94 protein-coding genes and 1 tRNA gene are annotated in these 108045 nt (G+C 68.9%); 46 read left to right on the forward strand and 49 right to left on the reverse strand.

Annotated features, from left to right (window positions below; all coding sequences use genetic code 11):
• On the forward strand, window positions 1–390 hold a 390-nt coding region (locus tag ACYVF6_RS00005; protein WP_460514336.1), incomplete at its 5' end, for a hypothetical protein.
• A gap of 391 nt (window positions 391–781) precedes the next feature.
• On the opposite strand, the gene ACYVF6_RS00010 is transcribed toward ACYVF6_RS00005, so the two are convergent.
• Window positions 782–1336, reverse strand: a complete 555-nt coding sequence (locus ACYVF6_RS00010; RefSeq protein WP_460514337.1) for a helix-turn-helix domain-containing protein — start codon at window positions 1334–1336, stop codon at window positions 782–784.
• Between the two features lie 71 nt (window positions 1337–1407).
• Between ACYVF6_RS00010 and ACYVF6_RS00015 the strand changes: the two genes are divergently transcribed.
• Window positions 1408–2715 (forward strand): alpha/beta hydrolase, encoded by a 1308-nt coding sequence (locus ACYVF6_RS00015; protein WP_460514339.1) that lies wholly within the window; start codon window positions 1408–1410, stop codon window positions 2713–2715.
• A 518-nt stretch (window positions 2716–3233) separates the two neighbouring features.
• On the opposite strand, the gene ACYVF6_RS00020 is transcribed toward ACYVF6_RS00015, so the two are convergent.
• The 7 genes from ACYVF6_RS00020 to ACYVF6_RS00050 form a co-directional block, all read right to left on the reverse strand.
• Window positions 3234–3617 (reverse strand): FmdB family zinc ribbon protein, encoded by a 384-nt coding sequence (locus tag ACYVF6_RS00020; RefSeq protein WP_460514341.1) that lies wholly within the window; start codon window positions 3615–3617, stop codon window positions 3234–3236.
• Between the two features lie 64 nt (window positions 3618–3681).
• A complete protein-coding gene (locus ACYVF6_RS00025; protein WP_460514343.1) occupies window positions 3682–4227 on the reverse strand; it encodes a hypothetical protein in 546 nt (181 codons plus the stop codon).
• The gene (locus ACYVF6_RS00030) at window positions 4224–5375 is read right to left on the reverse strand and encodes an ABC transporter ATP-binding protein (protein ID WP_460514345.1); all 1152 of its coding nucleotides are present in this window, start codon (window positions 5373–5375) and stop codon (window positions 4224–4226) included. The genes ACYVF6_RS00025 and ACYVF6_RS00030 overlap by 4 nt, the downstream gene beginning before the upstream one ends.
• A 2-nt stretch (window positions 5376–5377) precedes the next feature.
• Entirely contained in the window at window positions 5378–6688 is a 1311-nt protein-coding gene (locus ACYVF6_RS00035; RefSeq protein ID WP_460514346.1) for an ABC transporter ATP-binding protein, read from the reverse strand.
• A 63-nt stretch (window positions 6689–6751) separates the two neighbouring features.
• Window positions 6752–7876 (reverse strand): ABC transporter permease, encoded by a 1125-nt coding sequence (locus ACYVF6_RS00040; RefSeq protein ID WP_460514347.1) that lies wholly within the window; start codon window positions 7874–7876, stop codon window positions 6752–6754.
• Between the two features lie 13 nt (window positions 7877–7889).
• A complete protein-coding gene (locus tag ACYVF6_RS00045; protein ID WP_460514348.1) occupies window positions 7890–8876 on the reverse strand; it encodes an ABC transporter permease in 987 nt (328 codons plus the stop codon).
• A 212-nt stretch (window positions 8877–9088) separates the two neighbouring features.
• Window positions 9089–11233: an ABC transporter substrate-binding protein gene (locus ACYVF6_RS00050; protein ID WP_460514350.1), complete on the reverse strand. Its 2145-nt coding sequence runs from the start codon at window positions 11231–11233 to the stop codon at window positions 9089–9091.
• Window positions 11234–12185: 952 nt separating this feature from the next.
• Here ACYVF6_RS00050 and ACYVF6_RS00055 point away from each other — a divergent pair.
• Window positions 12186–14771 carry a penicillin acylase family protein gene (locus ACYVF6_RS00055; protein WP_460514351.1) on the forward strand — a complete coding sequence of 862 codons (2586 nt, stop codon included), beginning with the start codon at window positions 12186–12188 and terminating at the stop codon, window positions 14769–14771.
• Between the two features lies 1 nt (window position 14772).
• Here ACYVF6_RS00055 and ACYVF6_RS00060 read toward each other — a convergent pair whose 3' ends face one another.
• The 4 genes from ACYVF6_RS00060 to ACYVF6_RS00075 form a co-directional block, all read right to left on the reverse strand.
• Window positions 14773–15744, reverse strand: a complete 972-nt coding sequence (locus ACYVF6_RS00060) for an NAD(P)-dependent alcohol dehydrogenase (RefSeq protein ID WP_460514353.1) — start codon at window positions 15742–15744, stop codon at window positions 14773–14775.
• A 34-nt stretch (window positions 15745–15778) separates the two neighbouring features.
• Complete coding sequence (locus tag ACYVF6_RS00065; RefSeq protein WP_460514354.1) at window positions 15779–15994, reverse strand: helix-turn-helix transcriptional regulator; 216 nt, start codon at window positions 15992–15994, stop codon at window positions 15779–15781.
• Window positions 15988–16416: a hypothetical protein gene (locus tag ACYVF6_RS00070; RefSeq protein WP_460514356.1), complete on the reverse strand. Its 429-nt coding sequence runs from the start codon at window positions 16414–16416 to the stop codon at window positions 15988–15990. The genes ACYVF6_RS00065 and ACYVF6_RS00070 overlap by 7 nt, the downstream gene beginning before the upstream one ends.
• Window positions 16417–16557: 141 nt before the next feature.
• Window positions 16558–17163: a 5-formyltetrahydrofolate cyclo-ligase gene (locus ACYVF6_RS00075; protein ID WP_460514358.1), complete on the reverse strand. Its 606-nt coding sequence runs from the start codon at window positions 17161–17163 to the stop codon at window positions 16558–16560.
• Window positions 17164–17538: 375 nt separating this feature from the next.
• Here ACYVF6_RS00075 and galU point away from each other — a divergent pair, with 375 nt between their 5' ends.
• The 7 genes from galU to ACYVF6_RS00110 all read left to right on the forward strand — a co-directional run bounded on the left by galU (window position 17539) and on the right by ACYVF6_RS00110 (window position 22395).
• Complete coding sequence (gene galU / locus ACYVF6_RS00080; protein ID WP_460514360.1) at window positions 17539–18441, forward strand: UTP--glucose-1-phosphate uridylyltransferase; 903 nt, start codon at window positions 17539–17541, stop codon at window positions 18439–18441.
• 7 nt (window positions 18442–18448) lie between these two features.
• Window positions 18449–19663, forward strand: a complete 1215-nt coding sequence (gene glp, locus ACYVF6_RS00085; RefSeq protein ID WP_460514361.1) for a molybdopterin molybdotransferase MoeA — start codon at window positions 18449–18451, stop codon at window positions 19661–19663.
• A 46-nt stretch (window positions 19664–19709) separates the two neighbouring features.
• Complete coding sequence (moaC, locus tag ACYVF6_RS00090; RefSeq protein WP_460514363.1) at window positions 19710–20192, forward strand: cyclic pyranopterin monophosphate synthase MoaC; 483 nt, start codon at window positions 19710–19712, stop codon at window positions 20190–20192.
• Window positions 20189–20671, forward strand: coding sequence for a MogA/MoaB family molybdenum cofactor biosynthesis protein (locus tag ACYVF6_RS00095; protein WP_460514365.1), 483 nt, complete (start codon window positions 20189–20191; stop codon window positions 20669–20671). The genes moaC and ACYVF6_RS00095 overlap by 4 nt, the downstream gene beginning before the upstream one ends.
• A gap of 126 nt (window positions 20672–20797) precedes the next feature.
• Window positions 20798–21382: a GNAT family N-acetyltransferase gene (locus tag ACYVF6_RS00100; protein WP_460514509.1), complete on the forward strand. Its 585-nt coding sequence runs from the start codon at window positions 20798–20800 to the stop codon at window positions 21380–21382.
• An 80-nt stretch (window positions 21383–21462) separates the two neighbouring features.
• Window positions 21463–22242, forward strand: coding sequence for a divisome protein SepX/GlpR (gene sepX / locus ACYVF6_RS00105; protein ID WP_460514367.1), 780 nt, complete (start codon window positions 21463–21465; stop codon window positions 22240–22242).
• Window positions 22243–22321: 79 nt separating this feature from the next.
• A tRNA-Ala gene (locus ACYVF6_RS00110) sits at window positions 22322–22395 on the forward strand.
• A 155-nt stretch (window positions 22396–22550) separates the two neighbouring features.
• Here the strand turns inward: ACYVF6_RS00110 and ACYVF6_RS00115 are convergent.
• From ACYVF6_RS00115 to ACYVF6_RS00125, 3 genes are read right to left on the reverse strand one after another with little or no spacing between them, the layout of a single operon-like run.
• Entirely contained in the window at window positions 22551–24833 is a 2283-nt protein-coding gene (locus ACYVF6_RS00115; protein WP_460514369.1) for a xanthine dehydrogenase family protein molybdopterin-binding subunit, read from the reverse strand.
• A complete protein-coding gene (locus ACYVF6_RS00120; protein ID WP_460514371.1) occupies window positions 24830–25822 on the reverse strand; it encodes an FAD binding domain-containing protein in 993 nt (330 codons plus the stop codon). Before ACYVF6_RS00120 ends, ACYVF6_RS00115 begins: the two co-directional genes overlap by 4 nt.
• On the reverse strand, window positions 25819–26328 hold the full coding sequence (locus tag ACYVF6_RS00125) for a (2Fe-2S)-binding protein (RefSeq protein ID WP_460514374.1): 510 nt from the start codon (window positions 26326–26328) through the stop codon (window positions 25819–25821). Before ACYVF6_RS00125 ends, ACYVF6_RS00120 begins: the two co-directional genes overlap by 4 nt.
• A 139-nt stretch (window positions 26329–26467) precedes the next feature.
• On the opposite strand from ACYVF6_RS00125, the gene ACYVF6_RS00130 reads away from it, so the two are divergent.
• From ACYVF6_RS00130 to ACYVF6_RS00140, 3 genes are all read left to right on the forward strand, one after another.
• Window positions 26468–27316, forward strand: coding sequence for a TetR/AcrR family transcriptional regulator (locus tag ACYVF6_RS00130; protein ID WP_460514376.1), 849 nt, complete (start codon window positions 26468–26470; stop codon window positions 27314–27316).
• A gap of 60 nt (window positions 27317–27376) precedes the next feature.
• Window positions 27377–28549, forward strand: a complete 1173-nt coding sequence (locus ACYVF6_RS00135) for a cytochrome P450 (RefSeq protein WP_460514378.1) — start codon at window positions 27377–27379, stop codon at window positions 28547–28549.
• Between the two features lie 807 nt (window positions 28550–29356).
• Complete coding sequence (locus ACYVF6_RS00140; protein WP_460514380.1) at window positions 29357–30082, forward strand: TIGR02391 family protein; 726 nt, start codon at window positions 29357–29359, stop codon at window positions 30080–30082.
• A 129-nt stretch (window positions 30083–30211) separates the two neighbouring features.
• Here ACYVF6_RS00140 and ACYVF6_RS00145 read toward each other — a convergent pair whose 3' ends face one another.
• Complete coding sequence (locus tag ACYVF6_RS00145) at window positions 30212–30373, reverse strand: hypothetical protein (protein WP_460514382.1); 162 nt, start codon at window positions 30371–30373, stop codon at window positions 30212–30214.
• Window positions 30374–31726: 1353 nt separating this feature from the next.
• On the opposite strand from ACYVF6_RS00145, the gene ACYVF6_RS00150 reads away from it, so the two are divergent.
• A complete protein-coding gene (locus ACYVF6_RS00150) occupies window positions 31727–33409 on the forward strand; it encodes an acyl-CoA synthetase family protein (RefSeq protein WP_460514384.1) in 1683 nt (560 codons plus the stop codon).
• A gap of 214 nt (window positions 33410–33623) precedes the next feature.
• Here ACYVF6_RS00150 and ACYVF6_RS00155 read toward each other — a convergent pair whose 3' ends face one another.
• The 3 genes from ACYVF6_RS00155 to ACYVF6_RS00165 form a co-directional block, all read right to left on the reverse strand.
• Window positions 33624–34283: an alpha/beta hydrolase gene (locus ACYVF6_RS00155; protein ID WP_460514385.1), complete on the reverse strand. Its 660-nt coding sequence runs from the start codon at window positions 34281–34283 to the stop codon at window positions 33624–33626.
• A 120-nt stretch (window positions 34284–34403) separates the two neighbouring features.
• On the reverse strand, window positions 34404–34901 hold the full coding sequence (locus ACYVF6_RS00160) for a quercetin 2,3-dioxygenase (RefSeq protein ID WP_460514387.1): 498 nt from the start codon (window positions 34899–34901) through the stop codon (window positions 34404–34406).
• Window positions 34898–35320: a VOC family protein gene (locus ACYVF6_RS00165; RefSeq protein ID WP_460514389.1), complete on the reverse strand. Its 423-nt coding sequence runs from the start codon at window positions 35318–35320 to the stop codon at window positions 34898–34900. Before ACYVF6_RS00165 ends, ACYVF6_RS00160 begins: the two co-directional genes overlap by 4 nt.
• Window positions 35321–35383: 63 nt before the next feature.
• Between ACYVF6_RS00165 and ACYVF6_RS00170 the strand changes: the two genes are divergently transcribed.
• A complete protein-coding gene (locus tag ACYVF6_RS00170) occupies window positions 35384–36043 on the forward strand; it encodes a TetR/AcrR family transcriptional regulator (protein WP_460514391.1) in 660 nt (219 codons plus the stop codon).
• Window positions 36044–36115: 72 nt separating this feature from the next.
• On the opposite strand, the gene ACYVF6_RS00175 is transcribed toward ACYVF6_RS00170, so the two are convergent.
• Together ACYVF6_RS00175 and ACYVF6_RS00180 are read right to left on the reverse strand one after the other, a co-directional pair.
• A complete protein-coding gene (locus tag ACYVF6_RS00175; protein ID WP_460514393.1) occupies window positions 36116–36910 on the reverse strand; it encodes a maleylpyruvate isomerase mycothiol-dependent enzyme family protein in 795 nt (264 codons plus the stop codon).
• 127 nt (window positions 36911–37037) lie between these two features.
• Window positions 37038–37928 (reverse strand): glycosyltransferase family 2 protein, encoded by an 891-nt coding sequence (locus tag ACYVF6_RS00180; RefSeq protein ID WP_460514395.1) that lies wholly within the window; start codon window positions 37926–37928, stop codon window positions 37038–37040.
• 220 nt (window positions 37929–38148) lie between these two features.
• Between ACYVF6_RS00180 and ACYVF6_RS00185 the strand changes: the two genes are divergently transcribed.
• The gene (locus tag ACYVF6_RS00185; protein WP_460514396.1) at window positions 38149–39669 is read left to right on the forward strand and encodes an FAD-dependent oxidoreductase; all 1521 of its coding nucleotides are present in this window, start codon (window positions 38149–38151) and stop codon (window positions 39667–39669) included.
• A 61-nt stretch (window positions 39670–39730) separates the two neighbouring features.
• Here the strand turns inward: ACYVF6_RS00185 and ACYVF6_RS00190 are convergent, their stop codons facing one another.
• Both ACYVF6_RS00190 and ACYVF6_RS00195 read right to left on the reverse strand, forming a co-directional pair.
• Complete coding sequence (locus ACYVF6_RS00190) at window positions 39731–39940, reverse strand: hypothetical protein (protein ID WP_460514398.1); 210 nt, start codon at window positions 39938–39940, stop codon at window positions 39731–39733.
• A gap of 271 nt (window positions 39941–40211) precedes the next feature.
• Window positions 40212–41300, reverse strand: a complete 1089-nt coding sequence (locus tag ACYVF6_RS00195) for a helix-turn-helix transcriptional regulator (RefSeq protein WP_460514400.1) — start codon at window positions 41298–41300, stop codon at window positions 40212–40214.
• A gap of 104 nt (window positions 41301–41404) precedes the next feature.
• Between ACYVF6_RS00195 and ACYVF6_RS00200 the strand changes: the two genes are divergently transcribed.
• Entirely contained in the window at window positions 41405–41695 is a 291-nt protein-coding gene (locus ACYVF6_RS00200) for a hypothetical protein (protein WP_460514402.1), read from the forward strand.
• A 66-nt stretch (window positions 41696–41761) separates the two neighbouring features.
• On the opposite strand, the gene ACYVF6_RS00205 is transcribed toward ACYVF6_RS00200, so the two are convergent.
• The 3 genes from ACYVF6_RS00205 to ACYVF6_RS00215 form a co-directional block, all read right to left on the reverse strand.
• Window positions 41762–42376 (reverse strand): GNAT family N-acetyltransferase, encoded by a 615-nt coding sequence (locus tag ACYVF6_RS00205; RefSeq protein ID WP_460514404.1) that lies wholly within the window; start codon window positions 42374–42376, stop codon window positions 41762–41764.
• A gap of 64 nt (window positions 42377–42440) precedes the next feature.
• Window positions 42441–43712: an MGDG synthase family glycosyltransferase gene (locus ACYVF6_RS00210; RefSeq protein ID WP_460514406.1), complete on the reverse strand. Its 1272-nt coding sequence runs from the start codon at window positions 43710–43712 to the stop codon at window positions 42441–42443.
• Window positions 43697–45535 (reverse strand): glycoside hydrolase family 31 protein, encoded by a 1839-nt coding sequence (locus ACYVF6_RS00215; protein ID WP_460514408.1) that lies wholly within the window; start codon window positions 45533–45535, stop codon window positions 43697–43699. The genes ACYVF6_RS00210 and ACYVF6_RS00215 overlap by 16 nt, the downstream gene beginning before the upstream one ends.
• Window positions 45536–46342: 807 nt before the next feature.
• On the opposite strand from ACYVF6_RS00215, the gene ACYVF6_RS00220 reads away from it, so the two are divergent.
• The gene (locus tag ACYVF6_RS00220) at window positions 46343–47593 is read left to right on the forward strand and encodes a glycoside hydrolase family 1 protein (RefSeq protein WP_460514409.1); all 1251 of its coding nucleotides are present in this window, start codon (window positions 46343–46345) and stop codon (window positions 47591–47593) included.
• Between the two features lie 41 nt (window positions 47594–47634).
• Here ACYVF6_RS00220 and ACYVF6_RS00225 read toward each other — a convergent pair whose 3' ends face one another.
• Window positions 47635–48291, reverse strand: a complete 657-nt coding sequence (locus ACYVF6_RS00225; RefSeq protein WP_460514411.1) for an NAD(P)-dependent oxidoreductase — start codon at window positions 48289–48291, stop codon at window positions 47635–47637.
• 70 nt (window positions 48292–48361) lie between these two features.
• Between ACYVF6_RS00225 and ACYVF6_RS00230 the strand changes: the two genes are divergently transcribed.
• The 5 genes from ACYVF6_RS00230 (at window position 48362) to ACYVF6_RS00250 (ending at window position 52339) form a co-directional block, all read left to right on the forward strand.
• On the forward strand, window positions 48362–48796 hold the full coding sequence (locus ACYVF6_RS00230; protein WP_460514511.1) for a winged helix-turn-helix transcriptional regulator: 435 nt from the start codon (window positions 48362–48364) through the stop codon (window positions 48794–48796).
• A 178-nt stretch (window positions 48797–48974) separates the two neighbouring features.
• Window positions 48975–49946 (forward strand): anti-sigma factor RsbA family regulatory protein, encoded by a 972-nt coding sequence (locus ACYVF6_RS00235; RefSeq protein WP_460514413.1) that lies wholly within the window; start codon window positions 48975–48977, stop codon window positions 49944–49946.
• A gap of 71 nt (window positions 49947–50017) precedes the next feature.
• Window positions 50018–50410, forward strand: a complete 393-nt coding sequence (locus tag ACYVF6_RS00240; protein ID WP_460514415.1) for a BlaI/MecI/CopY family transcriptional regulator — start codon at window positions 50018–50020, stop codon at window positions 50408–50410.
• Window positions 50407–51351: a M56 family metallopeptidase gene (locus tag ACYVF6_RS00245; RefSeq protein ID WP_460514416.1), complete on the forward strand. Its 945-nt coding sequence runs from the start codon at window positions 50407–50409 to the stop codon at window positions 51349–51351. Before ACYVF6_RS00240 ends, ACYVF6_RS00245 begins: the two co-directional genes overlap by 4 nt.
• A gap of 238 nt (window positions 51352–51589) precedes the next feature.
• Window positions 51590–52339 (forward strand): zinc metalloprotease, encoded by a 750-nt coding sequence (locus tag ACYVF6_RS00250; protein WP_460514418.1) that lies wholly within the window; start codon window positions 51590–51592, stop codon window positions 52337–52339.
• A 166-nt stretch (window positions 52340–52505) separates the two neighbouring features.
• On the opposite strand, the gene ACYVF6_RS00255 is transcribed toward ACYVF6_RS00250, so the two are convergent.
• Window positions 52506–53066, reverse strand: coding sequence for a hypothetical protein (locus tag ACYVF6_RS00255; RefSeq protein ID WP_460514420.1), 561 nt, complete (start codon window positions 53064–53066; stop codon window positions 52506–52508).
• Between the two features lie 147 nt (window positions 53067–53213).
• Here ACYVF6_RS00255 and ACYVF6_RS00260 point away from each other — a divergent pair, with 147 nt between their 5' ends.
• Both ACYVF6_RS00260 and ACYVF6_RS00265 read left to right on the forward strand, forming a co-directional pair.
• Window positions 53214–54350, forward strand: a complete 1137-nt coding sequence (locus ACYVF6_RS00260; protein ID WP_460514422.1) for a sensor histidine kinase — start codon at window positions 53214–53216, stop codon at window positions 54348–54350.
• Window positions 54343–54996, forward strand: coding sequence for a transcriptional regulator (locus ACYVF6_RS00265; protein ID WP_460514423.1), 654 nt, complete (start codon window positions 54343–54345; stop codon window positions 54994–54996). The genes ACYVF6_RS00260 and ACYVF6_RS00265 overlap by 8 nt, the downstream gene beginning before the upstream one ends.
• 7 nt (window positions 54997–55003) lie before the next feature.
• Here the strand turns inward: ACYVF6_RS00265 and ACYVF6_RS00270 are convergent, their stop codons facing one another.
• Window positions 55004–56224 carry an MFS transporter gene (locus ACYVF6_RS00270; protein ID WP_460514425.1) on the reverse strand — a complete coding sequence of 407 codons (1221 nt, stop codon included), beginning with the start codon at window positions 56222–56224 and terminating at the stop codon, window positions 55004–55006.
• A 274-nt stretch (window positions 56225–56498) separates the two neighbouring features.
• Here ACYVF6_RS00270 and ACYVF6_RS00275 point away from each other — a divergent pair, with 274 nt between their 5' ends.
• A complete protein-coding gene (locus ACYVF6_RS00275) occupies window positions 56499–57089 on the forward strand; it encodes a VanZ family protein (RefSeq protein ID WP_460514427.1) in 591 nt (196 codons plus the stop codon).
• Window positions 57090–57241: 152 nt separating this feature from the next.
• Here ACYVF6_RS00275 and ACYVF6_RS00280 read toward each other — a convergent pair whose 3' ends face one another.
• Both ACYVF6_RS00280 and ACYVF6_RS00285 read right to left on the reverse strand, forming a co-directional pair.
• Entirely contained in the window at window positions 57242–60439 is a 3198-nt protein-coding gene (locus ACYVF6_RS00280) for a right-handed parallel beta-helix repeat-containing protein (RefSeq protein ID WP_460514429.1), read from the reverse strand.
• On the reverse strand, window positions 60436–61485 hold the full coding sequence (locus tag ACYVF6_RS00285; RefSeq protein WP_460514432.1) for a glycosyl hydrolase 53 family protein: 1050 nt from the start codon (window positions 61483–61485) through the stop codon (window positions 60436–60438). Before ACYVF6_RS00285 ends, ACYVF6_RS00280 begins: the two co-directional genes overlap by 4 nt.
• Before the next feature lie 143 nt (window positions 61486–61628).
• Here ACYVF6_RS00285 and ACYVF6_RS00290 point away from each other — a divergent pair, with 143 nt between their 5' ends.
• The 3 genes from ACYVF6_RS00290 (at window position 61629) to ACYVF6_RS00300 (ending at window position 64382) form a co-directional block, all read left to right on the forward strand.
• Entirely contained in the window at window positions 61629–62675 is a 1047-nt protein-coding gene (locus ACYVF6_RS00290; protein WP_460514435.1) for a LacI family DNA-binding transcriptional regulator, read from the forward strand.
• A 118-nt stretch (window positions 62676–62793) separates the two neighbouring features.
• The gene (locus tag ACYVF6_RS00295; protein WP_460514437.1) at window positions 62794–63699 is read left to right on the forward strand and encodes an ankyrin repeat domain-containing protein; all 906 of its coding nucleotides are present in this window, start codon (window positions 62794–62796) and stop codon (window positions 63697–63699) included.
• 104 nt (window positions 63700–63803) lie between these two features.
• The gene (locus ACYVF6_RS00300; RefSeq protein WP_460514439.1) at window positions 63804–64382 is read left to right on the forward strand and encodes a dihydrofolate reductase family protein; all 579 of its coding nucleotides are present in this window, start codon (window positions 63804–63806) and stop codon (window positions 64380–64382) included.
• On the opposite strand, the gene ACYVF6_RS00305 is transcribed toward ACYVF6_RS00300, so the two are convergent.
• The 5 genes from ACYVF6_RS00305 to ACYVF6_RS00325 form a co-directional block, all read right to left on the reverse strand.
• Window positions 64364–65074, reverse strand: coding sequence for an AraC family transcriptional regulator (locus tag ACYVF6_RS00305; RefSeq protein WP_460514441.1), 711 nt, complete (start codon window positions 65072–65074; stop codon window positions 64364–64366). The genes ACYVF6_RS00300 and ACYVF6_RS00305 overlap by 19 nt on opposite strands.
• Before the next feature lie 23 nt (window positions 65075–65097).
• Window positions 65098–65832 (reverse strand): alpha/beta fold hydrolase, encoded by a 735-nt coding sequence (locus ACYVF6_RS00310; RefSeq protein WP_460514443.1) that lies wholly within the window; start codon window positions 65830–65832, stop codon window positions 65098–65100.
• 53 nt (window positions 65833–65885) lie between these two features.
• Window positions 65886–67190 (reverse strand): alkaline phosphatase, encoded by a 1305-nt coding sequence (locus ACYVF6_RS00315; protein ID WP_460514445.1) that lies wholly within the window; start codon window positions 67188–67190, stop codon window positions 65886–65888.
• A gap of 129 nt (window positions 67191–67319) precedes the next feature.
• Window positions 67320–68756: a S41 family peptidase gene (locus ACYVF6_RS00320; RefSeq protein WP_460514447.1), complete on the reverse strand. Its 1437-nt coding sequence runs from the start codon at window positions 68754–68756 to the stop codon at window positions 67320–67322.
• Complete coding sequence (locus ACYVF6_RS00325; RefSeq protein ID WP_460514449.1) at window positions 68753–69868, reverse strand: hypothetical protein; 1116 nt, start codon at window positions 69866–69868, stop codon at window positions 68753–68755. The genes ACYVF6_RS00320 and ACYVF6_RS00325 overlap by 4 nt, the downstream gene beginning before the upstream one ends.
• Window positions 69869–70008: 140 nt before the next feature.
• Between ACYVF6_RS00325 and ACYVF6_RS00330 the strand changes: the two genes are divergently transcribed.
• Window positions 70009–71256: a sensor histidine kinase gene (locus ACYVF6_RS00330; RefSeq protein WP_460514451.1), complete on the forward strand. Its 1248-nt coding sequence runs from the start codon at window positions 70009–70011 to the stop codon at window positions 71254–71256.
• The gene (locus ACYVF6_RS00335; protein ID WP_460514453.1) at window positions 71253–71936 is read left to right on the forward strand and encodes a transcriptional regulator; all 684 of its coding nucleotides are present in this window, start codon (window positions 71253–71255) and stop codon (window positions 71934–71936) included. Before ACYVF6_RS00330 ends, ACYVF6_RS00335 begins: the two co-directional genes overlap by 4 nt.
• Window positions 71937–71960: 24 nt before the next feature.
• Here the strand turns inward: ACYVF6_RS00335 and ACYVF6_RS00340 are convergent, their stop codons facing one another.
• Together ACYVF6_RS00340 and ACYVF6_RS00345 are read right to left on the reverse strand one after the other, a co-directional pair.
• The gene (locus ACYVF6_RS00340) at window positions 71961–74240 is read right to left on the reverse strand and encodes a S9 family peptidase (RefSeq protein WP_460514455.1); all 2280 of its coding nucleotides are present in this window, start codon (window positions 74238–74240) and stop codon (window positions 71961–71963) included.
• Window positions 74241–74288: 48 nt separating this feature from the next.
• On the reverse strand, window positions 74289–75137 hold the full coding sequence (locus tag ACYVF6_RS00345) for a DUF4097 family beta strand repeat-containing protein (RefSeq protein ID WP_460514457.1): 849 nt from the start codon (window positions 75135–75137) through the stop codon (window positions 74289–74291).
• A gap of 158 nt (window positions 75138–75295) precedes the next feature.
• Here ACYVF6_RS00345 and ACYVF6_RS00350 point away from each other — a divergent pair, with 158 nt between their 5' ends.
• Together ACYVF6_RS00350 and ACYVF6_RS00355 are read left to right on the forward strand one after the other, a co-directional pair.
• Window positions 75296–76246 (forward strand): DrrA family ABC transporter ATP-binding protein, encoded by a 951-nt coding sequence (locus ACYVF6_RS00350; protein WP_460514459.1) that lies wholly within the window; start codon window positions 75296–75298, stop codon window positions 76244–76246.
• Window positions 76243–76989: an ABC transporter permease gene (locus ACYVF6_RS00355; RefSeq protein WP_460514461.1), complete on the forward strand. Its 747-nt coding sequence runs from the start codon at window positions 76243–76245 to the stop codon at window positions 76987–76989. The genes ACYVF6_RS00350 and ACYVF6_RS00355 overlap by 4 nt, the downstream gene beginning before the upstream one ends.
• On the opposite strand, the gene ACYVF6_RS00360 is transcribed toward ACYVF6_RS00355, so the two are convergent.
• Window positions 76973–80116 (reverse strand): BTAD domain-containing putative transcriptional regulator, encoded by a 3144-nt coding sequence (locus ACYVF6_RS00360; RefSeq protein ID WP_460514463.1) that lies wholly within the window; start codon window positions 80114–80116, stop codon window positions 76973–76975. The two genes, ACYVF6_RS00355 and ACYVF6_RS00360, sit on opposite strands and share 17 nt — an antisense overlap.
• Window positions 80117–80283: 167 nt before the next feature.
• Here ACYVF6_RS00360 and ACYVF6_RS00365 point away from each other — a divergent pair, with 167 nt between their 5' ends.
• A complete protein-coding gene (locus tag ACYVF6_RS00365) occupies window positions 80284–81510 on the forward strand; it encodes a cytochrome P450 (RefSeq protein WP_460514465.1) in 1227 nt (408 codons plus the stop codon).
• Here ACYVF6_RS00365 and ACYVF6_RS00370 read toward each other — a convergent pair.
• Window positions 81462–82322 (reverse strand): hypothetical protein, encoded by an 861-nt coding sequence (locus ACYVF6_RS00370; RefSeq protein WP_460514467.1) that lies wholly within the window; start codon window positions 82320–82322, stop codon window positions 81462–81464. The two genes, ACYVF6_RS00365 and ACYVF6_RS00370, sit on opposite strands and share 49 nt — an antisense overlap.
• Before the next feature lie 124 nt (window positions 82323–82446).
• Here ACYVF6_RS00370 and ACYVF6_RS00375 point away from each other — a divergent pair, with 124 nt between their 5' ends.
• The 6 genes from ACYVF6_RS00375 (at window position 82447) to ACYVF6_RS00400 (ending at window position 91055) form a co-directional block, all read left to right on the forward strand.
• Entirely contained in the window at window positions 82447–84438 is a 1992-nt protein-coding gene (locus ACYVF6_RS00375; protein WP_460514469.1) for a serine/threonine-protein kinase, read from the forward strand.
• A 6-nt stretch (window positions 84439–84444) separates the two neighbouring features.
• Complete coding sequence (locus tag ACYVF6_RS00380) at window positions 84445–86418, forward strand: phosphocholine-specific phospholipase C (protein WP_460514471.1); 1974 nt, start codon at window positions 84445–84447, stop codon at window positions 86416–86418.
• Between the two features lie 179 nt (window positions 86419–86597).
• On the forward strand, window positions 86598–87962 hold the full coding sequence (melA, locus tag ACYVF6_RS00385) for an alpha-glucosidase/alpha-galactosidase (protein ID WP_460514473.1): 1365 nt from the start codon (window positions 86598–86600) through the stop codon (window positions 87960–87962).
• A gap of 47 nt (window positions 87963–88009) precedes the next feature.
• The gene (locus ACYVF6_RS00390) at window positions 88010–89323 is read left to right on the forward strand and encodes an ABC transporter substrate-binding protein (protein ID WP_460514474.1); all 1314 of its coding nucleotides are present in this window, start codon (window positions 88010–88012) and stop codon (window positions 89321–89323) included.
• Window positions 89323–90210: a carbohydrate ABC transporter permease gene (locus ACYVF6_RS00395; RefSeq protein ID WP_460514476.1), complete on the forward strand. Its 888-nt coding sequence runs from the start codon at window positions 89323–89325 to the stop codon at window positions 90208–90210. The genes ACYVF6_RS00390 and ACYVF6_RS00395 overlap by 1 nt, the downstream gene beginning before the upstream one ends.
• Window positions 90207–91055 (forward strand): carbohydrate ABC transporter permease, encoded by an 849-nt coding sequence (locus ACYVF6_RS00400; RefSeq protein WP_460514478.1) that lies wholly within the window; start codon window positions 90207–90209, stop codon window positions 91053–91055. Before ACYVF6_RS00395 ends, ACYVF6_RS00400 begins: the two co-directional genes overlap by 4 nt.
• Window positions 91056–91065: 10 nt before the next feature.
• Here the strand turns inward: ACYVF6_RS00400 and ACYVF6_RS00405 are convergent, their stop codons facing one another.
• The 3 genes from ACYVF6_RS00405 to ACYVF6_RS00415 form a co-directional block, all read right to left on the reverse strand.
• On the reverse strand, window positions 91066–91863 hold the full coding sequence (locus tag ACYVF6_RS00405) for a hypothetical protein (RefSeq protein ID WP_460514480.1): 798 nt from the start codon (window positions 91861–91863) through the stop codon (window positions 91066–91068).
• A gap of 101 nt (window positions 91864–91964) precedes the next feature.
• The gene (locus ACYVF6_RS00410) at window positions 91965–92384 is read right to left on the reverse strand and encodes a DUF5990 family protein (protein ID WP_460514482.1); all 420 of its coding nucleotides are present in this window, start codon (window positions 92382–92384) and stop codon (window positions 91965–91967) included.
• A gap of 56 nt (window positions 92385–92440) precedes the next feature.
• Entirely contained in the window at window positions 92441–93007 is a 567-nt protein-coding gene (locus ACYVF6_RS00415) for a dihydrofolate reductase family protein (protein WP_460514484.1), read from the reverse strand.
• Between the two features lie 111 nt (window positions 93008–93118).
• Between ACYVF6_RS00415 and ACYVF6_RS00420 the strand changes: the two genes are divergently transcribed.
• Complete coding sequence (locus tag ACYVF6_RS00420; protein WP_460514486.1) at window positions 93119–93805, forward strand: HAD family hydrolase; 687 nt, start codon at window positions 93119–93121, stop codon at window positions 93803–93805.
• On the opposite strand, the gene ACYVF6_RS00425 is transcribed toward ACYVF6_RS00420, so the two are convergent.
• Window positions 93771–94241, reverse strand: coding sequence for an amidohydrolase family protein (locus ACYVF6_RS00425; protein WP_460514488.1), 471 nt, complete (start codon window positions 94239–94241; stop codon window positions 93771–93773). The genes ACYVF6_RS00420 and ACYVF6_RS00425 overlap by 35 nt on opposite strands.
• Window positions 94242–94360: 119 nt before the next feature.
• On the opposite strand from ACYVF6_RS00425, the gene ACYVF6_RS00430 reads away from it, so the two are divergent.
• Window positions 94361–94864, forward strand: coding sequence for a nucleoside deaminase (locus tag ACYVF6_RS00430; protein ID WP_460514490.1), 504 nt, complete (start codon window positions 94361–94363; stop codon window positions 94862–94864).
• Window positions 94865–94873: 9 nt separating this feature from the next.
• On the opposite strand, the gene ACYVF6_RS00435 is transcribed toward ACYVF6_RS00430, so the two are convergent.
• From ACYVF6_RS00435 to ACYVF6_RS00455, 5 genes are all read right to left on the reverse strand, one after another.
• Window positions 94874–95527, reverse strand: a complete 654-nt coding sequence (locus ACYVF6_RS00435) for a GntR family transcriptional regulator (protein ID WP_460514492.1) — start codon at window positions 95525–95527, stop codon at window positions 94874–94876.
• Between the two features lie 220 nt (window positions 95528–95747).
• Complete coding sequence (locus tag ACYVF6_RS00440) at window positions 95748–97118, reverse strand: DUF3376 domain-containing protein (RefSeq protein ID WP_460514494.1); 1371 nt, start codon at window positions 97116–97118, stop codon at window positions 95748–95750.
• Complete coding sequence (locus ACYVF6_RS00445) at window positions 97115–97894, reverse strand: patatin-like phospholipase family protein (RefSeq protein WP_460514495.1); 780 nt, start codon at window positions 97892–97894, stop codon at window positions 97115–97117. The genes ACYVF6_RS00440 and ACYVF6_RS00445 overlap by 4 nt, the downstream gene beginning before the upstream one ends.
• A gap of 452 nt (window positions 97895–98346) precedes the next feature.
• On the reverse strand, window positions 98347–100794 hold the full coding sequence (locus tag ACYVF6_RS00450; RefSeq protein ID WP_460514497.1) for a polysaccharide lyase 8 family protein: 2448 nt from the start codon (window positions 100792–100794) through the stop codon (window positions 98347–98349).
• 65 nt (window positions 100795–100859) lie between these two features.
• Window positions 100860–101939, reverse strand: a complete 1080-nt coding sequence (locus ACYVF6_RS00455; RefSeq protein ID WP_460514499.1) for a LacI family DNA-binding transcriptional regulator — start codon at window positions 101937–101939, stop codon at window positions 100860–100862.
• Window positions 101940–102054: 115 nt separating this feature from the next.
• Here ACYVF6_RS00455 and ACYVF6_RS00460 point away from each other — a divergent pair, with 115 nt between their 5' ends.
• The 4 genes from ACYVF6_RS00460 to ACYVF6_RS00475 all read left to right on the forward strand — a co-directional run bounded on the left by ACYVF6_RS00460 (window position 102055) and on the right by ACYVF6_RS00475 (window position 107946).
• Window positions 102055–103383, forward strand: coding sequence for a UDP-glucose dehydrogenase family protein (locus ACYVF6_RS00460; RefSeq protein WP_460514502.1), 1329 nt, complete (start codon window positions 102055–102057; stop codon window positions 103381–103383).
• 35 nt (window positions 103384–103418) lie between these two features.
• Window positions 103419–106118: a TIM-barrel domain-containing protein gene (locus ACYVF6_RS00465; protein WP_460514503.1), complete on the forward strand. Its 2700-nt coding sequence runs from the start codon at window positions 103419–103421 to the stop codon at window positions 106116–106118.
• A gap of 400 nt (window positions 106119–106518) precedes the next feature.
• A complete protein-coding gene (locus ACYVF6_RS00470) occupies window positions 106519–106923 on the forward strand; it encodes a hypothetical protein (RefSeq protein WP_460514505.1) in 405 nt (134 codons plus the stop codon).
• Between the two features lie 69 nt (window positions 106924–106992).
• Entirely contained in the window at window positions 106993–107946 is a 954-nt protein-coding gene (locus tag ACYVF6_RS00475) for a hypothetical protein (RefSeq protein ID WP_460514507.1), read from the forward strand.
• The last annotated feature ends 99 nt before the right edge of the window (window positions 107947–108045 follow it).

A 108045-nucleotide genomic window follows, 5' to 3' on the forward strand; every position in this document is an offset into this window, starting at 1 on the left:
GCACCGCACCGCAGCACCGCACCGCAGCACCGCACCGCAGCACCGCACCGCAGCACCGCACCGCAGCACCGCACCGCAGCACCGCACCGCAGCACCGCACCGCACCGCAGCACCGCACCGCAGCACCGCACCGCAGCACCGCACCGCAGCACCGCACCGCAGCACCGCACCGCACCGCACCGCAGCACCGCACCGCAGCACCGCACCGCAGCACCGCACCGCAGCACCGCACCGGCACGTCGCAGGCTCGTCGCCCACCCCGTCACCGCTTCGCCCGCTACCTCGGTGCCGCACCGTCGCAATCAGCGCGTCATTTCGCCTCACCGCATCGCCACCGGCCGACGGGGGCGCGTACTGCGAAGGAAAGCCGCGACAACACGAGAGGACTGAGCAGCCCGCCGGCGTCGTCAACCCAGGTGCGCGCAGTGCCGGGAGTAGCGGAGCCAAACACGAAAGGAGTCGCCATCGAAGAAGTCGTGATGCGCCGACATGGTGAGCGGGAGAGCCACCCGCTCCAGCAGCGTGCGGTGCGGGCTCGAACCGTGCAGCCACCCGCGCCAGGCACGAGCCGCACGGACAACGAGCGGAACCGGTCCAGCTGACCCGAGGCCGCACCGACGGGCGCCATCACACCGACGCGCCGTGACGGGACGAGTCGAGTCGCTATGCACTGGACGCCGCACACTCCGACCGAGCAAGTCAACGCCCGCATCAACGCCGAGCGCTGCGCGGCGGACTCGGACTGCGCCAGGTGGTCGGAGGCTGTGGGAGGAGGTGGCGTTCAGTCGGCGGCGGCGGGGTCGGCGGCTGGTTCTTCGCTAGGAAAGAGGATCGGGCTGAGTAGGTATCGGGTGCGGTCTGGTGTGGATGGGTTGGCCAGCCTGGGCACGATCGCCGCGCGCAGTTCGCTGATCATGGCGGTGAGTTCGTCGCCGTTGAGCCAGATGGCGTGTTGCCGGTAGCCGACGGGGTCCTTGGCCGGGTCGGTGTCTTCTCGGTCGAGGTAGGCGGTGAACTCCGCGACCAGGGCGGCCATCGCTGCGGCGAATCCGCGCCGATGGTCGTCGGGCGACAAGGAGGCGGCCGTGTCGGGGTCGATGCTCGCGCGGTCGGGGCGCAGCCGGTAGTGGCGCTCGACCGCACCGCGCACTCGCCGTTCCTCGGCCACTTCCAGGATTCCGCCGGCGCTGAGCAGGTCGACGTGCCGGTAGACCATGGCCTTCGAGACGTCCGGCAGACGCACGCACAGCTGAGCGGTCGTAAGCGTCCGCCCACCGCGCATCGCGTGCACGATCCGCAGCCGGACCGGGTGTCCCAGGAGCTCCAAGGTGTCCACTGCCCCAACGATCTCACATCATGCTACCGTTCGCAAAAGACGAGAATGGTTGTGCGATCGAAGGGGCTCGAATGATGGCGGAAACAGGTCCGGCGGCGGTCGCTGCGGCGGTCGCCGGAATGTTGCTGGAGGGGCGCTTCGCGGAGATCGAGCAGTTGTTCGCTCCGCGGCTGCGGGCGGTGGCGTCCGCCGAGACACTTCGGATCGGCTGGACGGGCGAGCTCTCCGGTGTCGGCCCCGCCACGGGCATCGGGGAGCCGGTGAGCGAGCCGTTCCAGGAGGAGGACGGGCTGACCCTGGTGAGCGTGCCGGTCAGCTGCGAGCGTGGCGAACTCACAGTACGCATGACGGTCGACGGCACCGGCATGATGCACGGCCTGCGGCTCGCGCCACCGGCTTCCACGTCCTGGCAGCCACCTGGCTACGCCGCGCCGAGAAAGTTCGTCGAGCACGAGGTCACCGTCGGCTCCGGTCCGCTCGCCGTACCCGGCACGCTGAGCCTGCCCCGCGGGCGCGGCCCCTGGCCAGGTTTGGTGTTGCTCAGCGGCGGCGGGAGCTTCGACCGGGACGAGACCAGCGGCGCGAACAAGCCGCTCAAGGACCTGGCGTGGGGGCTGGCCAGCCGCGGTGTAGCGGTGGCCCGCTTCGACAAGGTGACCTTCGCCCACAGCCAGGCGGCCGCCGAGCCCGGCTTCACGGTGGCCGACGAGTACGTACCGCACGCGGTGGCTGCCGTCCGCCTGCTCCAAACCCAGCCGGGCGTGGACGCGGCGCGGGTGTTCGTCCTCGGCCACAGTCTGGGCGGCCGGGTCGCTCCCCGGGTCGCGGCCGCCGAGGCGTCGGTGGCCGGCATGGTGCTCCTGGCCGCTGACACGCAGCCGATGTACCACGCTGTCGTCCGGGTCGCCCGCTACCTTGCCTCGCTGGGCCCGGACTCGATCCCCCCAACCGCCCTCGAAGCCATCGAACGGCAGGCCGCGCTGGCCGGCAGCCCCGACCTGGCCCCGACGACCCCGGCCGCGGACCTGCCGTTCAACTGGCCGGCGTCGTACTGGCTGGACCTGCGCGGGTACGACCCGGTCGCGACCGCGGTGGAAGTGGACAGACCGATGCTCATCCTGCAGGGCGCCCGCGACTACCAGGTGACCGTCGCCGACGACCTCGCCGGCTGGCAGTCCGCCCTCGCTCACCGCTCAGACGTCGTGATCCGTGTCTACGACGCCGACGACCACATGTTCTTCCCCGGCTCCGGCCCATCCGCACCGGCCGACTACGGGCCGCCGCAGCACGTCGACCCAGCCGTGGTCACCGACATCGCCGAATGGCTGGCACCCGGCCAGAACAAGATCGGCCGGTTCTTCTCCAGCCTCAAACGCTGAGTACCAGCTCGCCGTCACTCGGTCCACCCACGACCGCTACCGCGCGCCGGAGCGAACCCGCACAACGAGGTCGAGGCGGGCGACCACTTGATGTCCCCAGCGGCAAGCCAGGATCCATGGCCTAGAAGATCAACGGGTGTCCCCGGCGCCTCCGACCAGGGCACCAGACACGCCGTGACTGTCCAACGGCTGAGACCACGCCGGGGCTCGACTCATAGGCCGGTGAGCGTGAGGCGGGCGAGGTGGCGCGTCGATCCGTTTAGCCGGGAACAGGTGGGTCCTGGCTGTGAGATGGCGGCGGCCCTCCGCCGACGGGCGGGACCACGGCGGCGCGAGAGGACAGCGCGGACAGTGCCCTGCTTGCCGTTGGTGGGCGGGACCCGGGCCTCAGCGGCGAATAGCGCCGCTGAGCAGCGTGGATTTCGATCCGCATCCGCCCTCGCCAGAGGCCGGGGCGCCAGCGAGTGCGGGCGCCCCCAGATGCCATCAGGAGCCAGGCCGGCGGCCCGGCCGAAGACCTAAGCCGCGGTGTTGGAGGCGCTACTGGACGTCGTAGCCGCCGACTTGGAGCTGTCCCCGCTGCTCGCCGAGCTCGACGACGAGTCGCTCGAGGAGGACTCCTTCGCCTTGCCGCCGCCGCCGTTGCTCGACGACGAGCCGTTGCCGTTCCCGTTGCTCGACGACGACCCGGAGCCGCTCGCCGCCCCAGCGCCGGACTTCTTCGCGTCGCGGCTGTCGGTGCGGTAGAAGCCGGATCCCTTGAAGACGACGCCGACCGGGCTGTAGACCTTGCGCAGCTTCCCGCCGCAGGCGGGGCACTCGGTCAGAGCATCGTCAGTGAACTTCTGAACGACCTCGAGATCCTCGCCACAACTGGTGCAGGCGTACTGGTAGGTCGGCACAGAGCCCTCCACGGATAAAGATCAGGACAACAGAGCATAGGTTAGCACTCGCCCGCAAAGACTGCTAAGACGAAGAGGGCACCGCTCCGAGGTCCCGGTCGGTCGCGAACCACAGCTCCTGCGGCAGCTCGAACGTGGCGAACGCGTAGTTGCCCATCGAGATCCAGTAGTCGTACTCCTCCGGCGACGAGCCCTGGTAGACGAGCACGATCTGCCAGGTGTCGACGTACAGCATCCACACCCGGCGCTTGCGCACCACACCGTCCTCGACGAAGGTGTAGATCCGCTCGAACTTCACCAGGTTGCTCAGCACGTCGTCCTTGGACTCGAGCACCGTGCAGGAGTCCAGCTCCGCCAGGCCCTCGGCGACCCCGGACGCCAGCACCGAGGCGTCCTCCGCCACGACGTGCTCCGGCAGCTCCGAAACCCACGCCGCGAAGTACGTCGCGGGCTCCGACGACTCCGGCGAGAACAGCACACCCTCGCGGTCCTCGGTCAGGTCGAACTCGTTCCACGTCGACGGGTACCGGAACGAGAACCGTCCCAGCGGGTCGCGGTGGGTGGTCACCCCCCGGAACCGTGGTGGGTTCTCGCGCTCCTGCTCGCTCACTTTGCCTCCTGCACACCGGCCGAGCCGCCGCCTCCGGCAGCACCAGCCGACCCTGCTCCCGCCCCGGCTTTGGGCCGGGAGCTCTTGCTGACCGCCGCCCGCACGGCGTCCTCAGCCGACGTCACCGGAACGTCGGGCAGCTTCACAGCACCCGAGAGCTCCAGCGTGTCGGAGAAGTGGCACGCCGCCAGGTGACCATCACCGAGGTCACGCAGCGGCGGTGCGTCCGTCTTGCAGATGTCCTGCGCGTACGGGCAACGCGGGTGAAAGTAGCACCCGCTCGGCGGGTTCGCCGGCGAGGGTACGTCACCGGTGAGCAGCGTCGGCTTGGTGCGGTTACGCGGGTCGGGCTTCGGCAGCGCCGACAGCAGGGCCTCGGTGTACGGCATCTTCGGGTTGTAGAACAGCTGGTCCGTGGTGCCGATCTCGACGATCTTGCCGACGTACATCACGGCCACCCGGTCGGCGATGTGCTCGACGACCGACAGGTCGTGGGAGATGAACATGTACGTCAGGTCGAAGTCGCCCTGCAGGTTCTCCAGCAGGTTCAGCACCTGCGCCTGCACCGACACGTCCAGCGCCGACACCGGCTCGTCACAGATGATCAGCTTCGGGTTCAGCGCCAGCGCCCGCGCGATGCCGATCCGCTGCCGCTGACCACCGGAGAACGCGTGGGGGTACCGCGAAGCGTGCTCCGGCCGCAGGCCCACGACGGTGAGCAGCTCGGCAACGCGGTCCCGAAGCTTCCGTCCCTCCAGCGTCCGGTTGATCACCATCGGCTCGGCGATGATCCGGCCGACCGTCATCCGGGAGTCGAGCGACGAGAAGGGGTCCTGGAAGATGATCTGCATCTCCGGGCGCAGCTTCTTCAGCTGCTTGCGGTCGGCCGACTCGATGTTGACCGCGCCGAGCTCCTCGTGGTGGTAGACCGCCCTGCCTTCGGTCGGCTCCTCCAGGCGCAGGATGGTCCGGCCGGTGGTGCTCTTGCCGCACCCGCTCTCGCCGACCAGTCCGAACGTCTCACCCCGGTTGATCGTGAAGTCGACTCCGTCGACAGCCTTGACCTGACCGACGACCCGGCGTAGCAGGCCGTGCCTGATCGGGAAGTGCTTCTTCAGGCCAGTGACCTCGAGCAGGGGTTCGGGCATGGTCACTTCTCCTCTTCACGAGAGTCGACCTCGACGGTGGTCGGCTTGCTCGGCGCCGCCGCCGCGTCCTTGGAGGCCGTCGTCGCCGACTTCGGTGGTTCGTACGTCTCAGGCGTCGCGGTGGATCCGGCCGGGTTGGCCGCGTGCGCGTCGCCCGCCACGTCGTCGGGCGTGCTTCCGGGGTAGAGGTGGCAGCGCACCGTGTGCCCGTCGGCGCCACCTTCCACCGGCGCCTCGATCGGCACGATCGTGTCGCAGACGCCCTCGATCGCGCTCGGACAACGCGGGTGGAACGGACAGCCCGGCACCGTGGAGTAGGGGTCGGGCACGCCGCCCTTGATCACCTCGAGCGGCTGGCCGCGCCCCACGCCGATCCGCGGGATCGAGCGCAGCAGCGAGATGGTGTACGGGTGCTTCGGGTTGTAGAACAGGTCGTCGACCGGCGCCCGCTCGACCACTCGCCCGAGGTACATCACGACCACCTCGTCGCACATCTGGGCCACGACGCCCATCGAGTGCGTGATGAACATGATCGACATGCCGGTGTCGTTCTGCAGCTCGCGCATCAGCTCGAGGATCTGAGCCTCGGTCGTCACGTCGAGCGCCGTCGTCGGCTCGTCGGCGATCAGCAGCGTCGGCCGGCACGACAGCGCCATCGCGATCATCGCGCGCTGGCGCATACCGCCGGACAGCTGGTGCGGGTAGGTCCTGGTGACCAGCTCGGGGTTCGGCATGCCGACCCGTCGCAGCACCTCGACGGCCTGCTTGTGCGCCTCCTCGCGGTCCGGTGTCTGGTGCAGCCGGATCGCTTCCTCGATCTGGTCGCCGACGGTGTAGACCGGGTTCAGCGACGTCATCGGCTCCTGGAAGATCATCGAGATCTCCTCGCCGCGGATCGAACGGATCTCCGCGCCGCCCGGGTCCATCGCGGTGATGTCGACGACCGAGCCCTCGGGCAGGTGCGCCAGCACACCCTTCTTGCTCTTGCCGTTCGTGCGCTTGGCATCGCTGGTGTCACGGCCCTTGCGCGCGGCGCGTCCCGGCCGGAAGAAGATCTCGCCGTCGGTGATCCTCCCGGCCTTCTCGATGATCTGCAGGACGGCCCGCGCGGTCACGCTCTTGCCGCAGCCGCTCTCGCCGACGATGCCGAGCACCTTGCCGCGCGGCACGTCGAAGCTCACGCCGTTGAGCGCGTTCACCTTGCCCAGCGGCGTCTTGAACTCGACGTGGAGGTTCTGCACGCTGACCACGGTGTCGGCCGGCATCCGGTCGCTGCGGTCAGCAGCGGCTGATGTGGAGGTCTGCGTCGTCATCTGGAATTCCCCTGCCTTGGTCGCTGCCTACGTCGTACGGAGACGGCCGTCAACCGGAACAGCTCAGCCATAGGGGTCCACCGCGTCTCGTACGCCATCGCCGAGCAGCTGGTAGCAGGTGACCACGATGATCACCGCGAACGCCGGGACCATCATCCACGGGTAGGTCGTGACGACGTTGACGTCCTGCGCGTCCTCCAGCAGCACGCCCCAGCTGATCGCCGGGTCCTGCATGCCGATGCCGAGGAACGACAGCGACGTCTCGGCGATGATGCCCGCCGGGATCGCGAGCATCGTGACCGCGACGATGTGGCTCACGGAGTTCGGGATCATGTGCGTGAGGATGATCCGCGAGTGACCGCTGCCCGCGGCCCGCGCCGCCTTGACGTAGTCGGATCCGGCGTAGGACATGACCTTCGCGCGGAGCGCCCGGGCCAGGCCGGCCCAGCCGACCAGCGACAGGATCACCGACATGAAGAAGTAGCGCTCGGACACCGACATGTCTCTTGGCAGGATCGCCGCCATCGTCGCCCACAGGGGAAGCGTCGGCACCGATGAAACGATCTCGATTATTCGCTGGATGATCGTGTCGGTGACGCCCGCGAAGTAGCCCGACATCGTGCCGATGATCGCGGCCAGGATGGTCGCGATGGCCGTACCGACCAGGCCGATCGTCATCGAGACCTGAGCGCCTTCGACCGTACGCGCGAACACGTCGCGCCCGGACTTGTCGGCGCCCCACAGCAACAGCTTCGTCTTGCTGCCCTGCTCGGCCGTGAGCAGGTGCCGGTCGGCCGGGATGAAGCCGAACAGCTTGTACTCCCAGCCCTTGCCGAAGAACTGCAGCTTGACCGGCTTGTCGCAGTCGGTCGTGTAGATGTACTCGAAGTCCTTGATCTCCTGCCGCAGCGCACACATCCCCAGCCCGCCGTTGAACACGAGCTGGGACGGAGCGGCGAACTTGGCGTCTGTGTCGACCGACGCGGGGTCGTTCGGCGCCAGGAACGGCGCGAACAACGCGATGAGGTACATCAACAGCAGGATGATGCCGCCGGCGACCGCGAGCTTGCTCTGCTTGAAGCGGCGCACCATCAGGCGGGACTGGGAGACGTCGCCTACATCGCTGCCCTTCTCCGTGGGCGCGGCCTCGACATCCGGACTGGTCGGGGGTTCCCGGAAGACTGCCATCTGGTCCTCCCTCTCATTCCACCGTGCGAACGCGCGGGTCGAGCCAGGCCAGCAAGATGTCGGCCAGCAGGTTTCCGATGATCAGCAGCGCGGACAGAACCAGCAGCAGCGTCGCTGAGAGGTAGAGGTCCTGCTCTGTTAGCGAGGTGATGAACAGTGGTCCGAGAGTCGGCAGGTTCAGCACGATGCTGACGATCGCCTCGCCACCGATCAGGGCCGGGAGCACGCCGCCCAGCGCCATCACCAGGGGGTGAAAGGCGTTGCGGACCGCGTGCTTCCAGATCACGCCACGTTCGATCACACCCTTGGCGCGGGCCGTCTGGACGTACTGCTGGTTGAGCACGTCGAGCAGGTTGGCGCGCATCACCCGGGTGAGCCAGGCGGTGCCACCCGCCGAGATGACGAGTAGCGGGATCCAGAGGTGGGACAGCAGGTCCAGCAACTTGCCGAAGCTCCACGGAGCGGTTTGGTATTCACGTGAGAACAACCCGCCTACGTCGATGCCGAAATATCGCGAGGCGATCACCAGCACGATCAGCGCCAGCAGGAACTCTGGAATCGCGATGCCGATGAACTGGACTGTGGTGATGATGTAGTCGGGCAAGCTATATCGATGGGTAGCTGAATAGACACCCACGGGTATCGCGATCAGCCAGGCGACCAGCAACGCTCCCAGGCTCAACATCACCGAATAACCGATCCGGCCGGCGATCAGCTCGGACACCGGCTTCTTGGCGTCGAACGAATAGCCGAAGTCACCCTTGGCGAAGCCGCTGGCCCACTGCCAGTACTTCTCGTAGATCGGGTCGTTGACGCCGTACCGCACCTCGAGTGCCTTGATCTGGTCCTGCGACACCTCGCCGCCCTGGGAACGCAGCCGCTGGATCTCGGCCGTCAGCGCGTTGCCTGGAGGTGCTTCGACCATCACGAAGCTGGCAATCGAAATGATGACGAGGGTGAGCAGCCCGTAGATGAGTCTGCGGAGTACGAACGCGAACATGGTGCGGGTCTCCCGTACGGCTGGGCCGGTTGGCAGCGGGCGGGTTGAGCTTGACTCCTGGAAGTGTGCTGGCTCCGGGGGGCTGTGAGACCCTCGATGCCGGTATTGGCCGATCCATCGACAGGGTCCTGTCACCCTCCGGCCAGCGGGCCGGAGGCCCGCCCATGGCGCCTCCCACGCCGAGCGTGGTGGCGCCATGGGCGGTCACTGGCCTAGGCGTGCTTGGTCGGGTCCTCCCAGAAGAACGCCTCGGGGTCGTAGACCGCGGGGGTCGGGTGGATCCACGGGTTCGCGAACCCGCCGAGCTGGAGGTTCGGCTTGTCCGGAACGTTCTTCAGGTCGGTCTTCTTCACGATGACCCGCGGCGTGTTGGCCACGGAGCCCATGAAGAACGGACCGCTGTCGATGTGGATCTTGATCATGTCCCAGACCAGCTTGTGCCGCTTCATCTCGTCCGGCTCGATCTTGCTCTGGTCGTACAGCTTCCAGAGCGCCTCGACCGGGCCACCCGCCTCCGGTTCCATGTTCGGCGGAGTGCGCTTCCACGGGTCGGAGATCTTCTTCATCTCCGCGACCTTCTTGGGATCGCTGCGGATGACGTCGTAGTACTTGCCCTCGAGCGGGCAGTAGCGAGACGCCTCGATCGGGACCAGCCACTGCGGGTAGACCAGGTGGTTCGGTCCGTCGCCGACCTCCCACGCGTTGTGCGAGGTGAGCCGGCCCTGCTCCCACTGCTCACCCCAGGTGTCGGGCGAGAAGGGGTTCTGGACGGTCTTCAGGCCGACGGCATCGAGGTCCCGCTTGAGGTAGGCCATCTTTTCTTTGTGCTCGTCGGTCGTGTCGGCAGGGAAGTCCAGCGTGAAGCTGAGCTTGCTGCCGTCGGGGTACTCCCGGAAACCGTCGCCGTTGGTGTCCTTCAGGCCGAGCCCGTCGAGCAGCTGCTTGGCCTTGGCCGGGTCGTACTTGATGTACGCGTCCCGCCAGTCCTTGTAGACCTGCTTGCCCTCGTCGTTGACGAGGTACTCCTTCGCCTTCGGGCTCAGGGTGCCGGTCGTCGGCTCGCCGGTGTTGTAGTAGAGCGCCTTGCGGACCTGTTCCCGGTTGAACGCGTACGAGATCGCCTGCCGGAACTCCGGCTTGCGGATCAGCTCGCGAAGCTTCGGGTCCTTGTGGTCGTAGTTGAAGAAGAACAGCGAGCCGGTACCGGACCCGCCGTCCCACGTGTAGAGGTCGATGCCCGCGGAGTCGGCGACCTTGCGCAGCGGCGAGATGTCGGGCAGGTCGATGTTGTAGAACGGCCCGTGGACGTAGTCGATCTCGCCCTTCTGGACCTGGAGCTTGCCGACCTGGAAGTCCTTCACGATGCTGTAGTTGATCGTGTCGAGGTACGGCAGCTGCTTGCCCTCTGGGCTCACCGCGTAGTAGTACGGGTTGCGCTCGTAGACGACGCTCCGGCCCTCTTGGTACGACTTGAGCATCCAGCCGTTCATCGTCGGGCACTTGGGGTTCTGCGAGAAGTCGACGTTCTTCTCGAAGACGCCGCCCTCCTTGGCCCAGTCCTTGCCGGCCTTGGGGTTGTACTTCACGTGGTACTGCTTGGCGAAGTGCGCCGGAGCCATCCACTTCGGCCCGTTGCCGATCGTGCCGTTGGTCCACATGGCCAGCCGGTCGGCGGTCAGCGGGGCGGGCGCGTCGAAGGTGATGGAGAGCGTGGTCTCGTCGACGGCCTTGAACGTGGCGGTCGTGCCCTTACCGGACTTCGCCTCGTCCGGCGGAACGTCGGTGTGGTCCTCGTTGAGGACGATGTCGTTCCACCAGAACATGATGTCGTCGGTGCTCCACGGCTCGCCGTCGGACCAGCGCAGGCCCTTGCGGAAGTGGAACGTCCACTCCGTGGCGTCGGCGTTCGACTCCCACGACTCGGCCAGTCCCGGCCCGATGCTGAGGCCGTCGTTGAGCCAACGCAGCGGCGAGTGGCCGTACATCAGCTCCTTGACGTTGCCGTTGTCGGAGGTGTCGACGATCATCTGCAGCGTGCCGCCGTACTTGCCCTCTTCGAGCCACTTGTGCGGCACGACGTAGGGGTTGCCGGGGATGCGCTTCTCCAGTGCGTCCAGCTTGCCGGCCTTGACCTGCTCGGCGAGCAACGGCGACTCGGTGAGCTTCGCGGGCTTGGGCAGCGGCTTGGTGGCCGAGCCTTTCTTGCTCGCGTCGGCCTTCGAGTCTCCCTTGGACCCCTTCTTGTCGCCGGACGAGTTGGTTGTGCCCGGGGAGCACGCCCCGAGCATCACCGCGCCGGCGGTGATCGCAGACCCCTGTAGCAAGGTACGCCTGCTCAGCGTTGCCTTGTCCGTCATTTGGTCCCTGCCCTTCCCTTAAGCGGGCCCGGAGCCGCCGCCAGCGGGAGAGTTCCCGCGTCTCGTGGCGTCAGCTCGCGTGTGTTTCCTGGTGGGTACTCCGTCTGCGGAGTGCTGCCGCGTGGCCCAACGAAACGGTGGTGTGGGTCAGCGTTCTGGATCTGCCCGATGGTGGTCGGTCTCCAGGGACACCGCTCCGGCCGCGTAGCTGGGTGTCTCGTAGCCCATGTCGGGATCGAACGGTGCTGGGCCGTGCCGCGGGCTGCGTCCACCGTGGTTGCCGCGGTCAGGCCGGATACGCGCGTCCGACCGGTTTGTACTTGGTCGCCTTCGTTGCTCTCGAGCCGGTGGGGTTCTCCGGTCCTGGCCCACCCGGCGCGCGCGCAAACCTGAACGGCGCCGAATTCGTGGCCCTGTGGGGTGGAGGGCCAAAGGTGAACCGTCATCGTAGAGCTACCGTCTCGTTATCTAATTGACATGCCGTTACGCAGCTCCGTCACTCGGGCGGATCCGCGTAATTTCGGGCATGTTAATGCCCGAAACCCACTTCTACCAAGACTGTCGGCGCAAGAAGTCGGTTGAATTTGCGTAGGGCTACCACGGGCACACCTCGCGCTCCGGAGGGTGGCCGATTCTGTGGAGATTCGCAGCCCGAACGTCCGGATTAGGACCTTTGGACCGGGCCATCAGTCCCGTCCGGTGCTCTAGCAGTCACGGGGGGTAGGCGCACGGCGTGGCCGCTTTAGGACGGGCGTATGTCGGACATAGGCTGGGCATCGGCTCTGGCCCGAAAGCCGACAGGACGCCCTCGGAGTTGATCATCGGGTGGGCTCAGCCGTCATCGCAGGGCGGGTGCATCGCGGGCGCACGGTGCCCGCGTGGCCTGCACCGAGGGTCCGGCCTAGACGGCGGAACGCGCTGGGCGACGGCATGGACCACTAGAGTGCTTGGCGTGAGACGCCTGGTTCGGATCTCCCTGGCCCTTGTCGTGCTGCTCGTTCTCGCGCTGGTCGCGGCGACCATCACGGTCGTGACCAGTGTGCGGAAGTCGTTTCCGGACGAGGAGGGCGCACTCGCGCTGCCCGGCCTGTCCGCACCGGTCGAGGTCCGCCGGGATCAGTGGGGGGTGCCGCAGATCTATGCCGACACCTCCGCGGATCTGTTTTTCGCCCAGGGATTCGTACACGCCCAGGATCGTTTCTTCGAAATGGATTTCCGCCGGCATCTCACAGCGGGGCGGTTGTCGGAATGGTTCGGCGAAGATCAATTGGCCACCGACAAATTCCTCCGAACGCTGGGGTGGCGAGAAACCGCGGAGCGCGAATATCAGAAACTCGCACCCCAGACAAAGCGATTTCTGCAGTCTTACGCCGACGGGGTTAACGCTTACCTGAATGGTCGTAAAGGCTCGGACATCTCGGTCGAGTACACCATGGGACTCCTCGGTCCGGACGACGAGGTGAAGCCGTGGGAACCGGCCGACTCGGTGGCCTGGCTGAAGGCGATGGCGTGGGACCTGCGCGGCAACCTGGACGATGAGATCGCGCGGACTCTGGCGTCGACCAAGGTGTCCGAGGATCGCGTGGCCGAGCTCTATCCCGACTATCCGTACGACCGCAACCCGTCGATCGTCGGCGACCAGAAGGCCGCCGGCGAAGGCGGTTCGGCCGCTCGTACCGGCCCAGCTCCGTCCGGCGACCGGGGTATTCCCGCCGACGACCTGTACCGGTCGAAGGAGTACTCCCAGCAGCTGGCCAAGGTGCGCGAGCTGATCGACAATGTGCCGTCGCCGCTGGGCGGCACCGGCGGCGACCGGTCCGGGCTCGGCTCGAATTCCTGGGTGGTCGCCGGGTCGCGCACGACCACGGGAAAGCCGTTGCTCGCCAACGACCCGCATCTGGCAGGCCAGATTCCGTCCATTTGGTACCAAGCCGGTCTGCATTGCCGGCACAAAAGCGAAGTTTGTCCGTACGACGTCGCCGGATTCACGTTCTCCGGATTTCCGGGCGTCATAATCGGGCACAACGACCGGATCGCCTGGGGATTCACCAATCTCGGCCCGGATGTCACCGACCTGTATCTCGAGCTGGTCGACGACGACAGTTATCTCTACGACGGGCAGCGCTATCCACTGGAGACCCGGCGCGAGGTGATCCTCGTCAAGGGCTCCGACCCGGTGGAGTTCACCGTGCGCTCGACCCGGCACGGGCCGCTCGTGTCCGATGCCGACTCCGATCTCGCCAAGATCGGCGACCGGGCGCCCGCCGGCAAGGAGGCGCCCTCGGGCGGCCTCGCGACCGGAGTGGCGCTGCGCTGGACGGCGCTCGACGCCGGCCACACGGCCGACTCTGTCTTCCGGCTCAACGCCGCGCAGAACTGGAAGGAGTTCAGGGAGGCCGCCAAGTCGTTCGAGGTGCCGGCGCAGAACCTGATCTACGCCGACGTCGACGGGCACATCGGCTACCAGGCGCCGGGCAAGATCCCCGTACGAAAGGGTGGGACGGGCGAGTGGCCGATGCCGGGCTGGTCGAGCTCGTACGGCTGGGTGGCGTGGGTGCCGTTCGACAAGCTGCCGTCGGCGTACGACCCGCCCGAGGGCTTCATCGCGACCGCCAACAACGCGGTCGCGGGCAAGTCGTATCCATATCGGCTCGCCGACCACTACGCCTACGGCTATCGCGCGCGAGAGATCACCGACCGGCTGCGCGGAAGTGAGAAGCAGAACGTCGAGTCGATGGCCGGCATCCAGCTCGACACGCGGAACGGCTTCGCGCCGACGCTCGTGCCGTACCTCCAGCGGGTCAAGGGCGTCGACGCGTTCACGCGGCAAGGTCTGGCGACCCTGAAGAACTGGGACTTCTCGCAGGGCGTCGACTCGGCTCCCGCGGCGTACTTCAACGCCGTCTGGGACAACCTGCTCGAGATGACGTTCGACGACGAGCTCCCGCCGGACGCGCGACCGTCTGGCGGTGACCGGTGGTTCGAGGTCGTCCGGCGGCTGCTCGCCGACCCGGAGAACAAGTGGTGGGACGACGTGCGGACCAAGGACGTCCGCGAGACCCGCGACGCGATCCTGAAGTCGGCGCTGCGGGAAGCGCGGGTCGACGTGACGCACGAGCTGGCCAAGGACCCGTCGCGGTGGCAATGGGGCCGGCTGCACCAGCTGTCGCTTTCGAACCAGACGTTCGGGAAGAGTGGGATCGGGCCGCTGGAGTCGTTGTTCAACCGCGGCCCGTACGAGGTCGGTGGCGCCTCCGACGCCGTGCTGGCGACGGGGTGGAACGCCTCGGCCGACACCACGCCCGACACGGGGTCGCAGTTCGCGGTGACGGCCCTCCCGTCGATGCGGATGGTGGTGGACCTCGGGAACTTCGACCGGTCGCGGTGGGTCAACCTGACCGGCGCGTCAGGGCATCCGTGGTCGGATCACTACGACGACCAGATCCCGCTGTGGCTTGCCGGTGAGACGACTGCGTGGCCGTTCTCGGCTGGTGCGGTCGAGAAGGCGGCCCCGCAGCGTCTCGTGCTCAGACCGTGACTCAGACCGTGACCACGACCTTGCCGCTCGCGTGGCCCTGGTGGAGGTAGCGGATCGCCTCGGGTGTGTCGTCGAGGGAGAACGTGCGGTCGATGACCGGCTTCAGCTTGCCGTTCTCGACCGCTTCCCGGAGGTACTCGAGGTCTTCCGCGCGCTCGTGGATGAACGGTGCGCGCAGCCGCTGACCGGAGAACCTCGAGAGGAACTTCGCGGCGAACGAGCGGAGCAAGCCGCCGAGCAACCAGTCACCGCCCTCACCGCCGACGATGACCAGCGTCCCCCTTGGCGTCAGGGCCTTGCGGATCCGCGCCAGTGAGCGCAGGCCGGCGGTGTCGATGATCAGGTCCCACGTACGGCCGGAGTCGGTGAAGTCCTCGCGGGTGTAGTCGATGACGTCGTCGGCACCGATACCGCGTACGAGGTCGGCCTTGCCGCCGCTGCAGACGGCCGTGACCGTCTGTGCGCCGAGAGCCTTCGCCAGCTGGACTGAGTACGAACCGATGCCGCCGGCGGCGCCGATGACGAGGACGCTCTGGCCCTGCTCGATCTCGCCGTAGTCGCGGACGGCCTGCAGGGCGGCGGTGCCCGACGTCGTGACGACCGCGGCTTCGTCGAACGTGAGGCTCGCGGGCTTCGACGTGAGGCGGCTCGCGTTGCCACAGGCGTACTCCGCGAAGCCGCCGTCGAGCGTCCCGAACACCTCGTCGCCGGGCTTGAAGCGCGTCACGTTCGTGCCGACGGCCTCGACCTCGCCGGCGAGGTCGGCTCGGACGCGGACTTTTGGAGCGCGGAAGCCGAACCCCATCAGGCGGATGAGATAGGGCATGCCGGCCGTGACGTGCCAGACGCCGGGATCGACGCCGGCGGCGCGAACCTTGACGAGTACGTCGTCGTTACCGGGTTCGGGCTTGGCGATGTCGCTGAACCGGAGGACGTCGGGTGGGCCGTAGCGGTCCTGGACGAGTGCTTTCACAAGTGCCTCCCCTGCACTGGATGGATTCTGAGCTCTAGTCGGGATACTGGAAGACGTCGTCGAGTCCGACGCCGAACACCCGGGCGATCTGGAACGCCATCTCCAGCGTGGGCGAGTAGCGGCCCTGTTCGATGGCGATGACGGTCTGGCGGGTCACCCCGATCTTGTCCGCGAGCTCGGCCTGGGTCATCTCCCCGTGCGCGAACCGCAGCGACCGGATCGAGTTCGTGACTCGCGTGGGCTTCACCACGCCTGGAACGCCCGGCGGTAGGCGAAGATCTTGGCGATCGAGCCGAGCACGGCCGACAGGGCGAAGCCGAGGTAGAGCGCGTTGGCGATCCAGAAGTAGTCGAGCTCTGCCATCGCCATGACGAGGCCGGCGAGACCGCCGATGACGAGGAACGACTGGCCGACGTGATCGCCAAACCGGTTGATCTCGCGGTCGCGCTGATCCTTCTTGCCGGCGTCCTTCGGCGACACGATCCCGGCCACGATGGTCAACACGATCGCCGCGACGATCGAGCTGCCGGTGGTCCACAGCAACGGCGTCACGTAGTCGACCGTGCTGACGGGCTCGCCGTTGATCCGGCCGAGCATGATCACGACGTAGATCGCGTAGGTGACGACCGAGACCAGGGCCATGATCCAGTTGCGTTTCTCTTCTGACGCCATCTCTCTCTTCCTCCCCTTGGACGGCCCCGGGTGGTGGGACCGACCTGATGATCAATGTAAAGCAGAGACGACACGATGTCAAAAATACTTTACTTCGCCGCGCAAGTGGAGGTCGCGCAGGGGATTGTCGGTGGGTTTGTCCTACCGGCCGGGCTCGTCGAACCGCAGGAGTCCCGACGGCGTGGCCGCCGCTCGTACGCGCAGGTCGTGGATCTCGGCGGGCAGCTTCAGATCGCTGATCTCGCCGTCGTGCAGGAGTACGCAGCTGAACGCCTCGGGAGCGACCCGCGTCAGCGCCCGGTCGTAGCTGCCGCCACCTCGCCCCAGTCGCATGCCCGACCGGTCGACAGCGAGTCCCGGCAGCAGCACGGTGTCGGCGCGGGCGACCGCCGTCACCCCGAGCCGCGGCCCGGCTGGCTCGAGCAGCCCCATCGGCCCGGACATGAGCGACCCGGTCCCGTCGTACTCCGCCCAGTCGAGGTCGAGATCCTTCGACAACACGGGCAGCAGCACCCGAACGCCTCGCCGCCCGAGCGCGTCGAGCAGGGGGCCGGTGCCAGGCTCGGTGCCGACGCCGATGTACGCCGCCACTACCGCTGCTCTGCTTACCTCAGGTACGGAGAGCAACACGTCACGGAGAGCGACTGAGGCAGTCCTCAACTCGCCCATTCGGAGCTTGCCTCGGCGCGCAAGGCTGCGTCGCCGAAGCCTCTCCTTCTGTTCGCGCACGTCACGGCCGCCCCGCATACTTCGTTATCATTCCTCAATCTGGCGCCGAATGGGAGACCTTCCGCCGATCGGGACGGTTGGAACTACTCTCGGTAGCTGACCGTAAAGAGTGGTGCTTACGGATGGTCGCGAGCCGGAGATGATCCGGTTGCGCAGGGTGAGAATTGTCCGCCGCAGGACAGAATGCTCGTCCATGGCCCGAAGCGCGTCTCGCATCATGATGGTGACATACCGCATCAGCCGTCTGACTATCCGTGTGAATCGGCCACGGCGATCGTGTTCGCTCCGCACCTCGTCGTAACCTGATCATGGCCTGGCTCGACAGCACATTGCTGTGCCTCTCCACAGGCGCCGCACACCGTCCACACAAAGCTCACGGTTAGGGTCGAGATCATGGTTTCGCAAGGCGTACGCAAGGCGGTGATTCCGGCTGCCGGTCTCGGCACCCGGTTCCTACCGGCCACCAAGGCGACACCCAAGGAGATGCTCCCGGTCGTCGACAAGCCGGCCATCCAGTACGTCGTCGAGGAGGCCGTCGAGGCCGGACTCACCGACGTCCTGATGGTCACCGGGCGCGGCAAGCGCCCACTGGAGGACCACTTCGACCGGGCGTACGAGCTCGAGGAGGCTCTCCGCGAGAAGGGCGACAAGGAGCGGCTCAACGCCGTCCAGCTCTCCAGTCAGCTCGCCGACATCCACTACGTCCGGCAGGGCGATCCCCGCGGTCTCGGCCACGCCGTGCTGTGCGCCGCCGACCACGTGGGCAACGCACCGTTCGCCGTCCTGCTCGGCGACGACCTGATCGACGCCCGCGACCCGCTGCTGGCGCAGATGATCGACGTCCAGAACCGCCTCGGCGGCAGCGTCGTCGCGCTGATCGAGGTCGACCCCTCGCAGATCAACCTCTACGGCTGCGCCGCGGTCGAGCCCACCGGCGAGGACTGTGTCGTACGCATCACCGACCTGGTCGAGAAGCCCGACCCCTCCGAGGCGCCCAGCAACTACGCCATCATCGGCCGCTACGTCCTCGCGCCGGAGATCTTCGACGTGCTGCGCAAGACCCCGCCCGGGCGCGGTGGCGAGATCCAGCTGACCGACGCGCTGCTCGAGCTGGCCGGGCGCGACCAGAGCGACGGCGGTCCCGTGCACGGCGTGCTCTTCCGTGGCCGCCGCTACGACACGGGCGACAAAGCGGACTACCTCCGGGCGATCGTGCGGCTGGCGTGCGACCGTGAGGACCTGGGCCCGGACTTCCTGGCCTGGTTGAAGGACTTCGTAGCCGAACGAACGGGCTGAACACAACGTGCGATCCGTCGATGAGCAGGTCAGCCGGATACTCGACAGCATCCAGGAGCTGCCCCCGTTCGATCAGCGGCTGCTCGACGCCCATGGCTGCGCGCTCTGCGAGGACGTGACGGCCGGCTTCGACCTGCCGCACTTCGACAACTCCGCGATGGACGGGTACGCCGTGCGTGCCGCCGACGTCGCGGGCGCGAGTGCCGCGAACCCTGTGACGCTGCCGGTCGCGGGCGACCTCGCCGCCGGCTCGACCGAGGTCTACGGCCTGGCCCCGGACCAGACCGTGCGCATCATGACCGGTGCTGTCGTTCCGCATGGCGCGGACGCGATCGTGCCGGTCGAGTGGACCGACGGCGGCGTGGCGACCGTCGAGATCCGGCAGGCGCCCGAGGTCGGCGCGTTCATCCGCCGGCGTGGCGAGGACGTCCGCGAGGGCGAGCACCTGCTGCCGGCAGGCACAGTGCTGGATGCGCGCCGGATCGGGCTGCTCGCCGCGGTCGGGCGCGACACCGTGATGGTGCGGCCGCGGCCGCGGGTCGTGGTGCTGTCGACCGGCTCCGAGCTGCGCGAGCCCGGCCAGCCGCTGGTCGGCGAAGGGCTGATCTACGAGTCCAACAGCTACGCCTTGGCGGCGGCCGCGCGTGAGGCAGGCGCGATCGCGTACCGCGCGGGCATCGCCGTCGACGACGACCGGGCGTTCACCGACCTGCTGGAGGACCAGCTGGTCCGCGCCGACATCGTGGTGACCAGCGGCGGGGTGAGCGTCGGTGCGTACGACATCGTGAAGCAGGTGCTGTCGCGGCTCGGCACGGTCGAGTTCACGCAGGTCGCGATGCAGCCGGGAAAGCCGCAGGGCTTCGGTGTGGTCGGCGAGGACGCGACGCCGATCTTCACGCTGCCGGGCAACCCGGTCAGCGCGTACGTCTCGTTCCATGTCTTCGTGAAGCCCGCGCTGCGCAAGCTGGTGGGCGCGACGCCCTACGTCGAGCCGCCGGTGCCGGCGGTGACGACGAAGGGGTGGCGGTCGTCGGTGGGGAAGCGGCAGTACGTCCGGGTGGACTACTCCATCGACGAGGACGGGCGGGCGCGGATCACGCCGGTGAGCGGGTCGGGCTCGCACCTGATGGGCGGGCTGGCCAGGGCGAACGCGCTGGCGATCGTGCCGGAGGAGCTGACCGACGTGCCGGAGGGAACGACGCTCGACGTGATGCCGCTGTGAGGACCGGGGACGCCAAGCCAGGGATGATGTGCGCGATGATGTGCGCATGGCGGAGTTCACGCACGTCGACGAGCGCGGATCGGCGCGGATGGTCGATGTGTCGGCCAAAGCCGTCACCGCGCGTACGGCCCGGGCGAGCGGGCGGGTGCAGGTCTCGCCGGAAGTAGTCCAGCTGCTGCGGACGTCGGGCGTACCCAAGGGTGACGCACTGGCGGTGGCGCGGATCGCCGGGCTGATGGGGGCCAAGCGCACGCCGGACCTCGTTCCGTTGTGCCATCCGATCGGCATCAGCGGCGCTTCGGTCGATCTGTCGGTGGACGACGATAGCGTCCTCATCGTCGCGACAGTCCGGACAAATGACCGCACCGGAGTGGAGATGGAGGCGTTGACAGCGGTCAGCGTCGCGGCGCTCGCGCTGGTCGACATGGTGAAGGCCGTCGACCCGGCGGCAGTGATCAGCGACGTGCGCGTCGAGGAGAAGACCGGCGGCAAGACGGGCGAGTGGCGCCGGCCAGGGAGTACGACGTGAAGGCGCTGGCCGTGACAGTGTCCAACCGCGCGGCGGCCGGGGTCTACGAGGACACGACCGGGCCGCTGCTGGTGGCGGACCTGACCGAGTTGGGGTTCGCTGTGGACGGGCCGTGGGTCGTGCCGGACGGCACGCCTGTCGGCGACGCGTTGCGTACGGCCGTCTCGTCCGGGTACGACGTGGTGCTGACCACGGGCGGCACCGGACTGACGCCGACCGATCGCACGCCTGAGCAGACCCGTGCCGTGGTCGACTTCGAGGTGCCAGGACTCGCCGAGGCGATCCGGGCGTACGGGATCGGGCAGGGTGTACCGTCAGCGGCACTGTCGCGCGGTCTAGCCGGTGTGGCCGGTTCCACCCTTATCGTCAATCTGCCTGGTTCAAGGGGCGGGGTACGTGATGGGATGGCCGTACTCCGGTCGGTGCTCGTGCACGCCGTGGAGCAGATCCGCGGCGGCGATCACCCCCGGACCGGATAGCCGGCGGCGACAGGCTGGTTGGCTGCCGGTTGTCGCTGGTAGACGTCTGGTAGACGCTGAAAGAGGCGCACGCTGAGCAGAGGATGGCCGGTACGACTGTCAGAGGGGCCGGTCGGGCTCCGGCCGATCCGTGCCCGCGACGCGTCGGCGTGGCGTGAGGTGCGCTCGCGCAACCTCGGCTGGCTCGCGCCCTGGGAGGCCACGCCGCCGGGTGGCCCCGACCAGCGACCGGGTTCGTTCCGCGGCATGGTGCGCGCGCTGCGCGGACAGGCGCGGGCCGGGAGTTGCTTACCGTTCGTAGTCACCTACGAAGATCGTTTCGTGGGACAACTCACTGTCAGTGGAATCGCGTACGGCTCGGCGCGGTGGGGGCAGATCGGCTACTGGGTCGACCAGGCCTACGCCGGCCGCGGCGTGATCCCGACCGCTGTCGCGCTGGCGACCGACCACTGTTTCTTCGTACTCGGGTTGCACCGGATCGAGGTCAACATCCGCCCGGAGAACGCCGCGAGCCTGCGTGTGGCCGAGAAGCTGGGGTTTCGGCCCGAAGGATTGCGCAAGGCGTACTTGCACATCGACGGCGCCTGGCGTGATCATCTGAGCTTTGCGCTGTGCGCCGAGGACGTTCCGGGCGGCCTGCTCGAGCGCTGGCGCCGCGCCCGCTCGGCGCCCCAAAGCAGCGACGGCGAGTCGCGGGGCGCGCGATCCTAGAGAGTTTTTGTGCTGGGTTCCGGCGACACACCGAGTAATGTCCCAGAGTTGCGGATGCCGTTTGCGTACCTTTTCGTAGTGTGGGTACCGGCCTGATCTACGCGGCGATCGTCGCGGCGTGGGCTGCCTACCTCGTCCCCCTGTGGTTACGCCGGCACGACGAGGCAGCGGCCTCGCGTTCCGTCGATCGCTTCTCCCAGGCGATGCGCGTTCTCGAACGCCGTCGCCCTACTGCTGGTGTCGTCTCCGACGACACCGATGGCACGTCGGCCTCGGCCTCCTCCGACGAGGACGACGCCGAGCCGTTGACCTCGCCCGCCACCCGCCGCCGCCGTACCCTCGTCGTCCTGCTGGCGGCGTCCACCGTGCTCACCGTGCTCGTGGTTCTCGGGCTGCTGTCCCGCTGGACCCTGGCCGCGCCGTGCGGTGTGATCGCCCTCTTCCTGGTGGCGAGCGCGCGGGCGGCTCGCGTGGAGCAGGAGCGCGCGCGGCTGGCCTGGCAGCGCCTCCGCGAACGCGCGGCGGCCCTTGCGGAACTCGAGGCCGCCGAGGCAGCCGCGGCGGCCGCCGCCAACCCCGAGCCGGTGTTCGCCGTCCTCCCGGAAGAGGACTACCCCCGCCACCGCGAAGACGAGTCCGACAAATGGGTCCCGCGCGACGTCCCGCTGCCGACCTACCTCGAGAAGGCCCGCGCGCCCCGTACCGTCCGTACGGTCGAGCTCGGCCGCACCGGGGAAGACCGCCCCGTCGAATCCACCGAGACCGTCCTCGACGAGTCTGGCCGCGCCGCACCCTCCGCCGAGCCCTCGACCGCCGACGACCCCGCCGCCGAAGCCCAACAACGCGCCGTCGGCGACTGACCGGCCGGGGTTGAGCAGCCCCACACCCCGCCCCGTGCTATCGTTCATGCCGGTCACCACCCACGGCGACCACCCATTTGGGGCTGTAGCGCAGTCTGGAAGCGCACCTCGTTCGCATCGAGGGGGTCAGGGGTTCAAATCCCCTCAGCTCCACTTTCATTGCTCTAGGCAACTGTCTCCCATTTTGTCGTAGTCGTGTCTACCTGGGCGCTTGCCGACTGCGAGGCCGTTGTGACCCAAGGGTAAGCGGGGTTCCTGGCCTGTCAGTTATGCCGCTCGCGTATACCCCGGCCTCGGTACCCCATGGTTCACAGCAGTTTGTCGAGGGTGATGGGCAGGTCGAGTACGCGTTTGCCGGTGGCGTGTCGTATTGCGTTGGCCACGGCAGCGGCGGCTCCGGTGATGCCGACCTCGCCGATGCCGAGCAGGCCGAGGGGTGTGGTGGGGTCGGGTTCGTCGAGGTAGTGCACGTCGATGTGGGGGATGTCGGCGTGCACGGGGACGTGGTATTCGGACAGGCTCGGGTTCATGATGCGGCCGTCGCGGCCGTCGATGAGGGTTTGTTCGGACAGGGCCATGCCGATGCCCATGATGATGCCGCCGCGTAGCTGGCTGGTCGCGGTCTTGGCGTTGATTACGGTGCCGACGTCGAAGACGCCGAGCCAGCGTGAGATGCGTACTTCCATGGTGTCGGGGTCTACCCGGACTTCGCAGAACTGTGCTCCGGTGGCTGCCCTCACCGTTCGCCGGCGTTCCAGTACGGTGCGGGCGACGAAGCCGAGCATGCCGGTTTTGGATTCGGCCTCGAGGTGGTCGCGGCCGGCCGTGGTCAGGATTTCTGTGTAGGTCTGGCCGCTACCGCTGTGGTGGAGGCCGCCGTCGCGGGGCTGCAGTTCGTCCAGCTTGTGGCCGCGCAGGGGTGAGCCGGGTGCGCGGCGGGCCAGGGTGAGTACGGATTTCTTCAGCTTGGTGCAGGCGTCGATGACGCCCGCTGCGGCGCTGGCGGTCTGCACCGAGCCGATTGCGCCGGGGCCGGGTGGCAGGTCGGAGTCGCCGTAGTCGACGTGGACCGACTCCAGTGGGATGCCCATCTCGTCGGCGGCGATCTGGGCCTGCACAGTCGCGGTGCCCATGCCCATTTCGTGCATGCCGCTGCGCACCAGGAGCGTGCCGTCGGCGTTGAGCCGGACGGTGACGTGCGCGGGCATGCGCATCGATGGGTGGAAGGCGGTGGCCACGCCCATGCCGACCAGCCAGCGGCCGTCGCGCATGACGCCGGGCCTGGGGTCGCGTTCGCGCCAGCCGAACCGCTCGGCGCCCAGCGCGTAGGCCTGTTTGAGCATGCGGTGGGTGAATCGCTGGCCGCCTACCGGGCCGCGGTCGGGTTCGTTGCGCAGGCGCAGTTCGATCGGGTCCATGCCGAGCTGCCAGGCCAGTTCGTCCATGGCTGATTCCACGGCGAAGGTTCCGATGGACTCGCCAGGGGCGCGCATGAAGGTGTTGGGCAGGAGGTCGAGCTGGACGACTTTTTGGGCCAGGTGGATGTTCGGGGCGGCGTAGAGGTGGTGGGAGGCCGCGGTGATCGGCTCGGGCATGCCGCCTACGTGGGCTGTCCTGGAGACGCTGGTGTGGATCAGTGCGGTCAGCTGTCCCTGGGCGTCGGCGCCGAGCGCGACCCGCTGCTTGCTGGGGGTTCGGCCGCCGACGGTGTGGTAGACCCCGGCGCGGGTGAGCGCCAGCCGTACCGGGCGGCCGGTCGCCCGGGCGGCCAGCGCGGCCAGCAGGGTGCCGGCCCAGGCGCGTGATTTGCCGCCGAAGGCGCCGCCGACGTACGGCGACAGGATCCGGACCGAGGTTTCCGGCACGCCGAACCGCTGGGCCAGGTGCTTGCGTAGCCAGGGGATGTTCTGCGCGCCCTCGTGCAGGGTCAGGTGGTCGCCGTCCCATACGGCGGTGGTGGCGTGCGGCTCGATCGCGTTGTGGTTGTAGGGCGGCGTGGTGAAGCGCAGGTCCACCGAGTGCTGCGCGGCGGCCAGCGCGGCGTGCGCGTCTCCCTTGTCGGCGCCGCTCTCGATGATCGGAATGCCCTTCTCGCGGACGGCGTTCGGCTCTTCGGCCGCGAAGTCCACGGTGGCAGGCAGCTCTTGGTAGGCGTGCCGTACGAGCGAGGCCGCGTACCGGGCGGTTTCCGGCGTCTCGGCGACCACGACGGCGATCGGCTGGCCGTTCCAGTGCACTTCGTCGGTGGCCAGGTAGTTGACCGAGGTGCCCGAGGCGATCGAGGTGAGGTCGAGGAAGCTCATCTTGGGCGGGGCCTTCATGGCCGGGGCGTTGTGGTGGGTGAGCACGTCGATCACCCCCGGCACAGCCATGGCCTCGGCCGTGTCGAGGACGGTGATCCGGCCGCGCGCGATCGTGGCGTGTACGAGCGCGGCGTAGGCCAGGTCCGGGTAGGGGAACTCGGCGGCGAAGCGGGCCTGCCCGGTCGTCTTGGCTAGCCCGTCGCGCCGGTCGATGCCCTGGCCGACGTACTTGGCGGCTCCCCTGGCCGTTCCGGTCGTGGGCTCGGTCTCGGCGTACTTGATGCTCATCGGGCCCCTCCCTGGTTCAGTTCGCGCAGCGTGGCGGTGATCGTCGCGACGGCGAGTCCGGTCTTGAACGCGTTGCCCGGCCGGACGGTCGCCGACGCCAGCTCGGCCTCGGCCGCCCGGCGGAAGGCCGCCTCGTCGGCGGGGCCGCCGAGCAGGACGCGCTCCGCCTCGCGGGCCCGCCACGGCTTGGGCGCGAGGCCGCCCAGCGCCAGCCGGACGCCGGTCACCGTGCCGTCGTGCACTTCCAGTACCGCGGCCACCGAGACCAGAGCGAACGCGTAGGAGGCCCGGTCGCGGACCTTGCGGTAGCGGGAGTTCGCCGCGATCGGCGTGGGCGGCAGCTCGACCGCCGTGACCAGATCGCCGTCTTCCAGCGTGGTTTCGGCCTGCGGGGTGTCGCCGGGCAGCCGGTGCAGGTCGGCCAGCGGAACGCGACGGGCACCGTCCACGCCGTGTACTTCGACGACGGCGTCCAGGGCGGCCAGCGCCACGCACAGGTCGGAGGGATGAGCGGCGATACAGCTGCGGCTCACGCCCAGGATCGCGCAGCCGCGGTTGAACCCCTCCAGTGCGTCGCAGCCACTGCCGGGCTCGCGCTTGTTGCAGGCCGAGGCTTCGTCGTAGAAGTACGGGCAACGAGTGCGCTGCAACAGGTTGCCGCCCACCGTGGCCATGTTGCGCAGCTGCGCGGAGGCACCCGACAGCAGCGCCTGCGACAACACCGGATAGCGGGTGCGCATCCGGCGGTCGGCGGCCAGGGCACTGTTACGCACCAGCGCACCGATCCGCAACCCGCCATCGGGCAGTTCCTCCACCGTGTCCAGCGGCAGGCCGGTCACATCCACTACAGTGTCCGGCCGCTCGATGCCCTCGCGCATCAGGTCGACCAGGTTGGTGCCGCCGCCAAGATACTTCGCTCCCGGCTCGGTGACGGCGGCGTGCACGGCGGCCTCGACGTCGGCGGGCTTGACGTACGCGAACGGCCTCATGGCCCGTCCGCCCCAGCCACCCCAGTCACGTCGGCGCCGGCCACATCCATGATCGCGTCCACGATCCCGTTGTAGGCGCCGCAGCGGCACAGGTTGCCGCTCATCCGCTCCCTGACCTCGGCCGCACTCAATGTGCCGAAGTCGGCTACGGCGCTGGGCATGCCGGCGGCGTGCTCGGCCAGCATGCCGATCGCCGAGCAGATCTGGCCGGAGGTGCAGTAGCCGCACTGGAACCCGTCGTGGCGCACGAACGCCTCCTGCAACGGGTGGTTCACCCCATCGATCGTGGTGATCTCGCAGCCGTCGTACTGGATGGCCAACGCCAGACAGGAGTTGATCCGCACGCCGTCGGCCAGCACCGTGCACGCGCCACACGCGCCCTGGTCGCAGCCCTTCTTCGGGCCGGTCACCCCGAGCCGCTCGCGGAGCGCGTCGAGCAGGCTCACCCACGGCTCGACCTCGAGCGGGGCGAGGGAGCCGTTCACCTTCATCTGTATCTCGGTCACGCGATTCTCCTGACGGTCCTGCTGGATGCGACCGGCACGACGTCCTCGTGGTGGCACCGACCTCAAGCTCGCTAAGATGTGAGACTTCATTTGATGTTACGATTATCAGAGTGTCAAGTCGAGATGTGAGGGGGCACGAATGCGGGACGCCACCGGCCGCATTCCCGTCGAGGTGGTGGATGCCGCTCTGCGTGCCGCCGAACGGCTCGACAAGGACGTGGCCGACGTGCCCGTGCTGGCGATCGCCCGGGAGGCGGGCGTCTCCCGCAGCACCCTGTTGCGCCGTATCGGCGGCTCCCGGCAGGCCCTGGACGCGGCCGTACGCGCGGCCGGCGTGGATCCCGGCGGGCGGCGCCCGGTGCGCGAACGCGCGATCGAGGCAGGCGCGCGCCTGATCGGTGAGCACGGCCTGGCCGCGCTCACCCTGGACGCGGTCGCCGTCGCCGCCGGCTGCTCGGTGCCCAGCCTCTATGTCACCTTCGGCGGCCGGGACGAGCTGCTGCGCGCCATCTTCGAACGCCACCTGCCGCTGCTGAACGTGGAGGTGGTGATCACCGACCCGAACGCCGACCTGGGCGAGATCGTGAACAGGATCTACCGGCTGCTGGCCCAAGCCCTCACCCGCGAGCCGCGGGTGCTACCGGCCATGCTCGCCGAAGCGCTGGCCCGGCCAAACGGGCCCGACCTGCAACGCCTGATGCAGCACTTCACCCCCCGCAAACTCGCCGGCCTTGGTCAATGGCTGGCCGACGAAATGGCCGGCGGGCGCATCCGCACCCAGCCGCTGCCCCTGCTGATCCAGCAGCTCATCGCCCCGGCGGTGATGCACTTCGTGCTGCGCCCGGCCATCGAACAAGTCCCCGGGTTCGACCTGCCGACAGTGGAGGACACCTGCGCGATCTTCGCCGAAACGTTCCTGCGCGGCGCCGCCATAACCGTGGCGCCCGCAACGGGTAGGCAGCTGCGACAAAGCCCTCGAACAACGTGACCGGCAACGACCTCACGTAAGGAGCAGATCATTACACAAACGCCAGCACTGCCAATCCAGATGCAACGCGACGGGTTCGCTCCTGCCAAGCAGCTCAGCCAGGCACGAGACAACGAAGGCGTCATCCAGGCGATGACCCCGTTCGGCGCGCCGGCCTACGTGCTCTGCCGCTACGAGGACGTCCGCCAGATGCTGTCAGACCCGGCCCGCTTCAGCAGCGCCCGGCCCACCCCGTTCGGCCTGCCCGCCGAAAACGGCATCAGCCGGGACGAGCAGGCCCGGATGCGGGCCGGCAACCTGATCGGGTTCGACCCGCCCGAGCACACCCGGCTGCGCCGGATGCTCACCGCGGAGTTCACCATGCGCAGGATGCAGCGGCTCGAACCACGCATCACCGAGATCGTCGAGGCGGCCCTGGGCGACCTGGAGCGGGCCGGCAAGCCGGCCGACCTGATCGCACACTTCGCGCTGCCAGTGCCGTCCCTGGTGATCTGCGAACTGCTGGGCGTCCCGTACTCCGACCGCGCCGAGTTCCAGGAGCGCTCTGCCCGCCTGCTGAACGTGTCGTTGCCGATGGAGCAGCGGCTCGCGGCCTCACGGGAGAACCGCACGTACATGGCCGGCCTGGTCGCCCATGCGCAGGCCGAACCGGGCGAGGACATGCTGGGCATGCTGGTCCGCGAGCACGCCGACGATCTCAGCACCGACGAGCTCGTCGGCATCTCCGGCCTACTACTGATCGCCGGACATGAGACCACCGCCAACATGCTCGGCCTGGGCACCCTCGCCCTGCTGCGCCACCCCGACCAACTCGCCATGATCCGCGACGATCCCGCACGGATCGAGTCGGCTATCGAGGAACTGCTGCGCTGGCTGTCCATCCTGCACACGATGCCGCCACGCATCACCACCACCGACGTCGAGATCGCAGGACACACCGTCCCCGCCGGCTCACTCGTAACCGCCTCACTTCCCGCCGCCAACCGCGACCACACCTTCATCGACGATCCCGACAGCCTCGACATCACCCGCGGAGCCGCCGGACACCTCGCCTTCGGCCACGGCGTGCACCACTGCCTCGGAGCACCACTCGCCCGCGCGGAGATGCGCATCGCCTTCCCCGCCCTACTCCGACGCTTCCCCGACCTCGCCCTGGCCGACCCGTTCGAACAAACCGAGTTCGCCGCCTTCAAAGCCATCTACGGACTTAAGATCCTCAACCTCACCTGGTAACCGCACAGGACCAGCCCAACCGCCAACATCAGCGCGAGCGGTCAGAACGCCCCGCCGACCCAAGGCATGGGAGGGGCATGCGGGTCTGGATGTCGCGCCGCGCGCGGCTGCCTGCTCGCGGGCGTGGCCGCCTCATGGCGGCCGCGTGATCAACAGAGCGGCCTGCCGGTTGCCACACCCCGGCTGCGCAGGCGACCACGCACGGTGTCGATGCAGACCTCGAGCAGATCGCTGATCGTCTTGAGCGTCAAGCCCTACGTGCGGAGCCGGATTGCCTCGAGCACTTGATCGTCGGTGAGGCCTTGGCGGCGCATGGACACGCCGTGGTGGTGGAGGTGTTCGCGGACGGTTTGGCGGGCGATCTTGAACTGGTCGGCGAGTTCCTAGATGGTGCGGCCGGACTGGTAGCCCGCCACAAGCTTGGCCACCTCATCCGGCGCCAACCGAGGCTGCGACTGCCGTCCACCGGGTGCAGGTGAAGATTCACAGTCAGTGACAGCTTGCCGCTCGTCGGCGGAGTTTTCGATACTGGAGCGGAGCTCGGATAGCCTCCTGACCAGCGTCTTTACGGCTTGGGACAGGGTTTTGACTTCTTCCCGTAGCCTCCACAAATCCGTGCCGTTGGCAGCAAGCCGCTCACTGCCCGAAACCCCAGGTGAGCGGCTGTTTTTGTTGCCTGCCGACCGTCCGGCTATGTACGGCCGTTGCCGGCCCGTCCGGCTGGCTGTTCCCAATACGTTCCCACGTCCTTCCCGTCATTCCCGAAGCGCGGCGACTTGGGAGACCTAACGGCTACTGTCATGCCTCGTGAACATCGATTGGGCGCGCGAGAAAATCACGTCCTATCTGGGCGCCGTGCGCAGGTATGACGCTGAGTTGGAACGATCGCATAGAGCGGATGGCTACAGCTTTCCTCGACCGGAGTACGAGAAGGCGCTCTCGCTGGAGATCGCAGCCAAGGCTGTGATGGAGAGGATCCGTCCGGGCCTGGAAGAGTTCGTGCTGGTCAATATGGGTGGGGCGAGCGATGCTATCGACAGTTGTATCCGCGCTCTGGCCATACTCGACCAACGGGCCGAGATTGAGGAGAACGTTGGCGATGCTGGCCCCCAGCTTTCCGCTGGAACCCTCCACCCATGGGTTTGGGAGGTCGCGCGCAGCCTGTGGGAAACCCGCCACTACAGGGAAGCAGTACAGGTCGCCGCAACCAGCATCAACGCACATCTACAAGACCGGTCCGGGCGTCGCGAGCTGTCCGACTACAAACTCACGACTGAGCTGTTCTCGGCCAAGGATCCGGAGCCTGGAAAGCCTCGCCTCCGCTGGCCAGGTGACCCGGCCGAGGAGAATGCCAAGAGCATGCAGAGTGGGCTTCTTGGCTACGGTGCTGGCATCTTCCAGTGCATCCGAAATCCGGCGACTCACGGGCTCGACGAGTTGTCAGAGTCGGAAGCGCTTGAGCGGCTTGCGGCCATGAGCCTGCTGTGCCACTGGATCGAACAGTGCAAGTTGGTGACCGCCGAGAAGACCTAGGGGCGTGGGTCAGGAGAACAGCGTTGCTGCGCGGGTGCCCGTCGACCCTGCCCTGGGCGGAGCGGATACAGATCAGCCGCCCACTCGCAGGAACGCAGGTGGGCGGCTGATCTTGTTATGGGCCGGTGGCTACGGACGGTCGGCACCTGGAGCGGCTGCGATGCGGCGTTTGGCGGCTTCGTATTGGCCGACCAGGCGCTTGGCGTAGATCTTGAACAGGACGGCGACGCTGTGGCCGGCCCATTCGGCGACCTGGGTTGGGTCGACGCCGCCGTTGAGCCAGGTTGACACGCAGGCGTGCCGGAGTCGTACGGTCGTTTGGCGAGTTGCACTCGTCGTCGGTGAGCGCTGCTCGGCGGCCTTGTCCCAAGCACGGTGGGCAGGTGCAGGTGGGCAGGTCGTCGCCGCGTATGCCCCAGAACAGGCGTCTGTCGGCGCCAGTTCCGATGTCGGCGAGGTGGGTCCGGAGCAGCCGGGTCAGCTCGGGCGGTACAGGGACGGTTCGCGTTGCGCCCTCGGCGCGGTGCTTCAGACCGCGGTCTTCCCGTTGGTTCCCGCTGTCGGTCCAGGCACCGCCGACGTCGGGGCCGGCCGAACCAAAGTGCAGCTCTCCCCAGTCGTCGTCATAGTCGGGCTCCGCGCACTTCTGAGCCTCCTCGTCCCACACGAGCGGGGGAAGCGCAACGTTGTCTTCGCGGAGCCGAACAGCCTCCTCCGGGCGCAAGCCGGAGTAGTACATGACACCGAAGAACGCCACCAGCCTCGGGCCGCTTGGCCGCTGCTCCCGCACAGCGTCAAGCAGGGCCTGGGCTTGTTCGGGGTTGACCACGCATCGGCGGTCAACTTCGCGCGCTGCTCGCGGTGCCTTCCACTTCAGGTCCTTGAGCGGGTTCTTGGCCAGGACCTTGGATTCAACGGCGTACTCGAACGCGTTGTAGAGGACCGCTCGGTTTCGGGAAACTGTGCTTGCTGCGTTGCGCGTGCCGTCGAGCTTGGTTGTGGCGGCGTCCAGCAACGCACGTGCGGCAGCAGCGTCGCCGAGCGATGACATCGGCTTGGTGTTTCTCTCCAGCCGGCGCAGCACGTCGGCCGTGTTGTCCGGGCACTCGGCCCGGCACTTGGTGTTGAATCCCCAGCCTGTGAGGGCTCTACGGATCTTCGCTGGTTCGGGCGCGCCGCGCGTACCAGAGATCATGGCCGGTGTGGCGGCCACCAGGGCGCGGGCGATGTCGCGGCGGTATCCGCCGGAAGCGTCCTTCCACTTCATGTCGACGAACGCGTACCAGCTCAAGTCGTTCCCGGCACGGGACCAGGAGACCGGTCGGCCGGTGAGCAGGCTGAACGCCTCGCCGTTCCTGGCAGCGATGAGCGGAAGCTGTCAGCCTGAGCATCGAGCTTGAACGTGTCACGGAAACGCTTGCCGTCGACGTTCCATAGGACGCGGTGGGACGTGACCTTGCCCTTACTGCTACGGCGTTTCTCGACGGCGCAAACGCGTACGTCGAAGCTAACGGCCGCGTCCCGTTCGCTGAGGTACCCGGGCTTCGTTCGCCGTCGGCCCGGCCGTTGTCCTGGTGGGTCTGTTTCGCGCCCGGATCGCGGTTCGGCCGCCCGGATCGCGGTTTGGCGTGTCAGGCTGGAGGTATGAGCCCGTACGACAGGTTCCTGGCCGCCCGCGACTTCCTGCTCACGCATCGGGAGGATCCGGACGGTGCCGTGAGGGACTTCCGCTGGCCTGAGTTTGACACGTTCAACTGGGCGCTGGACTGGTTCGACACCACGGCTCGAAGACCACAGAACGCCGACCGCGCGGCGCTGTGGATCGTGGAGGAGGATGGTTCGGAGCAGCGGTGGACGTACCCGGAGATGTCCGAGCGTTCGGACCGGCTGGCGAACTGGCTGCGATCGTCCGGGGTCGAGCGCGGCGACCGGCTGATCCTGATGCTGGGCAATCAGGTCGAGCTGTGGGAGACCATTCTGGCGGCCGGCAAGCTGGGCGCGGTGATCATCCCGGCCTCGACGCTGCTGCGCCCGGACGACCTGCGGGACCGGCTGGACCGCGGCAACGCCCGGCATGTGATCGCCCGGTCGGTGGACACCGATCGCTTCGCAGGCCTGTCAGGTGACTACACCCGGATCGCGGTGGGTGAGCCGGTGGAGGGCTGGCTGGACTACGAGAACTGCCGCACGGTCGCCCCGGCGTTCGTACCGGACCGCGACACCGGCCCCGATGAGCCCTTGCTGCTGTACTTCACGTCGGGGACCACGGCGCGGCCGAAGCTGGTGGAGCACACCCAGACCTCCTATCCCGTGGGGCATCTGTCCACGATGTACTGGATCGGGCTGCGGCCGGGAGACGTCCATTTGAATGTCTCGTCCCCGGGTTGGGCGAAACACGCCTGGAGCAACGTGTTCGCGCCGTGGAACGCCGAGGCCACGGTCTTCATGTACAACTCCACGCGGTTCGACGCGGTGGCTCTGATGCGCGAGATGGACCGCTGTGGTGTGACCAGTTTCTGCGCACCACCGACGGTGTGGCGGATGCTGATCCAGTCCGATCTGAGGCTGCTCGCCAGGCCGCCGGAGCAGGCCGTGGGCGCGGGGGAACCGCTGAACCCCGAAGTCATCGACCAGGTGCGGAACGCCTGGGGCGTGACGATCCGGGATGGGTTCGGTCAGACCGAGACGAGCGTGCAGGTGGCCAACCCGCCGGGTCGACCGGTGAAACCCGGCTCGATGGGCAGGCCGGCGCCGGGTTTCACGGTCGCGCTGCTCGACCCGGCCACGGGTGAACCTGCGAACGAGGGCGAGATCTGCCTGGACCTGTCCGATCGCCCGACCGGGCTGATGTCCGGGTACGCCGACGACCACGAGCAGACCGCGGCGGCATTCGCCGATGGCTTCTATCACACCGGGGACGTTGCCTCGGTCGACGATGACGGCTACCTCACCTACGTCGGCAGGATGGACGACGTCTTCAAGTCCTCCGACTACCGGATCTCTCCGTTCGAGTTGGAAAGCGTGCTGCTGGAGCACGAAGCGGTCGCGGAGGCAGCCGTGGTGCCGGCCCCGGACCCGATCCGGCTCGCCGTGCCGAAGGCGTACGTGACGCTTGCGGCCGGATACCAGCCGACCGAGCAGACCGCCGCCGCGATCCTGGCGTACTGCCGGGAGCGGGTCGCGCCGTTCAAACGGATCCGGAGACTGGAATTCGCCGAGCTGCCGAAAACCATCTCCGGGAAGATCCGCCGAGTCGAACTGCGCGAGATCGAGCGCCTGGCCGCTGAGGCAGGGCCCACGGAACGGCCCGGCGAGTTCCTCGAGTAGCCGCTCCCGCGTGAGACGAAACCTCCTCGCCGCAGCACGGCAGCCGCGTGATCTGCAATGCGGTCTGTCGGTTGCGACACCTCGCCGTCGTAGGCGGTCGCGTACGGTGTCGATGCAGACGTCGAAGCGGTCGCTGACCGTTTGCCTCGTTGGCTAGGTGAGGGTCGCCAAGCGTAAAGATCGCGTAGAGCGCCGATTTGAGTACCGTGATGGTCTAGCTCGGCGAGCGTCCGAACGCCCAGGCCACCATCAGCGGGAACTCCGCTCGCCAGAACGGGTCGCCGTGGTCCCCAGCCCGCTCGGTCATCACCACGTCCGCTCCCGCAGCGCGCAGCGCGTCCGCCCACCGGGTGGCGTTCTCGAGGAAGAACGGCTCCTGCGTGCCGGCGACGAGGTAGGTGCGCGGAAACGGGCTCGGCAGCACGGCAGGCGGGCGGAAACCGCCGCCCGGCGAGGCGGAGAACACCGCGCCGTAGATGTCGGGATGCCGAAGCCCCATGGCGAGCGCGAGCTCAGCACTCGCCGACACACCGCACACCGCGGTGCGTTCGGGCGGCAGCGCGACGCCGAAGCGCGACCGCACCCAGCCGCGGACGTCCTCGACGAAGAAGGCCTCGTGGGCCGCGAACCGCTCCTCGTCGAACGACGGTGAGTATTCACGGATGCGCACCATCTCATCGTCATCGGAGGTCCGATAGGCAGCGACGATCATCGTGGGAGGTACGCCGGCCGCCTCGAGGTCCTCGCCCCACTGCGAGATCAGCTGACCGTCGCCAGCGAAAACGACTGCCTCCGGCGGGTCCGGCGGCACGTAGACCGTGACCTGCCGACCGCCGTCGTACTCGAACGTCTCGGTGAAGAGCTTTCCGTCCATACGTTCTCCAGCGGTTGGTAGTGGGGGGCGGGCCACGTTTGTCGAGCGTGCAGCCAGCCGGTCCTGCGGATGCTGGCCCAGGCCAACCTATCCGCCGGAGCGTTCGCGGTCGGGCCGCGATCACGCCGTTGGCTGGTCGGTGCCGGGTGGTGGGCCGACGATTTGGTAGTCGTATCGGCGGGAGACGTCGATGAGGTGTGGTACGTCTGGTTCGGATGGGGTGGGGAGGCCGCTGTGTTCGGCGGGTCGGCCGAGTTCGGCGGCGAAGTGTTCGAAGCCGCTCGGGGTGGTGAGTTGGAGCCCGCGCACGACGCCTTCGGTGACGAGGAAGGAGTGCGGGATGCCGTGGGGGAGGAACACGAAGTCGCCGGGGCCCGCGGTCCAGCGGCGGTCGCCGCAGTTGATGGCGATCTGGCCGTCGAGGAGGTAGAACGCCTCGTCTTCCTTGTTGTGGACGTGGAGTGGCGGGCCGAAGCCTTCGGGCGCAGACCATTCGATGAGGGTGTAGGCCCCGCCGGTCTGGTCGCCGCCTGCTTTGACGGTCATCCGGGTGTCGAGGAACCAGATGGGGGTTCCGTCGGCCGGGGTGAGGAGGTAACCCGCTGGATCGAACGTCATGACGAGCTCCCGCGTGCTGGATCGGTGGGTTGATCGGCGGGCTGGTACAGCCGGATTTCGATGCCGTCGGGATCGTGCAGCCCCACGATGACGCGGCCGACGTGGCCGGTGACGATGCCGCCGTGGGACTCGCCCAGGTCGTCGAAGCGTTGCAGCCAGGCCTTCAGCGCTTCCTCGGTGGGAACGCACAGGGCCACCGGGTCGAAGCCGGCGAGCGCGGCGGCGCGTTCCGGATCGCGGCGAACTGCCAGGGAGAGCGTGTTGTCAGGGTCGAGCATGGCCACACCCATGAGCTCTCCGTCTTCGACGAACTCGATGTCGGTGCGCAGGCCCAGGACTTGCGTGTACCAGGCTCGGCTGCGCTCGACGTCGGAAACAGGGAGCTTGACGTGATGGAAGCCGTTCAGCGCCGTGTTCATGGTCACCTCCAGAACCATTCGCTAGAGCTAACTCTAGCCAATCTCTAGAGTATGCTCTAGCGAATGGGACGCGATGTCAAGGGCAGGAGTGGCGCGAAGCAGAAGCCGGCACGCGGCAGTCGCCGGGACCAGGCCCGCGCCACGCGGCGCGCGATCACCGACGCCGCGTTCGACCTGTTCCTGCGACACGGCTACGCCGCGACCACGCTCAACCAGATCGCCGCCGAAGCCGGGGTTGCCGTTCAGACGGTCTACTTTCACTTCGGCAACAAGGCCACCGTGCTGAAGGAGGTCGTCGACTTCCAGTCGGTCGGCGACGACGAGCCGGTCCCCGTGCTCGAACGGCCCTGGATGCGCCGGTTCCGCGACGAGCCCGACGGAGACCGGGCGTTGGCGATCTGGCTCCGCAACAGCCGGCACATCTTCGCCCGGGTTTCCCCGCTGATGAAGATCATCCGGGACGCCGCCGGAACCGACAGCGAACTGGCCACTCAGTGGCAGGTCAACCAGGAACAGCGGTTCCTCGCCCACCGCACACTCGCCGAGCTCCTCGACGCCAAGCAGGCCTTACGATCGGACCTGTCGGTCAAGGAAGCGGCCGACATCTTGTTCACCGTCGTCAGCCTCGAGGTCTACCAACTCCTCACCGTCGAGCGCGGCTGGTCACCGACCCGTTGGGAACGCTGGACCCACCACACCCTCGCCACCACCGTCCTCCGCTGAGACCTGAGCCTCAGGACGAGCGATACGAACGGATGCGCGGCATCGGCTTGTGGAACAGCCCTGGACCCGGGATCAGTCGCTGACGTGCGCGGTGTTGTCGAGCCAGTGCCGAGCGAGCTCGGTGTCGCCGTCGAGAGTGATGCCGGTGGCTTCGCGGTCGGTGAGGGGGAGTCGCCGGGTCAAGGCGAGCAGCAGCGATTGGGCAGGCCCGGTCACCGTCACGTCGGCCGGCTGGGTTGCGAGTCGCCACGTCGCCCCGGAGGGCCGCCGCTCGATGAACCAGGCGCTCGCGTGGTCGGTGGCTGTCAACTGCAGGGTCTGCCCGGTGCCCCGGATGGCGTGGGCGGACTCCGGCCGCTGCATCTCCCACGTCGGGGAGGTGAGCATCGCGAGGTGGTTGCTGATGAGCGCGGCTGCGATGTCGGCGTCGATGTCAGCCGGCCAGCCCGCCGTGTTGGTTGCGTCGACGCCGTGGACGACCGCCTCGTTGACCATGCTGCTCATCCAGAATCGCGTCCCGGACCGTCCGTCCCCCGCGGCGTTGAACACCGGCGCGTCGAGCGCGTCGTCGGAGCAGGCGCTCGCCACCCGCTGCGCGGATTCCGCCAGCCATGCCTGCCACTCGCCGGGGTCGGCGGGGAGCACGGCCATCTCCATGGGCAGCTGGGTGGGGTCGGTGATGCGCCGCTCGATGATCTCCGCGACCCAGTGCTGGGTCTGGCCCAGGTGCTCCACCAGGTCGGCGATGGTCCACTTCGGGGCTGTCGGCACAGCGGCGTCAGGTCCGGCCGCGGCGGCGGCTTCCGCCAGCCGCCGGGTGTGTTCGACGATCGCTCGCCGGGCCTGTTCCGCGTTCAACTCGGTCATCGGATTGTCCTGTCCGTAGGTTCGTTGTGCTGTGGTTGATGGACAGACCCGAAATGCCGGTCGAACTCATCGGTGATCTCGGCGAGTCGCGGTGGCGAGATGCGACCGCCGTAATCCAGAGCAAGAATCAGCGCCTGCGGTACGACAGCTCGGGCTCGGCGCCGGCGATCGTGTCGAGGATGAGCGAGCGCGTGTCGAGTACCAGCGGAGCGTCGGGCTCGTTGCCGCGGCGGGTGCTGGGGATCTCCTGGTGCCATGCACCTGACGGCGCCAGCCCGGCACCACCGAAGCGGGCCATCACCCGAAGTTGCGCCACCACGTCCTCGCCGGCGTGCTCGACCGGCAGGTCGCGCCAGAAGTCGAATCCGCCGACCACGTTGAGCTTTCCGACATCGACGAGGAAGCAGCCGCCCAGCCAGGCGACGCGGTAGAGAACGGCGTTCTGCCTGGTGATCCCGAGCCGGTCGCACAGCCGGTGCAGGTACGCCGCGAAGTGCAGGCGGTAACGCTGCCAGCTCAGGCTGTCCGGCAGAACCACCTCCGGGCGGACATAGCCGTCCCAGGGTTCGAAGAGAATGTCGTCTGGAAGCTGGTCGATCGGCTCGGCCGACGTCACACCGCTCGGCGAGTTGACGAAGCTGCCGACGAACCCGCATCCCTGCCCTGCGAGCGCCGCCACCAGCCGGGCCACCAGGTCGGGCTCGGTGAGGATGTCGTCGTCGAGGTACAGCGCGTACGGCGCGATCGTCCGGTCCAGCAGGGCTTGGCGTTGGTGCGCCATGCCGCGACGCGGCAGGTTGCGGAACACCTCGACGGGCACGCCACGCACCTGGAGCGTACGAACGACGGCCCGGACCTCGGCGCTGTCGAGGCAGGACGTGTCACCCTGGTCGGCGACGACGACCCGGATCGGTCGATGCGTCTGGCCGAGCAGGCAGGCAAGCGTGACGGCCAGTGCGGTCGGCCGGTCCCTGGTCGGAACGAGTACGTCGACCGCGACGTTTCCGTTGTGCCGCAAGGGATCTCACCCCGGCTCTTGTTCGTGGGGCGACCGGTCGGGCGGGTCGCGTCGGTACGGCATGGGTCTCGCCTCCCATTTACCCGGATTCTGTCGATCTTCCGTCGATTTCGTGCGTGACCGGCATGCGTACCGGTAGTACCCCGGATCCCCTGCCATAGTCAGTGCGCTGACCTCGACGGTTAGCCATAACCGGTGTACTTGGGGGTATCGCGCCCGCATGATCGCCGACTCGTACTGGATGGACTCCACGCCGACGACCTCGTTCCCCTCCCTGGCTGCGTCCGCCGCGTCGCCGGAGGCTGACGTGGTCGTGATCGGCGCCGGCATCGCCGGGCTCGCGACGGCCTGGGAGCTGTCCCGCGCGGGACGTTCGGTCGTGGTCGTCGAGGCCGACAGGGTGGCCGCCGGAGTCACCGGCTACACCACCGCCAAGCTCACCGCGCTGCACGGCCTGATCTACGCGAAACTCCGTAAGTCGTTCGGAGCCGAGGCGGCGCGGCACTACGCGCGGTCACAGCAGCACGCCGTCGACCACGTGGCGCGAACCGCACAGGAGCTCGGCATCGCCTGCGACCTCGAACGCCTGCCGGCCGTCACCTACGCCGAGTCGCCCGAGCAGGTCGACGATCTCCGGGCCGAGGCGGAGGCGGCGAGCGAAGCGGGGTTGCCCGCCTCGTACCTGACGAGGACCGGCCTGCCGTACGACGTCGCGGGTGCGGTCCAGGTCGAGAACCAGGCACAGTTCCATCCACGGCGTTACCTGCTGGGTCTGGTGGAACACCTGGTGGCACAGGGCGTTCGGGTGTACGAACGCACGCGCGTCGTGCAGCTCGACGAGGGTGAGCCGTGCCGCGTCCACACCGAGCACGGCGACACCATCACCGCCGGCGACGTCGTGGTCGCCACGCAGTACCCCGTGTTCGACCGCGCGTTGCTGTTCGCCCGGCTCAAGCCTCAACGCGAGTTGGTCGTCGCGGCTCCCATCCCGGCCGAGGCGGATCCGGGCGGCATGTACATCACGCCCGAGGAGTCGACCCGCTCCGTGCGTACCGCGCCGTTCGGCAACGGTGACAGCGATCGGCTGCTGATCGTGACCGGTGAGAAGTTCACGCCGGGAACCGCGGGGGTGTCCGAACGGTTCGACCGGCTCGCCGAGTGGACCAGAGAACGGTTCGGCGTCGGCGAGATCGCCTACCGCTGGGCGGCCCAGGACAACTCCACGACCGACGGCGTGCCGCACATCGGGCCGTTCCATCCGGGCGCCCGGCACGCCTGGGTGGCGACCGGCTTCGGCGGGTGGGGCATGAGCAACGGTGTTCTGGCGGGCCTGCTGCTGGCGGAGCTGATCGCCGGCCGTACGCCGGAATGGGCGAGCCTCTACGACCCGCGCCGGCTGCATCCCCTGCGGGAGGCGCCGGCTCTGCTGTCGGCCCAGGCCGAGGTCGCCAGGCACTTCATCGGTGACCGGTTGCGCTCCACCCACGTCGACACCCCGAGCGACATTCCTCCCGGCACCGGCGCCATCGTCCGGGTCGGCGGCCAGCAGTTCGCCGTCCATCGCAAGCCCACCGGCGAGGCGACCGCGCTGTCAGCCCGCTGCACCCACCTGGGCTGTATCGTCGCGTTCAACGACGCCGAACAAACCTGGGACTGCCCCTGCCACGGCTCCCGCTTCGCCGTCGACGGCAGCGTGCTCCAAAGCCCCGCAACGGCGCCCCTCCAGGCCGGCGAGGCCTGAGACCTGGTGACAGGAAACGCCAGGCCGAACCCACACAGTCCCCGGATCAGCCGGTGTCGAGTCAGGTGAGGAACTGCCGCAGTTGGACCGCGACGAGGGCGGGCTTGCCGCCGGTGCGGGCGTTGCCGGTCGCGTTGTGGCCGAGGCCTGGCAGCTCGACCCGTTCGGCGTTGGGCAGGACTGCCTCCAGCGTGGTGGTCTCGGCCAGCACGGCGGCCACGTCGTCCACCGCGTTGCCGATGTCGTAGTCCGCACCGTGCGGGCCGCTCATCCCGCAGCCCCGGCGGTCGGGCAGGTAGCAGGTGAAGTCGCCGGCCAGCTCGTGGGCGAGCTCGACATGGCTCTACGACGACTCCATCGCGCCGTGCACCAGGACAAGGCCCGGTCCACTCCCGATCCGGCGGTAGCCGATCGTCGTGCCGTCCCTGGACGTCACCTGGGCCAGGGTCGTCGAAGCTGCAGCCGCCGCAGGCTGTGCACGGTCCATCCGGGACGAAACACGCTCGCCGGACGCCGCACGGGACCGATTCGCACGTAGGCAGTCATCTCAGGGCCCGGGCGAGGAGTTCGCGTCTGCTTCGGCTGCCGGTCTTGTCGTAGATGGACTTGAGGTGGTCCTGGATCGTGTGTTCGGACAGGTACATCCGGGCGGCCGCGTGACGGGTGTCGGCTCCGTCGGCGAGTACGGCGAGGAGCTCGCGTTCACGTGCGCTGAGAGCGAAGGCGCGGCCGAAGATATCCAGGCGTTCTGCCGGCGATGCCTGTTCGATGGTGACAGCGATGTCACCGGGGTCACCGGCGTGGTCTGGCCGGCCGCCTCCGATGCGGGCCGCGCGCAGGGTCACCCATGCTCCATGGCCGAGGTGGACGCTTGCCGCGGGCGCATGGTTATCAACGCCGGTCTCGTTCGCGACCAGTTGCGCCGCGACGTTGTAGGCCGCGGCTGGGATCGGGGACCGTTCGGCAGGCGTCGGCAGGAGTTGACGCAAATAGTCAGCCGTACGGCGAGTCTGCGCTCGAATCGTCAAGTCCGGGGAAAGCAACAGCACCAGCGCGTCACGGTAGTCGTCGCCGCCGGCACCAACAGGAAGAGCGGTGAACGCGGCACCCTGACAACGGCGCAGGGCTTCGGTCACCGCGGGGGCAAGCGAGGCGAGGAAGTCGGCGTCAGCCGGAGTGAATGGTTGCGGCGGGTTGGCCCGCCAGAGGTCGAGGAATCCCCAACAGCCGAACCGGTCCCGGAACACCATGGAGGCGACGTCCACCACGCCGGCAGCCCTCAGCAGGTCGCGCCACAGCAGACTCTGCTCCCGTTGCCCAGCAGTGGCCTCGTACAGCAGGGCAACCGGAGGATCGCCCAGGGCCGTCCAACGATTGACGGTCGTGGAGTACTTGAGCTGGATGATCCGCGGCAGCTCATCCAGCAGTGGGACATCGGCCAACGGGGCGCAACCCACGCACGTCCGTGGGTCGGTCAGCACGAATGCGTACGAGTCGAAGCCGACCGCCAGGCGGAGCTGATCGATGATCGCCGCCCGCAACTGCCGGCTCGATCCTCCGGCACGGCACAGCCGCACGACGCGTTCCCTGACCTGGGCCCGGACGCGTAGCGGGTCAGCCGGCCTGGCCATGACCAAAGAGTACGCAGACCCCCATTGATCTGGGATACCGCCGGCCCTGGTCACCGGCCCATCCTTGGACGATCAACGCACCTTCGCTCGACAAGGAGAACCTCATGATCACCCTGCACATCGAACACGAGATCACCGACTACGCCACCTGGAAACAGGCATTCGACAGCTTCGCCGACGTGCGCCGCCACAGCGGCGTGCTGGCCCATCGCATCCGACGCCCACAAGGCAACGAGCAGTACGTCCTCATCGACCTGGACTTCGGCACCGGCGAAGAAGCGTCGAAGTTCCTGGACTTCCTCGTCAACAACGTGTGGTCCACGCCAGCAAATGCGCCGGCGCTGGTCGGGGCACCACAGACCAGCATGCTCGAGCTGATCGAACAACAACCGTGACCAGCCGTTCACCCGGATGACGTCCTGGCGCGGCAGAGTTCGCTCAGGTGTGGCCGGCGGCTCAGGTCAGGCGTTCATGGGCTCGGGTGGCGGGCGCATCGCCCACTCGTGCGGCAGTGCGGCGAACCACATCACGTCGCGGCGCTCGCCCTGCCAGACGCTGTGTGCACGCATCGTTCCCTCGTGCACGAACCCGGCTCGGCGAGCCACGGCGACCGAACCCTCGTTCCCCGCGACGATCGTCAGGAAGACGCGGGCTGCTCCCAGGTCGAACAGCCAGCGCGTAAGGAGGATCACCGCTCGAGTCGCACAGCCGCGCCCTCTGGCGTTTGGTGCGATCCAGTAGCCGAACTGCGCTACGTCCTCGCCGGTCCAGTCGTCGACGCCACAGCAGCCGACCAGCTCGCCGGAGCTCGTGTCCAGGATCGCGAACGCGACACCAGCGGGCGTCCCAGTCGCAGCGAACGCACGCCAGTTCGACGCGAACTCCTCGATGGCGGCCTCAGCGTCCGTGATCGAGGGCGGCGGACCCGGGTTTCCCAGCCGGTCGTGGCTCCCGTTGTAGCGCCGGATCGCTGGGTCGGCGCCTGCTTCCACCATGAACCAGGCGTCATCTCGCGACCAAGGCCGCAGCGTGACCACGCCGTCGGAGAGCGTCACGACTGGACTTTCACCAGTCATGTGCCCATCTTGCCAACCGCGCCGCCCCCGGCGTCCCTCGGGCACGCCCGTGATCGGCAGCGCCCTACTGGTCGCCGGGCGCGTGCCTGTAGCGCCCGGCCATCATGAGGCACTCGTGGGCGATGTCGAGTGCGGCGTCGGGCTGGGCGAGGGCGATGGCCCGCTGTTTCATCGTCTCGAGCTGTTCGAGGTCGCCGAGAACTGATTCGACGGTGGCGCGGAGGTTCGACGGGCGTGGTACGTAGGCACCGATGCCGTGGTTTTCGACGAGTCGCAGGTTGGCGGTTTCCTGTCCTTTCAGGTGTCCGGTGAGGATGAGTGGGAGGCCGGTGGCCAGTGTTTCGGCGATGGTGACTGATCCGGCTTTGGTGACAACGATGTCGGAGGCGCGCATGCGGTCGGCGATGTCGTCGACGAAGCCGAGCACCAGCAGGGGTGTATGGAAGGTGCCAAGTGGTTGGGCCAGTAGGTCGCGGCGGAGCTTGTCGTTGTGTCCGCAGACGACGATGACCTGCCAGGGGTGGGATCCGCTGGCCAGCGCCCGCACTTGTTGCCGGATGCGCCCGTTGCCGTAGCCGCCGCCCATTACCAGGGCGGTTGGCCGGTTGGGGTCCAGTCCGTATCGCTTGCGCAATGCCTGTTGTTCGCCGGCTGCCGGCGGGTGGAAGCCGGGGCGGATGGGCAGGCCGAGGTGGCGGATGTGTTCTGGGGGCACTGCTTCGCCTTGTACGGCTTCGGCGGCTTGCGGTGTTCCCACGATGATGAGGTCGGTGAGCGGGTTCGACCAGGCGCGGTGGATTCCGGCCAGGTCGGTGAGCACTGTGACGTAGCCGCGCTTTCGCTTCGGCTCCTGTCTGCCCGGCGTGGTCAGGTGGTTGAGCAACGGGTGTACGGATACGACGACATCGGGGTCGTGTGCCTGGAGCAGCCGATCGGCGATCTGTCTTCCCTGTTTCTGCATGATCGTGCGAAGGAACGGGAACACCGGACGCGAGTTGGTGGTGCGGAAGGTCACGCCCCAGGCGATCGCGGTGCCCTTCACCAGTGACGGGTAGGAGGAGCAGATTCGCCGTGCCAGCCAACGGCTCTGCGGCCCGATCAGCGGATCGGCCAGCACCACGCGGACCGATGGGTCCAGCTGGAGCAGCGCCGTCTCGAGGGCACGTGCCGCGGCCAGGTGCCCGGCTCCGGTGTCGGAGTACAGGATCAGGATCGAGGGCCCGTCGCCCTGCTTCGATACCGAGGCCAGGTGGGGATCCGAGGACGCCGAACGGGAGCTCTGCTCGTCCGCCAAGGACTTCTCGGACGCGGCGCGGCCGTTCACAGCTGCCTCCACGGTTGCCAGTCGACGGCATAGGGCAGAGAGCCGGCCGGGCCGGTGTATGCCACGTACGGCTTGTTGCCGGCGTCCAGGCGTACCTCGAAGCGCTCTTCGACGGGATCGGCGTAGCCGTCGCCGGGATCGGAGATCAGGCTGCCGCCGGGATCGGAGATCAGGCTGCCGCCGGGCTGGGGCGGGAAGTCGTCGAGGTCTGGTTGGGGGTAGGCCTGCAGCGTGATCGTTTCGTCGCGTTCGACGGGGATCACCGAGCCGGCGCGGGCATACACCGGTATGGAACCCATCTGGGTTTCGACTGTGATCGTGGCCGGCCCGTGGTGCACCGCTCCGGTTCGCCGGTCGTACCAGGTGCCTCGGGGCAACCGGACCGAGCGCCTGCGGATGCCCGCTTGCAGGATGGGCGCGATCAGCAGTGCGTCGCCGAGCATGAACTGGTCCTCGATACGGCGAAGCTGGTGGTCGTCGGGGTCGGCCCAGAACATCGGCCGCACGTACGGGGCGCCGCTGCGGTGAGCTTGCCAGGCCAGGGTGTACCAGTAGGGCAGCAGCTCATACCGTTCCCGCATCGCTGTCCTGGCCAGGTCGAGGGTGCCGGTTCCCCAGGTCCAGGGTTCGCGGGGCGGCAGCAGGGAGGCGCAGTGGACGCGGAAGAACGGCAGCCACGCGGCGAGCTGGAACCAGCGGATGAACATCTCCGGTGTGGGATGTCGGTCGAAGCCGCCGATGTCCGGCCCGGAGTAGGCAATCCCGCTGCAACCGAGTCCCAGCGTGAACGTCAGGCTGATGCGCAGCCCGTCCCAGGAGGTGCCGATATCGCCGGTCCACGTACCGGCATAGCGTTGCAGGCCGGCGAAGCCGGACCTGGAGAGCAGGAACGGCCGCGCCTGCGGACGCCGCGAGCGCAACCCCTCGTAGGCGGCACGATTCATCAACAGGCCATAGACGTTGTGCGCCTCGCGGTGGTCACCGCCCCGGCCGTCCAGGTCATGACGGGTGGACAACGGCAGGGTTCCATCACCCCACGAGGAGAACGACGACGGCTCGTTCATGTCCTGCCAGAACCCGCCGACGCCCAACTGGACGTAGGTCTCGAACAGCGTGCCCCACCAGTCCCTGGCCGTAGCAGAAGTGAAGTCGGGGAACGCGACGATGCCGGGCCAGACCACACCACGAACGATCTCACCGTCGCCGGTCCGGCAGAAGACACCTGACTCCACACCACCGGCAAAGGTGGGGTCGTGAACGGTGAGCCCGATGCCGGGATCAACGATGCACACCACTCGGATATCACGTTGGGTGAGCTGGGTGACCAGTCCACCCAGATCGGGAAAGCGCTGTTCGTCGATGGCAAAGGGCCGGTTGCCGTCCAGGTGGTCGATGTCCAACCAGATCGCCGACAGCGGCAGCCCGTGCTCGCCGAACTCGCCTGCGATCCGATGCACCTCGGCCTGGCTCTGGTAGCCCCAGCGCGACTGGTGATAGCCCAGCGCCCAACGGGGCGGCAGCGCCGGCCGTCCGGTCAGCGCCGTATAACGCTCGACTGCCTGAGCAGGTGTTCCAGGAAAGACGTAGTAACGCAGCGGCCCACCGGAAAGCCGAGCGACGACTTGGCTTCCCACCTCGATCACACCGTCGAAACTGTTGTCGTAGAAGGCCAGATGGCTCCGGCCGCCCGCCACAACGGTGTAGACCGGGACCGACAACGACAACGGGTCCTCATCCCGTGCATAGGTACTCATCTGAGGGTCGGTGTTCCACAGACGATACGACCGACCGGACAAATCAAGCCGGCCGCTCCGGCCACCAAGGCCGGTCACCATGAAGTCATCGGTGAGGCTGGGTGGTGTGAGTCCAGGACTCCCCTTCCCAGCGGGGTGGGGCGTCCTGACGAAATGTCGTCCCTGACCGATCGTGAAACGCAAGGCCCCCCTCGGAGTCCACGACCACCGTGACGTCCGCACCAGTCACGCTCCAGCAGCCGACGCCGCGGGTGAGAACGCTCTCGCGATCGAACTCTGGCGCACCACCTGCGGGCTCGAGCGCGTAAGAAGGCAAGGGCTCGGCATCGTCCCATCCGACGAACACTCCGCCGCCGTCCGCAAGTATCCGCACGCTCAACACCGCGTCGGCATACCTGAACCGCGCACCGCCGCGGATCTCCTCGGCGTCCTGGAGCAGGCCAGGCGTGCGCCGCGTTCGCGTCGCCGGCAAGGAACGCTGACGGTCGGCGGCGTCGAGACGAGCACGATAGGCGGAGTACCACAACGCCCGAACGCCGTTCGCCAGACCCACCTGCCGAGCCGATCGCAGCAGGCCGCGGAACCGATCGGCGTACGTTTCACCTGGACGGCGGCGAAAGTGGCGGGTCCAACCCGGAGTTGAGTGTGGTGCTATTCCGGGTTGCGCCGTCTTGTCGGTACGAGCGGTGACAGCCACAGAGTCGGGCATGGTTTCCATCCGGCGGGACGGCTCCTTTCGGGGCCTCTGATCGACGTACGACGTACGACGGTCGATACGGCGGACAAGTTGCGGAAAAAGGCGGCAGTCTCGCGGATATTCGGCGATAGTCACGCGGCAGGATCTCGATGTCACTTGATAGTGGATCGACTGAGTGAGAGCATCTTCTGATGCCGCGCTCGTTTCCAGATCGCTTCCTGTGGGGAACATCCACCGCCGCTCATCAGGTAGAAGGCGGAAACGTCAACAACGACTGGTGGACGTGGGAGCAGCAGGGGCGTATCAAGACCGGCGACACCGCGGCCGTCGCATGCGACCACTGGAACCGCTTCAGAGAAGACTTCGATCTGCTCTCGGGCCTCAGCACCAACGCGCACCGGCTTTCAATCGAGTGGTCACGGGTCGAGCCGGAGCCCGGAAGGTTCGACCAGGAAGCGATCGAGCACTACCGCGCCGTACTCACCGACCTTCGAGAGCGCGGCATCGCGACCATGGTCACGTTGCACCACTTCACCTCGCCCACCTGGTTCATCGCACAAGGTGGCTGGCTGGATCGGACAGCCGTCCAACGCTGGTTGCCGTTCGTCCGCCGCGTGGCCGTCGAGCTGGGCACGTTGGTGTCGCTCTGGTGCACGATCAACGAGCCCAACGTCTACGCCTATCAAGGGTGGCTGACGGGCGAGTTCCCGCCAGGCAAGAAGGGCGACGTGGTGGGGATGTTCAGAGTGCTGGCGAATCTTCGCCGGGCACACGAGGCCGCCTACGCGGAGTTGAAGCGCCGCACCCCTGACGTGCCGATCGGACTGGCGCAGCACAAGTGGCTGATGCTGCCGAAGACCAGGACCTGGCTGGATCGCCTGGCTGCCTGGGTGGCGGACGCGTCCATGAGTCGATGGCCGGACGGCCTACGGTTGCGCCGCGTCGCCGACGCGGCCGGCGACTATGTGGGCCTCAACCACTACAGCGGATCCTTGGTGTCGTTCTCACTCCGGCATCCCGGAGAAGTGTTCATCCATCGCACCAATCCACCGGGCGTCCCGGTCAGCGACTTCGACTGGGCGATCCACCCACCATGGCTGGGAATCGCGCTGGAGGACTTGCGTTCGACCGGAAAGCCGATCTACGTCACCGAGAACGGTGTCGCCACGGCCGACGACGCTGTCCGCCAAGGCTTCCTGCCGGCGATGCTGGGCGAGGTGTGGAAAGCGATCGATCAGGGACTTGACGTACGCGGATACTTCCACTGGAGCTCGATGGACAACTTCGAATGGGCCTACGGATACTCCATGCGCTTCGGACTGATCGACGTCGATCGCGAGTCGATGCGGCGAACGGTCAAGCCCAGTGGCCGAATCTACGCCGAGATCGCCCGAGTCAACCAGCTGCCAGAGCCCGGAGACGAGACCGTCAAGCCGACCTGAAGGCCGTCCCGGATGGGTTCGGCGCTGTCGCTCTCAATCCCCTAGTGGCCGAGGTTGACCTGTGCCCTGTGGTGGTCACCCTTCTCGATCAGGTCGACGAACCCGAGGGCGTAGTCCGCGGCGGAGATTGCACCGCCGTCCTCGGGCTGCACGGCGACCTCGTCGCCGAGCCGATAACGACCGAGTCGTTCGGCGGGCATATGTGCGCCGAACCTGAGCGCGGGGCTCACGTAGACCCAGTCGAGTGTCGCGGGCGTGGCCGGGAGGTCCTCGATGATGAACGCCGCTCCGTCGCGGATCTCGTCGTGGAGCTCCGCGGGGATGAGGCCGAGGTGGCTGGGGTCGTTGACGAAGCGATCCGCTGCGGGCGCAGGGCGCAGCGACGAGGCGCCGCCGACGATGAACAGGCGTACGCGTGCGGCATCGGCCAGCCGCGCGATGGTGCGGTGGACGTCGCGGGCGTGGCCGACCAGCGGGCCGCGTGGGGCGATTGCGTCCACGACGATGTCGGAACCCTCGATGGCCGAAGACAGCGCTGCTTCGTCGGTGGCGTCGCCCTGGACATAGGTCACGCTCGGGATGGGCGCGTGGGGGAGCGAGCGGCTCAGCGCGGTGACCTGGTGACCGCGAGCAGCGGCCTCCGTGGTGATGGCCGAACCGGCATAGCCGGTGCCGCCGATGACGGTAATGCGAGACATGAGGTGCCTTTCTACGGAAGGGGTGGCATCGGACGATGCGCTGCGATTACCGTATGAGGGCAACTCTCTAATGGGAAGAAGGCACTTTGTGGTAACCACCCCGGCCGAGTCGGTACTCAGCGGCAGCCCTTACCGCGCGGACTGCCCGACTCGCCCCATCCTGGATCGCATCGGCGACCGTTGGACGGTGCTCATCGTGGGCGCCCTCTGGGACGGCAGCGTCCGCTTCGGAGAGTTGCGCCGACGCATCGCAGGCATCTCGCAGAAGATGCTCACCCAGACTCTCCGCGGGCTCGAACGGGACGGGCTCGTGCGCCGCACCGTCTTCCCCGACGTTCCGGTCCGCGTCGAGTACACGCTCACCGAGGCGGGCCGCACCCTGCGCGAGCCGCTGCGCGCGCTGGAGGAATGGTCGATCGCGCACCTCGGCGACGTGTCCGCGGCACAGGAAGCCTACGACCGCGCGGATCGACCTCCTCCTGACTCCACGGATCGCGATAAGTAACACTGCGATATCCGGGCAGACTCGAAGCATTCTGTAACAGTGCGCATTCGGCTCGTCACATTCGCGTACTCCCCGGTACGTCACGTTTGCCGTCCGCGTTCGGGGTATGCCAGCCTCACGGAATCGCACGTATGGTGGGTGTCTTGAGCTGGCAGAACGCAGATCTGGAGCAGGCGGCATGAGCATGATCAGAGCCGCCGGCGTGGATCCGTTCGCGCATCCTGCTCTGTTCTACCGCTCGGACGAGGAGTATCTCGCCGGCCTGGTGCCGTTCGTCGTCGAGGGGCTGGCTCGCGAGCACCCGGTCGCGGTCGCCGTGCCCGGGGAGCGGCTGCGGATTCTGCGCGACGCGCTGGCAGCCGGAGCCGTCGACAGCGAGGTCACGCTGATCGACATGACCGAAGCCGGGCGCAATCCCGGCCGCATCATCGCGGGCGTGCTGCGCAAGTTCGCCGACGCCCATGGTCGTTCCGGCCGGCACGTTCGCATCATCGGTGAGCCGATCTGGCCCGGCCGCCACCAGCGGGAGTACCCCGCCTGCGTCCAGCACGAGGCGCTGATCAACGCGGCGTTCGCCGGGCGCGATGTCACGATCCTGTGCCCGTACGACGTCACCGGGCTCGACTCGCGTGCGATCGCCGACGCCCAGCAGACGCACCCGGTCGTCTGGGAGGACGGCCGGCGGTACGGCAGCGACAGCTACAGTCCGGACACCGCGATCGCGCGGTACAACCAGCCGTTGCGCGAACCCGCGCCCGAGTCGGCACGGGAGTCCGAGCTGGTGATCGGCTCGGTCGACCAGATCCTGCCGGCCCGGAGCCACGCGCTCGAACAGGCCGGCCGCCTCGGCCTACCGGCCGCACGACTGCCCGATCTGCAGCTGATCGTGTCCGAGCTCGTCACCAACAGCCTCGTACATGCCAACGGTGGTTGCCGGCTGCGCATCTGGCGCGATCACGACCACCTGGTCTGCGAGGTCGTCGACGACGGCCGGCTGACCGACTCGCTGGCCGGCCGCAGACCGGCGCCACCCGATCAGATGGGCGGGCGTGGCTTGCTGATGGTCAACGACCTGGCCGATCTGGTGCGTACGCACACCACGCCACACGGCACCACCCAACGCGCCTACGTAGGCTTCCACCCCGCCTGAGTCGCCGCTTTCTCCAGAGCGACTTCGTAGGATGGACGGGTCACGGATTCCAGTCGGGGACGAGGTGGAGCGTGCGCGCGTTCGGCGAGCTCGAGGCCGCGATCATGCGGTGCTTGTGGTCGTCGGACGAGGTCATGACGGTCCGCGAGGTCAGGGACGCCCTGAGTGAGGAACGCGACTGCGCCTACACCACGGTGATGACGGTGATGGACAACCTTCACACCAAGGGCTGGGTCGAACGTGAGAAGTCGGGAAAGGCGTTCTGGTACTGGCCGGCAGCGACCCAGGAGGAATACACCGCGGGGCTGATGACCGAGGCACTCGGCACCAGTGTCGACCGGCAGGCGGCGTTCCTGCACTTCGTCAGCGAGATCTCGGCCGAGGACGCCGACGCTCTGCGCAGGGCGTTGCGCACGCTGAGCCGGCGGAAGTCCGCGCGGAAGCCGAGGCCCAAACGTACGTGACTGCTGAGCTCGCGGTCGTTGTCTACGTCGCTCTGATCGGGTTCGGAGCGCCGGCGGTCGTGGCCCGCTGGCGGTGGCTGGAACGGACGCCGAGGCTCGGCGTCGCCCTCTGGCTGGCGATGGCGTGGTCGATGGTCGCCGTGATCGTGCTGGCGGGCGTGACCGTCGCACTCGCCAGCGAAGCGGTCCGCGACTTCGTCGCCGAGTTGCTCAGGATCTGCACGCAGGTCCTCCACGAGCACAACGTGCACGTGCCGCTGAGCGCCATCGGTGGCGGCGTCTCCGCACTGCTCGTCGTTTCCTGGCTCGCGTTCCAGATCGGGCGCGACCTGCTGCGCGACCACAGCCTCCGCAACCGCCACAGCACCGCCGTGGCCATCCTCGGCCGCCGCGACGACGAACTCGATGCCACCGTCGTCGACCACCCGGACGTGACGTCGTACTGCATCCCCGGACGCAGGGGCCGGATCGTCGTGTCCTCGGGCGCGATCGAGGCGCTCGGGCCGGGCGAACTGGCCGCGATGATCGCCCACGAACGAGCGCACCTGGACGGCAGGCACCATCTCCTGATCGGTGCCGCCCGGATCGTACGCGCGGCGTTCCCGTTCCTCCCCGCGGCCCGGCGCGCGCCGGGTGCGGTCGCGTTCTTCGTGGAGCGCCTCGCCGACGAGCGGGCCAGCCGCCGGCACGACCGGGGCGACGTGGCCTCGGCGCTGCTCACGGCTGTCAGGGCCAAGGTGCCGGGCGGCACGCTGGGCATCGGCGGTGAGACCGTGTCGAGGCGTCTCCTCGGACTGCTGGAGCCTGTCACGCCGGTTTCCTGGAAAGCCAAGCTGGCCGGCCTGGCCACGCTGGCGCTGTTCGCCGCGGTGCCGCTGGCGCTCGTCGCGGCGTCCGCGATCGAAGTCGTTCTCGAACACTGCCCGCTGCCGTTCGGCTGACGGGCGACCACCATCGACTATCGGACTTAGTAGGTCGGATTGGTTCCGGCGGCGTTACGGCCACGACCTCTAAGCCGACAAGGGGTTTCGCCACAATCTACGAACGCCCTTAGTAGACAACTGGCAGCTTGTGTCCACCCGCGGCCAATGTCGGATCCGTTGTCTTGACGCGACGTCCACACAGTCTCACGCTGTGGTGATCAATCCGTCTTGGCCCGGGAGGGGTCCGACAATGCGTATGAAGGCACTTCCGCTGATCGCGGCTGCCGTTCTGGCCGTACTGGCGATCCCAGGCACGGCATCGGCCAACCACTCATGGGGAAACTACCACTGGGCGAGGTCCCAGAATCCGTTCACCGTGTCCCTCGGCGACAACGTGAGCAGCGCCTGGGACTCCTACCTCTCGGTCGCGAGTGGCGACTGGACCCGGTCGACAGTACTCGACACGAGGGTCGTCTCCGGCGGGTCGAACAGCAGCTGCCGGCCGACGAGCGGCCGCGTCGAGGTCTGCAACCGGACGTACGGAAGCACCGGATGGCTCGGCGTCGCGCAGATCTGGGCCAACGGCTCACACATCACGCAGGGCACCGTGCGACTCAACGACACGTACTTCAACACCGCGACCTACAACACGCCTGCCTGGCGCCAGCTCGTGACCTGCCAGGAGGTCGGCCACACGTTCGGGCTCGCCCACCAGGACGAGAACTTCAACAACCCGAACCTCGGCACCTGCATGGACTACACCAACAGCCCGGGTACCAACCAGCACCCGAACGCCCACGACTACGCGCAACTGGAGACGATCTACTCGCACCTCGACGCCGGGGCCACCAGCACCACGCGTCCCGGAAACGGCCGGCAGTCGCTGGACCGGCCCGCCGACTGGGGCCGGGCCGTCAGCCGGGCGAGCGACGGCACGTCGTCCTCCTACGTACGTGACCTCGGCAACGACCACAAGGTCTTCACGTTCGTGCTCTGGGTGCGCTGACCACAGAGGCGAACGCCTACCGAAGCAGGACGAGGCTGCCGGCCGTCCGGGGACGGATCGGCAGCCTCGAGGCGTTCGGCGTCGACCTGCGACGGCAACCGTTTCGGGTGGCACGGCAAGCGCCGGTCAGCCTTCGAGCCTGGGCAGTCCGCGAAACGTACGCCGCTCAGCGCTCGAGGCGCTGTTCGCCGGCGCGCTTTCGCAGGGCGGCCGCCAGCCAGATCAGGCTCGCGCCGACGAGCACGTGCAACGCGCTGGTCAGCGGGGTGTCCGGCAGCCGGGCCGCCACGGCGAAGACGGGGAAGCCGATGCCGTACGCCAGTACCGGCACCCGCGGGTAGACGCCGGCGCGCAGCATCGCGATCGCGAACAGGACGACGCCGGCCGCGAACACCGCGGCGCTGGCCAGCAATGCCGCTCTGGTCGCGCCGGCCAGGCTCACCTCGTCGAGGAAGAACACCGCCAGGTTCAGCGTGAACGCCGTGCCGCCGAACAGTCCGAGGCCGATCTGGTTCACCGCGTACCCGACCGCACCCAGCCTGCCGGACCCGCGGAGCTGGCCGAGCTGCAAGGCGGTGAGCAGCGGCATCGCCAACGCCGGCGAGACTCCGAGCACGACGCTGGTGGCCGCGGTTTCGCCGGTGAACGCCTCGATCGCGCCCGGGACCGCGATGAACAGGCCGCACAGTGCGCCGCAGACGGCGCCGAACCGCATCAGGAAGGTCATGGCCGGGACGCTAGGTCCGGCGATGGTCGCGGGATAAGTGCCGAACCGGCGAGACCCGCGGCCGGTCGTCACCGGCGGATGGTGCCGCCCGGCAGGTGCCGAACGGCATCTCGGCCAACCGCCCGCACCGGCCGTACTGTGCAAGCTATGACCTCCTCCCGACCGGTGCCGTGGGTCGCGCCGGTGCTGTACGGCGCGGTGCTCGTCGCCGGGCTGTACGCCGGGCTGGCCGGGCTCGGCGACACCCGTCCGGCCCTGTTCGCCGGTGGCCTGGCAGCGCTGCTCGGGCTCGAGCTGATCGAACGGCGACGGTGGCCGGCACACACACCGCCCTGGCCCGCGGCCGGGCTGCTGGCCCTGCGGCTCGCGTTGTTCGTCCTGGTGGCCTGGGCCGACGGGTCCGGGTTGTCGAAGGTGCTGTTCGTGCTGCTGCCGTTCCTGGCGTACTTCGCGTTCGGCCGCGTCGTCAGCATCGTGCTCGGCATCGCCTGCGTCGCAAGCGTCGCGAGCGGGTTCCAGCTGACCGTGCCGCAGTGGTACGGGCAGGCCGAGCCGGTCTCCGACCTGCTGATGTTCGGCATCGGCGTGGTTCTCGCGATCGCGATGGCGTCGGTGGCGGCCGAGGAACAGCGTGGCCGGGCCAGGCTGCAGGCGTACGCGTCCCAGGTCGCCGAGCTGTCCGCGACCGCCGAACGCAACCGCGTAGCCCGCGACATCCACGACGGGCTCGGACACCACCTCACGGCGATCGCGGTGCTGCTGGAGAAGTCCGCGACGTTCCGGACCAGCGATCCAGCCGGGTCCGACCAGGCACTCGACGACGCGCGGCGTTCGGCGCGGCGGGCGCTGGAGGACGTACGGCGATCGGTACGGACGATGCGCGAGGAGCCGACGCCGTTCCTGCTCGCGGAAGCGCTGGATCAACTGGTCCGCGAAGCCAATCCCGGACCGCCCGCGGTCACCCTCGAGTTCGCCGGCGACGAGCGCGCCCACGACCCGGCGACGCTGGTCGCGTTGCATCGCGCCGCGCAGGAAGGGCTGACGAACGCGCGCCGGCACGCATCGGCGACCAAGGTCACCGTCACCGTACGACTCGAACCGTCGTACGCGCGGCTGGTCGTGGTGGATGACGGCCACGGGATCGCACCTGGCCGGAACGGCTTCGGCCTGCTCGGCATGCGCGAACGCGTGCAACTGGCCGGCGGGCGCGTCGAGATCGACGGCGGGCCAGGCGGCGGCACGCGGCTCACGGTCAGCATCCCCGGCGGACGACGCCATGACTGACGACACCGTCCGCGTCCTCGTCGTCGACGACCAGCGGCTGATCCGCGAGAGCATCGCGTCCCTGCTGGACATCCAGCCCGGCATCGAGGTGGCCGCCACGGCCGCCGACGGACGCGAGGCGATCGAACGGGCGCTGGAGTCTCGGCCGGACGTGATCCTGATGGACGTACGGATGCCGACCATGGACGGGATCGACGCCGTAGCCGTGCTGCGTACCCGCCTGCCGGAGTGCCGCGTGGTCATGCTCACCACGTTCGACGACGAGACGTACGTGGTGGACGCGCTGCGGGCAGGCGCCGCCGGCTATCTGCTGAAGGACCTGCCGGCGCGTGAACTGGCCCAGGCGGTGCGGCTCACGCACGCGGGGGTGGCACCGTTCGACCCGGCGGCGGCGGCCAGGCTGAGCGCCGCGCTGGCCGGTGGCACACGTACGGCCGTCGACTCGGATTCCGTTCCCGCGTTGACGGATCGCGAGCTCGACGTCCTACGACTGGTCGCGAGCGGCTCGACGAACCGCGAAATCGCGGCCCGGCTGTATCTGAGTGAGGGAACGGTCAAGAACCACATCTCTCGCATCCTCGGCCGCCTGGGCCTACGCGACCGAACCCAGGCGGCGATCTACGCCCGCGACCACGGCCTGCTCTAGCCCTCGTTCACTCTCTGCGGCCGGGTTTGGCGGCCCACGCGAACGCGGCGGCCAGGAAGGCGCAGCCGGCCAGGACGGCGAACACGAACGGGTAGCCGCCAAGCGTGTTGGCGATCGCGGTGCCGGCCCATGGCGCCGAGGCGGTCGCGAGGAGGACAGGGGCCGACAGGATTCCGTTGAGGGTGCCGTAGTGGGCTTCGCCCCAGCGATCGCTGATGGCGGTGGCCTGCAGGAGGGTGAACAGACCACGCGTGGCGCCCACCAGGATGGCGACCGTGACCAGCAGCCAGGCCGGTCCGGGCAGGAGCCCGAGGAGGGCGGTCATCGTGGCGCCGGAGCACAGGATGAGGGCGGTGCGCCCGCGGATGCTGGTGTAGCGGGCGATCGGTGCGTAGAAGAGGCGCCCACAGACCTGCCCGGCACCGCTGAGCCCGAGCGCGAGTGCTGCGGTCTCGAGGCTCAGGCCGCGTCCGGTGAGGAGGGGGATCTGGTTGACGATGACGGCGTACACGGCGAACGAGGCCAGGCTCATCGCGATCGCCAGCATGACGAACGGGCGGCTGCGGGCCACCTGATCGGGTGCGTGCTGCGGCTCGTTCGTCCGCCTCTCCAGGCGCGGCCACGGCCCGCGCAACCCGATGGCGTGGGCGGGAATGGTGACCAGCGCGAGGACGACGGCCAGCAGGAGGTACGTGGGCCGCCACCCGAGCCGCGTGACGAGTGCCGCGGTGAGCGGGGCGAAGACAGTGCTCGACAGCCCAGCGATCAGGGTGACCCCGGTCAGCGCGGTGACCCGGCGCGGCCCCCACCATCTGGTGAGTGCGGCGAACGCCGGCTGGTACAGCACCGCCGCCATCGCCGCACCGGCAGCGATCCAGCCGGCGAAGAACCACCCGAGGTTGCCGGCGTTCGCGATCACCACGGTGGCCGGAACCGCGAGCACCGACCCCGCGGTCATGACCATGCGCGGCCCGTGCCGGTCCAGCAACCGGCCGACGGGAACCCCGACCACGGCGGCGGTGATCTGACTGACCGAGAACGCCGCGGTGACGGCACTGGTGGACCAGCCGGTGTCGCGGCCGATCGTGGGCGCGAGCACGGTGAACGCGTAGTAGAGCACGCCCCAGCTGGTGATCTCGGTCAGGCACAGCACGACCAGGACGCGGCGCAGCCCGGCTTGCGTCAGCTGGGCCCTTGCCGCGTCCCGGGTGGTTGCCGCCTCCGTCACGAGCAGCTCAGAACCGGGCCGGCGAGCATGCTGCGGGCCCGCTCGTACCGGTCACGTCTAGGAGAGTGGGTGCACGGCCGTAACTCGTCATCCTCTACCAGGTACACCCCTGGCTGGGGCTGCGCCAACTCACGACGAGCAGCGGCTGGTCGCCCGCGACCAGGTAGCCGGCGTCGGGAGTCACGGAACTAGAGTCCGATCGACCAGGAGCGACGCCGTCGAGCAACGATGCGGATCTCGTGGTCGGGGACTTCGGACTGGATGCGGAGGTGGCATGGCCGAGGGATGGCATCGCCTGGTCGGGACGTTCACGGGCGTGGTGTTCATCACGGTGGCCGTACTGCCGTTGGCCGCGCTGGTGGTGTGGTTGCTGGCCCGCCGCCGGAGCGCCCTGGGCAGCCCTGCGCCATGGCGGAAATCGCTGGCCGAGGTCGGCATCGTCTACGGAACGGTGCCGTGGGTCTGGATGATCATGTTGCCGGGCGAGCATGCCGGCGCCGTCCCCGGCCGGCTGAGCCTGCTACCGCTGCGGGACCTGCTCACGATCCTCGCTGACGAGCCGGCCACGGCGACGCGCCAGGTCGTCGGCAACCTGCTGGTGTTCGCGGCGCTGGGGTTCTTCGCTCCACTGCGGTTCGCGGCGCTGGCGTCCATGCCGCGGATCTTGGCGCTTGCGGTGGGCTGCTCGGTCCTGGTCGAGATCGCGCAGTACGTGCTGCGGCTGGACCGGGTGTCGTCTGTGGATGACGTCCTGCTCAACGCCGCCGGTGCCGGGCTGGCCGCGCTGGCGTCACGCCACTGGTGGCGCGCGACGCCCAACGCGTCGACTGACCGACCTCACTCGGACCAGGTGCCGCGCCCCTGAGCCCCTACCCGACGCCGCCGGCACCCGATCGACGCGACCAGCTCGCCTGCACGGGGACGAGCGGTTACGGGGGTGGAGGTTGTCCGGTGTACGCGGACCCCGCCGGGCACCCGTTCTGCCTGTATCCGGCCAGCTGAGGCGCAGCGCGCGGCTCAGCCCGCTCCAGCGGCACTCACCTCCAGGTAGTCGACGTTGGGGAGGCCGGCTGTGGTGGTCGGGTCGAGGCGGATGGTGTTGGGGCCGGCGGTGAGTTGGGCGGTCAGTGTCTTGGTGGCCCACGTGGTCCAGGCGCCGGTGGACTCGAACGAAACCGACCCCACCATGGAGCCGTTGACGATCAGGTTCGCGGGTCGTGCGAGGCCGCCGCTTGCGCCGTTGGCGAAGCGGACGCCCAGCGTCCCCTGGCCGGCCGTGGCCGACGAGACCGTGAACTGGGCGTAGGCACCCACCGCTGCGGTGCCGTCGCAGAAGCCGGTGCCGGAGAAGCCGGTGTGGTTGGAGGCAATCGCACCCTGACACACCGCCGGCGCAGCCTCCACCTCGTAACGACCCGCGACCGGGGGCGGAGGCGCGTCGGTGGAGGTTTTGACGAGCGAAAGGTCGTCCGCGAAGAGGAAGCCGTTGCTGCTCGCCGCGCGGATGGTGACGGTGGCCGGTCCGGCCGGCAGCGGGATGTCCGCGAGTTCGCGCCGCGTCCAGCCGCTGGAGGCCGGGATGGTGAGCGTGCGCGAGCCACCGCTGCCGTCGGTGACCGTCAGCTGCGCGGCGCTCAGCGAGCCGGTGGTCCTGGCGAAGAGCGACATCCGGTACGTGCCCGCCGGCACGGTGATCTGCTGCCGCACGCCACCCGCGTATGACTGGGTGGCGCCGATCTGCAGCGCGAAGCGCGACCCGTTCGCACCGCCGCTGACGTTGGTCACGGCGTTCGGCCCGGACTCGGCGAAGCTGGTCCATCCGGTCACGGGGGAGGTGATGATGCGGTCGGCCTGGAACCCGGGGTTGAGGACGTAGTTGTTCGCCGGCCCGACGCGCCACTCGCCGGTCGTGGCGTTCAACTGCCACTGGCTCACCGAGTGGAACTGCGGCCGCGCGCCGGTCTTGGTCACCGGCATCCACTGGTTGTATCCGATGCCGTTCCAGGCGAAGTCGGCCCAGCGGTCGCCGGCGAAGATGACCGTTGTCTGCTTGGTGCCCTTGACCGTGACGAAGAACCCGGTCTGGGTCACGTGGCTGTAGTCCAGCTCGGTGCCGGCAAGCGTGTACTCGCTGGTGTACGTGCCCTGGATGTTGCCGCCGGTCGACTCGATGACGTGCGAAACGGACGAATTCCAGCCGTGCAGGTCCGACGAGGCGTGGTAGTACCTGCCGTCGAGCTTGAACATGGCGTTGCCCTCGCGGCCGCAGCCGGAGCAGTACCCGATCTGCACCGCCGGTTCCGCGTACAGCGAGTCCGACTCCCGCAGCTTGGAGACGAAGGCGCGGGCGCGCCCGGAGGAGTTGGAGAAGATCAGGTAGTCCTTGCCGTCGTCGTCGGTGAAGACGGTCTGGTCTCCGGTGCCCGGTGTTGGTGAGTTGACGATCTGGGCCTGGGTGGCGGCGTGCACGAAGGTGCCGGTGGGTGAGTCACCCTGCAGGAAGACGATCCCGCCAGGCCCTTGCACGACAAGGACGTACTTGCGGGTGTTCTCGTTGTAGGAGACGCCGAGGCGTCCTACCCAACCGCCGTTGGTGAAGGGAGCCGTGGAACGGGTGGCGACGTTGTTCTCGAACGTCCAGTTCACCAGGTCCTTCGACGAGTAGACCGGGATCGAGACGAACGTGACGTCGTTGTCGTACTGCCTCGTCGGATTCGCCTGGTAGAGCTCGGCGCCGACGTAGTGCACGCCGTACCAGTAGTAGGTGTCCCCGAACTTGAAGATGCCGCCACCCTGCGAATAGATGGGATTGCCACTCGTGTCATACCTGAAGGAGTCGTTCGTGATGGTCTGGAACGTCCCTTCGTCAGCCGCTTCCCGGCTCTCCAGGCCGCCGCTGGTCGTGCTGCCGGACTGCTCGAAGGCGCCGAGGTCGGGCGCGGATCCGTGGTACGGCAGGCCGACATCGGTGCCCTTGTCGATCAGCGTGCTGTTGGCTGCGAGCCGGAGGTTGGGCAGCACAGGCAGGCTGCCGTCGGCTTGGCGGCGGGCGTCCCAGCCGGAGGTCGACACGCTCTGGAACTGCGCGTCCGACAGTGCGATGCCGAGGTCCCAGGTGTTGTACGCGGAGCTCGTGCCGGTCAGGTTCGACGTCAGGGTCCCGGTGTAGGCGATGTTGTTGCGCAGGTTGCCCCGGCCGACGGCACCGCCGCTGGAGTCGACGCCGAGCATGTTGTAGTCGGGGTGGTTTCCGTAGCTCGTGTTGTTGAAGTAGTCGTTGGCCACGGGATGGTGGTTTGCGTAGAAACCCGCGGCCCGGTTGGCGAAGGCCACCGAGAGGCGGACGGTGTGCTTGACGGCGTTGGCGTCGTAGTCGCCGCCGTAGCCGCCGGCCTTGAAGCCGTTTCCGTTGCCCGCCGCCGTCGTGGTTCCGGGAACGTAGCCGTTGCGCCACGCCCACGAACGCTCGATGAGCACGGAGGAGTAGGTGGAGATGAGGTCGAACCCGTCGTCGGCGTTCCACCACGCGCGGCAACCCCGGAACACGTTCCCGGCGCTGCCGGCCGGCGAGTAGTGCGAGCCGAACCCGTCCGCGTTCTCGCCGGGACCGTCGGAGCTGCGCAGGTCGTAGTTGTCGTGCGAGTCCGAGTTGACGACGAGGTTGCCGCCTCCGCCGTTGATGAACAGGCCGGTTCCCATGATGTGGTGGATGTCGAGCTGTTCGAACGTGTTGCCGCTGCCCGAGATCCAGACTCCCCAGGACTCGGCGTTCAGATCGTTGTTCTGCGGAACGCCTTTGATTTCCAGCCCTTTGAGATGGATCCGGCTGCCGGTGACGTCGAAGCCCTTGATCCGGCAGTTGTCGGTCATCCGCGAGAAGTCGAAGACCGGACGTTCTCCCGGGTAGGCCCAGTAGCGGATCGGGCTTCCCGCACTGCCGCTCTTGTTCAGCGTGATCGCGTCGACTCGGGCGGTCTGGCTCGAGCAGGAGCTGTTCGCGCGGGTGTAGGCGTAGGTGCCGCCGCGAAGGTAGACGGTGTCGCCCGGCTGGGCCGCCGACTGTGCGCGGGCGATCGACGCCCAGGGCGCGGCCTGGGTGCCGGCAGCGCTGTCGTTGCCGTTCGGCGCCACGTAATAGGCGTTCGCAGCTTCGGCGGGGCTCGTCGTGAGGGCCGTGAGCAGGAGGGCTCCGGCCAGTATCGTGGAGGTTTTCATACGTTGAGGAATCCGTCCATGGCCGCGGTGGGCCGCCGGGTGCTGGGGTCCCAGGCGGAGCTTCCGTAACTGGTGAACGGCGAGTAGCCCTCGGGTTCCCAGTAGAACGTGCCGAGGCCGCCGAAGCCCTTGATGCCGGTGATGAACTGGCGCAGCGAGTCGCGTACCTGGGTGGGTTTGCCGAGCGGGCCGCCGTACTCCACCTGCATGACCGGCTTGCCGTAGTTCGACTGGATGGTACGCATGTTGGCCAGCACGGGCGCGACGTTGCCGCCCTGAGCGTAGGACGACAGGCCGGTGATGTCCCAGCGGCCGCCGTTCGACCTGTAGGCGTTGAGGAAGTTCTGGATGCTGTCGAGGTTCTGCGGCTGCGCGAGATGCACGAGCACGGGCGTGTTGGGGAAGACCTGCTTGGACATGTCGTACGCGGCGTTCAGCAGGCCGGTCATCTGGGCGGGCCGGCTGATGCTGCCGGTCGGCTTGCAGATGCCCGAGTTGGTCTCGTTGCCGATCTTCACCCACGCCGGGGTGACGCCGTAGTACTTGACGACGTTCAGCGAGTGGTAGACGTAGTCGTACATCGCCTGGAGCATCTGGCTGTACGACATGCTCGCCCAGGCCGCGGGCGGGTTCTGGACGCCGACGGAGTTCCAGGTGTCGCCGAAGTGGAAGCCGATCAGCACCTGCAGGCCGGCGTTCTTGCACCGCACGGCCATGGCCGCGGTCTCCTCGATACCGCAGTGCCCGTTGGCCGGGTCACTGGACGGATTGACCCACGTACGCAGGCTGACCGCCGTGATGCCGTACCCCTTGAGGATGGTGAACAGGTCCTGGCGCTGTCCGGAGCTGTTGTTCCAGTAGTAGCCGCCGGCCTCCATCTGTGGCATCCAGCTGATGTCGGCGCCTTTCACGAACGTCGCGGCCTGCGCCGGCTGGGCCAGGCCACCTGCCGCGCCGAGCGCGAGCGTGCCCGTGCCGGCGGCCGCGCCGAGCAGGACGGCACGCCGGGACACCTGGGCAGGCACGGACGAATCCCTTCCAGTCATCGCGAAATCCCTTCGCTGATGGATCGCCCGGCCAGGGTTGAAACGCTTACTACCCATGCAGGAAACTCGGCGATGTCTGCCTTGTCAATGCCGATGAAAGCGTTTCAACTATTTCGACGCTGAAGTCTCGCTAGGGTGTGGTTGTGACGGCTGGGCGACGGTCCACGATCCGCGAGGTGGCTGAGCGGGCCGGTGTGTCCATCGCGACCGTCTCCCGCATCCTCGGCGGCGACTATCCCGCCGCGCCCGCCACGCGAGCCCGGGTGATGCGGGCGGTCGCGGAGCTCGACTACGTTGCCAACGCCCACGCCCGCGCATTGGCGGGCACACCCAGCAAGAGCGTGGCGATCGTGCTCAACTCCGTGATCTCGCCGCACTACGCGCATGTCGCGCAGGGCGTGGAGACGATGGCCGCCGCCGAGGGCCGGCTGTGCCTGATCGGCACCACCGGCGGCGATCCGGAACGCGAGCTGGCCATGGTCAAGTTCATGCGCGAGCAGAACACCGACGCGGTGATCCTGGTCGGCAACGTCCGCGCCGACGCCGGCTACCTGGAGCGGATGAGCCAGTACGCGCACGCCCTGGCCGCCGTCGGCTCCCGGCTCGTGCTGTGCGGCCGCCCGAGTCTCGGCCCGGATGTGCCCGCCCTGGTCGTGGAGTACGACAACACCGGCGGTGCCTACGCGGGCACCAGCCACCTGCTGTCGGCCGGGCACGAGCGGATCCTGTGCCTGGGGGCGCGACCGGGCTACACCACCGCGGACAGTCGGGTCACGGGCTACCGGGAGGCGCTGGCCGCGCACCACGTTCCGCATGATCCGGCGCTGGAGGTCGAGGGCATCGTGATGGAGTGGCACGAGGGCCACCGGATGATGAGCCGGCGGCTGGCCGCCGGGCCGCCCGACTTCACCGCGGTCTTCTGCCTCAACGACCTCATCGCCGGCGGCGCGCACCGAGCCCTGACCGAGCACGGCCTGCGGGTACCCGACGACATCTCGATGGTCGGCTTCGACGACCTCCCGCCCTCGTCCGACCTCGGCCTGACCACGGTGCACCTGCCCCACGAGGAGATCGGCCGCACCGCCGTACGCCTGGCGCTGGAACACGAGGCACGCGGAGGGACGCCACCACGGGTCAGCATCGGCACCCACCTCGTCGTCCGCGACTCCGTACGCCCGCGGGTACGGTGATACTGCGCCGAACCGGCCCGTCGCGTGGGCCTGGCCTGGCAGGCTGTTCCGCATGCTCTCAGGGGTCGATGACGGATGGTCCGGGTTCGGCTGGCGTAGCTGGACGGATCTGGCAGCGGTGCGGGACCGACTGGACCAGGGGGCGGACCCGAACGTCGCCGTGTCGTACCTGGGGCCACCGCTCCACATAGCGGCCGAGACCGGCTCGCCGGAGGTGGTGGCGGAGCTGGCCAGACGGGTCGACGACGCCGACGCGATGTGGGAGGGACGTACCGCGCTGTGGCGTGCGGTGGCGGTGAACCGGCCGGACAACGCCCGCGTACTCGCGGCCGCGGGTGCGGATCCGCGGCGGAACCTGATGGCGGGCTGGTCGCCGGAGCGGCTGGGCCTCGCGGGCTCCACACCTGACCTGTTCGGCTCGCCGCAGGCTTCGCTCACGCCCGAGGAGACCGCGATGGTGGAGGAGAGCCGCCGGTTGGTCGCCGTGCTCAGCCGCCGGCGCGAGGGTCTGGGTGTCGCATGCGCCGCGGGCATCGACGTCGCGGAAGCGGTACGCCGACTCGACGCCGAAGTCGTGCAAGGCGACTACGAGGCGACGATGGCCGCCTGGGAGTCCGATCCGGTGAGCGACGACGTCATCCGCACGATGTGGGCCACCGAGGTTCCAGGCGGGTGCGTGCTGGCCCAGCCGTGGGGGTTCGGGCCGAGCATGCCCAGGGTGAACGAGGCGTTGTCGGTGGGCACGACCTGCTACGGCATGTACGCCAATCCCAAGAGCGGGAACCAGGGCAGCATCTCTCGCGATGGCGAGATCCTCGGCTGGGACCTGCACCCCGGCGGCGGCGTGGCCGACGAGCACGACGACAGCGCCGAGGTGCTGCTGACGTACCTCTACCAAGGCCAGGCGCTCGCCTACTGTTTCGCCTACGCGGGCCTGCGGCCCGTGGACGAACGCTCGGTCAGCGGCCCTCCGGACCAGTGGCTCCGCCTGCCCGACCGGGACTACTGGGCCTCCGCGAGGTGATCGACGTGACGACGACGCCGGTGTCGTTTCCGTCCAAGACGACCGCCGTGGCCGCGTTCTAGCGTGAGGCCGGCAGCTCGCCCACATCATGAGGAGACAGCTCGATGCGTAACCTGGTCTACACCGGCTTCATGTCGCTCGATGGCGTCGTGGACTCGCCTGGCGGCGGGCCGGGCGAGGAGCACCGCAGCGGTGGCTGGGTGTTCAAGGATCTCGAGTTCGTCCCGGAGGCCTGGTCGCTGAAGGGTGAGGAGCTCGCCGACACGACCGCGCTGATGTTCGGACGTCGCAGCTACGAGTCGTTCTCGGCGACGTGGCCCGGGTCGGCGGACCACATCGACTACAAGGAGCTGCCGAAGTACGTCGTGTCGGCCACGCTGTCCGACGACGCGCTCGTCGACGGGTGGGGGCCGACGACGATCCTGCGTTCGACCGAGGACGTCGCCGCGCTCAAGGAGGGCGGGGGTGGCGCGATCTTCATCCACGGAAGCCCGGAGCTGGCCCGGCGGCTGTCGGAAGCGGGGCTGATCGACCAGTACAACCTGCTCGTCTTCCCCGTACTGCTCGGCGCCGGGAAGAGCCTGTTCGACCGCGCCGACCGCGACAAGCTGATGTTGACGCTGCGGGAGTCGGACAGCTACTCCAACGGGATCCTGAAGCTGGTCTATGACGTGAGGCGCTGATCCAGGTCGAGGCCGATCGCACCGCCGGCGCCCTCGCGTAGCTGCCCGGCGGTGCGACCGACGTAGGAACGCAGTGCCCGGGCCAGATGCGGCTCGTCGAAGTAGTCGAGCTTGGCTACGACGTCGGCAGCCGGATCGCCGGCGGCAAGCAGCTCGGCGGCCGTACGGGCGCGCTCGATCTGCCGGACGGCGCCCCGCGTCAGGCCGGTCGCGGCGCGGAACCGGCGTTCGACCGTACGCCCCGAAACAGCCGGGCGGTGCCCGCGCAGCACGTCGGCGACGAGCGGATCGCGGAGCACGATCCCCGCCCGGACCAGGCGCTCGACCAGCGCCTCGGCGTCATCGGGGCCGGGCGTCTCCCAGCGCGCACCGTCCAGCCGGAACGTCCGGCGGGTGGTGTCGGGAAGCACGATGCCGCCGTCGACCAGTGCCGGCGTGGGCAGGGCCCGCAACGAGGTGCCGACGGCGAAGTCGATGCCGGTGAACGTCGCACCCACCGGCACCGGCGCGGTGCTGGTGCGGGTCTCGGGGCCGGTGATGGTGGTGTACGCCCGGCCGTCCTGCACCCAGAACACCAGGCCCCAGCGCACGCCTGCCACCGACGTCATCGTCGTGACCTGCTCGCTTCTGCAGGTCCACACGGCATCGACCCAGGGCGAGTCGGACCGGCGCGTCTCGAACCGCAGTCTCACGAGCGCGAGGATACGCCGCTTCGTCAGGTCCGCGGCGTCCTGAGCTGAAGGAAGTCGCGGAGGAGGCGGGCGAGTGCCTCCGGTTGTGTCAGCCACAGGAAGTGGTCGGCGCCGGGCACGACGTGGTAGCTCGCGGCTGGGAGCAGTTCGGCCAGTTGGGCCACCGGCCAGTTGGGTCTGATGTCGGCCTCGCCTTGCACGAGGAGGGCCGGCACCCGTAGGTCGGCGACCGAACGAAACAGCGACGGGGCCTTGAGGAACTCCTTGGCCGACTGGTTGCCTTCGCGGTTGACCGCGGGATTGAACGGATACGCGAACTCCAGTTCCCGCTCGCGTCCGGCGGCCAGACCCGCGTCGTAGGCGGCATGCCAATCCCGGTCGTTCTGCAGGCCGGCGCCGGCCAGGCAGACCAGTGCGCTGGTTCGGTCCGGATGGCTTAGGGCGTAGGCGAGGGCCGCGAGCGAACCCCACGAATGGCCGGCGACGACCCATTGCTCGTGGCCAAGGCTCGCGCGTACGGACTCGAGGTCGGCCACCATGGTGTCGAGCGCGAAGGGGCCCTCAGGTGACGAGCGACCGCAGCCACGTGGCTCGAGCCGGTACGTGGTCATCAGGTCGGCGACCAAGGAGGAAACCGGTGCGAGGTAGTCACAGCACCCGGGCCCGCCGCTCAGGAAGAGCATCGGCGGGCCCGTGCCCTCGGTGGCCAGCCACAGCCGCGCGCCGTTCACCTCGAGCAGCCGCTCTACGTCCGTCACCTACGTCACCCCGTCGTCGTCGCCGGGGCCAGGTGGGCAACGGCGTCTGCCGGTCAGCCTAGATGGAGCGCTTCGGCTATCACGGTGTGTATGTGGGTGTTCGGGTGGACGCCGCTGAGCTTGCTCGCTGTAGGGCCGATCGCGGTGAGGGGGACGGTGGTGCCGGAGTGGCCGGTGGTGGTCCAGTCGATGGCGAAGGTCAGGTCGCTGCCGCGGATGGTGAACGGGCCGTCCTCGGCGGAGACGCCGTCGCCCGACTCGTCGGTGCCGCCCGGGCTCTCGACGGTCATCCCGCCGGTCTCGTGGTCGCCGGTCACGATCAGCAGTGTGTCGGGGTGGCGGGCGACGTACTGGCGCGCCAGCGCGACCGACTTGTCGAGCTCACCCATGGCCTGCAGGGTGCGGGTGCCGTTGTTGTTGTGGGCGAACTCGTCGATCGCCTCCTCCTCGATCAGCAGGAAGAAGCCGTCGCGGTCGCGGTCCAGGACCTGCAGTGCCTTGCCGGTCATGTCGGCCAGCGGGACGACGGGGGCGTAGATGTCGCCGTTGCCCTCGGCGCGTTGCTGGAACATCTCCTCGTTGGCGAACAGGCCGAGCAGCTTGCGCGCGTTGGTCGCCTGCAGCTGCTCGGGCGTGTGCACGTAGGTGTAGCCGAGCTGCTGCGCTCGTTCGACGAGGTTGCCCTTGGTGCTGCTGCTCTGCTCGGAGGGGTCCTCCGGCGGGTTGTCTGGGTACGCGCCGGGAGTGCCGGGCGGGAGCCAGCGGTCCTCGCCGCCGCCCAGGATGACGTCAGGCTTGGTCACTTCGAGGAACTGCCTGGCGATGTCGTCCTGTGCGGCCCGGTTGACGGAGTTGGAGTAGAACGCCGCCGGGGTGGCGTCGGTGACCTGGGCAGTCGTGACCAGCCCGGTTGCCTTGCCGGCCCGCTTGGCCTGGCCGCCGATCACCGGCAGAGGGTTGCCGTTGACGTCGACGCTGATCGCGCCGTTGTAGGTCTTCTGGCCGGTGGCCCAGGCGCTGGCGCCGGCCGCGGAGTCGGTGACGATGTTCCCGGGATCGCGTGGTTCGGTGGACAGCAGGCCGCCGACCGGCAGCTGGTCCATCACCAGCCTTCCGTCCAGGCCTGTGTAGTGCAGCCGGGCAGCCTCGCGATGCGGCGCGGCCATCCCGTCGCCGTTGACGAAGATCACGGACTTGACCTTCGCCTTGGATGCCTCGGCGCCCTTGGTGGCGCGATCAACCCCGTCGGCGGACCCCAGATGGGGTGGCGCGATGGCGGCGCCGGCGAGCGCCGCGACCACTCCGACCGTCAGCAGCATCAGTGTTGTTCTGACCCGGTTCGACCTGGAACTGCTCACCGCACGCTCCTTCCAGACGCTCGGATGAACTCCAGGTAACCAAAAGGTGGCCAGAATGTGAACAGGTCCGATGCCCTGTATCGAGCAGGACCCGGCCGCCCCGGAACCGTGGACGGCCGGGCAGCGCCGTCAGAGCAGGGAGATCGCCTTCGCGAGGGCGGGGTCGCGGCCGGCGGAGAGATCCTCGGCGGTGGTGGGGGCGTAATGGTCGGGCGGGACGCCGATGGTGTTGACGATCTCCCGGTTCGCGCCGATCTCGTGGTATTTCGGCAGCATGAGGAGGGTGTTGTTGTTCAGCAGGAAATGGTTCGCCGCACCGGACACGACGCCGGCCGTACGGGTGCCGACGAGCTGGCCGAGCTCGAGATCCTTGACCGCGCTGGCGAAGGCGTCGCAGGCGGAGGCGCAGCGATGGTCGACGAGAACGACCACGGGCAGGTGCAGCAGCTCGACAGAGTCGTCGGTGCGGTTGGGAGTGCACTTCTCCCTGACGTCACACCAGTAGCTGACGATCTCGTTGTGGGCAAGGGCACCGAGCAGCTTGCTTCTCGCCTCCGGGCTGCCGCCGAGGTTGCCGCGCAGGTCGAGGATCACGCCCCGCAGCACGGTCTGGTCGCGCAGCTTCTGGATGGCCTCGAGCACGTCGTCGACCAGGTCGGGGGAGAAGCCTGGCAGCGAAACCTCGGCGAGGTTGCCGTCCACCAGCTTCGAGGTGACCGCCGGACGCGGCGGCTCGTAAGTCCGCGAGGTGACCGTGACCGTGAACGTCCTGCCCGTGGCGGGCCGGTGCACGGTGAGCTTCGCGGTGGCTCCTGCCCGGTATACCAGCAGCGTCGACAGGACGCCCTCGTTGAGGGTTCCGTTGACGTACAGCGGCACGCCGTCGACCGCGAGGACCTCGTCGCCGAGCCGGAGGCCGGCCTGCTCGGCCGGGCTGCCCGGGGCGATGCCGTTGATGTACGTCGGTGCCTTGGCCAGCGGGTCGAGCTCGCCCGGGCCGTAGGCCGCCGAGACGGTCCAGCCGAAGTCCGCGGTCTCTTCCAGGAGCTCGTTGAACCAGCGTGCGTGGTTGTCGCCCAGCGCGTCGACCATGGCCTGGACGGCGGCATCGGCGATCGCCGCGCGCGCCTCGTCGCCGGGCAGTGACCTGGCGATCCGCTGGTAGACCTTGCTGAACACGGCCCAGTCGGTGTCCTTGCGGCCGGTGAGGGCGGGCAGGGCGGCGTCGGGCTGGTCGATGCCGCGGCGCTGCAGCTCGCGGGTGATCTCGGAGAACGCGGGCACCAGCAGCGTACGGCTGTCCAGCACGGGACCGCTGTAGTAGTTGGAGAAGATGCAGTAGTACGCCTGCGCGACCGTGCTGTCCGTCGCCGGCGTGGGTTTCTCCGGTGGCTTCTGCGGATCCGGCGCGACGCAGGCAGGCGGCCGGGCAGCCTGGGCGGGCCGGCCGGGGCGGTCGGGCCGGGCGCTGCCCGCGGTCGCGGTACCCGCACCAGCGCCGCCGAGCATGGTCACGATCCCCAGTACTGCCGCTGCGACGGTGAGCGGACGCCGGCTGTGTTTCACGAGTTCTCCTTGCTGGGTTGGGATTTCGAACGGGCAGCCGCCGCCGGGCACCGCAGCGCCTCCGGCAGTTCCCGCGGAGTGAAGCGCACCGGCTGTTCCCGGCGGTAGGCCTCCAGGTCGGCGATGCCGCCCTGCACGCCGTTGCGGCGTCGCAGCTCTGTCCAGTACGCCGGATCGAGATAGCCGGCAGGGTTCTCGCGCGACACGGTGAGCTCGGCGGACGGGCCGAGATAGAGGCCCGCGTCGATGAGCGACCCGACCGGCACGCCGCACCGGAAGTTGGACGGCTCGCCGCCGGGCCCTCGCCGGGCGGCCGGAAACAACAGCCCCGCGTCGAAGGACCCGAGCCAGGCAACGGAGGTGGGAATCACCGCGCGCCGCGGAAGTCGCGCCAGCCGGGCACCCAGGCCGCCAGGATCGCCGGCGAGGGGTACGAGGCTCGCGATCACGTACGGCCGCTCGCCGAGCTGCGACTCGATGAGCGATCCGTGCAGTACATGGTCTGCTCCGTAACAGATCAGCGCGCGGCGGCCGCGATCGAGCACCTCACGCTGGATCACCGACGCGGCGTGGGAGTCGCGCTGGAGGAGGTACGCCCCGAGCTCGGCGCGCGTCGTCGTCCGGGACCAGTCGATGGGTGGGTCGCCGAGCAGGACGCGGATCCGTCGTCGTTCCGGCAAGTCGGCATTGACGGCGCGAACCGTACGGAAGACCTGCTCGAACACGGGAGCGTCCCAGGTGGCCAGCGGTGACTGCGTGGTGTCCCGCCAGGCCGGCCGAAGGTCGGCGTTGTCGACCGCACGCCCTGCGGTGAACCGGTCGACCGTCGCCTGATGGCGCGCGTTGCCGAACTCGACGACCATGTCGTCGACCACGTCCGGCGTCCGGGGGTCGGCCAGCAGGATCGTCAACGCGTCGAAATGCTCCTGCAGGCCATGGGTTCCGCCCTCGCCCAACGCGACCAGCCGATGCCGGTCGAAGGCCGAGAGCACAGCGTCGGCAAAGGATCGCCTGGTCGAAGCCTCGGCCGATCGCTTGCCCGGGCCGAGCATCGAGGCCGCGACCACGGCGGTGGAAGCCACGGCGAACCCGCGGCGGGTCGTCTTGTCCATGGCAGCCACTCTCGCCGCCGCGCCCCTGGCCACGGGACCGGCTTGTGGCTGAAATGTCCTGGCCCGTTCGGGGGACAGGCCTGGTCCGCCGTTCGGTGGACGCGCGAGAGTCTTGAGGTTGCCGCCGTATCGTGCGTGCCGTGACAACGGCGGACGGCGATCGATGGGTGCAGGCCTTGCACAACCTGTACCTCGTCACGTTGCTCGTCGCGCTCGTCACGATGATTCCGTCCGTGGTGATGTCGTCGCCCAGGCCCGGCGCGCTGCCCTGGGTGGTGGCCGAGCTGTCCGGGCTGCTGCTGGCCGCCGCCGACACGCTCGTACGCCGGTGGTCGGCTCACACGACCCGGACGGCCGCGCTGACCGCGTACTTCCTGACGATCGCTGTCGTCCTCGCCGGCTTGACGGCGGTGTACCCGACGTTCGCGTCGGTGGCGTTCGGCGCGCTGCCGTTGGCGTTCGCGCTGCTGCGCTGGCCGGCGGCGACCGCGGTCGGCGTGCTGCTGACCGGGATGCCGTACCTCATCCGCGCCCAGATCCTGCGCTGGCTGTTCGGTGCGGACGCGCCGGCCGGCGTCGACCTTCAGTTCGGACCCGTCTATCTCGCTGTCGTGGGCGTGGCGTTGCCGGTCCTGACCGGCCTGTTCACGGCGTGGGCGATTCACGCGGTGCAGAGCCAGAGCAGGGCGCGGCAGGCGCTCGTGGAGCAGCTGTCGGCGACGCGTACGGAACTGGCGGCGGCCTCGCGGCTGGCCGGGCAGGCGGAGGAGCGCAGGAGGCTCGCGCACGAGCTGCACGACACGGTCGCACAGGGACTGTCCGGTGTGATGCTGCAGCTGGAAGCGGCCGAACAGCAGCTGTCCGGCCCCGGCGAACCGCAGGAGGCGCGCCGGCTGCTGGCCAGGGCGCGCGAGGCGGCCCGGGGATGCCTGAGCGACACCCGCAACGCCGTGGCGGCGTTACGGCCGGAAGCACTGGACGGCGCGAAGCTGGTCGAGGCGTTGACGGCGATCTGCGCGCGGTCGGCCGATCCGCCCGTGGAACTGGTGGTGTCGGGCGATCCGGGTGGTTGCCGTCCCGAGGTGCAGGTGGTCGCGTTGCGGCTGGTCCAGGAGGCTCTGGCGAACGCAGGAAAGCACGCATCGGCAGGCCGTGCGACGGTGCACGTCGACTATCGCGGGAACGAGCTGTGCCTGTCGGTACGCGACGACGGGCGTGGGTTCGATCCCGCCGAGCTGCCGCGACCGGACGGTCTGACCTCCGGAGGGTTCGGGCTGGCCATCATGCGCGAACGCGTGGAGACCGTGGGCGGATCGCTCTCGGTCGTGAGCTCGCCGGGATCCGGTACGTGCGTCGTGGCGACCCTGCCGGCCAAGGAGCACTCGTGATCCGGATCCTCATCGCCGACGACCACGCGGTCATCCGGGACGGGCTGACCGCGATGCTCGAACCTCACCAGGAGTTCCGCGTGGTCGGCGAGGCGGCGGACGGCGCGACCGCCGTTCAGCTGGCAACGCGGCTGCGCCCGGACGTCGTACTGATGGATCTGCGGATGCCTCACCTGGACGGTGCGACCGCGACGGCGCAGATCACGACAGCGACCCCGGAAACACACGTGCTCGTGCTCACCACGTACGACACCGACGCCGACATCCTGCGGGCGATGGCGGCCGGCGCGATCGGCTATCTGCTGAAGGACACGCCGCGAGAGGAGCTGTTCGAGGCGATCCGCAGCGCGGCCCAGGGTCGCGCCGCGCTGACGCCTTCGGTGGCGACGAGGCTGGTACGCCAGCAGCACACCAGTCGTACCGAGGCGTTGTCGGCCAGGGAGCGGCAGGTGGTGCAGCTGGTGGCGGACGGCCTGACGAACAAGGAGGTCGCGGCCCGGATTCAGGTTGGCGAAGCCACTGTCAAGACGTACTTGGCGCGAGTCTTCGCCAAGCTCGGCGTCAACGACCGGACCGCCGCGGTCACCGCGGCCCTGGCCCAGCAGCTGATCACCCTGCCCGGCCGGACCGGTACACGAGGTTCAGTACCCGGGGAACCCTCTCACCCGCGGGCGGAGTGAGAGGGCCCCTGCCGGCCTTCGTGGTCAGGCGAACATCTCGCCGAGCAGCTCGGGATCGATGGGGATGGGAGCGGGGCGGTACGCCGGCGGCTCGGTGCCCATCAGCTCGCGCACCATGAAGTCCCAGCACGCCTTGCGGACGTATGCCAGGCAGTCGAGGAAGGCGTGCTCGGCCCCCGGAACGATGAGCAGCTCGAAGCCCTTGTTTGCGGCGATCAGCCGGTCGGCCAGGCGCAGCGTCTGCGACGGGTGGACCTGGTCGTCCATCTCACCGTGGACGAGGAGGAGTGCCCCTGCCAGCCGGTCCGCGATGTCCACGTTGGACGTGCGGGCCCAGGCCTCGGGATTGTCCGCACCGTCGTAGGTCTCGGCGAAGCCCGCGTTGAAGTAGCGGACGTCGTGCGAGCCGGACAGCGCGGCGCCCACCTGGTAGACCTCGGGATGGTCGAGCATCGCCCGTACGGTGGCGAATCCACCGCCGGAGTGGCCGAACATGCCCACGCGGTCGAGGTCCATCCACGGTCGGGTCTCGGCCAGCTGCCGCAGGGCGGCCACGTGGTCGTCCAGGCCGCCGGCCGAGGCCAGGTTGCCGTACGAGAAGTCGTGGAACGCCTTGCTGCGTCCCGGCGTGCCCCGGCCGTCCAGGGCGATCACGACGAATCCCAACGCCGCAAGGGGTTCCGCGTCGAGGCCCATGCCGCCGGGGTCGAAGCTCGGCGCCACTCGGTTGACCTGCGGGCCGGGATAGATTGTGTCCACCACGGCGTAGCGCTGCTCGGGATCGAAGCCACGCGGCCGGTACAGCACGCCGTAGATGTCGGTCACGCCGTCGGCCGCCTTGACGCGGAACCGCTCCGGCGGCGTCCAGCCGACGTCGGTGAGCTTGCCGATGTCGGCCCGCTCCAGCTCCGCCAGCACCCGTCCGGTCCAGTCGCGGACCGTCGTCGCCGGCGGGGTGTCGACGGTTGACGCGGAGTCGACGAAGTAGTCATTGCCGGGCGACAACGTGACGACGTGGTCCAGGGAATCCTCGGTGATCACGGCGAAACCGGTGCCGTCCAGGCCCACCCGGCATACCGTGCGACGGTAGGGGTCGTCGGGCACCAGGCCGGCCGCGGTGAAGTAGACCACGCGGTCGGCGGAGTCGACGTGCAGGATCTGGCGCACGCCCCACTCCCCGGACGTCACCTGCCCGAGCAGGTCACCCGTACGCAGGTCGTAGCGGTACAGGTGGCCCCAGCCGTCGCGCTGGGAGTACCACAGCACCTCCGACTCCAGCACCCGGACGAGCGGCGGCTCGAACGCCCACTGGTTGGGTTCCACCCGGGTGGCTCCGCTCTCGCTGACCACAGTGGTCACCGAACCCGTCGCAGGGTCCATCCGGTGCAGCGTGAGCGTACGCAGGTCGCGCGGTCGACTGAGGTAGTAGACGGCGGAGCTGTCGTCCGCCCACCAGGCCCAGTTGACCGACACAGGTGAGACCGTCGGCGCGGAAAGCGGCTCTGCCTGCGCGCGGACCACGGTGCCGGACGCGACGTCCAGCACGACCAGCTCGGCCTGCGGCAGCGCCTCGTCGCCCGGATAGGCGAACCGCTGGGAGTGCAACTCCGGGGCGCCGCCGGTCGCCGGCCCGGCCTCCACCAGGTAGGTCTGGCGAACCTCGCGCTCGTCGATCCGATGCGCCAGCACCTTCGCCGAGTCGGGCGACCAGGCCACTGCGGGCGGCAGGTGCGGCAGGCCGAACTTACGCAGCAGCGTCGGGTTGCTCGTGGAGTCGGGCCCCTTGCCGTACTGGTAGTCAGGCGCGCCATCGGCCGTAAGCGCCCATTCCTTGCCGTCGGACAGCGAGACGGCCCACAGGTTGGCACCGCGCTGGGACACCGCGAGCTTCCCGTCCGGCGACCTGACGTCCAGCGGTCCTCCCTCCGGAGGCGTGAACTCGGCGCGCTCGCAGGTGTAGGTGTCCAGCGCGCAGCGCCAGTACTCGCCGAACGCGGCGAACGAAACGGCGTCGGAAGCCGGCTCGATCGCGCCGAACGGCAACGCCTCCGGATCGACCGGCTGCCCGGACGCCGCGGCCAGGGCGGTGGCGAGCCGGGTGTGGTCGAAGGCCGGCTCGCGGGTGCCCACGGCCGGGTCGACCAGGACGAACCGCTTGCCGCCGCCGGTGTGCACGCCGTACCAGAAGCGGGCTCCGCCGTCGATCCACTGCGGCCTGACCTTGTCGCCGACCACGAGCTCGCCTGGGCTGGCGACCCGGCGCAGCAGCTTCTCGGCGGCCTGGTAGTCCTCGGTGGTACTCATGCGTTGTTGGCCTTCCTCGGTTGGTAGGTGAGGGATGGTGATGTGTGATCAGGCGGGGCGGACGATGATGTCGCCACCGTGGCTGCGGGCCCGGACCTTGATGCTCTGCCCGGACCGATCGGAGGCATCGGACGCCCGGCCGGCCTCCACCTGGTTGCGCACCCGGCCGGCCGAGGTGTTGGCGTCCAGCAGGACGGCCGTGCCTCGAGGAACGCCGAGCTCGACCTCGCCGTTGGGCGTGTACAGCTCGACCTGACCGCTGCCGACCTCGCCCACGCGGATGTCGCCGCTCGCGGTCTTGGCGTGAACGGCGGCGTGCGCGACGTCGACCGAGATGCCACCGTTCGCGGAGTTCACCCGCAGGTCGCCGCCGACCTCGCCGAGCCGGCTGTCGCCGCTGATGTTCTTGACCACCGCGTCGCCGCCGACCCGGCGGACCCGGATCTCGCCGTTTCCGTTCACGTCGGCCCGGCCGGTCACGTGGTCGACGGTCACCCTGCCGCCGGAGGTCTTCAGCCGCACACCGGAGGCCTGCTCGACCCGGATGTCTCCGGTGGCGGTCTTCAGGTGGCAGGACCCGACCACGCCCGAGACGAGGTAGTCGCCCTTGGCGGTGGCTCCCTGCACGTTCGATCCGGCCGGAAGCTCCACCAGCACCTCGACCCTGCCGTACCTCTTGGCGAACGCCGTGCGCAGCTTCGGGTGTCTGACCTGCAGCTTCCCGTCGGTGAAGGTGATCTTGGCCTGCTCGGCGGCCTTGACGTCCAGCTCCCAGGAGGGGTCGACCGGCCGGACCTCGACCACCGTGTCGGCACGGTCGCCGGCGACGAAGCGGATGTTTCCGAGAATGATGTCGACCGTCGCGGAGATCGGCTGCGGGGTGTCGAAGGTTGCCATGGCGGGACTCTCCTGAATCGTTGCGCTGATCACGGCAACCACATTCGCCCGCCGTCCTGACACGGGGCAGTCACCGCGCTGACGCGGCAGGGCGCCGTGGCAGGAGCGTGTCAGCGCGATGGCGGCCCAGTGTCAGGGCTGCCGCCGACAGTGATCGCATGACCAACCAGACCAACGCGGCGATTACGGCCACCGGCCTGCGGAAGGCCTTCAAGGACAAGGTCGTGCTCGACGGCATCGACCTGGAGGTCCGGGCAGGGACGGTCTTCTCCCTGCTCGGCCCGAACGGAGCCGGCAAGACCACGACGGTGAACGTCCTCACCACGCTGCTGAAAGCAGACGCTGGGACCGTACGCGTCGCCGGGCACGACGTCGCGACCGAGGCGAAGGCCGTACGTTCGGCGATCGGCGTCACCGGCCAGTTCGCGGCTGTGGACGAACTGCTGACCGGCCAGGAGAACCTCCAGCTGATGGTCGACCTCTCCGGCAGCGCCGGCAAGGACGGCAAGCAGCTCATCGCCGGCCTGCTGGAGCGCTTCGAGTTGACGGAGGCGGCGCAGAAGCCCGTTTCGACGTACTCCGGCGGTATGCGCCGCAAGCTCGACCTGGCGATGACGCTCGTCGGCAGCCCGCGGATCATCTTCCTGGACGAGCCGACGACGGGCCTGGACCCGCGCAGCCGGCGCACGATGTGGTCGATCATCCGCGGCCTGGTGGCCGACGGCGTGACCATCTTCCTCACCACGCAGTACCTCGACGAGGCCGACCAGCTCGCCGACCGCCTCGCCGTCCTCGATCAGGGCCGGCTGGTCGCCGAAGGCACTCCCGACGAGCTCAAGCGCCAGATGCCGGGTACGCACGTGCGGCTCCGGTTCAGCACGTTCGCCGAGCTCGACGCGGCCGCGCCGCTCTTCGCCGGCTCCACCCGGGACGACGACGCGCTGACGCTGCGGGTTCCGAGCGACGGCGGCACCAAGTCGCTGCGAGCGCTGCTGGACAAGCTCGACGAGCACTCGCTCAGCGCCGAGGAGTTCTCCGTCCACACCCCTGACCTCGATGACGTTTTCCTCGCCCTCACGGGCCACACCACGGAGGTAGCCGCGAAATGAGCAAGTCTCACGCGCTGGTGATGTTGCGCCGCAACTTCAAGCACATCGCCCGGAACCCGATGACGGTGTTCAACGCGGTCCTGATGCCCGTCGTGGTCATGTTGATGTTCGTGTACATGCTCGGGGACGCGTTCAGCGTCGGTGTCGACTACGTTGACTACGCGACGCCCGGCCTGATGCTGCTGGCCGTCTGCTACGGCCTGGGAGCGGTGGCGACGTCGGTCAACTCCGACATGACCAAGGGCATCATCAACCGGTTCAAGGTCATGGACGTCTCCCGCAGCGCGGTGCTGACCGGTCACGTGATCGCCAGCCTGCTGACCAACCTCGTCGCCATCGCGGCGATCGTCGGTGTCGCGTTCCTGCTGGGGTTCAGCCCGAAGGCGAGTCTCCTCGACTGGCTCGGTGTGGCGGGCCTCGTGGTGTTGCTCGCGCTGGCGGCCGGCTGGTTCACGATCGCCCTGGGCCTGGTTGCGAAGACACCGGAGTCGGCCGGCCTGGCGTCGGTTCCCCTGGTCATGTTGCCGTTCTTCAGCAGCGCGATCGTGCCCGCGGACAAGATGGGTCCGGGGCTCCGGCAGTTCGCGGAGTACCAGCCGTTCACGCCGATCATCGAGACCCTGCGCGGGCTGCTGGGCGGAGCGCCCGACACGAGCACCGCGATCATCGCGCTGGCCTGGTGCGTCGGGATCGCGGTCGTGGGCTACGTGTGGGCGACCTCGACGTTCAAGAAGCGAGCGTGACGGCGACCAACTCGCTCCAGTCGGCCCGTGCACCCTCCTCAGTCGCCTCGGTGAACCCCGTGTCACCGAGGCGGCTGCGCGTTTCACGTTCGATCCTGGCCGCGTCCGGGTGGGAGAGATCCGGCAGGCCACGGGCCCTGGTGCTCGCCGCGAGCAGGCGGGCGGCCTGGTCGTAGTGCTCCTGGCGCAGCGCCAGGTCCGCGACTCCGATCAGTACGTTCGCCAGGCCGGTCGCGTGCCCTGCCTCGGTCGCGGCCTCGAAGGCGGCCGCCCGGTGCTCGCGGGCCTCGCCGAGATCGGCGGCGAGGTAGCCGAGCAGGTCGTGGGTGGTCGCGCGGATGTGGGCGTGTCCCGCCTCGTCGCCCATCTCGCTGGTATACACAGCGAGTTGCCTGCGGGCCTCCTCGGCGTCTCCGTTCCAGCGGGCGAGCTCCCCCTTCGAGAGGGCGAGGTAGGCCACCGTGCCCGGCCATGTGATGCCCACGGCGTGGCGTTCGGCCTCGCCGATGGCGGCCGCGCAGGAGTCCTTGTCGCCCAGCAGCCAGTAGAGCCGGGCCTGGCGGGCCCGCATGTGGATGACATCGTCGACGGCGCCGATCTCAGTGACAGCCGCGACGGCTTCCTCGTAGTGCTCGCACGCGCGGGCGATCTCGCCGCGCATGGCGATCAGGTCGGCCAGTTCGGTGAGCGCGAACGCGATCCCGAAGCGTTCGCCGATCGCCTGGAACTCGGCGAGCGCGGTCTCGAAGTAGATGTCGGCGTCCTGCCGGCCATGGCCGAGGATGACCCGCTGCTTGCCGATCTGCAGCCGGGCCAGCGCGCGTACCCAGGGATCCGGGTCGGAAAGGGCCGGCTCGAACGCGGTCAGGGCCGCCTCCGGGCCCTGCAACATGCGTTCCATCCCGACGATGAGCCCCAACCCCGGGTGGCCCTGCTCGACGTGCCGGCTGCTGACCTCGTACGCCTGGTGGATCCACTCTGCCGCCTGCTGCTCGTCGCCTGGCCCGGAGACCGCGAACATCACGATGATGGCGTAGATCGTGGCCTTGACGAGGCCGGTCACCTCGCCGGGCAGGTCAGCGGCCGCGGTGATCAGCTCCATGCCCTCGGTTTTGTGGCCGGCCAGCCACCAGTACCAGCCGGCGCCGGCCGCTAGCCGCATCGCCGCCTGCGCGTCGCCGGACGCGAGCGCGCCGCGCATCGCCGCACCGATGTTGTCGTGCTCGGTGCCGAGCGTGGCGAGCCATTCGACCTGGTCGGCGCCGCGAAGCTGGGGCTCCGCGGTCTCGGCGAGATCGGTGAAGTACGCCAGATGCGCCCGGCGCGTGAGGTCGGTCTCGCCCGCCTCGGCGAGGCGCTGCTGGGCGTACTCCTTGATCGTGCCGAGCATGCGGTAGCGCGGCACCTGACCTCCGTCGGTGACCACCAGCGACTTCTCGGTCAGTGCGGTGAGCAGGTCGAGGACGTCGCCGGCCTCCACCGCGTCGCCGGCGCAGACCCACTCGGCCGCCTCCAGGCTCGCACCACCGGAGAACACCGAGAGCCTGCACAGCACGGCTCGTTCGGCGTCGGTGAGGAGCTCCCAGCTCCAGTCGACCAGCGCACGAAGGGTCCGGTGCCGCGGCAGCGCGGTGCGGCTGCCGCCGGTCAGCAGGCGGAACCGGTCGTCGAGCCGGCTCGCGAGCTGGTCGAGCGTCATCGTGCGCAACCTGGCCGCGGCGAGCTCGATCGCCAGGGGCATGCCGTCGAGCGCCCGGCAGATGTGGGCCATCGTCGCCAGGGCTCCGGCGTCGTGGGCGAAGTCGCTGCGTACGGCGGACGCGCGCTCCCGCAGCAGCCGGACGGCCGGGGACAGCTCGATCTCGTCGGCGCCGGCGTTCACAGCCGGGGTCGACAGCGGCGCGACCGGCCACAGCGCCTCGCCGGTGATGCCGAGAGGCTCCCTGCTCGTCGCGAGGATCCGCAGCCGCCGGCACTCTCCGAGCACGCGGTAGGCGAACGCCGCAGCGGCCTCGATCACGTGCTCGCAGTTGTCGAGAACGAGCACCATCGCCCGGTCGCGTACGGCCGCGATGATGCGTTCGGTCGGATCCGCCTCCGACACGTCGCCGAGCAGCGCATCGCGCAGCTTGAGTGCGCCGAGCGTCGCCTGGGCCACGTCGCCGTCGGTGCCGATGGCCGCGAGCTCGACCATCCAGACCCCGTCGGGCAGGTCGCCGACCAGCGTGCGCGCGGTCTCGGTGGCCAGCCTGGTCTTGCCCGTACCGCCGGGACCGATCAGCGTGGTGAGACGGTGCTCAGACATCAGGGAACGAACCGCGGCGACGTCGGCGTCCTTGCCGACGAAGCTGGTCAGCTCGGCGCGCAGGTTGGTCTTGCGGGTGCCATCATCGCGCCGGCCCAGCTCGCCGCGCAGCAGGGCGACGTGGAGCGCCGACAACTCCGGAGAGGGGTCGGCGCCGAACTCGTCGGCCAGGGTCTCCCTCGTACGCTCGAACAGGCGAAGCGCCTCGGTGTCGCGGCCGGTCGCGACGAGCGCTCGCATCAGGGCGGCAACCAGCCGCTCGCGTACCGGATGCGTGGCCACCAGGTCGGTGAGCTCGGTGACCAGCTCCGCGCCGTGGCCGAGGCTGATCTCCGCGTCGAAGCGGTCCTCCATGGCGGTGAGGCGGAGCCCGTCGAGCCGGGTGGCGGCCGCGTCGAACGCGTCACTGTCGAGCAGGCCGACCTCCTGCATGGCGGCACCGCGCCAGAGGGCGAGGGCCTCGCGCAGGTGGCGTACGCCCTGGGGGTCGTCGGCATGACGGGCCTGGGCGACGAGGCGTTCGAAGCGTACGGCGTCCACGGCGTCGGGATCGATCCTCAGGCGGTAGCCGTCGGTCTGGCCCTCGACCACGCCGTCCGGCAGCACCTTACGCAGCCGCGAAACCAAACGCTGCAAGGCGTTCGCCGCGTCGGCAGGCGGGCTCTCGCCCCAGATCCAGTCGACGAGCGTCGCCTTGGAGACCGTGTGACCTGCCTCGAGGGCCAGGGCGATCACCAGTGCGCGCAGCCGGGCGCCGGGGACGTCGGCCGGCTCGCCGTCGTCCGTCCGAATCTCGAATGGTCCAAGCACCCCGATCTGCACGCGGTTGATTGTGCCACGGCGTTCGGGCGGGTCCCGGCTGCTGACCCGGCGCAGCTGGTCGCCCGGACCGGCCGCCGGGCGCACCCAGATCGGTGTCAGAGCCGTGTCAGCCGGGTGTCAGGCCGGCCGGTGAGAGTGGCCGCAACAACAGCCACGAGAGGAAAACGATGAGTCAGACGGTTCCCGTCCCGCACGGCCTCCCGATGGAGCGCGACGCGGGTCCGTTCGACCCGCCCAGCCAGATCACCCGGCTACGCGACGCCCGACCGGTCAGCCCGCTGCACTTCCCCGATGGTCACGAGGGCTGGCTCGTCACGGGGTACGAAGCGGTCCGCCAGCTGATGGCCGACACCCGGTTCAGCTCGCGCGGCGACCTCGGCATCATGCACGTGCCGTACGAAAGTCCCGGCATGCCCGTCGCCACCGAGCCGTCGCCGCAGATGCCAGGCCTGTTCATCAGCATGGACCCGCCGGACCACACGCGACTGCGGCGCAGGCTCACCGGCGCGTTCACCGTCCGGCGGATGAAGCTGCTCGAGGAGCAGATCGTCGAGATCGCCGAGCGGCAGCTGGACCACCTGGCAGGGCTCACCCCGCCGGTCGACCTGGTGAAGGAGTTCGCGCTGCCCGTGCCGTCGCTGGTGATCTGCGAACTGCTCGGTGTGCCGTACGAGGACCGGGAGACCTTCCAGACCAACTCCGCGCAGTTCCTGGTCAAGGACCAGACGCTGGAGGAGAAGATGGGTGCGCTGGTCGCGCTGAACACCTACCTCGCGGAACTGGTCACGCGGAAGCGGTCGTCACCCGGCGAGGACATCCTGTCCGACCTCGCCCGGCACGAGGACCTCACGATCGAGGAGCTGACCGGTGCCGCGTTCCTGCTGCTGCTCGCCGGCCACGAGACGACGGCCAACCTGCTGGGGCTGGGCACGTTCGCGCTGCTGGAGAACCCCGAGCAGATGGCCGAGCTGCGCGCCAACCCGGACCTGATGCCCGACGCCGTGGAGGAGCTGTTGCGCTACCTGTCGATCGCGGACATCTTCTACCGCTATGCCACCGAGGACCTCGAGCTCGGCGGTGAGCTGATCCCCAAGGGCTCGACCGTCGTCATCTCGTTCCTGGCCGCCAACCACGACCCGCTGCGTTACCCGAACCCCGACGCGCTCGACGTCCACCGCAACGCGCGAGGGCACCTGTCGTTCGGGCACGGCGTGCACCAGTGCCTCGGGCAGCAGCTGGCCCGGATCGAGATGCGCGCGGGTCTCGGCGGACTGCTGCGGCGCTTCCCGAGTCTCCAGCTCGCCGTTCCGGCCGGCGAGGTGAGGCTGCGGACCGACATGAACATCTACGGCGTGCACGAGTTGCCGGTCACCTGGACGGAGACTGCTCCATAGGCTTCGGCTTCTTTCTTGAGGAGGCGCAGGTGTTTGGGGAGGAGGCGGGCGGTGGCCATCAGGCCGGTGATCAGGTTGTGGTTGAGGGTGTTGCCCACCGGTCCTGGGATCTCGCTCGCCCGCACCCTGGGCATCCCCTCCTTTTCGGAGAGCTCGTCACGCAGGCGTTTGACGATCCAGGCGGCCTTCTTCCACGTCCAGCGCTCCGCCGGCCGCAACGCCTGTAGCTCGCATTCGACCAGGGACCATGGCACCGGCTGGGCGTCCGGCTCGTGGCGGAGGTAGTGCTGGCCGAGACAGGCGAGGACGAGGAGCTGGCCGGGCTCGAGCTTCACCTTCACCGGCTGAAAGGTCGTCGCTTCGTAGATGGAGGAGTCCAGGCTGGACGGTGGCCTGGTGCCGGAGACGCGTACCTGCAACAGATGCTCGCGACGTGCGCCGATGACGAAGAGCGGCGTGTAGCCGGGCGGGATCTCCTGGCTGTGCCCGCTGTAGACGATCTGCTGGCGCGGAAAGCGGATCGGCCGCTGACCGGTGTTCCGCAGGATCCACCGGGAGCGCTCGTACCTGATGCATCCCTGCTGGCGGCTGACCTGCTGGTCGTCGCCGCCCACGCAGACGTGGACCTCCTCGTAGTTGCGCCCGAACAGCAGCTCGAAGTCGGCGTCCGGCTCGACGCTCATGCCGCCGTACGTGCCCAGTGTGAACAGCGTGCGCGGCGGAGCGTTGTGCGGCAGCGGGCCGTCGAGGCTGCCGACGTCCGCGGGCAGGAAGCGCACTCTGGTGGGTGGATCCCGGCGTACGAGCAGCACGTTCACTCCTTCGTTCCCAGACGGGCATAACGGCCTTCGGCAGCGTATCCGCGGCGGCCGGGGACCCCTCCCCAACGCGTACGGCAGGATGAGCGTAAAGGTCGCTCGGGTCATCGGGAGGGGCATGCCGGCGCCGCTACGGGCGAACGATCCGGTCAGGGTCGGTACGTACACCCTGCTCGGCCGGCTGGGTGAGGGCGGCCAGGGCGTGGTCTATCTGGGCCGGTCGGCCGCCGGCGCCGAGGTGGCCGTCAAGCTGTTGCGATCCGACGTCGCCGACGACCGGACGGCGCGCGCCCGATTGGTGAAGGAACTCGCGGCGGCCAGGCGCGTGTCGGCTGCGTACACCGCGCAGGTGCTCGACGCCGATGTGGACAGCGACCGGCCGTATGTCGTGAGCGAGTACGTCGACGGGCCGTCGTTGCAGGCGCTGGTGGCCGAGCACGGTCCGCGTACCGGCGGCGAGCTGGCCCAGCTGGCGATCGGCACGCTCACCGCGCTGGCCGGCGTCCACGAAGCCGGCGTCGTGCACCGCGACTTCAAGCCGGCCAACGTCCTGCTCGGCAGGACCGGACCGCGGGTCATCGACTTCGGTATCGCCCGCGCGCTGGGTGCGACGGCCACGCTGACCAGTTCGGTGGTGGGCACGCCGTCGTACATGGCGCCCGAGCAGATCTCGCCACCCGACAGCCGTCCGGTCGGTCCGGCCGTCGACGTGTGGGCCTGGGCCGCGACGATGGTGTACGCCGCCACCGGCAACCTGCCGTTCGGCGCGGAATCGGTGCCGGCCGTGATGCACCGGATCCTGTACGCCGAGCCTGACCTGACCGCCTTCCCCGACACCCCGCTGCGACGTGTGGTGTCGGCCTGCCTGGTCAAGGACCCGGAGCGACGTCCCACCGCCAGAGCGGCACTCGGCGAGCTGACCGGCGGCGGGCCGATGCCGGCACCGATTCACTCCGACTCCCGGCCGGCGGGCCGAGGGCTTGGTCGTCGTACGGTCGTCGTCGCCTCCACGCTGGGGGTCGCGGCCGCGGGCGCGGCCGTCTGGTTCGGCCTCGACGCGTTCGGCGGGCGCTCCGCCGCCAGGGAGAAGCCGAAGTCGACCGGCCCGCCGGCCCCGAAGCCTGCGATCGCCCGGCCGGCCAAGGGCCTGCGGCTTCCCGGTACCAAGGCCACGGTGGAGGCGGAGTTCAGCGGAAACGTCACGCTCACCGCCTACCACGTGCCGGGCCCGACGAGCTCCGTGCCGTACCTCTGGATGCCGTCGAACGGCCAGGGTGGAGGGGCGTTCCGGCGCCAGCCCGGTGAGAACCCGCATCTGGGACTGGCGATCTCACCGGACGGTCGATGGGCCGCGGGGTACTACCGCGGGTGGAACGCGACCGAGCCGCCCGACGTCACGATCTACGACCGAACCGGCATCCCCTGGAATGCGACTCGGACCATCAAGCCGCCGGAGCAGGGAACCCGCCTGGAGATCGCGCGGTGGTCGCCGGACGGGCGCCGGCTGCTGATCCAGGTGCTGCGGCACGGCTTCGAGGCGATCCTGCCGTTGGGCTTCCTGCTCGTCACACCGTCAGAGAGCGTGGACGGCCGGTACATCGAAGTGGCGGATCGCCGGCCGTGGGCCTGGCTGCCGGACGGCAGCGGCATCGCCGTCAACCCGAGCACGGCCAGCTACGACATCGCGCCGGACCTGGAGATCTTCGATCTGAACGGGCGGCTGCTCTACTCGCGGCCGGAAGGCGGCACCGTGCCCGGCTGGGGATACGGCGCGTTCGATCCGACCGGCTCCCTGCTGCTGACAGTTCTGGCCAACGACCGGGTGGCGGTGTACGGCTACCGTCCCACCGACCAGAGCAGCAAGCTTCGCCCCCTCTATGAGCGCGCGCTGCCGCCGCCTCCGGACGAGCCACTCTTCAGCCCGACCGTCGGCTGGTACGACCTAGATCATCTGGTCACACAGCAGGAGACCGCCCACGGCACCCGCGTGATCGTGTTCTCCGCCTCGTCGGTCACCGGCGAGAAGTGGTCGGAGGACGACGTCACCCAGACGCTCATCCAGGATCCCAGCAAGGACCTCACGTTCGACTTGTCGGTGAGCAAGTACTGAGGCAGTGTGGGATCAGCTGTCGACGGACGTGCGGCGGCAGTCAGTGCCGCCGGGCTGCCAACACGTCATCGGCTGCTGGTCTGGCGTTCGCCGATGCGGCCTGGTGGGCTGCGGGCCATCGAGCACGTGATCGTGTTGATGCAGGAGAACCGCTCGTTCGATCACTATTTCGGCACATTGCGCGGTGTACGCGGCTTCGGTGACCGTGTGCCGCTGACGCTGCCGAACGGCCGGCCGATCTTCGCCCAGCCCGGCGGAGCACAGGGCGAGGTGCTGCCGTTCTCGCTGCGGGAGGCCGCCGAGCGGGAGGAGCGGCAGCCGTCCGACATCCAGTATCTCGGCGCGCTCGACCACAGCTTCCCCGGAAGCACGCAGGCGTGGCGCCAGGGCTGGAACGACGGCTGGATCGGGGCCAAGACCGAGGCCACCATGACGTTCTACGAGCGGCAGGACATTCCGTTGCAGTACGAGCTCGCCGACACGTTCACGATCTGCGACGCCTACCACTGCTCGGTGTTCGGCTCGACGAACCCCAACCGCAACTACCTCTGGACCGGCACCGTCGGCTACGAGCCGGGGACGACACAGCGGGCGGTCACCAACGCCGCCTACGACTACGACCACCCCGGCTACGACTGGACGACGTACCCGGAACGCTTGCAGGCCAAGGGCATCTCCTGGCAGATCTACCAGGAATGGGACAACTTCACCGACAACGCGGTGGAGTACTTCCTGCCGTTCAAGCGGATCGGCGACAAGCTGCTCGCGGGCGTCGACGGTGAGTTCCGTACGACGGAGGAGTTCTACTTCGCGCTGTTCGACCGGCCGGAGTCGCTGGTCTCCCGGCTGCGCGCGGACATCGGGGCCGGCACGCTGCCGAAGGTCAGCTGGCTCGTGCCGTCCGCGGTCGACTCGGAGCACCCGGGCAGCTCGACGCCGGTGGGCAGCGCGAACCTGATCTACGACGTGCTCGACGCGATCGCGTCCGATCGGGACACCTGGTCGAAGACTGTGCTGTTCGTCAACTTCGACGAGAACGACGGCTACTTCGACCACGTGGCGCCTCCGGTCGCGCCGCGACCGGCGTCCGGCAACGGCGACGACTGGTACGACGGCCGGCCGATCGGGCTCGGCCCGCGCGTGCCGATGACGGTCGTTTCGCCTTGGACCGTTGGAGGTTACGTCAACTCCGAAGTCTTCGACCACACGTCTATCCTGCGTTTCCTGGAGCGCTGGACCGGCGTCGACGAGCCGAACATCAGCGCCTGGCGGCGCGCTGCCTGCGGCGACCTGACGTCGGCGTTCGACTTCGCCAACCAGGGCAGGGCGCCCAGGCTGCGGCACCCTGCGCCGGTACCGGCGCCGATCGGCCGCTGGCATCCGGGCGCTCCGGCGGAGCAGGCGATGCCGCGGCAGGAAACCGGCCGCCGCCCCGCGCGGGCGCTGCCATACCGTCCGGCCGTTTCCGCGCGACTGGACGACTCGGGCCGGCTGCGGCTGCGGATCGCCAACCCCGGTTCGGCTTCGGCGCACTTCGCGGTCTATTCGTACGGCGGGGAGTTCGAGCTCCCGAGGCATCTGGACGTGCGGGGCGAGCACGTCGAGCCGATCCAGACCCGCGCGGAGGGGTATCGGCTGGCGGTGCAGGGGCCGAACCGTTTCTGGTACGAGCTGTCCGGATCGGCGTCCGGCGCCGCAGCAGGCGTCGACGTGCGGGCCGGCGGCGAGCCACGGCGGGACGGCCGGATCGAGCTGACGCTGACGAACGCCGGAGACGAGCCGGTCACGCTGCGGCTACGCGCGCTGGCGTACGGCACCCGGACCGAGACCGTCGAGCTGGGCGCGTCCCGCAGCCGCACGATCAGCTGGCCGGCCAGCCACGGCTGGTACGACCTGGAGGTGCTGGCGCCACAGGACCCCTCGTTCCGGCGCCGCCTCACCGCCCGGGCCGAGAACGGCGCGCCGGGCGTCACCGCCTGACGCGGACACCGATCGCGTCGTAAGCGCTCCCATCCGCCACCGAGGCTGTTCACAGAGTGTCGGTCAATGCTTGTTAATGCTTGATTCCAGCCATTGACACACTTTTTCAATCAGGCTAGCGTCACGATCATGAGCAGACCTGCTCGTACCGTCTGCGTGTCCTCAGTGGCAGGTGAGTCGTGACCACAATCGCGTTCCTCGGGGCCGGAAGCGTCGTGTTCACCCGCGAACTGCTGGCCGACCTCCTGGGTTTCGGCGACCTGCCCGATCCGCACATCTCGCTCCACGACATCGACGCCGAGCGGCTGGCCACCGCGGAAGCCATCGCGCACAGCACGATCGACCAGCTCGGAAAACAACAGCACTGCACCGTCCGCGCGAGTGCCGACCGCCGCGAGGCCCTCGCCGGCGCCGACTTCGTCATCAACACCATCCAGGTCGGCATGATCGCCGCCACCAGGCGCGACATCGAGATCCCCGCGACGTACGGCCTCAACCAGACGATCGCCGACACGGTGGGCATCGGCGGCATCTTCCGCGGCCTGCGGACGTTCCCCGTTCTCGACGCGATCGCCCGCGACATCCAGGAGATCTGCCCGGACGCCTGGCTGCTCAACTACACCAACCCGATGGCGATGAACATCGCCTACCTCACCGCCCGGGCCCCGCAGCTCAAGGTCCTCGGGCTCTGCCACTCGGTCTACTGGACGGTCCACGACCTCTGCGAGCTCGTCCAGGCACCGTTCGATGAGGTGACGTACGAAAGCGCCGGCGTCAACCACCAGGCCTGGGTGCTGCGCTGGCAGCACAATGGCGAAGACCTCTACCCGAGGCTGGACGAGGCGATCGCCCGGGACGAGCAGCTACGCAGGAGGGTCCGCGTCGACATGTACCGGCGCCTCGGCTACTACCCCACCGAGACCAGCGAGCACTCCTCGGAGTACGTCCCGTGGTACCTCCGCCACGACCAGGAAATCGACCGCCTCCGCATCCCCGTCGGCGACTACGTGCGGATCAGCCAGAAGAACCTCGAGGAGTACGCCCGGACGCGGGATGCCCTGAAGGCCGGCGAGCTGCTGGACATCAGCCGCGATGCTACTGAGTATGCGCCTCAAGTCATCCACAGCTTGACGACGGGACAGCACCGCCAGCTCGTCGTCAACGTCCCCAACCAAGGGCTGATCGACAACCTGCCACCCGACTTCACCGTCGAGGTTCCGGCCGACGCCGACGCCGATGGAGTACGCCCGCGACCCATGGGCGCGCTGCCGATCCAGTGCGCGGCCGTCAACCAGGCCTACGTCAGCACCGGAAAGCTCACCGTGCAAGCCGCCCTGCGCGGCGACCCGCGGCTCGTCCGCCAGGCCGCCATGGTCGACGCGAACACCTCGGCGTCGCTGACCGTCGACCAGATCTGGCAGCTCTGCGACGAGCTGACCGAAGCCCATGGCGACCTCATTCCCGAAGCGCTGCGCCTGTCCAGCCCCCGCGGCCCGCGGTCGCACGGGCCTACCCCGCTTCTTCGCGAACCCGGACGGATCTGAGGTTCGCGCACGACCGTTAAGCAACTCACAGATCACAGGAGATCTCGATGGATGGCAGCCACACCACGCGGCGTGCGTTCTTACGCACAGGGCTCGCACTCGGCGGTCTTGCCGGCGCCGCGCCTCTATTCTCAGCCTGCGGTGACGATGACTCCTCGTCCAACGGCGTCACGTCGATCACCATGTGGCACGGCCAGTCCGACTCCAGCAAGGCGACGCTCGACAAGCTGGTGAGCGCGTTCAACCGTACGCACAAGAACATCAAGGTGACCGCGAGCAGTGGCGGTGTGCTCGCCGACGCGATGCTGCAGAAGATCACGACGGCACTCGCGGCAGAGGACTACCCCGATGTCGCGTACATCTTCGGGTCCGACATCGCGAGCGTCGCCCGCAGCCCGCTGGTCGTCGACCTGTCCGAGTCGCTGAAGGCGCCCGCGGTCAAGTGGGACGACTTCTGGCCGGCGGCCAAGGCCGCCGTCACGGTCGACGGCAAGCTACGCGGCATTCCCGCGCTCGTCGACAACCTCTGCGTCGCATACAACAAGAAGGTCTTCGCCGACGCCGGCGTCGAGCCCCCGAAGGCCGGCTGGACCTGGGACGACTACGTGTCCATCGCCAAGCAGCTGACCAACCCGGGCAAGGGAACGTTCGGCACCGGCTGGCCCGGCGTAGGCGACGAGAACACCGTCTGGCGGCTCTGGCCGATGATCTGGGACGCGGGCGGCGATGTCGTCAACAAGGACGGCAAGTCTGTCGCGTTCGACGGCAAGTCGGGATTGACGGCGCTGTCGACCGTCTACCAGCTGGGCAAGGACAAGTCCGTCTACGTCGACACCAAGCCCGGTGGCGAGGTCACGTACCAGATCTTCATGAACAACAAGATGGGCATGATCCCGACCGGTCCGTGGGAGCTGCCGGAGTTCCTGCAGAGCAAGACCGACTACGGCGTCGTGCCGATGCCGTCGTACAGCGGCAAGCCGATGACGATCGCCGGCCCCGACACCTGGACCGTCTTCGACAACGGCGAGGACCGGGTGAAGGCGACCGTGACGTTCCTTACCTGGTTGACGTCCGGCAACCAGGACGTCCAGTGGGCACAGCAGGCGGGCAGCCTCCCGCTGCGCACGACGACGACCAAGAACCCGCAGTGGACGCAGCACATCGACAAGACCAACGGGCTGAACGTCTTCACCGAAGCGCTCGCCTACGCCCGTACCCGGCCGACGATCGAGGCCTACCCGAAGGTGTCACGCGCGCTGGGCCAGGCCATCAGCAAGATGCTGTTGACGAAAAGCACGCCTGACGCCGCGCTGCGGGAGGCGGTGCAGCAAGCCAACTCCGCCCTCGAGATGAGCCGTTAGTGGCGCGCCGCAGCCTCGGCCAGACGCCCACCGCCTGGGGTTTCATCCTGCCCGCGGTGGTGGTGATCCTCGGGCTCAGCATCCTCCCGGTGGCGTGGTCGCTGCTGCTGTCGATGCAGGCCTCCGACCTGGTGACACCGGCGGAGTGGGTGGGCCTGGCCAACTACCGCAACCTGACGAAGGATCCGAACTTCCACGGTGCGGTCGTCCACACGCTCGTCTACACAGCGCTGTTCGTCCCGTTGAGCATCGGCGGCGGGCTGGCGCTCGCGCTGCTGTTCAACCGGAAGCTCCGCTTCATCAACGTCTACCGAACGCTGGTGTACGCGCCGTTCGTCATCTCCGCGGCGGCGCAGGGCGTGCTGTTCTCGTTCATCTTCGACTCGGAGTTCGGCCTGGCCAACGCGTTGCTGCACAAGCTCGGCATCTCCGCTCAGGGCTTCTTCACCGATCCCGGCCAGGCGCTCTATCTGCTCGTCGTCATCGGCCTGTGGGCCGGGCTCGGCTTCTGTGTGATCGTCTACCTCGCGGCGCTGCAGGACATTCCGTCGGAGGTGCTCGAGGCAGCGTGGATCGACGGCGCGGGCCGCTGGCAGACGTTCTTCCACGTCGTCTTCCCGTTGCTGCGGCCCGTGACGATCTTCCTGCTGGTGTGGGAGACGCTGCAGTCGTTGCAGGTGTTCGACATCGTTTTCGTCACCACGCAAGGTGGTCCGCTGCAGTCGACGACCGTCATCGTCTATTACGTGTGGTACCAGGCGTTCCAGCTGTTCGAGGCCGGCTACGGCGCGGCGGCGGCGTACGTCGTGGCGTTCAGCCTGCTCGTGCTGAGCATCGGTTTCCGGCTGCTGCGCAGGCGATCCGCGGAGAAGGAGAGCACCGCATGACGCTGGGTCCACCCACCAGCCACCGGCGCAGGCTGCTGCCGTTCGACCCGTGGCATCTGGTGCTCGCGCCCGTCGCCGCGGCGTTCGCGATCCCGCTGGTCTGGTTGCTGGTCAGCTCGTTCATGTCCAACGCCCAGATCAACCGCTTCCCGCCGATGATCGTGCCGGACTCGCTGCACCTGGACGGCTATCAGTACGTCCTGACCAACGCGCTGTTCCCGCGCTGGTTCCTGAACTCCGTCATCGTGGCGTCGGTGGTGGTCATCGGCAACCTCATCTTCGGCTCGCTCGCCGGCTACGCCTTCGCCCGCATGCGTTTCGGCGGCTCGCGGGTGTTGCTGGCGCTGATGCTCGGCACCCTGGTGATCCCGTTCCAGATCACGATGATCCCGACGTTCTTGTTGTTGAAGAAGCTCGAGATCATCGACACGCTGGCGGCGCTGATGGTGCCGTCGCTGGTCACGCCGTTCGCCGTCTTCCTGCTCCGCCAGTTCTTCCTCTCCCTGCCGCGCGAGCTGGAGGAAGCGGCCTGGATCGACGGCTGCTCACGCCTGCGTACGCTCTGGCTGGTCGTGATCCCGCTGTCCCGCCCGGCGATCGCGACTGTGGCGGTGCTGACGTTCCTCACCTCGTGGAACGACCTGGCCTGGCCGCTGATCGCCATCAACGACGACCACAACTACACGTTGCAGCTCGGGTTGGCGACGTTCCACGGCCAGCACCGCACGCAGTGGTCGGCCATCATGGCCGGCAACGTCATCACCGTCGTACCCGTGCTGCTGGCGTTCCTCCTGGCCCAGAAGACGTTCATCCAGTCGCTCACGTCGTCGGCGCTGAAGGGCTGAGAGCTCTTGCTCAGACGCCGTTCAGCAGGACGCTGATCGCGGCGAGTACGGGAGCGGCTGCCAGCACGAGGTCGACCGGGAAGACCAGGGCCTGCCACTTGCCGAGCCGGTGCTCGCCCCGGCCGAGCCAGATCGACAGCGCCGCGACCGCGAGGATCACGATCAGGCCGCCCGCGCCGCCGCCGTCGAAGACGCCGAGACCGAGCCCGAAGTACTGCGGCAACGGGAAGCCGGTCAGCTGGGGATAGGGATAGTCACCGCCGATGACGTACGCGTCGGCGAAGACGACCAGGCCCCAGCCGCGTAGCGCCCAGATGGCGACGTAGGCGGCCCGAGCCGGCGCCGGCCAGCCGCGCCGATCGAACCCGGCGGGTGCCGTCCAGCCCCTGCGCCAGGAAACGGCCAGCAGGACTCCGGTCAGCACCAGCGCGGCGCCGGGTAGCTGGTAGCCCTCGTTGCCGGTGTTGACCAGCGCGACCGTGAACACCCCGATGCCCGCGACGTAACAGAGGAGACCGAACGGGAACAGCCAACGGCGCCATCCGGTGACGTGGCGAGCGCCGGCCGGCGGCGGCTGCCGCACGTCGCCGGCATTCGAGGCCGCGCGATACTCCTCGGCAAACGCGGACGGCGACCCGAGCGCCTCCGACAACGTCACGTCCGGCTCGTCAGCGGCGAGCTCGGTGGCGTGCGCGCGCAGATCCTCGATCATCGACTCCCCGACATTCGCGGGCAGGTCGGTCGTCGCAGCCCGGACGGCGGCCTCGTAGTAGGCCAGTTCAGCCGTGAGCGTGTCCTGCTCAGCCATCGGTCGTCTCCCTCCTGATGCGAGAGACGGTACTATTCAATGTGCAGTAGTGCAAGATCTGGAGGAGCTGTCCATCGTTCACAGCCAGGGACAGAGGCCGGCTAGGGCGCGTGCCGCCAGGTCAGGGCCGGTGGGCGGACGCTGGCGTAGACCGGGCCGCCCTTGGGGCCGGTGAGGTCGAGATCGGCTACGAGCCTGCCGCCTTCGAGGGCGGCCTCGACCAGCGTGGCATCGACGGGGACGAGCTGGAGCTTGATCCGGCCGCTGCCGGAGCCGCCCGTCCAGTTGAGGTAGAGGAAGCGTTCGCCCGGCTTGCCGAAGACGCAGGGGCCGCGGAAGTCGAGGGCGTCCGGCTTGCGTACGACGTCGACGGTGAGGTCGAACTCGGCCTCCGGCTCGTCGGTCGAGACGGCGCCGACGACCTCCTTGGCGCGGCTGAGCCCGAGACTGGTCACGCCGTGGTCGCGACACCACGCGCTGGGCAGGTTGCGGGCGTTGATGTGAACGGCGATCTCGGTCATGCCGGCTGGTTTCCTCTTCCGTCGCGTACGTCGCGCGTAACGACCCTCGGGGATCGTCAGTGTCGCACGCGGTAGCGGAGGTGGGTGGCGTCCCGCCCTTCGAGCCGGCGAACGAGCTCGAGCTCGACGGCGTTCGGCTCGGTGTTGGCGAACAGCCGGCGGCCCGCGCCCAGCAGCACCGGGACGAGATGGATCTCGAGCTCGTCGAGCTCTCCGGCGCGCAACAGCGACTGGGCGGCGCTCGCGCCGTGCACCATGACAGCCCTCTCGCCGGCGGCGGCGCGCGCATCGGCGGCGCAAGCCTTGACGTCGTTGTAGAACGTCGTGTTGCCGGACGGCACATCGTCGTCGACCCGATGGGTGAGGACGTGGATCGACACGCCGTCGTGGTGGTCACCGTTCCACCGCCCCGCGAGCTCGAACGTCCGCCGCCCGGAGATCAGGGCGCCGGTGGCCATGGCCTCCTGATACACCTGTCCGTTCACCCCCGGCCCGAGCCGATCGTCCAGCCAGTTGAACAGCCGCCCACCCCCACGCCCGAGCTCCTGCCCAGGCTCGTCATCAGGCCCGGCGATGAACCCATCAAGCGACATGGCCATGTAGAGCCGGATCTGCGCGGTCATCCGTCTTCCTCCTGCGTTCGCGAACCAAGAACTGGCGCCAGGGTGGTCACCGCTCAGATAGACCACCGAGGCCACCCGAACTCATCGATCTCGGACCCTGACAATGAGAGGGTGCCCGAGAAGACGCGCTTGTCTCGTCTCCTACGCGAGTCCGTCGCGTTGCTCCTGGACTTCGACGGCCCGATCTGCAGCGTCTTCGCCGGACGCCCGGCGTCGATGGTCGCGTTCCGCCTTCGTGCGTTCCTCGAGCAGGAGAACGTCAGGGTTCCGCCACGGCTCGCCGGAGGCAGTGATCCGCTCGAGGTCCTGCGTTGGGTGAGCGCAGCCCATCCGGGCCTTACCCCGCGGGTGGAGGATCGGCTGCGGGCTGAGGAGGCAGCGGCGGTCCAGACAGCTGCTCCGACCTCCGGCGCCACCCGTGTGATCGCGGCTGCCAGGCGGGCGGGCATGGCCGTGGCCGTCGTCAGCAACAACGCCGAGCCGGCGATCTCGAGCTATCTGTCGCGGCAAGGCCTCGCCCGCGACGTGGACGTTGTGGTCGGGCGCGCGTACTCCGATCCTGACCTGATGAAACCGAACCCCGCACCTGTGCGGAAAGCCGTCGCCGCTCTCGACGTCTCGCCGGCTGCGTGCGTGCTGGTGGGCGACTCGCGGAGTGACATCGAGGCGGCGAGGGCGGCGCAGGTCACTGGAGTCGGCTTCGCCAAGTCGCCCGACCGCCGCCGGCGGCTGGTCGAGGCTGGGGCGGCGGTCGTGGTCGGCGCTATGCGTGAGCTCGCCGATGTCTTCCAGGAGTAGCGGTCGGTTCGGCCGCGGCGGAGACCTCGATGCCGCGCAGGCCCACACCGAGGTCGACGTCGACGTGCGTGCGCGTCGCCGTGGTGCCGTGCCGCAGGAACTCCTTCAGCACCTCGGTCGTGCTCGACACGCTCGGGATGCCGTACTTGCCGCGCTCCGCCCGCTCGTGCGCGATCCGCCCGACCGTCGTGGGCTCGCCGCCGTAGGAAACCCAGGGCTGCCCCCACCAGCTCTTGTCCACATGCGCGTGCGCGTTGACGAATCCCGGCAACGCCAGCCGGCCACCGCCGTCGGCACGTTCGGAAGCGGCGGCGACGGCCGCGGACGTGCCGGAGCCGCCGGCCGGGCCGACCACGTCGATCGTCTCGCCGGAAACCACGAGGTCGACTGCCTCGCCGCCCCACGGGCGTACGTTCGTCAGAGCCAGGGAACGCATGTGCACGATGGTATACCAAATAGTTGACAGTCCAAGCCTGCCATCAAGCCGGCCCAAGAAAGCTGCAGCCCAATGGGCGCAAGATCGGTATACCAAACAAGTCAAGCTAGAGTGGCCGCGTGAACGCGTCGATCGATCCGCCCGCCCTCACGGCCCGAGACCGCGGCTACCTCCGCCGCTGCGTCGAGCTCGCCAAGGAGGCGCTCGACGACGGCGACGAGCCGTTCGGCTCCGTCCTCGTCGACGTCCACGGCGTCGTCCGCTTCGAGGATCGCAACCGCGTCAAGGACGGCGACGACACCCGCCACCCGGAGTTCGAGATCGCCCGCTGGGCGGCCGGAAACCTCTCGCCGGACGAGCGCCGCGAGAGCGTGGTCTACACCTCCGGCGAGCACTGCCCCATGTGCAGCGCCGCTCACGCGTGGGTGGGCCTCGGCCGCATCGTCTACGCGTCGAGCACCGAGCAGTTGACGAAGTGGCGCGCCGAGTGGGGAATCGCACCCGGAGCCGTCGCGCCCCTGCCGATCAACGCGATCGCACCCGGCATCGAGGTCGCCGGGCCGGATCCGGAGCTCGCCGAGGAGGTCCGGGCGCTCCAGGCGCGCCGGTTCGGCATCGACTGAAGGACACCTCTAGAGCTCTGCTGCGGACCGCGGCAGGCTCGCCGCCATCCGGCGCCCGGTTTCGAGGTGCTCGGTGACGAGCTTCTCGATGCGCAGGACATCGCGATCGGCGATCGCGCCGTAAAGTCCCTCGTGCTGCACCGCGACCTTCATCAGGTCGTCGTGCTGGCCGAGCAGCCAGCGCATCCGGCTGCGCAACGTGCGTTCGAGCTCGGTCAACAGGTCGTTGGCTGCCAGCGACGTGACACCCTCGTGGAAGTCGGCCGCGGCTCGCCGGGCGCGTACGGCGTCTCCGGCGCGCGCCGCGGCCAGCTCCTCGTCAAGGACGGCCCGCAGCCGGTCGAGCCCTTCGCGGGTGCGCCGCTCGGCGGCCAGCCGGAACGTCAACGGCTCGAACGCCGACCGGACTTCGTTCAGGTCGGCGACGTCGGACGCGGTGAACTCGCGAACCACAGCCCACGTGCGCGGCCTGGGCGTGACCAGGCCTTCGGCCACCAGCCTCCGCAACGCATCGCGGACAGGCACGCGGCTCACGCCGAGCTCTGCCGCCAGGTCGCGTTCGACCAACTTGCTTCCAGGCTGCCGAGCGCCGTCGAGGATCTCGTCGCGCAGGTGCCGCGTCACGCGCTCGGACTCGGGCTCGAAGCCACCAACGTCGCTCATCTGAGTGCAGGCCTCATGGATCGCGGTTCGGGCAATGTGGTCAGGGCCGGTCAGTATGCCGTGAACAGCACGCTGAATACGAATTGCCGAGCCTAGCCGCCTCCCCTGGGTCCTGGGGGCGGTGGCGAGTGACGATCCCTGCGCGGCAATGGCGAGCCGGCCGCAGATAACCCCATTCCACGGACAACGGTACACGGAACGCGCAAGAAACATCCGCCGGTCAGCCGGAATCGATCTTCTGGTTGACGTTTCGGCGAAGCTCCGAGCGCTTGGCCTCGAGCCACAGTCGTACGACAGCGATCCCCATCGCGGCGATCGCCGTCGCGCCGGTGCCGATGCCCAACGGCAGCAGCCACCGCTCGGTGAGTACGGCGACGGTGACCATCGCCGCCGTCAGCAGCAGGCAGATCAGCACGAGCCACCACGACAGCGGGAACGGTGGCTTGGCCTTGACGCGGGACCGCGAGCCCTCGATCAGGTCCCAGACGGCGATCCACGCGCGGTCGGTATACCACCGGACGAACCTCCGCAGCAGGCTCGACTGCTTCCCCGCGTGTACGCCGGCCTCCCCGGCCAGCACGGTCTGGAGCCAGTCGCCGGACGGTGTGACCATCGGTGCGATGCCGAGTACGCGATCGATCAACCCTGGAAGGGCTTGCGCGCCGTCGCCGGTCTTCCGGAGCTCGGCCGCGACGATCCGCAGCGCGTTCCACTGGTCGTCGGTCGCGTGGTGGAGCCGGCCGAGCTGCTCGATCCTCGTCCGGACGGATCCCGCGTCGTAGCCCTCGGCGCTCAGCACGGCCTGCTGCGTCTGGCTGATCCACTCGCCGTCCGCGCCGAGCAGCCGGCCCAGGTGCGCGACACCGTGCATGCGTCCGATCAGCCAGTCCCAGGCCCGCCACTCGGTCGCGCCGAATGCGCCGAGGCGTTGCAGCTGCGTACCGAACAGGATGCTGCTCGCCGGCAGGTCTCGCTGCCGGTCCTCCAGGAACGGCAGGGCGATGTCGGGTCCGAGCCGCAGGAACTCGAACGGAGCGCTGCGCTGCAACGGCATCCTGGCCGCGGTCATCCGCGAGACCACCTCGATGGCCATCGCCGTTGCCAGCTCGCGCTCGGGCCGCTGCTCCGCGACCCGCCGCAGCGCGGCGCCGATCGTCGCGGGTGCGCCCAGGTCCGACAGCACGCTGTCGATGTCGTGGACGTAGCCCTTGAGCTGCGCCTGCCGGGCCCACTTGCCGGTCTCCGGGGGTTGTTCCGAGCCGATGGACAGGTCCGCGAGCCGTTCGGTGGCGAGGTCGCGGATCGTACGGATCCGCCGCAGCGCGTCGATGGCGTTCAGCAGCTCGCGCCGTCGCGCCAGGTCGGGCCGCTCCCGAAACGAACGGACCACCAGCTGCGCCACGCGTTCGCCGGCAGCGACTCCCCAGGGCCAGCCGGAGTTGCCGCCACCCTGGTCGGGCATCAGAGCCAGGTCGGTGGCCGGATCGCCAACCCACAAAGGATGCTCGCCGAGAATGGTGGTGATGTCGTCCTCGGTCAGCGCCTGCGCGGGCTCCAGGCTCGTCGTGCGGCCCTTCCGCGCCGAGGTCAAGGCGTCCCAGACACCGCCGGCCGCGCGGGCGCGGGCCTACGCGGGTATGAGCAGCGTCGCGGCCTGCTGGACGCGCATCGCCTCGTCGCGGTCGCGGGCGCATCGGTTGAACAGCACCTGGGCGTCGGACCACGCGGAGTCGGCCTCGCCCAGCAGGCGTTCGAGATCCTCGATGTCGCCGCGGAAGTCGGCCTCCTGCGGATAGCGAACGTCGCCAGCACGGCATCGGTCAGCCCTGGCTGAGGTTCCGGCTCGGCCGGCTTGCCCGGTTCGTGCGGAGCCGATCCGCCGGGCGAGGGCACCAGGTAGAGCACATAGCGCTCGAACGGGCCGTCGACCGGACGCCGGACGGTCTCGTCCAGTACAGGCCCGAACGGCGCGTTGTCGATCACGCCGCCGTCGATCAGCGCGGTCCGGCCGGCGTCCCACGCGGGCCGCACCCGGCTCTTGGCCAGCGCCGAACTCTCGTCGACAGGCGTGAACCCGCCGGGAAGCGACGCGCTCGCACGGCACGCCTCGGCGAGGCAGGTGACGTCGCCGAAGTCGTTGCCGGCCGACGACCGGGGACCCGTCAGCCTCCTTGTCGTCGCTGGACGCGGACAGGACCCCGAGCACGTCGCGCAGCCGGCTGCTGAAGTAGTCGCCGTCCAGCAACGACCCAACCTGCGTCTCCGGCCGCGGCAGCAGCCGTCCGGACGCCAGCGAGCCGAGCTCCTCCCACTGCCTGCGAAGCCACGGCCGTCCGCCGGCGCCGCCCGGATCGAGCGTCCCGCCACCGGCGATCGCGGTCGCCAGCATCGCGCCGTTCAGGCCACCGGCGCGGCTGCCCGCGATGACGTCGACGGTGATCTGCCGGTTGCCGGAAGGTCCCGCCAGCTGTCGAACACCTGCTGGTCGTACGAGGGAGCCTGGCCCGGCGGATCGGCGGAGGCCCGCCGCAAAAGGTCCAGTTCGTGCAGAACCCCGCCCATCCAGACAGCGAGGCTCGCTCCGCCGTTGAGTACCGTGCAAGACGTAGTTCGTGGTCTTTCATCGCAGCCCACCCCTTGCGGCCGTCCTCTCACAAGCGATGGCATGCGGGTGAAGAACGCGGGACTCGCCCAACGCCGGCGCGAGCGGCGGCTGGACGACGGAGGCTCGAAGGCGGGGGAACGGGCCGCACGGCAAGCGGGGACTCGGCTTGCCGTGCAGCCCCAACCCCCCGTGCCTTGGAGTGCCTCGCGTGCGGTCAACCGAGCCGGACGGTGACCTCCTGCGGAGCGCCGGCGAGAGCGGTGAGGTCGCCGAAGGTGAGGGTGAGCTGGTCGCCGGTGCCGGCCGTTACGACGCTGGGTGGTGCGGACAGCACTTCGGCGACCTCCCGGTCCCAACGCAGCTGCAGCGAGGTGGCCTCGCGGGCCGGATCGGAGACGACGATCGTGGCCGTGCCGTCACGGTTCTCCCGTACCAGGACGGATGCGGGCGCGCTCGCGGTGAGCTGGTGCACGCGTCCGGCTGCCCAGAAGTTGACCGCGGTGAGCCCGAGCCGTTGGACCCGGACGCCCTGCTGGGCGGCTGTGTTGGCGAGAATCCTTAACCAGCCTTCGTCCTCGGCGACGCGGGCCGTGTTCCGCGCGTCCGCGCCGGGCAGCAGGACGTACGCGTAGCCGGCGTTCACGGGATCGGTGCCGTGGTCGGTGTAGAGCGTGAGGTAGCGGCGGGTGATCGGGTCGGCCGGGCCGCCGGCGTTGATCGTCCGCCACGCACCCGTCCGTTCCTCGCGGACGGCCCGCAGGTCGGCGCCGTTCGGAAAGACGTAGCCCGCGACGCCCGCGATGTGGGCCCAGTGGGCCCGGCCGAAGTGGCCGCTCCATCCCTGCGTGGCCGGCTGACGCCGGCCGTCGACAGTCAACGCGGGAGCGCCGCCGGTGCCGAGGTTGCGGTTGTCGATCGTGGTGTCGACGGGAAAGCCGTCGGTGGAGGAGATGCCGGAGCCCAGGCAGACGATGGAGTCGTCCAGGCAGAACCACGACTTCCGCGCGGTCATCGTGCTGTCGATGCCGTGCAGGTGCTGGCCGATCGCCGCGTACTCTCCGTCGGTCGTGCCGCCCACCCACGCCGTCGGGGGCACGGTGCCGCCGGCCTGGCCCCACTCGCCGCCGAAGCCGTCAGGAACCGGTTTCTTCGAAGCGGTGATGCCAGGCAGCCGATACGGGTCGACGGTCGGCCAGAACGCGTCGGAGTAGTGCTCGAGCCCGAAGTCGTCTCCCCACCACGACAGCCAGCCCGCTCCGGTGTGGTAGCCGCGGGCGTGCTCGCCGTTGCCGTACTCGTAGTGCGCCGTGCGCTTGGACGCCATCGAGATCGACGCGGCCCAGCCAGGCCGGCGGTGCGTGGCGCGGTCCATGTTGTGGAACAGGCGATGCTCGACCGGCTCGGGCGCGGCCGCGACCGTCTCGTCGTCCCGCAAGGCCGAAAGCAGCGCCGCGCTGGTCAGGCCGAGGCCGGGATTGCTCAACGGTGGCAGGTAATAGTCGCGCTCCATCCAGCCCTTGACCATCGCGCGCCAGCGGGCGTTCTGCGCCGGGTCGGCACCCTGGCCGATCAGCACGATCGTCGCCAGCAGGCCGTGGGCGCGGGTGTGCTCCGACGTGCCGGCCCGGCTGATCCCGCGCGACGACACGTTGTCCATCATCAGCCCGTTGTAGACGAACGGTGCGATCGCGTCGTCCACGGTGTCGAGGAACAGCCGCAGGTTGGGGTCGGTCAGCTCCCAGCGCGATCCCCGCAGCAGCGCGAGAATCCGTCCGACGCCGCTGTGCAGGACAGCGCCATAGCCACCGATGTACGGGATTCGCGTGTGCTGGATGAACGAGCCGTCGGCGTAGAAGCCGTCGCCGGTGGTGACGTACGGGAAGACCGGTGCCAGCGCGGCGGTGGCGAGCTCGATCTTCGCGGGGTTCTGCTCGACGATGCCGCGCAGCAGCACGCCCCGGCACAGGTCGACGCGGTTCGCGCCGGTGCTGGTCCCGGTGTAGCTGTCGAACACCGACTCCGGTACGAAGTGGTCGATCGCCCTGCTGTAGTTGGCGATCTGGGCCGCGGTCAGGTGGTCGTACAGCAGCACGCAGACGTCGGTGATGGCCTGCGGTGAGCCGATCTGCCAGTTCCACCAGTTGCCGTAGCGCGTCGTCTGCTCGTTGTAGCGGTCGGCGTAGAGGTGGTCGAGACCGGCGATGACGGCGTCGCGTAGACCCGCGTCGCCAGTGAGGCCGGTGCCGGGCTGCGAGTAGGCCTGCGCCATCAGGTTCAGCCGGTTGTAGCTGTCGTTGAGCCTCGCGCTGTACCCGTACGACTCCTGGTCGGTGTCGGGCTCGGGATCGGCATACACCGCGTCGGGCCACAGCGATCCGGCCGCGGGCGCCATCCGTGACAGGTGGTTGCGCGCGTTGGTGCCGAGGCTCGCGAGCAAGGTGGCGAACGGCTCGGCGGCGGGGTCGAAGTCCGTGCCCAGGATGAGGTCGCGCCAGGTCGTGCGCAGCGTCGCGTACTCGTCGTCGGTGGCTGTGGCGGCCGCGGTGGCCGCGGTGGCCGCGGCGGCGGGCCGGGCGAGGAGTCCTGCCAGGGGTGCGGCGAGTGAGAAGCCGGCGGCCGCGGACTGGACGAACCGGCGGCGAGACCAGGGGGCAGGAGGCATACCCGTGAGGCTGATCTCCCGAAATGGACCGATCAAGGCCTTGGCCTGGTTCGGACACAAATCAGTCAGTTAACGGGCAACTCGACCTGACGAGTAGACGCGCGGTGCTTCAGCTCGGGAACCAGGTCGATGTGCGAGTGCTGGGCGCCCGGATCGGCGAGCCGGCGCAGCAGCAGGTGTACGGCGGTCTCGCCGACCGATCGTTTGGCCGGGGCGATCGCGGTCAGCGGCACGTCCGCCAGTTCGGCGATCTCGTCGTCGTAGCTGATCAGAGCGAAGTCGTCCGGCACGCGCAGGCCGCGGGCGGTCAGCCGCTGTAGCAGGTTGATCGCGTCGACGTCGGTGTGCACGATCGCCGCGCGCACGTCGCCGGCGGAGGCCAGCTCGAGCAGGCGGCCGACCTGGGTGTCGTCCGGCGGCGACAGGTCGTCGTCGGGGAGCGCGAGCGCGTGGGTGGCCGCGTGGTAGCCCCGGCGGATGTGTGGCTGGGTGTGCGTCGGCTTTGCCAGTAAGGCGATCCGCTCGTGCCCGAGCCCGGCCAGGTGGCGTACGGCGAGCGCGGTGCCTTCGGCGTGGTCGGACGCGACCCGGTCGAGCTCGGCGGCGCGGGCGCCCACCGGGATGTGCCGTTCGACCAGGACGACCGGGCGGCGCAGGCCCGCGAGCTCCACGAGATCGGTGTCGTCCGGACCGGCCAGGTCCCAGCTGGGTGTCAGCAGCAAGCCGTCGGCACCGGCCTCGATCATGGTCTGGATCTGCGTGGTGTCGCGGGCCCGGCTGTAGTCGGTGATGCCGACCAGCAGCCGCACGCCCGCGGCGTTCGCGGCCGCCCGGGCGCCCTGGATGAGCTGCTGGAAGAAGTAGCCGGACACGGGCACCACCAGGCCGAGCACGAGACTGCTCGGCGCGGGCCGTGGTGCCTGCCGGGCCAGCCGGGCGTCGCGCGCGTTGAGCGGCAGCGTCGGCCAGGCCACCGAGCCGTGCTGCCGCCGGAGCCGCCCGACGTCGGCGAGCGCGGTGACATCGCGGCGCGCGGTCTCGACCGAGATGCCGAGCTCCGCCGCCAGTTCGACGACGCGCACGGACTCCCGTTCGCGGACCAGGCGCAGGATCCGCTCGTGCCGCTGCTCGACGCTCTCCCGCATGAAGCCATGGTGCCGCACAACTGACCGATTTTCGACCGGCTGCGATGGAAGATCAGGACGCGCACGCCGCCATGTCGGCAGCGCCACGGAACTTGGCGGCACTAGCCTGTTCGCCATGTCGGAACGTCGCATCGCGATCTTTGGTGCCGGTTACGTCGGCCTGGTAACGGCGGCTTGCTTCGCAAAGCTCGGCCACCGCGTTGCCGTGCGCGAGATCGATCCGGTCAAGGTCGACCTGTTGCGATCGGGCGGTGTCCCGATTCACGAGCCTGGCCTCGACACCTTGCTGGCCGACCACCGCGAGCGCCTGACGTTCACGCTCGACGTCGCGGAGGCCTTGGAGGACGCGGAGGTCGTCTACATCTGCGTCGACACGCCTCCGTCCGCCTCCGGTGACGCCGACCTGTCGCGCGTCTGGTCCGTGCTGGAGGTGCTCGACGGCGCATCGCACGTACGAGCGGTGGTGACCAAGAGCACCGTCCCGGTCGGCACCGGCGTACGGATCCGGGCTTACCTCGACGAAGCCGGCCTGGCGCACGTGGGTTACGCCGCCAACCCGGAGTTCACCGCCGAAGGCAAGGCGATCCGCGACTTCCTGGAGCCCGACCGGGTCGTCGTCGGCGCTTCGGACCAGGCGACCGCCGACCTGATCGCGGAGCTGCACGCCGGCATCGACGGGCCGATCGTACGCATGGACGTCGCGTCCGCCGAGATGGTGAAGCTCGCCTCGAACGCCTTCCTGGCAACGCGAATCAGCTTCATCAACGAGATCGCCAACGTCTGCGACCTGGTGGGCGCCGATGTGGAGAAGGTCGCCGAAGCGGTCGGCCTGGACCAGCGGCTCGGGTCGCGCTACCTCAAGCCCGGCCTGGGTTACGGCGGCAGCTGCTTCCCGAAGGACTCGCTGGCGCTGAAGACGATCGCGAGCAACTCCGGCTACAACTTCCAGCTGCTCAACGCCGTGATCGAGGTCAACGAGCTGCAGAAGCGGAGGGCGGTGCAGCGGCTGAAGGACGTCCTCGGATCGCTGCGTGGTGCCCAGATCGCCCTGCTGGGCTTGACGTTCAAGCCCAACACCGACGACATGCGCGAGGCGCCGAGCACGGTGCTCGCGGGACGGTTGCTGGCCGAGGGTGCGCGGGTACGCACCTGGGATCCGCTCGCGGTGCTGCCCGACGCCGAGCCGTGGAACGTGACGACCCGGCACGCGACCCCGCTTTCGGCGATGACCGGCGCGGACGCCGCCATCGTCGTGACCGACTGGCCCGAGCTGACCAACGTGCCGTGGGCCGAAGCGCGCGAGCGGATGGCCCGTCCGGTGCTGTTCGACGGCAGGAACCAGCTCGACGCCGAGGCGATGATCGGGCTCGGGTTCACCTACCTCGCCGTCGGCCGTGGCGACCTCGGTGGCTTCGGACAAGCGAACCCGTCCGAATCCGCGTAGAGTTCTCCCTCCTGGCACTCGCGGGAGGGGATGAGATGCTGGTTCGGCGTCTGCTGTTGTGTCTGGCCACCTTGTCGGCCGCCGCTGTCGTAGCTGTTCCGGTGGCGTCACCCAGTGACGCGGCGGACAACGTAGTCCTGGACGGCAACGCCCGGTTCACGTTGCTGTCACCGACGCTTGTCCGGCTCGAATACGCCGAGGACGGCGCGTTCGAGGACCGGACCACGTTCAACGCGGTCAACCGGTCGATGCCGCCGCCCTCGTTCACGACGAGCGTCGAGAACGGGCAGCGCGTGATCCGGACCGACGAGCTGACGCTGCGCTACAGGCAGGGTTCGGGCCCGTTCACCCGCGCGAACCTCTCGATCGACCTGACGGCCGGCTCGCGAGCCGTCACCGCACGGCCCGACTTCGGTGGCGTGTGCGCCTACAACACCGGATGCGAGGCGGAAGCCCAAGCCCTGAACGGCAACGCGGGCCACGCGATCGACCACACCGGCTACACCGGGAGCGGCTTCGTCGACGGCCTGACAGCGCCGGGCGCCGGCGTCTCCTGGACCGCCGGCGGTCTGGCCGCCGCGGGCGACTATGTCGTCAACGTCAGATACGCCAACGGGCTGTCCGACGACCTGCAGCACACGACGCGCACGCTCACGTTGACCGCGGGCGGCACCAGCAAGCAGATCCAGCTGCCGAAGACCACCGACTGGAACACCTGGTCGGTCGTCTCGGTGCCGGTCACGTTGCCGGCCGGCGCGGCGCCCGTCTCGCTTGCCTGCAAGGCCGGAGACAGCTGCCGGGTCAACCTCGACAGCATCTCGGTGACGGCGGTGGGAGGCACTCACCCGGCACCGCCGGCGGCGCCGGAGAACCTCGGCGGCTGGCGGCGCTCGCTCGACAACAAGACCGGCGCGGCCCGTACGTTCGACGGCCTGCTGACCAAGGACGGCTGGTACGTCCTCGACGACACGCGCACCGCGATCCTGCGCGCCGACGGCACGATCGCGCAGCGCCCGGACCACGGCGGAAAGCCCTACCAGGACGGCTATTTCTTCGGCTACGGCCACGACTACCGCCAGGGCCTGAAAGACCTCCGCGACCTGACCGGGCCGGCGCCGTTGCTGCCGCGCTGGGCGTTCGGTATCTGGTACTCCCAGTACACCCCTTACTCCGATCTCTACTACCGCACGGTTCTGCTGCCCGCGTTCCGCGCCCACCAGGTGCCGCTCGACGTGCTGGTCGTCGACACCGACTTCAAGGGCCCGCATCCGTGGAACGGCTGGGGCTGGGATCCGTTGCTGTTCCCCAACCCGCAGGGCTTCGTCGACTGGACCAAGCAGCAGGGCCTGCAGGTCGTGCTGAACGCGCACCCGAGCATCGTTCCGTACGACCCGAAGTACACACAGGCGCAGGAGACCGCGGGTGGCAAGCTGGCGCAGGGCGAGTGCACGTACGCGCCGTTGACCTGCCGGGTGTTCGACTGGAGCGATCCGCAGCAGTTGCAGGCGTACTTCGGCCTGCACGACTCGTTCGAGCAACAAGGCGTTCGCGGCTGGTGGCTCGACTGGTGCTGCGACAGCAGTTCGGCGAGTGCTCCCGGCATCACACCCGACACCTGGATCAACGCGCAGTACGCCAACCGCGCGGACGCGAAGGGCCAGCGAGGCTTCGCGTTCTCGCGGCTCGGCAGTGCACTGTCGAAGCGCAACGACGCGTCGCCGCTGTATGCCTCCGGCCCGTGGGCCGACCACCGTTACACCGCCCACTTCACCGGCGACACCACGACCGCGTGGGAGACGCTGCGAGCGCAGCCGGCGTTCACCGTCGGCGAGGGCAACATCGGCGTGCCGTACGTCACGCACGACCTCGGCGGGTTCAACGGCCTGCCGCTCGGCGACCTGTACGCCCGCTGGGTGCAGTTCGGCGCGTTCCAGCCGATCACCCGCCTGCACGGCAACCACTCGCCGCGGCTGCCGTGGGAGTTCCCGGGCGCGCCGGAGGAGTCGGCGGAGAAGTTCCTGCGGCTGCGCGAGGCGCTGATTCCCTACACCTACAGCCTCGCGCGCGAGGCCGCCGACACCGGTGTGCCGATCACGCGCGGGCTCTACCTCGACTATCCGGAGCACCCGGAGGCGTACTCCTTCAAGGGGGAGTACCTCTACGGCGACGACGTGCTGGTCGCACCGGTCACGACGCCTGGTTTCGGCAACGTGGACACGAAGGTGTGGTTCCCGCCGGGTGAGTGGACCGACTACTTCAGCGGCCGCACCTACACCGGACCGAGCACCGCGACCGTCACCAACGACCTGTCGACGATGCCGGTGTTCCTCCGCTCGGGTGGCGTGCTGCCGACCCGGACCAACGCGGTCTCCAACGACGCGCAGGCGCCGCTGGACCAGGTCACGCTCGACGTGGCGACCGGGGGAGACGGCTCGTTCACGTTGTACGAGGATGCCGGTGAGGGCCACGGCTACCGCTCTGGCGCATCCGCGCGGACGACGATCGGGTTCGCGGAGTCCGCGCGTGCGTTGACGATCGGGGGCCGGGAGGGCAGCTATCCCGGCGCGGTGGTGAGCCGGACCTGGACGCTCCGCTTCCGCGCGGTCGACGGGCCGGTCCCGGTACGCGTGAACGGCACCCTCGCCGCGTCGACGTACGACGCCGCGACCCGTACGCTCACCGCGCGAACGGGAGCGCTCGCGGTGGGAACGCCGACCGTGGTGAGCCTGGGCTAGGAGGTGTTTCATAAGTATCGCCTGACGCGCGACGCCTGGCATCCACGCTGCCGGTCCCGCGGCGCCTCGCGAGTATGCCGGACACGGTGCTCATTGACATCCCGCGGCACCGGCAGCGCGACACTCCTGCCACGCCGCCAGGCCACGGCAGCGCGGCGCGGCGCGGCGCGCAGTACTCATGTGGCGGCTACGCCGCCGGGGCCGCGCGCTTGAACGGCCCAGACGCCCACGCCGCCGGTCGGCCAGGCCGTTGGGCTGCGCCGCGGATGCCAGCCTCCCTCTGGCATGGTGCACAAAGATCCGGCCGCCGCTCGATCCGCTGGACGATCTCCCTGTGGCCGCCGGGCGTGTCTAGGCTGGCGTGTAGACCCTTCACCTGATGGTGCGGAGGTGGTTTGCGATGCGGAAGAGCCGCTGGCCCGCGGCGACGTCCGACGCCGACTTCGAGCCTTACCTCGCCGACCTGCCGCCGGATGTCCGCCGGATGTTCGGCCGGTTCGTCGAGCTGGCCAGGTCCTGTGGTCCGACGACGTTCGAGCTGCAGAACGGGCCGATCGTCCTGTGCGGCAGCCGCCGTATCTTCGCCTCGGTCACGCCGCGGGCAGACTGGCTGGCCGGCCATCTCGTCCTGGCGCGCGAGGTCGAGGACGCGCGCTTCACCAAGGTCGAGCCGCTCACCAAACGCCTCTACTTCCACGCCTGGCGGATCGGATCGGCGGGCCAACTCGACGACTCGTTCGCCGCACTGCTCGACGAGGCGCACGCCGTCGGCGACGGAGATCACCTGCGTACCCCTAGGGGGTAGGGGTTGCACGAGCCATCCTTGCCAGATACCCTTCGGGGGTATTCAGTCTCGGTGTGAGGAGTGCGTGTCGTGAACGCTGTGGTCAAGCTCGGCCTGTACGTCGCGGCCCTGGCGGTCCTGCTCGTCGCGGGGATCGGGGTCGGCAAGCTGATCGGTCCGGGCGCCGGCAGTGCCACGGAGAGGCCGCGCGCCGGCCACGAGATGTCCACGACGAAGCCGGGCGATTCGGGCGAGTCGAACGACATGGATGAGATGGCGGACGACGAAGGCGGGCACGGCACCGAACACGAGGCCGCCACCGAACTCGAGGTACCCGGTGGCCTGCAGGTCGCCCAGGGCGGCTATCGCCTCGAGCCCCGTACGACGACGGTCCAGCCCGGCCGGCAGGTGCCGTTCCGGTTCACGATCACCGGGACCGACGGCAAGCCGTTGACCCGGTTCGCCCTGGCACATGAGAAACGGCTGCACCTCATCGTGGTGCGCCGCGACCTGTCCGGCTTCCAGCACCTGCACCCCACGATGGCCGCGAACGGTGAGTGGAGCGTGCCGCTCACGCTCGCCGAGCCCGGCGCCTATCGCGTGTACGCCGACTTCCAGCCGGCCGGCGCCGAGGACGGGCTGACGCTCGGCACCGACGTCTTCGCGCCCGGCAGCTTCCAGCCGAAGCCGCTGCCCGCCGAGCAGCACACGACCACGGTCGACGGCTACGTCGTGACGATCCAGGGCCACCTCGAGCCCGGCAAGTCCAGCAAGCTCACGTTGTCGGTCAGCAAGGACGGCAAGCCGGTGACGAACCTGCAGCCGTACCTCGGTGCGTACGGTCACCTGGTCGCGCTGCGCGACGGCGACCTGGCGTACCTCCATGTCCACCCCGACGGCGAGCCCGGCGACGGGAAGACCAAGGCCGGGCCGGGTGTCACGTTCTTCGCCGAGGTGCCGAGCAGCGGCGCGTACCGTCTCTACCTGGACTTTCAGCACGAGGACACGGTCCGAACGGCCGAGTTCACCGGCATCGCGGGCTAGGCCGTGTTTCGAAGTCGGGCGTGTCGTGATCGTCGACAAGTGAGGTCTCCGGTAGAGGGGTTCATCGACCAAGACGAACCTCATACGCGGAGACCTCGT

Source organism: Flindersiella endophytica (assembly GCF_054779015.1).

Bases quoted from the DNA above. Each gene is read 5' to 3' on its own strand.
- ACYVF6_RS00185 (WP_460514396.1), top strand. From the start codon at position 38,149: ATGATCGCCGACTCGTACTGGATGGACTCCACGCCGACGACCTCGTTC.
- ACYVF6_RS00460 (WP_460514502.1), top strand. From the start codon at position 102,055: ATGTCGGAACGTCGCATCGCGATCTTTGGTGCCGGTTACGTCGGCCTG.
- ACYVF6_RS00030 (WP_460514345.1), bottom strand. From the start codon at position 5,375: ATGCCCGAACCCCTGCTCGAGGTCACTGGCCTGAAGAAGCACTTCCCG.
- ACYVF6_RS00195 (WP_460514400.1), bottom strand. From the start codon at position 41,300: ATGGCCAGGCCGGCTGACCCGCTACGCGTCCGGGCCCAGGTCAGGGAA.
- ACYVF6_RS00355 (WP_460514461.1), top strand. From the start codon at position 76,243: ATGAGCAAGTCTCACGCGCTGGTGATGTTGCGCCGCAACTTCAAGCAC.
- ACYVF6_RS00150 (WP_460514384.1), top strand. From the start codon at position 31,727: ATGAGCCCGTACGACAGGTTCCTGGCCGCCCGCGACTTCCTGCTCACG.
- ACYVF6_RS00015 (WP_460514339.1), top strand. From the start codon at position 1,408: ATGATGGCGGAAACAGGTCCGGCGGCGGTCGCTGCGGCGGTCGCCGGA.
- ACYVF6_RS00435 (WP_460514492.1), bottom strand. From the start codon at position 95,527: ATGAGCGACGTTGGTGGCTTCGAGCCCGAGTCCGAGCGCGTGACGCGG.
- ACYVF6_RS00275 (WP_460514427.1), top strand. From the start codon at position 56,499: ATGGCCGAGGGATGGCATCGCCTGGTCGGGACGTTCACGGGCGTGGTG.
- ACYVF6_RS00050 (WP_460514350.1), bottom strand. From the start codon at position 11,233: ATGACGGACAAGGCAACGCTGAGCAGGCGTACCTTGCTACAGGGGTCT.
- ACYVF6_RS00045 (WP_460514348.1), bottom strand. From the start codon at position 8,876: ATGTTCGCGTTCGTACTCCGCAGACTCATCTACGGGCTGCTCACCCTC.
- ACYVF6_RS00220 (WP_460514409.1), top strand. From the start codon at position 46,343: ATGCCGCGCTCGTTTCCAGATCGCTTCCTGTGGGGAACATCCACCGCC.
- moaC (WP_460514363.1), top strand. From the start codon at position 19,710: ATGGCGGAGTTCACGCACGTCGACGAGCGCGGATCGGCGCGGATGGTC.
- ACYVF6_RS00450 (WP_460514497.1), bottom strand. From the start codon at position 100,794: ATGCCTCCTGCCCCCTGGTCTCGCCGCCGGTTCGTCCAGTCCGCGGCC.
- ACYVF6_RS00455 (WP_460514499.1), bottom strand. From the start codon at position 101,939: ATGCGGGAGAGCGTCGAGCAGCGGCACGAGCGGATCCTGCGCCTGGTC.
- ACYVF6_RS00200 (WP_460514402.1), top strand. From the start codon at position 41,405: ATGATCACCCTGCACATCGAACACGAGATCACCGACTACGCCACCTGG.
- ACYVF6_RS00285 (WP_460514432.1), bottom strand. From the start codon at position 61,485: ATGACTGGAAGGGATTCGTCCGTGCCTGCCCAGGTGTCCCGGCGTGCC.
- ACYVF6_RS00400 (WP_460514478.1), top strand. From the start codon at position 90,207: ATGACGCTGGGTCCACCCACCAGCCACCGGCGCAGGCTGCTGCCGTTC.
- ACYVF6_RS00465 (WP_460514503.1), top strand. From the start codon at position 103,419: ATGCTGGTTCGGCGTCTGCTGTTGTGTCTGGCCACCTTGTCGGCCGCC.
- ACYVF6_RS00115 (WP_460514369.1), bottom strand. From the start codon at position 24,833: ATGAGCATCAAGTACGCCGAGACCGAGCCCACGACCGGAACGGCCAGG.
- ACYVF6_RS00300 (WP_460514439.1), top strand. From the start codon at position 63,804: ATGCGTAACCTGGTCTACACCGGCTTCATGTCGCTCGATGGCGTCGTG.
- ACYVF6_RS00235 (WP_460514413.1), top strand. From the start codon at position 48,975: ATGAGCATGATCAGAGCCGCCGGCGTGGATCCGTTCGCGCATCCTGCT.
- ACYVF6_RS00040 (WP_460514347.1), bottom strand. From the start codon at position 7,876: ATGGCAGTCTTCCGGGAACCCCCGACCAGTCCGGATGTCGAGGCCGCG.
- ACYVF6_RS00255 (WP_460514420.1), bottom strand. From the start codon at position 53,066: ATGACCTTCCTGATGCGGTTCGGCGCCGTCTGCGGCGCACTGTGCGGC.
- ACYVF6_RS00250 (WP_460514418.1), top strand. From the start codon at position 51,590: ATGAAGGCACTTCCGCTGATCGCGGCTGCCGTTCTGGCCGTACTGGCG.
- ACYVF6_RS00280 (WP_460514429.1), bottom strand. From the start codon at position 60,439: ATGAAAACCTCCACGATACTGGCCGGAGCCCTCCTGCTCACGGCCCTC.
- ACYVF6_RS00390 (WP_460514474.1), top strand. From the start codon at position 88,010: ATGGATGGCAGCCACACCACGCGGCGTGCGTTCTTACGCACAGGGCTC.
- ACYVF6_RS00035 (WP_460514346.1), bottom strand. From the start codon at position 6,688: ATGACGACGCAGACCTCCACATCAGCCGCTGCTGACCGCAGCGACCGG.
- ACYVF6_RS00160 (WP_460514387.1), bottom strand. From the start codon at position 34,901: ATGACGTTCGATCCAGCGGGTTACCTCCTCACCCCGGCCGACGGAACC.
- ACYVF6_RS00345 (WP_460514457.1), bottom strand. From the start codon at position 75,137: ATGGCAACCTTCGACACCCCGCAGCCGATCTCCGCGACGGTCGACATC.
- ACYVF6_RS00225 (WP_460514411.1), bottom strand. From the start codon at position 48,291: ATGTCTCGCATTACCGTCATCGGCGGCACCGGCTATGCCGGTTCGGCC.
- ACYVF6_RS00325 (WP_460514449.1), bottom strand. From the start codon at position 69,868: ATGGACAAGACGACCCGCCGCGGGTTCGCCGTGGCTTCCACCGCCGTG.
- ACYVF6_RS00375 (WP_460514469.1), top strand. From the start codon at position 82,447: ATGCCGGCGCCGCTACGGGCGAACGATCCGGTCAGGGTCGGTACGTAC.
- ACYVF6_RS00470 (WP_460514505.1), top strand. From the start codon at position 106,519: ATGCGGAAGAGCCGCTGGCCCGCGGCGACGTCCGACGCCGACTTCGAG.
- ACYVF6_RS00350 (WP_460514459.1), top strand. From the start codon at position 75,296: ATGACCAACCAGACCAACGCGGCGATTACGGCCACCGGCCTGCGGAAG.
- galU (WP_460514360.1), top strand. From the start codon at position 17,539: ATGGTTTCGCAAGGCGTACGCAAGGCGGTGATTCCGGCTGCCGGTCTC.
- ACYVF6_RS00070 (WP_460514356.1), bottom strand. From the start codon at position 16,416: ATGGCGTCAGAAGAGAAACGCAACTGGATCATGGCCCTGGTCTCGGTC.
- ACYVF6_RS00130 (WP_460514376.1), top strand. From the start codon at position 26,468: ATGCGGGACGCCACCGGCCGCATTCCCGTCGAGGTGGTGGATGCCGCT.
- ACYVF6_RS00190 (WP_460514398.1), bottom strand. From the start codon at position 39,940: ATGAGCGGCCCGCACGGTGCGGACTACGACATCGGCAACGCGGTGGAC.
- ACYVF6_RS00175 (WP_460514393.1), bottom strand. From the start codon at position 36,910: ATGACCGAGTTGAACGCGGAACAGGCCCGGCGAGCGATCGTCGAACAC.
- ACYVF6_RS00405 (WP_460514480.1), bottom strand. From the start codon at position 91,863: ATGGCTGAGCAGGACACGCTCACGGCTGAACTGGCCTACTACGAGGCC.
- ACYVF6_RS00365 (WP_460514465.1), top strand. From the start codon at position 80,284: ATGAGTCAGACGGTTCCCGTCCCGCACGGCCTCCCGATGGAGCGCGAC.
- ACYVF6_RS00120 (WP_460514371.1), bottom strand. From the start codon at position 25,822: ATGAGGCCGTTCGCGTACGTCAAGCCCGCCGACGTCGAGGCCGCCGTG.
- ACYVF6_RS00410 (WP_460514482.1), bottom strand. From the start codon at position 92,384: ATGACCGAGATCGCCGTTCACATCAACGCCCGCAACCTGCCCAGCGCG.
- ACYVF6_RS00205 (WP_460514404.1), bottom strand. From the start codon at position 42,376: ATGACTGGTGAAAGTCCAGTCGTGACGCTCTCCGACGGCGTGGTCACG.
- ACYVF6_RS00340 (WP_460514455.1), bottom strand. From the start codon at position 74,240: ATGAGTACCACCGAGGACTACCAGGCCGCCGAGAAGCTGCTGCGCCGG.
- ACYVF6_RS00425 (WP_460514488.1), bottom strand. From the start codon at position 94,241: ATGCGTTCCCTGGCTCTGACGAACGTACGCCCGTGGGGCGGCGAGGCA.
- ACYVF6_RS00135 (WP_460514378.1), top strand. From the start codon at position 27,377: ATGCAACGCGACGGGTTCGCTCCTGCCAAGCAGCTCAGCCAGGCACGA.
- ACYVF6_RS00215 (WP_460514408.1), bottom strand. From the start codon at position 45,535: ATGGTGACCGGCCTTGGTGGCCGGAGCGGCCGGCTTGATTTGTCCGGT.
- ACYVF6_RS00155 (WP_460514385.1), bottom strand. From the start codon at position 34,283: ATGGACGGAAAGCTCTTCACCGAGACGTTCGAGTACGACGGCGGTCGG.
- ACYVF6_RS00170 (WP_460514391.1), top strand. From the start codon at position 35,384: ATGGGACGCGATGTCAAGGGCAGGAGTGGCGCGAAGCAGAAGCCGGCA.
- ACYVF6_RS00230 (WP_460514511.1), top strand. From the start codon at position 48,362: ATGGGAAGAAGGCACTTTGTGGTAACCACCCCGGCCGAGTCGGTACTC.
- ACYVF6_RS00260 (WP_460514422.1), top strand. From the start codon at position 53,214: ATGACCTCCTCCCGACCGGTGCCGTGGGTCGCGCCGGTGCTGTACGGC.
- ACYVF6_RS00075 (WP_460514358.1), bottom strand. From the start codon at position 17,163: ATGCGGGGCGGCCGTGACGTGCGCGAACAGAAGGAGAGGCTTCGGCGA.
- ACYVF6_RS00265 (WP_460514423.1), top strand. From the start codon at position 54,343: ATGACTGACGACACCGTCCGCGTCCTCGTCGTCGACGACCAGCGGCTG.
- ACYVF6_RS00165 (WP_460514389.1), bottom strand. From the start codon at position 35,320: ATGAACACGGCGCTGAACGGCTTCCATCACGTCAAGCTCCCTGTTTCC.
- ACYVF6_RS00415 (WP_460514484.1), bottom strand. From the start codon at position 93,007: ATGACCGCGCAGATCCGGCTCTACATGGCCATGTCGCTTGATGGGTTC.